The 115,343-nt window shown below is 40.6% G+C and carries 99 protein-coding genes (2 of these 99 cut by a window edge); 68 read left to right on the forward strand and 31 right to left on the reverse strand.

Features of this window, described 5'->3' with window-relative positions:
• From ACSFVZ_RS00210 to ACSFVZ_RS00220, 3 genes are all read left to right on the forward strand, one after another.
• Positions 1-221, forward strand: partial view of an RNA polymerase sigma factor gene (locus ACSFVZ_RS00210; protein ID WP_135922773.1) — the 3' end only. 283 nt of this gene lie to the left of the window's left edge; only the last 221 of its 504 coding nucleotides appear in the window; its start codon lies off the left edge, out of view; the stop codon is at positions 219-221.
• A 4-nt stretch (positions 222-225) separates the two neighbouring features.
• Positions 226-798 (forward strand): hypothetical protein, encoded by a 573-nt coding sequence (locus ACSFVZ_RS00215; protein WP_435557890.1) that lies wholly within the window; start codon positions 226-228, stop codon positions 796-798.
• 482 nt (positions 799-1,280) lie between these two features.
• Complete coding sequence (locus tag ACSFVZ_RS00220) at positions 1,281-3,353, forward strand: M13 family metallopeptidase (RefSeq protein WP_281547202.1); 2,073 nt, start codon at positions 1,281-1,283, stop codon at positions 3,351-3,353.
• Between the two features lie 533 nt (positions 3,354-3,886).
• On the opposite strand, the gene yjgA is transcribed toward ACSFVZ_RS00220, so the two are convergent.
• A complete protein-coding gene (gene yjgA, locus ACSFVZ_RS00225) occupies positions 3,887-4,408 on the reverse strand; it encodes a ribosome biogenesis factor YjgA (RefSeq protein ID WP_135922769.1) in 522 nt (173 codons plus the stop codon).
• Positions 4,409-4,545: 137 nt separating this feature from the next.
• On the opposite strand from yjgA, the gene pmbA reads away from it, so the two are divergent.
• Entirely contained in the window at positions 4,546-5,883 is a 1,338-nt protein-coding gene (gene pmbA / locus ACSFVZ_RS00230; protein ID WP_281547203.1) for a metalloprotease PmbA, read from the forward strand.
• Positions 5,884-6,012: 129 nt separating this feature from the next.
• Complete coding sequence (locus ACSFVZ_RS00235) at positions 6,013-6,429, forward strand: VOC family protein (protein ID WP_135922767.1); 417 nt, start codon at positions 6,013-6,015, stop codon at positions 6,427-6,429.
• A gap of 536 nt (positions 6,430-6,965) precedes the next feature.
• Here the strand turns inward: ACSFVZ_RS00235 and ACSFVZ_RS00240 are convergent.
• The gene (locus ACSFVZ_RS00240; protein ID WP_135922766.1) at positions 6,966-7,622 is read right to left on the reverse strand and encodes a LiaF domain-containing protein; all 657 of its coding nucleotides are present in this window, start codon (positions 7,620-7,622) and stop codon (positions 6,966-6,968) included.
• Between the two features lie 329 nt (positions 7,623-7,951).
• Here ACSFVZ_RS00240 and ACSFVZ_RS00245 point away from each other — a divergent pair, with 329 nt between their 5' ends.
• From ACSFVZ_RS00245 to ACSFVZ_RS00255, 3 genes are all read left to right on the forward strand, one after another.
• Complete coding sequence (locus ACSFVZ_RS00245) at positions 7,952-8,521, forward strand: BON domain-containing protein (protein WP_281547204.1); 570 nt, start codon at positions 7,952-7,954, stop codon at positions 8,519-8,521.
• Positions 8,522-8,578: 57 nt separating this feature from the next.
• Positions 8,579-8,737, forward strand: coding sequence for a YqaE/Pmp3 family membrane protein (locus ACSFVZ_RS00250; RefSeq protein ID WP_064971745.1), 159 nt, complete (start codon positions 8,579-8,581; stop codon positions 8,735-8,737).
• A gap of 254 nt (positions 8,738-8,991) precedes the next feature.
• Positions 8,992-9,201, forward strand: a complete 210-nt coding sequence (locus tag ACSFVZ_RS00255) for a hypothetical protein (protein ID WP_135922764.1) — start codon at positions 8,992-8,994, stop codon at positions 9,199-9,201.
• On the opposite strand, the gene ACSFVZ_RS00260 is transcribed toward ACSFVZ_RS00255, so the two are convergent.
• Positions 9,186-11,213: a methyl-accepting chemotaxis protein gene (locus ACSFVZ_RS00260; protein ID WP_135922763.1), complete on the reverse strand. Its 2,028-nt coding sequence runs from the start codon at positions 11,211-11,213 to the stop codon at positions 9,186-9,188. The genes ACSFVZ_RS00255 and ACSFVZ_RS00260 overlap by 16 nt on opposite strands.
• A 123-nt stretch (positions 11,214-11,336) precedes the next feature.
• On the opposite strand from ACSFVZ_RS00260, the gene ACSFVZ_RS00265 reads away from it, so the two are divergent.
• Positions 11,337-12,107, forward strand: coding sequence for a Rossmann-fold NAD(P)-binding domain-containing protein (locus ACSFVZ_RS00265; protein ID WP_435557891.1), 771 nt, complete (start codon positions 11,337-11,339; stop codon positions 12,105-12,107).
• On the opposite strand, the gene hutC is transcribed toward ACSFVZ_RS00265, so the two are convergent.
• The gene (gene hutC / locus ACSFVZ_RS00270) at positions 12,108-12,815 is read right to left on the reverse strand and encodes a histidine utilization transcriptional repressor HutC (protein WP_281547205.1); all 708 of its coding nucleotides are present in this window, start codon (positions 12,813-12,815) and stop codon (positions 12,108-12,110) included.
• A 138-nt stretch (positions 12,816-12,953) separates the two neighbouring features.
• Here hutC and hutI point away from each other — a divergent pair, with 138 nt between their 5' ends.
• Complete coding sequence (hutI, locus tag ACSFVZ_RS00275) at positions 12,954-14,195, forward strand: imidazolonepropionase (protein WP_435557892.1); 1,242 nt, start codon at positions 12,954-12,956, stop codon at positions 14,193-14,195.
• 121 nt (positions 14,196-14,316) lie between these two features.
• The gene (locus ACSFVZ_RS00280; RefSeq protein WP_435557985.1) at positions 14,317-15,990 is read left to right on the forward strand and encodes an EAL domain-containing protein; all 1,674 of its coding nucleotides are present in this window, start codon (positions 14,317-14,319) and stop codon (positions 15,988-15,990) included.
• A 198-nt stretch (positions 15,991-16,188) separates the two neighbouring features.
• On the opposite strand, the gene ACSFVZ_RS00285 is transcribed toward ACSFVZ_RS00280, so the two are convergent.
• Together ACSFVZ_RS00285 and rraA are read right to left on the reverse strand one after the other, a co-directional pair.
• Positions 16,189-17,238, reverse strand: a complete 1,050-nt coding sequence (locus ACSFVZ_RS00285; protein WP_435557893.1) for a formimidoylglutamase — start codon at positions 17,236-17,238, stop codon at positions 16,189-16,191.
• A gap of 5 nt (positions 17,239-17,243) precedes the next feature.
• Positions 17,244-17,741, reverse strand: coding sequence for a ribonuclease E activity regulator RraA (rraA, locus tag ACSFVZ_RS00290; protein ID WP_135922757.1), 498 nt, complete (start codon positions 17,739-17,741; stop codon positions 17,244-17,246).
• A 212-nt stretch (positions 17,742-17,953) separates the two neighbouring features.
• On the opposite strand from rraA, the gene ACSFVZ_RS00295 reads away from it, so the two are divergent.
• From ACSFVZ_RS00295 to ACSFVZ_RS00305, 3 genes are all read left to right on the forward strand, one after another.
• Positions 17,954-18,490: a phosphatase PAP2 family protein gene (locus ACSFVZ_RS00295; protein ID WP_235403923.1), complete on the forward strand. Its 537-nt coding sequence runs from the start codon at positions 17,954-17,956 to the stop codon at positions 18,488-18,490.
• Complete coding sequence (locus ACSFVZ_RS00300; protein ID WP_138558029.1) at positions 18,487-19,521, forward strand: MJ1255/VC2487 family glycosyltransferase; 1,035 nt, start codon at positions 18,487-18,489, stop codon at positions 19,519-19,521. Before ACSFVZ_RS00295 ends, ACSFVZ_RS00300 begins: the two co-directional genes overlap by 4 nt.
• 122 nt (positions 19,522-19,643) lie before the next feature.
• Entirely contained in the window at positions 19,644-21,524 is a 1,881-nt protein-coding gene (locus ACSFVZ_RS00305; RefSeq protein ID WP_281547208.1) for a methyl-accepting chemotaxis protein, read from the forward strand.
• 252 nt (positions 21,525-21,776) lie between these two features.
• Here ACSFVZ_RS00305 and ACSFVZ_RS00310 read toward each other — a convergent pair whose 3' ends face one another.
• The 5 genes from ACSFVZ_RS00310 to priA all read right to left on the reverse strand — a co-directional run bounded on the left by ACSFVZ_RS00310 (position 21,777) and on the right by priA (position 26,889).
• Positions 21,777-22,151 carry a gamma-butyrobetaine hydroxylase family protein gene (locus ACSFVZ_RS00310; RefSeq protein ID WP_281547232.1) on the reverse strand — a complete coding sequence of 125 codons (375 nt, stop codon included), beginning with the start codon at positions 22,149-22,151 and terminating at the stop codon, positions 21,777-21,779.
• Positions 22,152-22,227: 76 nt separating this feature from the next.
• Positions 22,228-23,556: an ATP-dependent protease ATPase subunit HslU gene (gene hslU / locus ACSFVZ_RS00315; protein WP_135922753.1), complete on the reverse strand. Its 1,329-nt coding sequence runs from the start codon at positions 23,554-23,556 to the stop codon at positions 22,228-22,230.
• An 11-nt stretch (positions 23,557-23,567) separates the two neighbouring features.
• Entirely contained in the window at positions 23,568-24,086 is a 519-nt protein-coding gene (hslV, locus tag ACSFVZ_RS00320) for an ATP-dependent protease subunit HslV (protein WP_008115012.1), read from the reverse strand.
• 80 nt (positions 24,087-24,166) lie between these two features.
• On the reverse strand, positions 24,167-24,691 hold the full coding sequence (locus ACSFVZ_RS00325) for an SPOR domain-containing protein (protein ID WP_135922752.1): 525 nt from the start codon (positions 24,689-24,691) through the stop codon (positions 24,167-24,169).
• A gap of 17 nt (positions 24,692-24,708) precedes the next feature.
• Complete coding sequence (gene priA, locus ACSFVZ_RS00330; RefSeq protein ID WP_281547231.1) at positions 24,709-26,889, reverse strand: primosomal protein N'; 2,181 nt, start codon at positions 26,887-26,889, stop codon at positions 24,709-24,711.
• 233 nt (positions 26,890-27,122) lie between these two features.
• Here priA and rpmE point away from each other — a divergent pair, with 233 nt between their 5' ends.
• Positions 27,123-27,338: a 50S ribosomal protein L31 gene (gene rpmE, locus ACSFVZ_RS00335; protein ID WP_036973208.1), complete on the forward strand. Its 216-nt coding sequence runs from the start codon at positions 27,123-27,125 to the stop codon at positions 27,336-27,338.
• 699 nt (positions 27,339-28,037) lie between these two features.
• Positions 28,038-29,279, forward strand: a complete 1,242-nt coding sequence (locus ACSFVZ_RS00340; protein ID WP_135922750.1) for a malic enzyme-like NAD(P)-binding protein — start codon at positions 28,038-28,040, stop codon at positions 29,277-29,279.
• 87 nt (positions 29,280-29,366) lie between these two features.
• Here ACSFVZ_RS00340 and metJ read toward each other — a convergent pair whose 3' ends face one another.
• Positions 29,367-29,687, reverse strand: a complete 321-nt coding sequence (gene metJ / locus ACSFVZ_RS00345) for a met regulon transcriptional regulator MetJ (protein ID WP_054563330.1) — start codon at positions 29,685-29,687, stop codon at positions 29,367-29,369.
• 266 nt (positions 29,688-29,953) lie between these two features.
• Between metJ and metB the strand changes: the two genes are divergently transcribed.
• Both metB and metL read left to right on the forward strand, forming a co-directional pair.
• Positions 29,954-31,213 (forward strand): cystathionine gamma-synthase, encoded by a 1,260-nt coding sequence (gene metB, locus ACSFVZ_RS00350; RefSeq protein WP_281547230.1) that lies wholly within the window; start codon positions 29,954-29,956, stop codon positions 31,211-31,213.
• A gap of 4 nt (positions 31,214-31,217) precedes the next feature.
• Positions 31,218-33,563, forward strand: coding sequence for a bifunctional aspartate kinase/homoserine dehydrogenase II (gene metL / locus ACSFVZ_RS00355; RefSeq protein ID WP_281547229.1), 2,346 nt, complete (start codon positions 31,218-31,220; stop codon positions 33,561-33,563).
• A gap of 79 nt (positions 33,564-33,642) precedes the next feature.
• Here the strand turns inward: metL and ACSFVZ_RS00360 are convergent, their stop codons facing one another.
• Positions 33,643-36,153: a penicillin-binding protein 1A gene (locus tag ACSFVZ_RS00360; RefSeq protein ID WP_138557077.1), complete on the reverse strand. Its 2,511-nt coding sequence runs from the start codon at positions 36,151-36,153 to the stop codon at positions 33,643-33,645.
• Between the two features lie 132 nt (positions 36,154-36,285).
• On the opposite strand from ACSFVZ_RS00360, the gene ACSFVZ_RS00365 reads away from it, so the two are divergent.
• The 9 genes from ACSFVZ_RS00365 to ACSFVZ_RS00405 all read left to right on the forward strand — a co-directional run bounded on the left by ACSFVZ_RS00365 (position 36,286) and on the right by ACSFVZ_RS00405 (position 45,214).
• Entirely contained in the window at positions 36,286-37,365 is a 1,080-nt protein-coding gene (locus tag ACSFVZ_RS00365) for a pilus assembly protein PilM (protein ID WP_135922746.1), read from the forward strand.
• Complete coding sequence (locus ACSFVZ_RS00370) at positions 37,353-37,925, forward strand: PilN domain-containing protein (RefSeq protein WP_135922745.1); 573 nt, start codon at positions 37,353-37,355, stop codon at positions 37,923-37,925. Before ACSFVZ_RS00365 ends, ACSFVZ_RS00370 begins: the two co-directional genes overlap by 13 nt.
• Positions 37,915-38,520 (forward strand): type IV pilus inner membrane component PilO, encoded by a 606-nt coding sequence (locus tag ACSFVZ_RS00375; RefSeq protein WP_135922744.1) that lies wholly within the window; start codon positions 37,915-37,917, stop codon positions 38,518-38,520. Before ACSFVZ_RS00370 ends, ACSFVZ_RS00375 begins: the two co-directional genes overlap by 11 nt.
• Complete coding sequence (locus ACSFVZ_RS00380) at positions 38,520-39,056, forward strand: pilus assembly protein PilP (protein WP_199527377.1); 537 nt, start codon at positions 38,520-38,522, stop codon at positions 39,054-39,056. Before ACSFVZ_RS00375 ends, ACSFVZ_RS00380 begins: the two co-directional genes overlap by 1 nt.
• 52 nt (positions 39,057-39,108) lie before the next feature.
• Entirely contained in the window at positions 39,109-41,136 is a 2,028-nt protein-coding gene (locus tag ACSFVZ_RS00385) for a type IV pilus secretin PilQ (protein WP_435557986.1), read from the forward strand.
• Between the two features lie 179 nt (positions 41,137-41,315).
• Positions 41,316-41,834: a shikimate kinase AroK gene (gene aroK, locus ACSFVZ_RS00390; RefSeq protein ID WP_036973192.1), complete on the forward strand. Its 519-nt coding sequence runs from the start codon at positions 41,316-41,318 to the stop codon at positions 41,832-41,834.
• 28 nt (positions 41,835-41,862) lie between these two features.
• The gene (gene aroB, locus ACSFVZ_RS00395) at positions 41,863-42,933 is read left to right on the forward strand and encodes a 3-dehydroquinate synthase (protein ID WP_135922742.1); all 1,071 of its coding nucleotides are present in this window, start codon (positions 41,863-41,865) and stop codon (positions 42,931-42,933) included.
• The gene (locus ACSFVZ_RS00400) at positions 42,933-44,309 is read left to right on the forward strand and encodes an AAA family ATPase (protein ID WP_435557894.1); all 1,377 of its coding nucleotides are present in this window, start codon (positions 42,933-42,935) and stop codon (positions 44,307-44,309) included. Before aroB ends, ACSFVZ_RS00400 begins: the two co-directional genes overlap by 1 nt.
• Before the next feature lie 53 nt (positions 44,310-44,362).
• A complete protein-coding gene (locus tag ACSFVZ_RS00405; protein WP_138557075.1) occupies positions 44,363-45,214 on the forward strand; it encodes a Dam family site-specific DNA-(adenine-N6)-methyltransferase in 852 nt (283 codons plus the stop codon).
• Here the strand turns inward: ACSFVZ_RS00405 and ACSFVZ_RS00410 are convergent.
• Both ACSFVZ_RS00410 and ACSFVZ_RS00415 read right to left on the reverse strand, forming a co-directional pair.
• Positions 45,177-45,362 carry a DUF2970 domain-containing protein gene (locus ACSFVZ_RS00410; RefSeq protein ID WP_135922739.1) on the reverse strand — a complete coding sequence of 62 codons (186 nt, stop codon included), beginning with the start codon at positions 45,360-45,362 and terminating at the stop codon, positions 45,177-45,179. The genes ACSFVZ_RS00405 and ACSFVZ_RS00410 overlap by 38 nt on opposite strands.
• Before the next feature lie 4 nt (positions 45,363-45,366).
• Entirely contained in the window at positions 45,367-45,663 is a 297-nt protein-coding gene (locus ACSFVZ_RS00415; protein ID WP_135922738.1) for a hypothetical protein, read from the reverse strand.
• 333 nt (positions 45,664-45,996) lie between these two features.
• On the opposite strand from ACSFVZ_RS00415, the gene rpe reads away from it, so the two are divergent.
• Genes rpe through trpS form a run of 3 tightly spaced genes read left to right on the forward strand, consistent with a single transcriptional unit; the run spans position 45,997 to position 48,400 of the window.
• Positions 45,997-46,680 carry a ribulose-phosphate 3-epimerase gene (gene rpe, locus ACSFVZ_RS00420; RefSeq protein WP_435557895.1) on the forward strand — a complete coding sequence of 228 codons (684 nt, stop codon included), beginning with the start codon at positions 45,997-45,999 and terminating at the stop codon, positions 46,678-46,680.
• Positions 46,680-47,345, forward strand: a complete 666-nt coding sequence (locus ACSFVZ_RS00425) for a phosphoglycolate phosphatase (protein WP_435557896.1) — start codon at positions 46,680-46,682, stop codon at positions 47,343-47,345. Before rpe ends, ACSFVZ_RS00425 begins: the two co-directional genes overlap by 1 nt.
• Positions 47,346-47,395: 50 nt before the next feature.
• Positions 47,396-48,400 carry a tryptophan--tRNA ligase gene (gene trpS / locus ACSFVZ_RS00430; RefSeq protein ID WP_063699907.1) on the forward strand — a complete coding sequence of 335 codons (1,005 nt, stop codon included), beginning with the start codon at positions 47,396-47,398 and terminating at the stop codon, positions 48,398-48,400.
• 133 nt (positions 48,401-48,533) lie between these two features.
• Here trpS and ACSFVZ_RS00435 read toward each other — a convergent pair whose 3' ends face one another.
• The 4 genes from ACSFVZ_RS00435 to uvrA form a co-directional block, all read right to left on the reverse strand.
• Positions 48,534-49,427: a TraB/GumN family protein gene (locus ACSFVZ_RS00435; protein ID WP_435557897.1), complete on the reverse strand. Its 894-nt coding sequence runs from the start codon at positions 49,425-49,427 to the stop codon at positions 48,534-48,536.
• Between the two features lie 54 nt (positions 49,428-49,481).
• Positions 49,482-49,673: a hypothetical protein gene (locus tag ACSFVZ_RS00440; RefSeq protein ID WP_135922734.1), complete on the reverse strand. Its 192-nt coding sequence runs from the start codon at positions 49,671-49,673 to the stop codon at positions 49,482-49,484.
• Positions 49,674-49,976: 303 nt separating this feature from the next.
• Positions 49,977-51,032, reverse strand: a complete 1,056-nt coding sequence (locus ACSFVZ_RS00445) for a hypothetical protein (protein ID WP_435557898.1) — start codon at positions 51,030-51,032, stop codon at positions 49,977-49,979.
• 12 nt (positions 51,033-51,044) lie between these two features.
• Positions 51,045-53,864, reverse strand: coding sequence for an excinuclease ABC subunit UvrA (gene uvrA, locus ACSFVZ_RS00450; protein WP_138557070.1), 2,820 nt, complete (start codon positions 53,862-53,864; stop codon positions 51,045-51,047).
• A gap of 162 nt (positions 53,865-54,026) precedes the next feature.
• Between uvrA and ACSFVZ_RS00455 the strand changes: the two genes are divergently transcribed.
• The 12 genes from ACSFVZ_RS00455 to ACSFVZ_RS00510 all read left to right on the forward strand — a co-directional run bounded on the left by ACSFVZ_RS00455 (position 54,027) and on the right by ACSFVZ_RS00510 (position 71,423).
• Complete coding sequence (locus tag ACSFVZ_RS00455) at positions 54,027-55,394, forward strand: MFS transporter (RefSeq protein WP_135922731.1); 1,368 nt, start codon at positions 54,027-54,029, stop codon at positions 55,392-55,394.
• 20 nt (positions 55,395-55,414) lie between these two features.
• Complete coding sequence (gene ssb / locus ACSFVZ_RS00460) at positions 55,415-56,107, forward strand: single-stranded DNA-binding protein (RefSeq protein ID WP_135922730.1); 693 nt, start codon at positions 55,415-55,417, stop codon at positions 56,105-56,107.
• A 141-nt stretch (positions 56,108-56,248) separates the two neighbouring features.
• Positions 56,249-57,544: a tyrosine-type recombinase/integrase gene (locus ACSFVZ_RS00465; protein WP_435557899.1), complete on the forward strand. Its 1,296-nt coding sequence runs from the start codon at positions 56,249-56,251 to the stop codon at positions 57,542-57,544.
• 1 nt (position 57,545) lies between these two features.
• Positions 57,546-59,084, forward strand: coding sequence for a site-specific integrase (locus tag ACSFVZ_RS00470; protein WP_435557900.1), 1,539 nt, complete (start codon positions 57,546-57,548; stop codon positions 59,082-59,084).
• The gene (locus tag ACSFVZ_RS00475; RefSeq protein ID WP_435557901.1) at positions 59,077-61,167 is read left to right on the forward strand and encodes a hypothetical protein; all 2,091 of its coding nucleotides are present in this window, start codon (positions 59,077-59,079) and stop codon (positions 61,165-61,167) included. The genes ACSFVZ_RS00470 and ACSFVZ_RS00475 overlap by 8 nt, the downstream gene beginning before the upstream one ends.
• Positions 61,160-61,576, forward strand: a complete 417-nt coding sequence (locus tag ACSFVZ_RS00480) for a hypothetical protein (RefSeq protein WP_435557902.1) — start codon at positions 61,160-61,162, stop codon at positions 61,574-61,576. The genes ACSFVZ_RS00475 and ACSFVZ_RS00480 overlap by 8 nt, the downstream gene beginning before the upstream one ends.
• Positions 61,573-62,001: a VPA1267 family protein gene (locus tag ACSFVZ_RS00485; RefSeq protein ID WP_435557903.1), complete on the forward strand. Its 429-nt coding sequence runs from the start codon at positions 61,573-61,575 to the stop codon at positions 61,999-62,001. The genes ACSFVZ_RS00480 and ACSFVZ_RS00485 overlap by 4 nt, the downstream gene beginning before the upstream one ends.
• Positions 61,998-64,235, forward strand: a complete 2,238-nt coding sequence (locus ACSFVZ_RS00490) for an AAA family ATPase (RefSeq protein ID WP_435557904.1) — start codon at positions 61,998-62,000, stop codon at positions 64,233-64,235. Before ACSFVZ_RS00485 ends, ACSFVZ_RS00490 begins: the two co-directional genes overlap by 4 nt.
• A gap of 152 nt (positions 64,236-64,387) precedes the next feature.
• Complete coding sequence (locus tag ACSFVZ_RS00495; RefSeq protein WP_435557905.1) at positions 64,388-65,941, forward strand: S1C family serine protease; 1,554 nt, start codon at positions 64,388-64,390, stop codon at positions 65,939-65,941.
• A gap of 13 nt (positions 65,942-65,954) precedes the next feature.
• The gene (locus ACSFVZ_RS00500) at positions 65,955-66,869 is read left to right on the forward strand and encodes a hypothetical protein (protein ID WP_435557906.1); all 915 of its coding nucleotides are present in this window, start codon (positions 65,955-65,957) and stop codon (positions 66,867-66,869) included.
• Positions 66,870-67,357: 488 nt separating this feature from the next.
• Complete coding sequence (locus ACSFVZ_RS00505; protein ID WP_435557907.1) at positions 67,358-69,346, forward strand: methyl-accepting chemotaxis protein; 1,989 nt, start codon at positions 67,358-67,360, stop codon at positions 69,344-69,346.
• 364 nt (positions 69,347-69,710) lie between these two features.
• Entirely contained in the window at positions 69,711-71,423 is a 1,713-nt protein-coding gene (locus ACSFVZ_RS00510; RefSeq protein WP_171040392.1) for an EAL domain-containing protein, read from the forward strand.
• Positions 71,424-71,432: 9 nt separating this feature from the next.
• Here ACSFVZ_RS00510 and ACSFVZ_RS00515 read toward each other — a convergent pair whose 3' ends face one another.
• Positions 71,433-72,341 (reverse strand): 1-aminocyclopropane-1-carboxylate deaminase/D-cysteine desulfhydrase, encoded by a 909-nt coding sequence (locus tag ACSFVZ_RS00515; RefSeq protein ID WP_435557987.1) that lies wholly within the window; start codon positions 72,339-72,341, stop codon positions 71,433-71,435.
• Between the two features lie 220 nt (positions 72,342-72,561).
• Here ACSFVZ_RS00515 and ACSFVZ_RS00520 point away from each other — a divergent pair, with 220 nt between their 5' ends.
• The 10 genes from ACSFVZ_RS00520 (at position 72,562) to ACSFVZ_RS00565 (ending at position 85,664) form a co-directional block, all read left to right on the forward strand.
• On the forward strand, positions 72,562-74,589 hold the full coding sequence (locus ACSFVZ_RS00520; protein WP_235382203.1) for an SUMF1/EgtB/PvdO family nonheme iron enzyme: 2,028 nt from the start codon (positions 72,562-72,564) through the stop codon (positions 74,587-74,589).
• Between the two features lie 132 nt (positions 74,590-74,721).
• Positions 74,722-75,765: a rod shape-determining protein gene (locus ACSFVZ_RS00525; RefSeq protein ID WP_054552787.1), complete on the forward strand. Its 1,044-nt coding sequence runs from the start codon at positions 74,722-74,724 to the stop codon at positions 75,763-75,765.
• On the forward strand, positions 75,765-76,607 hold the full coding sequence (gene mreC / locus ACSFVZ_RS00530) for a rod shape-determining protein MreC (RefSeq protein ID WP_054552786.1): 843 nt from the start codon (positions 75,765-75,767) through the stop codon (positions 76,605-76,607). The genes ACSFVZ_RS00525 and mreC overlap by 1 nt, the downstream gene beginning before the upstream one ends.
• Positions 76,600-77,079 (forward strand): rod shape-determining protein MreD, encoded by a 480-nt coding sequence (gene mreD / locus ACSFVZ_RS00535; protein WP_135922714.1) that lies wholly within the window; start codon positions 76,600-76,602, stop codon positions 77,077-77,079. Before mreC ends, mreD begins: the two co-directional genes overlap by 8 nt.
• Complete coding sequence (locus ACSFVZ_RS00540) at positions 77,079-77,648, forward strand: Maf family protein (RefSeq protein ID WP_135922713.1); 570 nt, start codon at positions 77,079-77,081, stop codon at positions 77,646-77,648. Before mreD ends, ACSFVZ_RS00540 begins: the two co-directional genes overlap by 1 nt.
• A 1-nt stretch (position 77,649) precedes the next feature.
• Positions 77,650-79,122, forward strand: a complete 1,473-nt coding sequence (rng, locus tag ACSFVZ_RS00545; protein WP_135922712.1) for a ribonuclease G — start codon at positions 77,650-77,652, stop codon at positions 79,120-79,122.
• Entirely contained in the window at positions 79,122-82,982 is a 3,861-nt protein-coding gene (locus tag ACSFVZ_RS00550; RefSeq protein ID WP_435557908.1) for a YhdP family protein, read from the forward strand. Before rng ends, ACSFVZ_RS00550 begins: the two co-directional genes overlap by 1 nt.
• A complete protein-coding gene (locus ACSFVZ_RS00555; protein ID WP_235382205.1) occupies positions 82,972-83,802 on the forward strand; it encodes a carbon-nitrogen hydrolase family protein in 831 nt (276 codons plus the stop codon). The genes ACSFVZ_RS00550 and ACSFVZ_RS00555 overlap by 11 nt, the downstream gene beginning before the upstream one ends.
• Entirely contained in the window at positions 83,799-85,238 is a 1,440-nt protein-coding gene (gene tldD, locus ACSFVZ_RS00560) for a metalloprotease TldD (RefSeq protein WP_135922709.1), read from the forward strand. Before ACSFVZ_RS00555 ends, tldD begins: the two co-directional genes overlap by 4 nt.
• Positions 85,239-85,415: 177 nt before the next feature.
• A complete protein-coding gene (locus tag ACSFVZ_RS00565; protein WP_171040391.1) occupies positions 85,416-85,664 on the forward strand; it encodes a hypothetical protein in 249 nt (82 codons plus the stop codon).
• 58 nt (positions 85,665-85,722) lie between these two features.
• Here ACSFVZ_RS00565 and ACSFVZ_RS00570 read toward each other — a convergent pair whose 3' ends face one another.
• Positions 85,723-86,457 (reverse strand): MauE/DoxX family redox-associated membrane protein, encoded by a 735-nt coding sequence (locus ACSFVZ_RS00570; RefSeq protein WP_435557909.1) that lies wholly within the window; start codon positions 86,455-86,457, stop codon positions 85,723-85,725.
• A gap of 236 nt (positions 86,458-86,693) precedes the next feature.
• Between ACSFVZ_RS00570 and ACSFVZ_RS00575 the strand changes: the two genes are divergently transcribed.
• The gene (locus tag ACSFVZ_RS00575) at positions 86,694-86,852 is read left to right on the forward strand and encodes a hypothetical protein (protein WP_168246699.1); all 159 of its coding nucleotides are present in this window, start codon (positions 86,694-86,696) and stop codon (positions 86,850-86,852) included.
• On the forward strand, positions 86,842-87,435 hold the full coding sequence (locus tag ACSFVZ_RS00580) for a Fic/DOC family protein (RefSeq protein ID WP_135922707.1): 594 nt from the start codon (positions 86,842-86,844) through the stop codon (positions 87,433-87,435). Before ACSFVZ_RS00575 ends, ACSFVZ_RS00580 begins: the two co-directional genes overlap by 11 nt.
• A gap of 340 nt (positions 87,436-87,775) precedes the next feature.
• Here the strand turns inward: ACSFVZ_RS00580 and ACSFVZ_RS00585 are convergent, their stop codons facing one another.
• On the reverse strand, positions 87,776-91,462 hold the full coding sequence (locus ACSFVZ_RS00585) for a YobI family P-loop NTPase (protein ID WP_435557910.1): 3,687 nt from the start codon (positions 91,460-91,462) through the stop codon (positions 87,776-87,778).
• Between the two features lie 198 nt (positions 91,463-91,660).
• On the reverse strand, positions 91,661-91,984 hold the full coding sequence (locus tag ACSFVZ_RS00590) for a helix-turn-helix domain-containing protein (protein WP_281547215.1): 324 nt from the start codon (positions 91,982-91,984) through the stop codon (positions 91,661-91,663).
• A 96-nt stretch (positions 91,985-92,080) separates the two neighbouring features.
• Between ACSFVZ_RS00590 and ACSFVZ_RS00595 the strand changes: the two genes are divergently transcribed.
• The 8 genes from ACSFVZ_RS00595 (at position 92,081) to ACSFVZ_RS00630 (ending at position 95,999) form a co-directional block, all read left to right on the forward strand.
• A complete protein-coding gene (locus ACSFVZ_RS00595) occupies positions 92,081-92,341 on the forward strand; it encodes a transposase (RefSeq protein WP_281547214.1) in 261 nt (86 codons plus the stop codon).
• Positions 92,342-92,715: 374 nt separating this feature from the next.
• Positions 92,716-93,078: a hypothetical protein gene (locus ACSFVZ_RS00600; RefSeq protein WP_435557911.1), complete on the forward strand. Its 363-nt coding sequence runs from the start codon at positions 92,716-92,718 to the stop codon at positions 93,076-93,078.
• 55 nt (positions 93,079-93,133) lie between these two features.
• Positions 93,134-93,340 carry a hypothetical protein gene (locus ACSFVZ_RS00605; RefSeq protein ID WP_281547212.1) on the forward strand — a complete coding sequence of 69 codons (207 nt, stop codon included), beginning with the start codon at positions 93,134-93,136 and terminating at the stop codon, positions 93,338-93,340.
• A 31-nt stretch (positions 93,341-93,371) separates the two neighbouring features.
• Positions 93,372-93,866: a hypothetical protein gene (locus ACSFVZ_RS00610; protein ID WP_281547211.1), complete on the forward strand. Its 495-nt coding sequence runs from the start codon at positions 93,372-93,374 to the stop codon at positions 93,864-93,866.
• A 460-nt stretch (positions 93,867-94,326) separates the two neighbouring features.
• Positions 94,327-94,692 carry a glyoxalase superfamily protein gene (locus ACSFVZ_RS00615; RefSeq protein WP_024592045.1) on the forward strand — a complete coding sequence of 122 codons (366 nt, stop codon included), beginning with the start codon at positions 94,327-94,329 and terminating at the stop codon, positions 94,690-94,692.
• 100 nt (positions 94,693-94,792) lie between these two features.
• Positions 94,793-95,173: a hypothetical protein gene (locus ACSFVZ_RS00620; RefSeq protein ID WP_024592043.1), complete on the forward strand. Its 381-nt coding sequence runs from the start codon at positions 94,793-94,795 to the stop codon at positions 95,171-95,173.
• Positions 95,174-95,330: 157 nt separating this feature from the next.
• Positions 95,331-95,627: a hypothetical protein gene (locus ACSFVZ_RS00625; protein WP_138558954.1), complete on the forward strand. Its 297-nt coding sequence runs from the start codon at positions 95,331-95,333 to the stop codon at positions 95,625-95,627.
• A gap of 75 nt (positions 95,628-95,702) precedes the next feature.
• Complete coding sequence (locus ACSFVZ_RS00630; RefSeq protein WP_024592041.1) at positions 95,703-95,999, forward strand: hypothetical protein; 297 nt, start codon at positions 95,703-95,705, stop codon at positions 95,997-95,999.
• 283 nt (positions 96,000-96,282) lie between these two features.
• Here the strand turns inward: ACSFVZ_RS00630 and ACSFVZ_RS00635 are convergent, their stop codons facing one another.
• The 5 genes from ACSFVZ_RS00635 to gorA form a co-directional block, all read right to left on the reverse strand.
• Positions 96,283-96,783, reverse strand: a complete 501-nt coding sequence (locus tag ACSFVZ_RS00635) for a hypothetical protein (protein ID WP_281547078.1) — start codon at positions 96,781-96,783, stop codon at positions 96,283-96,285.
• The gene (locus ACSFVZ_RS00640; RefSeq protein ID WP_435557912.1) at positions 96,780-98,840 is read right to left on the reverse strand and encodes a hypothetical protein; all 2,061 of its coding nucleotides are present in this window, start codon (positions 98,838-98,840) and stop codon (positions 96,780-96,782) included. Before ACSFVZ_RS00640 ends, ACSFVZ_RS00635 begins: the two co-directional genes overlap by 4 nt.
• Positions 98,824-100,557: a hypothetical protein gene (locus tag ACSFVZ_RS00645; protein ID WP_281547076.1), complete on the reverse strand. Its 1,734-nt coding sequence runs from the start codon at positions 100,555-100,557 to the stop codon at positions 98,824-98,826. Before ACSFVZ_RS00645 ends, ACSFVZ_RS00640 begins: the two co-directional genes overlap by 17 nt.
• A gap of 2 nt (positions 100,558-100,559) precedes the next feature.
• Entirely contained in the window at positions 100,560-101,780 is a 1,221-nt protein-coding gene (locus tag ACSFVZ_RS00650) for a tyrosine-type recombinase/integrase (RefSeq protein ID WP_281547075.1), read from the reverse strand.
• Between the two features lie 94 nt (positions 101,781-101,874).
• Positions 101,875-103,239, reverse strand: coding sequence for a glutathione-disulfide reductase (gorA, locus tag ACSFVZ_RS00655; RefSeq protein WP_435557913.1), 1,365 nt, complete (start codon positions 103,237-103,239; stop codon positions 101,875-101,877).
• A gap of 151 nt (positions 103,240-103,390) precedes the next feature.
• Here gorA and prlC point away from each other — a divergent pair, with 151 nt between their 5' ends.
• The 5 genes from prlC (at position 103,391) to ACSFVZ_RS00680 (ending at position 110,151) form a co-directional block, all read left to right on the forward strand.
• On the forward strand, positions 103,391-105,442 hold the full coding sequence (gene prlC / locus ACSFVZ_RS00660; RefSeq protein WP_435557914.1) for an oligopeptidase A: 2,052 nt from the start codon (positions 103,391-103,393) through the stop codon (positions 105,440-105,442).
• A gap of 108 nt (positions 105,443-105,550) precedes the next feature.
• Entirely contained in the window at positions 105,551-106,729 is a 1,179-nt protein-coding gene (locus ACSFVZ_RS00665) for a response regulator (RefSeq protein WP_199527311.1), read from the forward strand.
• Between the two features lie 43 nt (positions 106,730-106,772).
• Complete coding sequence (locus ACSFVZ_RS00670; RefSeq protein WP_138557059.1) at positions 106,773-107,528, forward strand: class I SAM-dependent methyltransferase; 756 nt, start codon at positions 106,773-106,775, stop codon at positions 107,526-107,528.
• 117 nt (positions 107,529-107,645) lie between these two features.
• Complete coding sequence (locus ACSFVZ_RS00675) at positions 107,646-109,571, forward strand: methyl-accepting chemotaxis protein (protein WP_435557915.1); 1,926 nt, start codon at positions 107,646-107,648, stop codon at positions 109,569-109,571.
• 106 nt (positions 109,572-109,677) lie between these two features.
• Complete coding sequence (locus ACSFVZ_RS00680; protein WP_435557916.1) at positions 109,678-110,151, forward strand: peroxiredoxin; 474 nt, start codon at positions 109,678-109,680, stop codon at positions 110,149-110,151.
• An 85-nt stretch (positions 110,152-110,236) separates the two neighbouring features.
• On the opposite strand, the gene ACSFVZ_RS00685 is transcribed toward ACSFVZ_RS00680, so the two are convergent.
• The gene (locus tag ACSFVZ_RS00685; RefSeq protein WP_435557917.1) at positions 110,237-112,366 is read right to left on the reverse strand and encodes a S8 family peptidase; all 2,130 of its coding nucleotides are present in this window, start codon (positions 112,364-112,366) and stop codon (positions 110,237-110,239) included.
• 323 nt (positions 112,367-112,689) lie between these two features.
• On the opposite strand from ACSFVZ_RS00685, the gene ACSFVZ_RS00690 reads away from it, so the two are divergent.
• Positions 112,690-113,874 (forward strand): BaiN/RdsA family NAD(P)/FAD-dependent oxidoreductase, encoded by a 1,185-nt coding sequence (locus tag ACSFVZ_RS00690; protein WP_435557918.1) that lies wholly within the window; start codon positions 112,690-112,692, stop codon positions 113,872-113,874.
• Between the two features lie 162 nt (positions 113,875-114,036).
• On the opposite strand, the gene ACSFVZ_RS00695 is transcribed toward ACSFVZ_RS00690, so the two are convergent.
• Both ACSFVZ_RS00695 and ACSFVZ_RS00700 read right to left on the reverse strand, forming a co-directional pair.
• Positions 114,037-115,086 (reverse strand): PD-(D/E)XK nuclease family protein, encoded by a 1,050-nt coding sequence (locus ACSFVZ_RS00695; RefSeq protein ID WP_135922697.1) that lies wholly within the window; start codon positions 115,084-115,086, stop codon positions 114,037-114,039.
• Between the two features lie 14 nt (positions 115,087-115,100).
• Positions 115,101-115,343: the 3' portion of a hypothetical protein gene (locus tag ACSFVZ_RS00700; RefSeq protein ID WP_135922696.1), read on the reverse strand. It continues 123 nt past the right edge of the window; the window shows 243 of its 366 coding nt (coding positions 124-366); its start codon lies off the right edge, out of view — the gene reads right to left on this strand; the stop codon is at positions 115,101-115,103.

The following is a 115,343-nucleotide window of genomic DNA, read 5'->3' on the forward strand; positions in this document are numbered from 1 at the left end:
TTAATTACACCCACGCCTTAAGTGCACATAAATCACCAGACGACAGTTTAGATTTAATGGCTGCCCTTCGTAAATTAGCGCTGAAATACCGGCAGGTGCTTGCTTTACAGCTTGAAGGGTTTAATCAAAATGAGATAGCTCAAACGCTGGGATTGTCTGAAGATGCAGTTGCTAAACGTGCAAGTAGAGCAAGACAGCAACTTGCGAGCCTAATGGAGTAATAAAGTGGATAAATTCGAAGCAGATGATCAATTAGCCAAGTGGCAGCAGGCATTCGTGCAGGCAACCCCGAAAGTGGATAGCGCGGCGTTAATTGCACAAACACAAAAGTCGCGAACTAAGTTAAAGCTAAAAGGTTTAATCGACTCTTTATTAGGTGTTGTGGTAACCGTATTTTGTATTTACGCCATGTTGTTTGAGGCAAAAAATACCTATGAAACCATTATGTTTGCGCTATTAGTGCCTATTCCTCTAGGTTTTGGAATTTGGTCATACCGTTTAAGACGAAAGCTTTGGCGAGCAGAAACACTAGACGTCAATGCAATGCTTAATTTTAAAGAAAACCAGCTGAAGCACCAAGTTCATTACTGGCATGTGAGTTTTATTGGCTGCGTTGTGCTTTGGTGCGCTTTGCTAATCGTTGCCTTGTTTAATATGGTTATGTTTAAAACATACAGCCTATGGCTTATCCAGCTTGGCATTAATGGCATTATCGTACTGGCTGTTTATATACGTTATAAAAAACTAAGAGCACAGCTTGCTAAAGCGCTAGAGAGTATTCAAGCAATGCGTGGATAATGCTTCTTGACGAGCCGTTCCTAAAACTTATATAACGTGTTATTCAAATAATAATAAAGGATATATAGATGGAAGTTTTATACAGTATTTTGTTTTGGGGATCGCCTGTCGGCTTGGGTTTGTTCTTTTTCTTATCATGCACGGGGGCTGGGGTGCTTTTTTGGGGGATTGCACAGCTTAAGAAAGCTTCATCTAATTAAAAAGCTGATGTGTGAAAACATCGGCTCATAACGACTTCGACTTGCGAAATATACGCTAATTAAATGAGTTGTTAGGAATACCATTACGGTCTTCACCTTATCGCTTTTCTCCCTCTCACCGCTCAGATATGCCGCTTATCTTTTTTTGATAAGAATTGTTACATATTCGGTTTTATTGTTTTGGTTGAGAGGTTTATTATGGAGAAAGCGAAAAACTAATGATTAATTAGGTTTGCTAGTTTTTCGATAAATACATCAAAAAATAATTAGTACGGGACTCCCATGAAAAAAGTAACACTTACCGCGGCAAGTATTGCACTAGCCCTCGGTCTTGTTGGTTGTGGTGAAAAAGAACAAGAAACTAAAGCACCAGCAACTGCGGCCGTCACTGAAGCAAAAGCACCTTTAAATTCAGGTATTGAACTGGCGAACATGGACAAGTCTGTTCGCGCACAAGATGACTTTTACTATCACGTAAACGGCGAATGGTTAGAAAAAACAGAAATTCCGGGTGATAAATCAAACTATGGTTCATTCACTCAGCTTTATGATGATTCGCAAAAAGCGATGAAAGAAGTGCTAGAAAAGGCAGCGACAAACACTAATGTTAAACCGGGGTCAGATGAAGCTAAGTTAGCGGCGTTCTATAACAGCTATATGGATGAAGCAGGCCGTGAAGCGGCTGGTATCAAACCATTAACGCCAGTACTTGCAAGCGTTGATGCAGTAAAGAGCAAGCCTGAGCTTGTTGCTTTAATGGCTGAACTTCGCATTAAAGGTGGTAGCTTACCATTTGGTTATTATGTCAATAATGATGCAAAAAACTCGAGCGAATACGCGATGTATGTTTATCAGTCTGGTTTAGGTTTACCAGATCGTGATTATTATCTAAAAGACGATGAAAAATTCACAAAAATTCGTGAAGCTTACCAAGCATACGTTACAGCTATCTTAAGTAAAGCGGGTGTAGCAGATGCAGAATCTGCGGCTAAAGCTATTATTGATCTTGAAACAAGCATTGCTGATGCGCAGTGGAGCCGTGTTGAAAGTCGTGATGCTACTAAATCTTACAACAAGATGAGCGTTGCAGATGCTAACAAACTTACTGGCGACTTTGACTTTGCAGCTTACCTTGATGCGTCAGGTATTAAAACTGAAGAGGTAATCATTCGCCAACCTAGTTACCTAGAAAAATTTGCAGGTATCTACAAGGATACAGACTTAGCAACTTGGCAGAATTACCTTAAGTTCCACTTTGTGAGCAACTACGCTGCACTATTAGATAAAGAGCTTGTAGATCTTAACTTTGATTTTTACAGCACAACGCTTCGTGGTGTGACTGAGCAATCTCCGCTTTGGAAAAAAGCAGTTGATGCATCAAACGGTGTATTAGGTGAAATGCTTGGTAAAGTATACGTTAAAGATAACTTCCCACCTGAAGCGAAAGCGCGTATGGAAGAGTTAGTTGATAACGTAATTAGAGGTTACGCAGTTGCGATTGAAAACCTTGAGTGGATGAGCCCAGAAACAAAAATCGCTGCAAAAGAAAAGCTTGATAAGTTCACGCCAAAAATCGGTTACCCAGATAAATGGAAAGACTACTCAGCACTTGAAGTTAAAAGCGATGATTTAGTCGGTAATTACATTCGCCACAGCGAATGGGAGTATGCCGATATGATTGCTAAACTAGGTAAGCCAGTTGATCGTTCTGAGTGGCACATGACACCACAAACAGTAAACGCTTACTACAACCCAGTGAACAACGAAATCGTATTCCCTGCGGCTATCTTACAACCGCCATTCTTTAACCTTGAAGCCGATGACGCTGTTAACTACGGTGCAATCGGTGCGGTAATCGGCCACGAACTTGGTCACGGTTTTGATGACCAAGGTGCGAAATACGATGGTGACGGAAACTTACGTAACTGGTGGAGCGAATCAGACCTTAAACAGTTTGAAGAGCGCACAGGTCAGCTAGTTGCTCAGTATAATGAATATAAGCCGTTTGAAGATGCTAGCGTAAATGGTGAGCTAACATTAGGTGAAAATATTGGTGACTTAGGCGGCTTAACAGTTGCCTATACTGCTTACCAATTATCACTTGGTGATGAAAAAGCGCCTGTGATTGATGGTTACACGGGTGATCAACGTTTCTTCATGGGATGGTCACAAATTTGGCGTCGTAAATACCGTGACGAAGAGTTACGCAACCGCCTAATGACAGACCCGCATTCACCAAGCCACTACCGTGTAATCGGTATTCTTTCAAACATGCCAGAATTCTATCAGGCGTTTGATGTGAAAGAAGGCGACAAGATGTATATCAAACCAGAAGATCGCGTAAAAATCTGGTAATTGATTATCGATTTAAAAAGGCTCTGAGTGAACGCTCAGAGCCTTTTTTGTTTTAGGAGCAGAAAGCTTTTAGCCGTCAGTTTGAAGCTGAACTAATGGGGTATGTTAGTACTGCGTTCATTTGCTGTTATGGTGGTGAGCGCTAGAAAGTCGCGCAAAAATATATTCACAAAGAGAAGTGAATGAGAAGAGAAAGAGTAAACCAAAAAGATATCTTAATTTATTTCTCTTTAGCGCTGCGTCTCTTGGCCTCTTTGTGAAAATTACCTAAGTCTGTTTGCACAAAGAGAAGTGAATGAGAAAAGAATGAGGGAACCACAAGATCATTTTTTACTTTCTCTAAAGCGCAGCGTCTCATGATCTCTTTGTGATAATTTGGTTTTCTCTGTGGTTCAAATATGTTTTTCACAAAGAGAAGTGAATGAGGAAAACAAAAAATATTTTGTTTACCTCATCAGCCAAGCGCCTCAAAATCTCTTTGTGCGATTAAATGTCTTTGCTGTAGGCGTGATATTTATTTCGCGCGAAGGAAATTAAACCATAATCGCATCTTTAAGATACTGGAATAACTCTTTGTACGCTTTGGCTGGCTTTTCAGCTTTTACTTCTTTTGCGGCGCTGCGTACTAACTGGCGCATTTTTTGGCGCTCAAGAGAAGGGTATTGATCAATTGTTGAATTGATTAGATCGTCACCTTGTTTGATTAAATCATCACGTAGCGTTTCGATTTTGTTCATCAAAACATCCGCTTGGTTGTTTTTGTTGAGCATAATATCGATCATCGCTTGGATTTCATCAACGTTTTCAGTAGTACGTAATACTTTTGCGATATAGTTTAAGTTACGACGGTAAGCATCGCTCTTATCACTTACTTTATCAGAAACAACAAGGGCTTCTTTTAAATCGTGATTGAGTGGTAAGCGATCGCGTTGCTTTTTCGGCATTTTCGCGATTTCAGCACCCAAACCATGATATTGCATGGCTTCACGTTTTAACTCGCTTTTTGATACGTAAATAATTTCTTCTTCGATAAGTGGCTTTTTCTTCTTCGCCATAAGGATGCTCATTCAGTAAACTTAACTATTCGCTATTATACGTCATTTAGTTAATGATTAATATTAGCTGATGCACGTCTCGCAGTGTGTTAGCATTCGCTACACTATAAAAAATATCAGAACCTAGGACACACAAGATGAAAGATCCTATTTATCAACACATTTCTGAAGTGAAAGACGCGGTAAGCGAAGTACTTGAGCATGCAAGAAAGTTGGGTGCTACTGCTGCAGAAGCGGCGATGTCGAGCACGTCAGGTTTGTCTGTTAGTACGCGCATGGGCGAAGTTGAAACAATAGAGTTTAACCAAGACGGTGGCTTAGGTATTAGTGTTTATGTGGGGAATAACAAAGGCTCTGCTTCAACGGCTGATTTAAACCCTAAAACATTACGTACAGTGGTCGAAAAAGCCATTGATATTGCTAAATTCACTTCAGATGATCCATACAATGGTATCGCTGATAAAGAACTGCTTGAATTCGCACCACTTGATTTAGATCTGTATCACCCGTGGGAAGTAAGCCCAGAGCAAGGTATTGAGCTTTGCCATCAAGCAGAGCAGGCGGCACTAAACGCCGATGAGCGTATTGTAAATTCAGACGGTGCGAGTTTTTCTTCTCACCAAGGTTTGCGTGTTTATGGCAACAGCCATGGCATGATTGCAGGTTACCCGCGCACGCGTCATAGCATTAGCACCATGGTGATTGGTAAAGATGGCGAGCAAATGCAGCGCGATTCTGCTTATACCGTAGCGCGACATAAAGATGATTTAAACGATGCTGCAAAAGTAGGCCTCGAAGCGGCAACAGAAACATTGGCTAAGCTTAATAGTCAAAAGCTAGGTACTATGAAAGTGCCAGTTATCTTCAGAGCAGATATTGCCAACTCACTATTCGGTCATTTAGTGTCTGCGATTGGTGGTGGCGCGCTTTACCGTAAATCGAGCTTCTTGCTTGATAGCTTAGGCACAAAAGTATTTAGTGATTGTGTAAATATTTCTGAGCGTCCACATTTATTAAAAGGCTTAGCGTCTTCACCATTCGACTCGGAAGGGTTAAAAACTATCGACCGTGAAATTATTCAAGGTGGTGAGCTTCAAACATATCTATTAGCAAGCTACGCTGCACGTAAACTGTCTATGACACCAACGGGTCATGCTGGTGGTATTCATAACTGGTTAGTTGAGCAAACTCATGCTGACTTAAAAGCACTCTTAAAAACTATGGGCACAGGTTTACTAGTAACCGAGCTTATGGGTCAAGGTGTGAACACTGTAACGGGTGATTACTCACGTGGCGCGGCGGGTTTCTGGGTTGAGAATGGCGAAATCCAATACCCAGTCAGTGAAATCACAATTGCTGGTAACTTAAAAGATATGTTTAAAGCGGTAGTCGGTTTAGGTGGTGATATCGAGCGCCGTGGCGGTATTCAAACCGGCTCTGTATTGATTGAACAAATGCAGGTTGCTGGTAGCTGATTCATCAATAACTACTCAATTTTTAAAGCCTCACGTTTGTGGGGCTTTTTTATTTGAAAAAGTGCTTTACCTGAACTTAACTTGAGGTTTTATCTTGATGGCAGTTTAAAAATAAAAAGGAAAACTACCATGTATTTAGAGCACGTAAACCTTGTTGTTAGTAATGTTGATGCCATGCTGCACTTTTATAAAGCCGCATTCCCACATTGGCGGGTGCGTAGCCAAGGTGATAGCACATGGTCAGGCAAGCCGCGTAAATGGCTGCACTTTGGTGATGATTACCAATATCTTGCACTGAGTGATAACGGTGAAGACGAAAACCGTGATTTAGCAGGGCACCAAGTGGGCCTTGCTCATTTTGCTTATGTGACAAACGATATTAATGCCGTAATTGAACGTTTGGTTGACGCTGGTTATGAAATAGATAAACAGGGTCCAGAAAACCCCTATCGTAAAAATGTATATTTTATCGATCCCGCAGGTTTTGAAGTTGAGTTTGTAGAGTATTTCAGTGATATACCGAGTGAGAGAAATAATGACTTGTAGCTAGAGCTGTCAGCTTTTAGCTGTCAGTTTTGAGCCGAGCGGTGTTGTTTTAGGCCTTTACCAAAGGCCTGCCTCTTAAGAGGTACTTTAGTGCTGAAAGTATTTGCACAAAGAGAAGTGAATGAGAAGAGAATGAGGGAACCTCAAGATCATTTTTTACTTCCTCTAAAGCGCAGCGCCTCTTAACCTCTTTGTGCGATTAAATGTCTTTGATGTGGGGGTGAAGTTTAGTGAGCTTTCAGCTGTCAGTTTGAAGCCGAGCGGTGTTGTTTGTAGGTCAGGTATTGATTGATGGAATAGCGTTGTATGTAAGATGCGTCAAGCAAGCGTGACGCCTACGGTGTAGGGGCCTTTTAACGCCGAACAGCTTTACTTTATTCACGGCTAAAGCTGTTCCCACGTTTGACGTAGGCGTGAAATTTATTTCGCGCGCATTCTAGTAGGTCGTGCTTTAGCGCGTCATTGGTGAAACGTATGCAATATCTTGTCGCCATAAATGACGACCACATTAACATAATCGCAACTCGCAACTTTTACTACATCTTATTCATCTCTTTCCAACTGGCTTTTAGACTGTTGGCAAAGCTGATGAACTTTTCTTTCATGGTACGTTTAACTGAAATCTCGACTGAGCCTAGCCATACATTACCTTCAATGGTAATGGTTGGGCCTTGGCCTTTATTTAAGGCGACTGATCTGTTCTCTACACTGCCAATAACGCTGAACAGCTTTGATACCACATTGACATGTTCTGGCACATAGATTTCGTCGTTACCTAAAATACAGTTCACGTAAATAGTGACATGTTGGTGCTGGAAAATCGCTTCGCTAAAATCGAGCTCAATTGAACCTAAGCAGTTTGTAAGGTGAATTTCTTTTGGCACTACCCACTGGCCGCTGCGCTCATTTGAACCCAAAATACTACGAAGCTGCAGACTTTCGTTATCGCTGCTGTGGCCATAATGAGGTTTAAATTGCGCATGCTTTTGCGATTTGTAGTCAATATCAGCTTTAAGCTCTAAGTCCGCAACAAGTTCAACGAGTACTTCGTTGCTGGTGGCTTCCATTGCTTGGTCTAAGCGGCGTTCAAATGCTTCAGCTGAAATAACAGCATGACTGTAGTTATAAATGAGTTGATCAATTACTTCTTCTCTTACTTGATCGATTGGGCGATCTTCAAGTTTAACGGCCATGGTAGTTCCCTGTTGTGATTATCAAAGTGATTTTTATGTTATTCGTAATAAAGCAAAGCTTAGGCCAAATTTTATTTTATTATAAATCAATATGTTGTGTTTTATAGTGTCAACGTTACTTAGTTAAATTAACCACAGATTAATAAAATCAGCAACTAAATGGTTATTTTTGCAATATAGTGAACTTCTTACCGAGCAGCCTGTAAATCTTTACCGAATTGAATATAAATAGTCGCTGAATGAGGGTTTAAGGTATTGAAATTAAACAAATAAATAGTTGGCATCATAGTCGCATTGGTAAAAGTGTCTTAAATCAAAAGGAGAAGATTATGAACACTTTTAACAAATCTATGATTGCCGCTTTAGTAATTGGTGCAACAACAAGTATGTCAGCTCAGGCAAGCAGTTGGGAAAATGAAAGTAAAGATGCTTGGATTGATGGTAAGGCAGAAACTGTGCTTCTTATGAACACAAACCTTAACAACTTTGACATCAACACTGATGTAACGAATGGCAAGGTTGTACTTACAGGTAAAGTTGATAGTGAATTAGATAAAGAGCTTGCTGAAGAGCTTGTTCTTAGCCTGGATGGCGTTAGCTCTGTTGATAACAAACTAACGGTTGTTAAAAACATGAAGGCTAAGAAAATGAAAGCAGATAAAGCTGATTCAACTGAAAGCGATTTAACAGATGCGAAAATCAGTACTGTAATCACAACACGTTATTTATTTAACTCAGAAGTAGGTGGTACAGACATCGATGTTGATACCGATAACGGTGTAGTAACACTTAAAGGTACTGTTGAGTCTGATGCTGAAAAGCAATTAGCAATCAGTATCGCTGAAAACGCTGAAGACGTTCGCAAAGTAATCGATGAATTAACGATTGTTGCTGAATAACAGCAAGCCTAAATTAGCCCAGCTTTGGCTGGGCTAATAGATTTCAAGGAGTGAGTCATGGATTTAATACGTATTATTTTATCGGTTTTAATTCCACCTCTTGGCGTATTTTTACAGGTAGGTTTAGGTGCGCAGTTCTGGATTAATATTCTTTTAACCTTATTAGGGTACATTCCAGGTTTGATTCATGCTGTGTATATCATCGCTAAGCGATAATTACCTCATTAATCAGCAAGGATGAGTCAGGGAACACAGCAAGGAGCAGCTGTAGGAGTAAAGGACGATAAACCGCAAGGAGTTTACAGTATGGACAATGTAGCACAGCAAAAAGGACAGCAAGGAAGTAACAAAGCGTTATGGAGTAGCGCACAATGGCAACGCTTTATGGATAAAGTGAACGGAGATGACAGCAAGGGATAAGCTCAGGCTTGGAGCCAAACAGGATGAAGCTAGCGTAAGGAGGTGACTATATGGAACAAGTACAAACGCAACCAACACAAGGATTGACCGACAAAGGAGTTGCTTTATGGAATAAGCAACAGTGGCATGAATTTATGGAACACGCGAAAGCGGTTGCGCCACGATTAACAGGGAAGGCTGACGATAAAAACCCGATGTCATCTTCAGGTGACATCGGGTTTTTAATAACTTCGGCAATTTATCTTTATAACTTAAACTGATTTACTGTCTTATTTAAAGACGCTGCCAATTCATTTAAATCACGTGCTTCATCTGCCAATTCATGAGCATGATCCGCAGTGCTATTAACAAGGTGGTTAATAGCCGCCAGGCTATTATTAATATCTTCTGCAACCACAGTTTGCTGTTCTGTTGAAGTCGCAATTTGATGACTCTGATCTTGTACATTTGTCACTGATTGCGCGATATCTTGCAGTGCTTGCAATACAATTTGCGTTTGCTCAACGGAGCCTTCAGCACGCTCTTGACCCTGTTGCATCATAGTTGATGCTTGTTGAGCAATTTGCTGTAAGCGACTGATCATATTTCGAATATCATCCGTTGATTCTTGCGTTCTGCTTGCTAGTGAACGAACTTCGTCAGCCACAACAGCAAAGCCTCGCCCTTGCTCACCGGCTCGTGCCGCTTCAATTGCTGCATTAAGTGCTAGTAAGTTAGTTTGCTCTGCAATTGAGTTGATTACGTCGATCACAGCGCCAATGTTGCCACTTTCTTGTTCAAGACCTGCAACTACTTTAGATGCTTCGCCGATGTGGCTTGCAAGCGCAGTCATTACTGACTGAGCTTGTGTAGAGCGCTTAGTGCCATCGACTGTAATGGCTTGCACTTCTTCGGCTGCATTATTGGTATGCTGCGCATTACGTGAAATTTCGAGTACTGTAGATGCCATTTCAGTAACAGCGGCACTTACACTATCAACTTGTTGTTTTTCTTGCTGAATTTCATCATTGGTTTTTTGCGATACAATTTTCAGCTGACTAGCTGCTTGGCTCAGCTGCTCTGCTTGCGCGGCTGTGTTGAGCATCATTGCACGTAATTTATCGATGAAGGTGTTCATATGATGAGCAAGCTGGCCAACTTCGTCCTGACTATGAATTTCAATTTTTTGTGTTAAATCGCCATCGCCTGATGCGATATCACGCATGATGTAAGTCAGTTTTGTAAGAGGTTTGGTGATCATTTGCGTGGCCCAAAAGATCATCGCAATGATAATCGCAAGGATGATGATTAATGATGTAGTGGTTGTCATCACCGCATCGTTAACTGGCTCATCAATCATGCTAGTTGGGATCAAAATCCCGACATACCAATCAAGATATGGACTTTCTAGTTCAAGGCGATTGTATACAACGTAATATTGCTCACCTTTAAATGTGACATAGCTGCTACCATCTTTTTGGCTTTTCATCGCGCGGTTTAATTCGCTAAAGCCTGATGTGTCGCTAAATTGTTTTTCGAGGGCATCTAAGCCTTCTTTACCATTAGGGCCTTCGTCAGTCACAGATAATTTATGGCCAGTACGCTCAGAGAAGTGAACAACCTTTTGATTGCCATCTAGCAAGAAGCCAAAACCTTGGCCATTAAAGCGAATGGCCTCAACCATGTCGTTGATATTGTTGAGCTGTAAATCAACCCCACCAAAACCAACAAGTTTGTTTTGTTTATTATAAACTGGCTGTTGCACAACCGCTGAGGCATTACCTGTGGTTAAATCTACAGAAATAGGGCCAACATAAAGTTTGTTGATCTTTAAAGCATCTTGCCACCAACCACGTTTATAAGCGTAATAAGGCTGGCCATTGTAGTGGGTGGTTCGCTCGTTTTCTTTAAAGTATTCGCCTGTTGTTGCTGATGCAAAGAAGGCCGATAGAATGTTGTCATCGTTACCACTGATACGAACAAAATCTTGATTAACGTTGTCGTATCCTGGTTGGTTATCAAGGCTTTGATCACGTTTAGTCCAGTTGTCAAACCAGTTTACTAAGTGCGGATTTGTTACGAAGGTTTCAACAACTTTACCGTATTTAGCAAAGTAACCTTGCATTGACAGTCGTTCGCTTTGTAAGTAGCTATCAGCTTCGCGTTGAATCGCTTTGCGAGATAGGTCAGCAATATGATTAACAAAGAAACTAGACGCGATGATCAGTAGTACACTAATCGTCCCGCCAATCAGCAGTAATATTTTTTTACGTAAAGAGAGATTGTTTAACATAGGTGCACGTATTTTTATTATCGGTTAGAGTTATCTATCTAATCATATTTGCGCTTAAATCGCTACTTTGCAAAACGGTAGTTATTAATAAAATATTACAAAATACATAGGGTAAGTTACTAAATGGTTGTGAATGATAATAAAATGGTAGTGCTAGGTGCAGGTTGGTTGGGGCAAGCTCTTTGTCTTAAGGCAAAGGGGTTGGCGTGGCAGGTGCAGGGGACACACCGTAGTCGCGATCACGAACATGACTTTCAGCGTCAGTTTGCACTTGAAGATGGTGTACTTAAACATGACGTATCACTTGAAGGAGCATGGTGGGTGTGTGCAATTCCACCGCGTAGCCGCAGCTCAGAAAGTAATTATTTAGATACATTGCAAGCTGGGCTTGAACTTGCCAAACACCTAAATTGTAAAGGCTTTATTTTATGTTCTTCGACAGGTGTTTACCCAACTGACAATGGTTGTTACGACGAAAGCACAGAAATTAACTGCCAATCAGCACGCCAACAAACATTATACGATGCGGAGCAATTAGTGCTAAATGCGGGTGGCAAGGCATTGCGCTTAGCGGGACTTGTAGGCCCCGAACGTGACCCAGGTAAGTTTGTTGCAGGTAAAGAGCTTACTAGCTCAAGTCAGCAAGTGGTGAACATGGTACAACAGCAAGATGTAATAGCGGCGATTTTTTCAGTGCTTGAAAACTGGTCTAACGCCAATAGCATTTATAACGTTGTTAACCCAGCGCATCCAACAAAAGCGGACTACTACCAGCAAAAATGCTCTGAACTGGGTAATCAACCACCCACCTTTACAAGTCATGAAGCTGGCGAACGTATCATTGATGGTTCGACTATTGAGGCGCTGAACTTTCACTATCAATTGCCAATTTAATTACTTTTTAAAGGTTAAGTGACCGCCGAGTCTGTATTTACTACCTGGTGAGACTAAGCGTGCAAAGCTTACAATGCCATTTGCTGACCACGTTCGGCGGATCACTTGCAAACAAGGCTCTTCATTGTAGAGATTAAGCCATTCGCACATTTCTTGGTTAGGCATAATCGCCTCAACCGTATGTCTGGCCTCAGTTAATGGCGCACTGGTTGATAAATACTCATGGGGGGTTAGGCTGTGGAAATCTTGTTGTAAGTAATCTTTTGCCAGAGCCGGGTTCACAAAGCGCTCTTCTACTTGCAGAGGTTGCTCGTTCTCGTTGTGAACGATGACGCTACGATAAACATGACTGTCTACATCAACGCCCAATGCAATTGCAATAGGGGCAATTGCACGTATTGATTCCATCACTAAAATTGTACAGCTGTAATCACTGTTACGAGCTTTAACTTCATCAGCGATGTTTTTAATTTCGAGCAATGATGATTGTGACTTAAAGCTTGCTACAAAAGTCCCTTGGCCTTGGCTACGAGTTAGTATACCAGCGTCTGTAAGTTCAGATAACGCGCGTCTGGCCGTCATGCGGCTAACCTGAAACTGGCTGGTTAATTCGTTTTCTGAGGGCACGCGGCTATTTTCTTGCCATTGACCCGATCGAATGTTTTCCAAAATATATTCTTTTATTAGCGCAAACTTAGGGACGCTCATTGTGAAAGTGCACAGGTAAGTTAACAGTGTGTAACAAGGTGGCATAATTTTCTTGTATATACAAGATGAGTTGTTAAACTTTAAGCTAATTTGATTAGGCGCTTTAAAGCTCGCAGCAGATATAAGTATAGGTGAAAAATGCATACAACGAACGATAGCCAAATGCACTGGGATTTAGTGATCACAGATGCCAATATTGCCACCATGGATCCTCAAGTTGATGCGCCTTACGGTGCTATAGAAAATGCAGCGATCGCAGTAAAAGAAGGTAAAATTGCTTGGTTAGGTTCGCAAGCTGACTTACCAAACTTTGATGCATTAGCAACACCGACTATCTCAGCTAAAGGGCAATGGTTAACACCGGGATTAATTGATTGCCACACTCACTTAGTGTTTGCCGGTAGCCGCGCTGAAGAGTTCGAGCAACGCTTGCAAGGTGTCAGTTATGAGCAAATTGCTGCTAATGGCGGCGGTATTGCAAGTACAGTAAGAGCAACGCGCGCAGCAGACCACGAAACCTTATTTGTCAGTGCGAAAGAGCGCTTAAATGCTTTATACGCAGAAGGCGTGACTACGGTAGAGATCAAATCTGGCTATGGTCTTGACTGCGAAAACGAAATTAAGCTACTCGAAGTGGCTCGCTTATTAGGTGAAAATCATCCGGTTGATGTTAAAACCACATTTTTAGGTGCTCACGCATTGCCACCTGAATATAAAGGCCGTAGTGATGAGTACATTGATTTGGTTTGCGGTGAGATGCTTGACCGTGTTGTTGAAGCTGATTTAGCTGATGCGGTTGATGCATTTTGTGAAAATGTCGGTTTTAGTAACGAGCAAACTCGCCGTGTATTTGAAGCGGCTAAAAAGCACAACTTACCCGTTAAGTTGCATGCTGAGCAGTTATCTAATCAACATGGTGCAGAACTTGTTGCTGAATTTAATGGCTTATCAGCCGACCATATTGAACATTTAGATGAAGCAGGCATTCAAGCAATGGCCAAAGCAGGCACTGCGGCAGTGCTGTTACCGGGGGCATTTTATTTCTTACGCGAAACAAAATACCCACCAATTGAATTACTTCAGCAGTATCAGGTGCCTATTGCTATATCAACCGACTTCAACCCAGGAACTTCACCATTGTGTTCATTGCATTTAATGATGAATATGGCCTGTACTCTTTTTCGTATGACACCAGAGCAAGCGCTTGCAGGTGTAACACGTAATGCCGCCAAAGCCTTGGGTCTTGATGATCGAGGTGTATTAAAAGTGGGGGCACGCGCTGATATTGCTCACTGGCAAATATCCCACCCTGCGCAATTAAGTTACCAATTCGGCGTAAATAAACTGTTAAATCTGTGGATTTTGGGTAGACTTAGTTAGAAGTTATTTTTACGTATTTTTGGATTAGATGTCATTGATTGCCAGTTTAGCGAGTAACGGTGTAGGGCTCGTAAATTTAAGTAGTGATGCAGTGCCAGTGTTTTTAGCAGGCTGTGTTTTTATGGCAATGATTTGTGCGTTGTGTGTCACTCGTCATCCAATACTTAGACTCAGTTTAGTTGTTAATGGTGTGCTGGGGTTGGCAATCCTCAGTTCCGCTATTCCTTGGTTAATCATTTTATTAGCAATGAGTCTTTGCTTTCATTTATGGCAAGCTTTTCGAACAAATAACTGGTTAGCGATTATTTTTACTGTCGCTGCGGCGATTACGTTTACAGTAATGTATTCTGCCCACTTATTGCTCGAAACTTCCGCGTATTGGCTAGTGATTTCAGTTATTGTTTTATCTGTGTCTGGCTTTTTTAACTTTGAAGAACCAGAAGAAAGTGAAGAAGTCATAGTTGATACTCCTTACCATGATGAAATAGACAGTACTCCACTAACTGGCTTGCCAGATCGCAGCGATTTACGACGTAGCTTTGCTAGCTGGGTTGAAGAACACTCGCATAACTGCGCCCTTGTTATGCTGCGTTTAGAGGGATTTGAAAGTGTTAACCAGCATATAGGTCGGGACTTTGGTGATTTATTACTTGCTCAGTCTGCTACTCGTATTAAACAGCAATTAGACAATGATGCAGTGCTTAATATTAGTAGTGGCGTTGGCAATATAGAAAAGCTTGCTCACTTAGGTGGATTAAATTTTGCCTTCATTTGCTCTCTTGAGGAGCAAAAGCATTTGCATGAGCAACTTATAAGTCAAATAAAACAAGTGACCTTAAAACCCTTCAATGTGGCAAATTGCACTATTGAGGTGAAAGTGCGAGCTAGCTACGTTACCTGTAATGAGCCTGAATACAGTTTTGAAAACCTTATTTCTTTCGCTAACCTTGCACTTGATTCAAACCCAGATCGGGCTATCGTGCCATATCATCCGCAAATGATGATTGAGCAGCTAGAGCAGCAAGCAAGGCTACGTGAGCTGGCGCACTTAGATTTTGCTAGTGAGCTTGAGTTGTATTTTCAACCAGTGGTTCGTAATAGTGACAACAAAATAGAGTTTTTAGAATTGCTGTTACGCTGGCAGCATCCAAAACAAGGGATCTTAGCAGCTAACAAGTTTATTGATGATATTCGTGTTGCGGGCCTTAGCTATCCGGTTGCTGCTTATGTGATTGAGCGAGCAGCAGAGCTTGCTATGGCATTACGTATGGAAGGCATGCAGCTGCCACTCAGTATTAATGTGTTTGGTCCTGAGATGCTACATGAAGAGTTTATTGAATTTGTAGACCGTATTGCCACCGAGCATCATTTAGAACCCGGCGCTTTAATTATTGAATGCCCGCTTGATCTATTTATGAGCTTGGATGATCAAGGTAAAGCCATGGTTGCAAGGCTAAGTAGCATTGGTATTAAACTGTGTGTAGATGGATTAGGTGATACCCCTGTTTGGCTATCTAAACTACCAAATTTGAATGTTGAGTATGTTAAAGTTGCAGCATCGCTTACCGCAGATTTTGCTCACCAAACTCAAATACGTAGCCTCGTTTCAGGGGTGGTGGCTATGCATAACCAAAATAATGCTAAAGTGATTTGTGAAGGGGTGGAAACCTTAGAGCAACTTAATTTTATTAAGTCATTAAACACCTATGCAGCGCAAGGTTATTATTTTAATTACCCGCTTAGTAGTGTAGGTATGGTGTCATGGTTAAAGCAATGGCATTTAGAGCATCAGTAATGAAGCTAGCGAGTTTCTAGGGGAAAGTTAGCGAGCTGTTTGACTCGTTACATTGCGTTTTATCTTGAACCTTGCTTCCAATTTAACTTGCTTCCAATTTAAGGGGGGCGGCATAAAGCCGCTGCTACAGGTAGGTGTGAAACTTGTTTCGAGCAGACTTCCCCAAAAATCAGTCGTTATCTCGTTTCTCGCCTCTTTCTAACTTGCCTCTCTTGCCTGCAAATACGCATTCACTAGGGCAGTGATGATTTGGCCAGCATCGTTCATGCCTGCTTCTAAACTAACAGGATGTTGTGATGGTGCACCTTCACATAAATGAAGGTAGCGAGCAGTTGTCTGGCTGGCTGCTAAATGCACAAAGTGTTCTGCATCACTCACACTAAAGCCGCAATTGGTATAAGCGCTAACTGGCATTAGCGAAATACTGTCTAAGTCAACTTCGACGCCTAATGGGGCATTATCGAATTTATTAAGTGCTTGTTTACATGCGGTTGATAAGTCTATATTGCGACGAACTTGAATGTCTTGATAACTATCAAACGAGAAGTTTGCTTGAGTTAACGCATTCATAATTGCTTGATTATTCTTAAATTCGTGCAAACCCATCACATGATAATCAGCGAGATGATTTTCGCTGTAGGCATACCTAAAGCCATTACCACTATGGCGACCTTCACAGTCTCTAAAATCAGCGTGAGGGTCTAAGTTAATGGCGTTTACTGGTTTGCCATGCTGCTTACTTAGGGCACGTAATATACCTAAGCAGTTGTTGTGTCCGCCACCTATCACAATTGGCTCAAGGCCAGCTGCAAAAATCATTGCCAGTACTTGCTCAACACGGGGGTCGATATCGCCACATAGTTCACGTAGTTTGGCTAAGTCGGCGTCGTTTTTATTATCAAGGTTAGCTGCTTGTTGATTTAAATCATCAAGCGCAACTTCACCAAGTAGCAATACACGCTCATGGTTTAAAAATTGGTTATGAGTTTGATTCAAAAAGCGCTTTAAGAAAGCTAGCCATGCTTGCTGTGCACCGCCATTACCTAGGTTAGCACGAGGCCCAATATCCTCACACACGCCAACTAAAACGTAACGAATACCAAATTGTTTGGCATCAATAAGAGCCTGAGAGGCGTTTACATGTGTATCAAGAAGAGCAAGAGCTTGCCATGCTTTTTGTTCATTGGCGCGGCGGACACATAAATGTTTTACCGCCGCTTCATCATAAATTTTAAGGGGATTTATCACTGAGATTAGTCTTCTATTATTTCTAACTCTAATTCTTCAGCAGATAATATAATGCCGGTACTATCGGCGTAAACAAAGTCACCATCAAAGAAAGACACACCGGCAAAATTAACGCCTATACCATCTTCGCCTGCGCCTTCACTGTCTGCAGCAACTGGAATAGAAGCAATTGCTTGAATGCCTAGATCTAGCTCTTCAAGTTCGTCAACATGGCGAATAGCACCGTAAACGATGATCCCTTGCCAGTTATTCTCAAGGGCGATTTCTGCTAGTTCAATATCTATTAGTGCGCGTCGGGTTGAACCACCACCATCGATCAAAAGCACACTATCGGTTCCGTCCGTAGTTAAGATATCGCGGATCAGCTCGTTATTTTCAAAACATTTAACAGTTTTCACTCGGCCACTAAAGCTTGGGCGTCCACCAAAATTGATAAACATTGGCTCGAGCACATCGACCACGTCGGCAAAGTGATCGCATAAATCAGAAGTGCTGTAATCCATTTTTTCATCCTCTAAAGAGACTGTCTGTTTAGTACCCAGTATACCTTGATACAACTCAATAACAACGACTTAATACTGGTTTATTCGTTTAAATCAAAGGAATTTCGTTATCGCAACATTAGTGTCTCAAAAGCGTCACCTAATTGTTATTTTTACCGCCTAAGCTGAGATGAGTATAAAAATTAGACGCAAAGTATGACAAGGAGCTTACCATGGCAAACAACATGCTTACTAAATTGGCCAAAGTGGATGAACAGCTGTTTTTAAGTGTGTTTAACGACGCTTCGCCAAATTGGCTCAGAAAGTCAGCGCTTGGTTTATCAAAAAGCGGTGATGGCGGACTTTATGTGGTGTTGTTCCTTGGGTTTTGGTGGTTTACCGAACAACTTCATTTTCAGCAGCTTGCGATGAGTATATTGGTTGGCTTTGCAATTGAGCGACCCATTTACTTTTTAGCTAAAAAGCGAATTGCGCGGGTAAGACCTTGCGACTGTTTAGTGCAAGGTGCGTATTTAGTGCCAAGTGATCAGTTTAGCCTACCGTCGGGGCATAGTGCTGGGGCATTTGTTATAGCGACTATTTTAACCATGTATTTCCCTGAGCTTACTGTGCTTTGGCTTCTTTGGGCATCGGGTGTAGCAGCATCTCGGGTGGTAATCGGTGTGCATTACCCTGCTGATGTAATTATTGGCGCAGGTATGGGGTCGAGTTGTGCAGTTTTAGCAGTCATGGTGGTGGAATCTATATGAGAATTTTGTACGGTATACAAGGAACAGGTAACGGACACATAACCCGTGCTCGCGTGATGGCAACCACCTTTAAAGCATTAGGGGTCGATGTTGACTACGTATTTTCCGGGCGCAAAGAGCAAGATTACTTTGATATGGCTGATTTTGCCGACTTTAGAACATTTAGAGGTTTATCATTTACCAGTAAATCAGGACAAGTTGATAGTTTAAGAACATTAAAAAATGCACGCCCTTTGCAGCTAATTAAAGACATTAAAAGCTTAGATTTACGTCATTATGATTTGGTTTTTAATGACTTTGAACCTATCACAGCGTGGGCAGCAAAACAGCAAGGTATTCCGGTTATTGGTATGAGTCATCAGGCTGCATTTTTGTCTGATAAAGTGCCAATGTTTGGTCGAGCTTTCTTTCGTCGTGCGTTGATCCGTAATTATGCCCCCGCGAATGTCTATCTCGGTGTTCATTGGCAACCTTATGCTGAGAATATTATTCCTCCTTTCATCGCGAGTCATCACCATGACAATCCTGTGATGGTTGAAAATAAAGTCTTAGTTTATTTACCGTTTGAGAACCTAGACAGTGTTGTCGACTACTTAAAGGACTTTCCTGAGCGTGAGTTTTACTGCTATCACCCCGATGCGCAAGATTGCTCAATCGGTAATATTCATCTGCGAGCGCCGTCACGAGTTGGGTTTCTTAACGATTTAGCCAACGCTGGTGGTGTGATTGGTAATGCAGGGTTTGAGCTTGCAAGCGAGGCATTACAGTTAGGTAAAAAGCTGTTACTCAAGCCGCTTGGCAAGCAGTTTGAGCAGGGGATTAATGCACAAACGCTGCTAGGCATGGGAGCTGCCCATGTTATGAGTTACCTTAACCCCTATGCGATGGATGATTGGTTGCAATCACCACAAAATAAAAGATTGAACTTTCCGAGTGATCCCGCGCCATTAGTTGAATGGGTAAGGAAAAAGCAGTGGCAGAAATTAGATAAGTTACACCAACATTTATGGCAAAAAGTTAACTTACAGTAAATACAGTTTGTTTGTTGGTTCCTTATATTGGAAAATGCATCGCCTTTTCAGGCTACTTTTTATTAGCTGCTTCAAATAGTTTAGCTATACTTTGAAATGCATGTTGCTATAGGGCACTTTGAATGAATGTATTACAAAATTTAACTATAAAACGTCGTTTACAGTTAAACGCGCTTGTTGTTGGCCTTGCAATGGTTGTAATGCTGTGTGTAATTATTTTTGAGTCACGCATGATGCTTAAGCTCAATGAAACAATTCAAAATGCAGAGGAACTCGATATTCATGAGCTTGCCATGCGCAAGCATGAAAAAAACTTTTTGTTTTATAAAAAAGTTGAGAGCCTTGAGCTTTTTGAAAATGAGTATACCCAGTTAAAAACCAAAATTGCTCGCCTAGATGAGTTAGTCGATGATCTTGATATGGATAGCACTAAACTGGATGAGTTTAAAGGATTAGCAAAAACTTACTATGACGACTTCAATGAGGTTGTGGTACTACAAAAGAAAATAGGTCTACACCCAAAAGATGCTTTATACGGAGAGCTAAGAAGTGCTGTGCATCAAGTCGAAACATTGCTTGATGACCGCGATAACTACAGATTACTGACATCTATGCTACAGCTGCGCCGTGCCGAAAAAGATTTTATGCTGCGCTTTGATTTGAAATATATGACTAAGTTCGATGAGCTGGTTGCCAATTTCAAAACAGAAATAAAGAGTGCCGGGCTTGATGCAAGCTATGAAAATAAGCTCATCAGTTTGCTTTCGACATATCAAGCTAAGTTTAAAGCCTTAGTTGATGCTCAGGTTGCGCTCGGGCTAGACTTAGAGTCAGGTGCTTTAGGTGAAATGAAGCGCAGTGTTGAGATGAGTGATGCGATTGTTAATCAATTTACTGAACAAACTAAACAGTTCGTTGAATCGAGTGCTTCACAAGCTCAATTAATTGCCTTCGTTGTATTTATTCTCGCTAGTATTATTGTGATGATACTCGTGTACTTAACCAGTCGCTCTATCATAAAACCTATCGAGCGTGTTTATCACACAATTAACGAAATTCGTCGCAATAACGATTTAAGCATGTCGATTTCTCAATCAGGTAAAGATGAAATTACCACCATGACGATCGACTTTAATAGCTTGATCAGTGATTTCAAAAAGCTGATTTATGAAGTTAATACCGCGCTAAGTACCCTTAACGTGGCAACTGAGCATTTATCAGAAACGACAGCAGCAACAAGCTCAGGTATGCAAGAGCAGCTTCATGAAGCAGATATGGTTGCTACAGCTGCCACTGAAATGCAGGCGACGATTCAAGATATTTCTCACAACACAGAAGCGGCTGCGAAAAAAGCTGAGTCAACTAACTTAAGTGCGCAGCAAGGTCGTTCGGAGGTTGAATCGACGGTGGTGCAAATTAATCACTTATCAGATTCACTCGGGAATGCATCAAGTGTGGTGTCGCAGTTAGAAAAAGACGCCGAAACGATTGGCTCTGTGTTGGATGTTATTCGTGGTATCGCTGAGCAAACTAACTTACTGGCACTCAATGCGGCCATTGAAGCTGCGCGTGCTGGTGAGCAAGGTCGTGGCTTTGCGGTCGTTGCTGATGAAGTACGTTCACTTGCCCAGCGTACCCAAGACTCAACACAAGAGATTGAGAGCATTATTTCGACCCTACAAGGTCGCACACGAGAAGTGGTGAGTATTATGCAGCAATGTCGTACACAAGGTGGCGAAAGCGCGGCGCAGGCAAGCAAAGCCGGTGAGTTACTGCGTTCAATTACCGAAGATGTACAAACCATTATGGATATGAGTACTCACATAGCCACAGCAATTGATGAACAAAGCCAAGTGGCTTCTGAGGTTAATAAAAACGTGGTACGCATTCGTGATATCGCTCAAGAGGCATCGGGTCACGCGGCAACTAATGCACAAACCAGCGAAGAAGTATCTGAGCAAGCGCGTGTGCTTTATCAGGCAATCGATAAGTTTAAAGTTTAATGAATTAGTCTGATGAAAAACAAAAGCGCGGTGATGGTTTCGTCATCGCGCTTTTTTGTTGCTTGGGTGTGTATACCGCGACAAGGTTTTAATACCAATCCGCTTAATTAAGTAGACTATTTTGAGGCAATAAAACCTCGTTGATAACAAGGCAAAAATTTCGTTATTTAGTTGTTCTAAATGAGAAATTTTTAACGCAGTTAGCGACAGGTTTAATCCCTCAAAATGATTAAGTATTATTGCGGGTTGGTATTAAGGCACAAACTTAATAGGCACGCTGTCTTTGTTGGCTTCGTGCTCTGTGACTCTGGCTTGATATTGTTGCCAAAGCGCATCATGATTTGCTTGTAGATCAGCTAAGTAATGCCAGCTAAACAAGCCACTATTATGATTATCGCTAAATATCAGTCGAATTGCATAATGGCCAACCGGCTCAATTTTACTAATTCCTACTTGCTGTTTGCCAAGCACCAGTTTCATCTGCTCATTACCGTGGCCTTGTACTTCAGCAGATGGTGAGTGAACACGCAGAAATTCAGCACTAAATTGGGCAATAGTCTGATCATCAAAATGAACATCTAATACTTTACTAACGCTGTGATAATGCACTTTAGTGACTTCTTTCATGTGAGCCTCGAATCTACGATTTATATACTAAAAAGCCTCCAACTGGAGGCTTTTTAGTATAACGCTAATTTGTTGATTAAAGAATGAAACGGCTTAAGTCTTCATCTTCAACAAGTGCACCTAAATGCTGTTCAACGTAATTGGCATCAATTGTTAGTGTTGAACCTGCTTTTTCTGAGGCATCAAATGAAATTTCTTCCATTAGTTTTTCCATCACTGTGTGTAAGCGACGCGCACCGATGTTTTCGGTTTTTTCATTTACCTGCCAAGCCGCTTTCGCGATACGCTCAATTGCATCATCGGTAAACTCAACCTCAACTTGCTCTGTTTTTAACAGCTCACGTTGTTGCTCAGTTAATGAAGCATGAGGCTCAGTTAAGATACGTTTAAAGTCATCAGCACTTAGTGCTTCAAGCTCAACGCGGATTGGTAAACGACCTTGTAGCTCTGGGATCATGTCTGATGGTTTAGCCATTTGGAATGCGCCAGATGCAATAAACAACATGTGGTCAGTTTTAACCATGCCGTGTTTAGTGCTTACTGTTGAGCCTTCGATTAATGGTAGTAAGTCGCGTTGTACACCTTCGCGGCTAACATCAGGGCCAGACGCTTCACCACGTTTACAGATTTTATCGATCTCATCGATAAACACGATACCGTTTTGCTCTACCGCGAAGATAGCTTGTTCTTTTAACTCTTCAGGGTTAACAAGTTTTGCAGCTTCTTCTTCAACTAATAGTTTGAAGGCTTCTTTAATTTTTAACTTACGCTTACTGCGCTTGTCGCCACCCATGTTTTGGAACATGCTCTGAAGCTGGTTGGTCATTTCTTCCATACCTGGAGGAGCCATGATCTCAACATTTGGCTGAGCTTGTGCAACATCGATATCGATTTCTTTATCGTCTAATTGGCCTTCACGTAATTTCTTACGGAAAGATTGACGAGTCGAAGAGTTTTCTTCAGTTTTTGATTCACCAAAGGTGTCGCGCGCTGGTGGTAGTAGGGCATCTAAAATGCGCTCTTCTGCCGCTTCTTCAGCACGGTGCTTAAATTTCTTAGTTTGCTGTTCGCGGGTCATTTTAATTGAAATATCCACTAAATCACGGATGATAGTTTCAACTTCTTTACCAACATAGCCCACTTCTGTGAATTTGGTTGCTTCAACCTTAATGAAAGGCGCATTAGCAAGTTTTGCAAGGCGGCGAGCAATTTCAGTTTTACCCACACCAGTAGGACCAATCATTAAAATGTTTTTTGGTGTTACTTCGGCGCGTAGCTCGTCGCTTAGTTGCATACGGCGCCAGCGATTACGAAGCGCGATTGAAACTGCTTTTTTAGCTTTAGCTTGGCCGATAATGTGTTGATCTAGCTCGTGAACGATTTCTCTTGGCGTCATCTCAGACATGGCAGTTCCTATTACAATTCTTCAATAGTTTGGAAATTATTCGTGAATACGCAGATGTTGCCGGCAATAGTTAGGCTTTTCTCTACAATTTCACGTGCACTTAGGTCGGTGTTTTCAAGAAGCGCTGTGGCTGCTGATTGTGCGAAGTTACCACCACTGCCAATCGCAATTAGGTCATTTTCTGGCTGCACAACATCACCGTTACCTGTGATGATCAATGACGCAGTTTCGTCTGCAACTGCTAAGAGTGCTTCGAGTTTTCGAAGTGCACGGTCACTACGCCAATCTTTGGCCATTTCAACGGCTGCCTTAGTCAGGTTACCTTGGTGCATTTCTAGTTTGCTTTCAAATCGTTCGAAAAGGGTGAAGGCATCAGCAGTACCGCCAGCGAAACCAGCGATTACTTTGCCATTATAAAGACGTCGAACTTTGCGGGCGTTGCCCTTCATTACGGTATTACCAAGTGAAACTTGGCCGTCGCCACCAATTACGACCTTGTCGTCGCGGCGTACACTTACAATAGTGGTCATGATTATTCCTCATCATCGAGCGGCAAAGCCGCTCGTAAAAAGCGATTGATGAGGTGTTTATATGGGTGAATGAACTAAAATCAAGTCCAAAGCCAAATTCCGCAGCCCATTATTTTGATACGTTTAAGTTTATTTTTATCGCTTTCGGCCAAACGTTTGGTTTCGTAAGGGCCTAAACGCACTTTATACCAAACACCATTGCTGCCTTGGGTTTTCTTTACCTCGGCAACCAAGCCGGCAAAAGCGATTTTAGCTTTTAATGTTTGTGCTTGCTCTAAGGTTCTAAAAGAACCGCATTGCATTACATACGGGCCCTTTTGTTCAATCTCTTTTACTTCAACCTGAACTTCGTGCTCTTTAATCTCTTTGATAAATTCAGGTGTTTTAGGTGGCGGAATAACAGTTTCTTCTTGTTTAGTCGGATTGGCTTGTTGTTCCACAAGTTCAGGGTCAGCATTATGTTTGATATACCATAAGCCATAGCTAAACCCGCCTACTAAAATAAGCGCGATTAAAATTAGAATAATAGGAAATGGCTTTTTCGCCGGAGCCTGCTTTTTATTTCTATTTGCTGGTTTTTTATTAATGTAATCGTGTTGTGCCATGACTCTTTTATTGGCCTTTAAATCATATCTATCGGATCAACGTCTAGGCTCCAACGCACTTTTTGCGCTAATTTGCTGGTGCTTATGTAGTCGACCATTTGCGCTAAATATTGGTGCAAGTGGGAGCGTTCCTGCGCCTGAATATGTAATTGAAAGCGATACTTACCAGCCACACGTTCCAGTGGCGCAGGTATCGGACCGAGCAATTGTATACCAGATACGTTCTGGACAGGAACCAAATCAGTTAAAAAATCGACCACTTGATTAATGTTATGTCCTTCGGCGCGCACCATAGCCATATTGGTAATGGGTGGAAGCTGAGCCTCTTCGCGCTCTGTCAGGGCATAGCGGGCAAAATCCTGATAGCCATTGTTGACTAAATCTTGTAGTAATGGATGCTCAGGAAAATGGGTTTGCAATAATACTTGCCCAGGTTCACCACTTCGACCAGCACGGCCTGCCACTTGCGTGACAAGTTGCGCTAAATGCTCGGTAGCGCGAAAGTCGCACGAATATAAACCGCTGTCGACGTCTAAGATTAAAACCAGGCTAACATCAGCAAAGTGGTGGCCTTTTGCTAACATTTGCGTACCAACGAGGATACGCGCACCGCCTTGGTTAATATCATCAAGGGCCTTTTCTAAGCTGCCTTTACGACGAGTTGAATCTCGGTCGATACGACTAATCGGAATATCAGGAAAGGTTTGTGTTAAAAACTCTTCGATTTGTTCAGTACCTTTACCATTTGGAAAAATCTGCGTGCTGCCGCAATCGGGGCATTGATGAGGCACCTGATGTTGCTCACCACAGTGGTGACAAATCATCTGGCCAATGGCTTTATGAAAGGTTGCACTGGTGCTACAACGTGAGCACTCACTTAGCCAGCCACACTCATGGCATATAAGGGTAGGCGAAAAACCGCGACGGTTTAAAAACACCATTACTTGTTTGCCACGCTCTAAATGTTGGCGCATATAGGCAAGGCTTGCATGGGCAATTCCGGCTTGCTCTGGCTGACCTTTCATGTCCATTAGTTGAAACTGGTTATCGGTGCTGGTTTGGGCGCGCTCAGTGAGGCTCAACAGCTGATATTTGTTATTAATTGCTTTATGTAAGGTCTCAAGTGCCGGTGTGGCACTACCTAGAACGAGCACAATATTATGCTGGTATGCTCTATAAGCGGCTAGGTCTCTAGCATGATAGCGCAATGTATCTTGTTGCTTAAACGAGCTGTCGTGCTCTTCATCAACGATGATCATGCCAAGTGATAAAAAAGGTAAGAAAATACTCGAACGTGTGCCGATCACTATGGCGCAGCTGCCTTTTTCACAGAAACGCCAGGTCTGTAAGCGTTCGTTATCTGTCAGTGCGGAGTGCCAGAGCATAATCGGTGTATCAGGAAAGCGACGACGAAAACGATTAACCGTTTGTGGTGTTAAGCCAATTTCAGGCACTAATACTAGGGCTTGTTGGCCCTTTTTAAGTACTTCTTCTAGGCATTGCAAATACACTTCGGTTTTACCACTTCCGGTAACCCCTTCAAGTAAAAAGCTGGTAAAGCCGTTAGCTTGATTAATGCTGGTACACGCCACAGCTTGTTCTTTATTAAGTACAGGTTTGCTACCTACTGTCGGCGGGCGTTGCTGCCACTGGTTATCATGTTCGATAAACTGAGTGATCAGTTGTTTGTCGAGCAGGCTATCGATGGTTTTTTTTGTAAATCCGAGTGCTTTTAATTCTGTAACCGATGATTTGCCCGATTCGGCTAGCTGCTTTAATAAACTTAACTGGGTTTTTGCTTTTAGCGACGGCAGCTTTGCACCTTTTTCGGTCAGCTCAACCATGTTAATGCTGGTTTTATCAGGGCATTCGCCTTGTCTTAATGCAGCCGGAAGTGCCGTATGAATGGTTTCACCCAATGGATAACAGTAGTAGCGTGCAGTGAATTTCAGAAGCGCTAAATGTTGCTCAGATAAAACTGGCGTGTCGTCTATTACGTCTATAATCGGCTTTATTTTGTCAGCGGGAACATCGGTTGATGTTTTTAGAGCCAACACCACTGCAACCTTTTTTTGACTACCAAATGGCACGCGAACGCGCATGCCTGGCTTTAACTCAGGGCTGTGCAGCAGCTGTTCAACTTTATAATCGAAGGTACGCTGTAAAGGGACTTTTATGGCAACTTCTACAAAGTGCATAACAACTCTACTGAAACAAAGACGGAAAGATAATGTACTAAAATTACGGTTAAAAACCTACCAACAAATACTGAACAACAAGCCACTTGATTATTTTTTTAGCGAAATATGTATTTAAAGCTTGTCGCAAGGTCACTTGAGCTATAAAATACGCGGCCTATTAATTGTATTAACTGCGTATGGTGCCAGACTTCGGGTTTGGAGAGCGATACGGCCTTAACTAGAGGTTCCCTATGAAAGAAGGTATTCACCCTAAGTACGAAGCTATCACTGCAACTTGTTCATGTGGTAACAAATTCGAAACTAGCTCAACTCTTTGTAAAGACATCCACTTAGACGTATGTTCTGAGTGTCACCCGTTTTACACTGGTAAGCAAAAGATTTTAGACACTGGCGGCCGTGTTGATCGTTTCAACAAGCGCTTCGGTGCACTTAGCAGCAAGAAGTAATTTCTGCTGTTTAGTTAAAAGAAGCACCTTAGGGTGCTTTTTTTATGGCTAAAATTCACAAAATTCGTTATTAACGCTGACACTTACTTATCATCTTCACTCATTTCCTTTGCATAACTATTTCTGGCTGTTATGCCCATTATGTCGTTAATTGTAGAGACAAAGTGCCACCCCTTGGCTATATTCTTTTTTGTATAAATGAGTATACCAATCCGCAATAATACTTAATCATTTTGAGGGATTAAACCTGTCGCTACCTGCGTTAAAAATTTCTGATTTAGAACACAACTAAATAACGAAATTTTTGCCTTGCTATCAACAAGGTTTCATTGCCTCAAAATAGACTACTTAATTAAGCGTATTGGTATCTAAAAGCTATTAAAAATAATAAATTTAAATAATTTCGTGAGTAAATGCTGTGAACTTCGTTGAAATGGCTGTTTTGGGCTAATTTCGGCTATTTGCAGTGTTCGTGCATATAAAATACAAAAACACGCGCTTAAAAGGCCATAAATAGGTTAATTTTTATGTTTGATTAATCGCAACTATGCACAGAAATTGTTGGGAAATCCTTTAAAATTAAGCGATATAGCTTATAACAGGATAGACCTGATAATACTTGGAATTTTTATACATTACAGGTATCGTACTGATGCAAGCTCTCTCACTTTTTAACTTTTTGCAGGATACTATCGCGTTATGTCAGATTTTCGTGAAAAAGCATTACATTACCACGCTCACCCCGTTCCAGGTAAAATTAGTGTTGAACTAACTAAGCCAGCCGAAACGGTTAACGATCTCGCTTTAGCTTATAGCCCAGGTGTGGCTGAACCAGTCCGCGAAATTGCTGCTGATCCAGCAAATGCCTATAAGTACACAGGTAAAGGTAACATGGTTGCGGTTATTTCAAACGGTACCGCAATTCTAGGATTAGGTAACTTAGGCCCGCTTGCATCAAAACCTGTAATGGAAGGTAAAGCGTTACTATTCAAACGTTTTGCTGGCCTTGATTCAATTGATATTGAAGTAAAACACCGCACAACAGAAGACTTCATTAATACGGTTGCTAACATCGCTGATACGTTTGGTGGTATCAATCTAGAAGATATTAAAGCGCCAGAGTGTTTTGAAATCGAAAAAGCGCTTATCGAGCGTTGCGATATTCCAGTTTTCCACGATGACCAACATGGCACTGCTATTGTTACCGCTGCTGGTATGCTTAATGCCCTTGAAGTACAAGGTAAAGACATCGAAGATGCAATTATCGTATGTTTAGGTGCCGGTGCAGCTGCAGTTGCTTGTATGGAGCTATTAATAAAATGTGGCGCACTGCGTGAGCACATCTATATGCTTGACCGTAAAGGTGTGATCCACACTCGTCGTGATGACTTAAATGAGTATAAGCAATTATTTGCTAACAATACTGATAAGCGTACATTACAAGACGTTATTGCTGATGCTGATGTGTTTGTAGGTGTATCTGGTCCTAATCTATTAACTGCCGATGATCTTAAACTGATGGCAGATAAGCCTGTGGTGTTTGCGTGTTCAAACCCAGATCCTGAGATTGCCCCAGAAGTTGCACACAGTGCACGTAACGATTTAATTATGGCAACGGGGCGTTCAGACTTCCCTAACCAAGTGAATAACGTGCTTTGTTTCCCGTTTATTTTCCGTGGTGCGCTAGATGTGCGAGCAACGGCAATTAATGATGAAATGAAAATTGCAGCTGTGCATGCTATTCGAAGCATTGCAAAAGAGCCTGTACCAAGCGAAGTATTAAAAGCGGCTGGCGTTGAGTCACTAGAGTTTGGTGCCGAGTACATCATTCCTAAGCCAATGGACCCGCGTTTATTACCTCGTATTGCTCGTGCTGTTGCTGAGGCGGCAGTAGAGTCAGGGGTTGCGCAAATTGAGATGCCAGAAGATTACATGCGTTAAACTTAATTAACGCTAATAAAAAAACTCAGCCTAAGCTGAGTTTTTTTATGCCTGTGGCTATCGGCGGTGATCCGATGGCCGAAATACTTACTCTGAATCAAGAACAGGGATATCTAACCCCATTTCTTGCATAATCTTTTTAACTTCTTCTGGCACCTTTTCAGGGTTGTCTTTACGAAGGTCATCGTCATTTGGTAATGGTTGACCTGTAAAAGCATGTAGGAAAGCTTCACACAATAACTCACTATTCGTCGCATGACGTAAGTTATTGATCTGACGACGTGTACGTTCATCAGTTAATACTTTTAATACATTAAGTGGGATCGATACGGTAATCTTTTTTACTTGTTCTGATTTTTTACCGTGTTCTGCATATGGGTGAATGTATTCACCGTTCCATTTAGCCATAAGTTATTTCGTTGCCTCGGTTGTCAGTTATTTACGCGAGATACCAATTCAAAATAGAACACTTCGTAAAGGTAATTAGTATTTCTCATCGCGCAAGATGCGGAAATTCTATCTCTTTAAAAAAGATAGTCAAATACTAGTTATTTAGCCATCTAGTAGTGTAAATGTATAAACTTCTATTGTGAGCTATAAATACTTTGACTTCTCATAGTCGATCATCTAACCTTTTAGACGTCTAAACATCCAATTTATGAATAGGTGATGAAATGAGTGAAAAAAATAAAGCGACGATAGCGGTTCGTCACGGCATCGAAGCCGATAAGCATCATGGTGCGGTTGTGCCACCTCTATACTTATCAACCACCTATTCATTTGCTGACTTTGATACTAAACGCCAGTATGACTATGGCCGCAGTGGTAATCCGAATCGCGATATCTTAGCTGAAACTTTAGCTGAGCTTGAAGGGGGTGCAAGAGGCATTATTACTGCAACAGGTATGTCTGCAGTGCATTTAGCAACTCAGCTGTTAAACAGTGATGACACACTGGTTATTCCACATGACTGTTATGGCGGTAGTTACCGTTTATTCACCTCGCTTGAAAAACGTGGCCTGTTAAAACTAAAAGTTTTGGATTTAACTAAAACTGAAAATCTCCAAGAAATTTTAGCGATTAAACCTAAGTTGATTTGGATTGAAACGCCAAGTAACCCAATCTTGCGTTTAACAGATATTAAAGTAATTACTAGTATTGCTAAGCAGTGTGGTGCTTTGGTTGCGGCTGACAACACCTTCTTATCACCTGCATTACAAAACCCCATTGAGTTTGGTGTTGATATTGTTGTGCACTCAACCACTAAATATATTAATGGTCACTCTGATGTAGTGGGCGGTGCAGTGATTGCTGCAACGCAAGAGCTAGGCGATGAGCTTGCTTGGTGGGCGAATAACATTGGTATTACTGGTGCACCATTTGATAGCTACTTAACCCTTCGTGGTTTACGTACTTTAAATGTACGTTTGAAGCAGCACCAAGAAAATGCCTTTGCAATTGCTGAGTATTTAGAAAACTCACCTTATGTAAGCCAAGTTTATTATCCAGGCCTTTCTTCACACCCACAGCATGAGCTTGCTAAAGCACAGCAACGCGGTTTTGGTGGCATGGTGAGCTTTGATATTAAAGGCGACATTAACGATGCCGCAGCGTTTTTAACAAGCCTTAAAGACTTTAGCCTTGCTGAGTCGCTTGGTGGGGTAGAGAGCTTGATTTGTCACCCTGCAACGATGACACACGCAGGTATGGAGCCTAAAGCCCGTCTTGAAGCTGGTGTCGGTGATACCCTTATTCGTATTTCTGTAGGCATTGAAGACGTAAAAGACCTTATTGCCGATTTAGACCGTGTTTTTAATTTAGTAAAACCAGGTCAAGGCCAGCAAGTTACAAAAGCTGAAGTTAAGCAAACACAGCAAGATACACAACAAAACGCGTCATTTAAGTTAACGCCAGCACATACGGCATTGTGGTAGAAAAATGGTAAATATTGTTCATAAATTTGGTGGCTCAAGCTTAAGCTCGGCAGAACGCTATCATGCGGTGGCTAACATTGTTTTAGCGAATACGGAGCAGGGCGATTGCGTAGTTGTATCGGCATCGGGTAAAACAACCGATACTTTAGTAAAGCTTTGGCAAAGTTACCAGCAGCAAGATAGCCAAGCTGTTAGCGATATTCTACTGCTTATTGATAATAATCAACGTGCGCTTATTGAGCAGTTACTTACAGGCCAAAATAAACAACAGGCGTTGGCACAGTTAAAAGATGAACTTGCTGTATTAAACGAATTAATTAGTCAGCAACAGTTACTTGAAGCACCTTTACTTGCACATGGTGAAGTGTGGTCGGCGCGCTTATTGGCGGCTTACTTAAATCAGTTGGGTATTGCTGCACAAGATGTTGATGCAAGGCAGCTATTTACTTTAAATGATGGTCAGCTTTTACATCAAAAAAACCAGCAGCAATGCAGCGATACTATTAGCAAATCACATATCAACGTAGTAACGGGCTTTATTGCCGCAGATTGCCAAGGTAATACGGTTACTTTAGGCCGTAATGGCAGTGATTACAGCGCCACATTACTGGCCAGTTATACTTTTGCTAAACAAGTGTCTATTTGGACAGACACACAAGGGGTATTTAGCACTGACCCTCGTAAGGTTAAAAATGCGGTTAAATACGCCAAGGTATGTCGTGAGCAAGCAAACTTATTAGCGCGCTTAGGCAACCCAGTACTGCATGCAAAGACGTTATCGCCGTTAAAAGACTCAGAAATCAAACTCGTAGTTAGAAGTAGTTTTGATTGCGATGCCACGCCAACCGAAGTGGTAAAAGAAGGCTATAGCAAAGCAAAACGTTTTATTACTACCTTAGATAACATCGATTTATTACGCGTTGATAAACTAAGTAGTGGTGAAGTAGGTGAGCTAAGCCAATTAATTCAACACAGCTTGCATCACTTTGTTAAAGAAGGTGATACCTACTTGTTAGTGCCTGGTCAAAGTACTCATCAGATTGTCAGCCATTTAGCGGGTCGCGCCAATATTGTAGAGTCTAATTTAAGCGGTTGTGCGGTAGTTGCACCGACTGCTGATATCGGTGCTCTTGCAGAGCAAGCAACAGCGCTTTTAAAAGAGCAGAGCATTCATCCTCGTTTTGTACAGCAAGACGATAACTATGTGTTGATCTTAAATGATCAAGCAATTGATAGTGATGTTTTAACTCTTCTACATGACAAGTTGGTAAACAAAGGCCAAGAGCTGGCCATTATAGTTGCTGGCCTTGGTAATGTGGGTGAAGTGTTCTTATCGCAACTTCAAGCTCAGTTTGCTCGTTTATCTGCCCATTATAAAGTAAAGGTGGTTGCTCTTCTTCGCTCTAAGCAAATGCTATTTAGTGCCAGTGGTTTAAATACTGAAACATGGCAAGAGCAGTGGCACAATGAAGCGCAAAGCTACGACAAAGCTGAATTATTAGCGCGTATCAATGAGCTTGATTATGAGCATAAAGTGATAATTGATATCACAGCGAGTGAGGCTTTTAGTCAGTTGTATCCTGATTTTGTAGAGCTTAACTGTCATCTGATCAGTGCAAATAAATATGCGGGTACCGCTGCAAACGATTGGTATCAAGCACTGCGTAGTCAATTAGCTGAGCGAAATCTGTTATGGCGTTATAACACCAGTGTTGGCGCAGGTTTACCGATTAACTTTGCTTTGGCTGATTTACAAAATAGTGGTGACAGCATTAACCGTATTGAAGGGGTATTCTCGGGTACTTTATCGTGGTTATGTAGCAGTTATGATGGCAAGGTGCCGTTTTCTGATTTAGTGCTACAAGCACAGCAAATGGGTTACACAGAGCCTGATCCTCGAGAAGATTTATCTGGCCGCGATATGCAGCGTAAACTGCTTATTTTAGCGCGAGATTTAGGGCTAGATTTAGAGCTTGATGACATTGCTCTAACACCACTTATGCCAGCAGCACTGGCAGCAGGTAGCTGGCAAGATTTTCTTGCAAACAAACAGCTGCTCGATGAATTCATGACAGAAAAAGCAGCTCAAGCTGCGGCAGAAGATAAAGTAGTGCGCTACACAGGTGCTATCACACTTGTTGATGGCAAGGTTCAGGCACAGGTAGGTTTAGTCTATGTTAGCAAAGATGATGTGCTAGCAAGTCTTAAACCGGGCGATAACATCTTTGTGATTAATTCACAGTGGTATACAGACAATGCATTAGTGATCCAAGGCCCTGGAGCGGGTAAAGAAGTTACTGCGGCAGGGGTTCATTCAGATCTGTATTGGCTGGTGAATAACTTAAAATAATTTTGCTGATCTTAGTTTTAATGGCTAAGCAAAAAGCGCCCCATGGGCGCTTTTTTATTGTCTAAAACTAATATAGTAATTAGAACAGTTCTTCTTCTGTACTCAGTTTTTCTTCAAATACATCTGTTGGCTCTTCTGTAACATACTTTGTAGGTGCAGTGCCTTTAATAAAGTATTCGAAGCGGCTGGTATAATCATTTTTGTGGCTCAATAAGCCCGTTGCTAAATCAATACGAACCGAGACTAAGCCTTCAGGAAGTTCAATAGGAGCTTCTGGCATACCGTCAAGCGCTGCGCGCATAAAGTCGACCCACGCTGGTTGTGCGGTTTTTGCACCTGACTCAGCCCCAGAAATTTGTGAATTATCTAAGTTTTTATTTCTAGCACTACGGCCAAGTGTAATGCCAGGATTGTCAAAACCTACCCATACGGAGGTTAGTACATTGCGATTAAAACCACTGAACCAAGTATCAACAGAATCATTAGTGGTACCTGTTTTACCAGCTAGGTCGCGTCGGTCTAAAGCTTGAGCACGCCAACCGGTACCACTCCAGCCTGTTTTATGACTCCAACTACCGCCGCCCCAAATGGCGCTGTGCATAGCTTGCGAGATTAAGAATGCATTTTGCTTAGAAATAATACGCGGGGCACAACGCTGGACTGGTGTTTGCTCTGTTTCAGTGATGCTAAGTTGGCTCGAATCGCGCGCTGCAAGCTCAACAGTGGCAGCCGGTTTTGGGCTATCACAAGCCAATTGAGGATTTGCCTTAAATAATGTATTGCCTGCTGAATCTTGGATTTCAGTAATAAAATAAGGCTTAATTAGGTGGCCACCGTTTGCAAAAGCGCTCATACCGCGTGCAAGTTCAAGCGGGGTAATCGAGGCGCTACCAAGGGCTAACGACTCACTGCGATTAATATCACTATTTAAAAAGCCAAACTTAAGCAAGTGATCTGCAGTGCGCTCTAGGCCAACACCACGCAGTAAACGAACAGAAATTACGTTTTTTGATTGTGCCAGTGCTCTGCGAATACGAATAGGGCCATTATAAACAGCTGGGCTGTTTTTAGGTCGCCATGCAACGCCTTGGCTTTTATCCCACTGATTAATAGGTGCATCATTCAAAATAGAAGCGAGTGTATAACCATTCTCAAGAGCTGCTGAATAAATGAATGGTTTAATGTTTGAACCCACTTGGCGTTTTGCTTGCACTGCACGGTTGTATTGGCTTTGTTCAAAGCTGTAACCACCTACAATGGCTTTAATTCGACCATCTTGCGGATCAAGCGAAACTAATGCACTCGATGCTTCAGGTATTTGGCTTAATATATAGCTATTGTCTGGATTTTTACGTAACCAAATTTGAGCGCCTGCTGTGAGAATGTCGCCAGCTGTTTCTGGTGCAAAACTTTGGCGGTAGCGCGTAATATATTTACGAGCCCACTTTAAACCATCCCATTCAACATTAACTTGTTCGCCACTTTTTAATAAAACAGAGATTGATTGCTCAGCTACTTGAGTGACAACACCAGCTAATAAAGGGCCAAACTCTTTTACATCTTTAAGTTTGTTTAAAATCGCGTCTCGAGTTAATGGCGTGTCGGTTTCACTATCCCATAAATGAGCGGTTGCTCCTCTATAGCCATGGCGCATATCGTAGGCATGTAAGTTGTTTACAAGCGCATCTTGTGCCGCCTGTTGGATATTTGAATCTACACTGGTGTAAACCTTGAAGCCTGTATTATAAGCTCGTTCATGGCCATAACGCTCAACCATTTCGGCGCGAACCATCTCAGAAATATAAGGCGCATATACTTCAATTTCAGCACCGTGGAATTTTGCCGTAATAGGCGCGTTAACGGCGTCTTGATACTCTGACTGACTAATATATTTTTCAGTTAGCATACGACCAAGTACCACATTACGACGTGCCTTGGCTCTCACAGGGTTACGAATTGGGTTTAGTGCAGAAGGAGCTTTAGGTAAACCAGCAATCATTGCCATTTGGGCTAACGTAAGTTCATTTAATTCTTTGCCATAATAAACTTGGGCTGCTGCACCAATACCAAAAGCACGATTCCCCAATTCAATTTTATTTAAATATAATTCGAGTATTTCATCTTTAGTTAATATACTTTCAATATGCAATGCGATGAATATCTCTTTGACTTTACGGATATAAGCCTTTTCTCGGGTTAAGAAAAAGTTACGGGCAAGCTGCATAGTTATGGTACTTGCGCCTTGTTTCTTTTCACCTGTAGATATGAGTACAATGGCTGACCGAACGATACCAATTGGGTCTATACCAATGTGTTCGTAAAAACGATTGTCTTCGGTCGCTAAAATCGCATCGATTAACGGTTGGGGGATTTGATCTATTGTGACGGGAATGCGGCGTTTTTCACCAAATTGATTAATCAATAAACCATCGCGTGAAAAAACTTGCATAGGTGTCTGTAATTGAACGTCTTTTAAAACCTGTACGCTAGGAATGTCAGGTTTAACGTAATAGTATAGACCAACTAAAGTGATTAGCCCTAAGAATGAGCAAATGATAAAAAATTGTAAAGTTCGTTTTAATAAAATCACTTATATTTTCCCTAAATGGACTCCCAATTAGAATCGGAGACTGCTAGTATATATTGATTAAAAAATGAATAATATTTTTTCAGATAAAAATTATAACTTGTTTATTATTAAAACAAAGGCAAAGTTGCAATCATGCTAAGTCAGCTATTAAAAAAGCCTTCATCTATGATGGTAGGGATCGACATCGGATCTCACTGCATTAAAGCAGTGTTGTTGCAAGAGACAGACGCAGGTTTGCGGCTTGAGGCATTAGCTATTGAACCTATGCCAAAAGGGGCTATGTCTGAACGCTCAATTCAAGACATTGAAGCTATCGGCAACGTTGTTGCTAAATTAAAACGAAAATTGCCTAAAACAGTCCAAAGTGCCGCCGTTGCAGTGTCTGGGCAAACTGTGATCACAAAGGTTATTTTCATGGATGTATCATTAACTGATGCTGAATTAGAATCGCAAATAGCCATTGAAGCAGACAGCTTAATTCCATACCCACTCGACGAAGTGAACATAGACTTTGAAAAGCTCGCCATTAATGAAGCCGATCCGAGCAAAGTTAATGTACTTTTATCTGCAGCACGCACAGAAAGTGTTGAGGCTCGCATTGGTGTATTAGAAGCTGCAAATCTAACTGCTAAAGTAGTTGATGTTGAAAGCTACGCGTTGAGCCGTTCGTTAGATGTGTACTACCAACAATTGCCTAGCGATGCCTATGATAAGTGTGTGGCAATTGTAGATATTGGTGCAGTGCTAATGCTTGTGAGTGTGGTTCAAGCCGGTGAGACTATTTACACTCGGGATCAGGTTTTTGGTGGCGACCAATACACAAACAGTATTGTCGCTTATTACAACAAAAGCTTCGATGAAGCAGAAATAGGTAAAACCACAGGCGACTTACCTCCTAATTATACGTTTGAAGTACTTGCACCTTTTCAGACTTCGCTGCTACAACAAGTAAGACGTGCAGTACAAATGTTCTTAACGACGAGCGGTAAAGACCAAGTCGATTATATTGTTTTAACCGGTGGCACAGCCATGATTGAAGGCTTAGACCGATTGTTAATTGAAGAGTTAGGGATACATACAGTGGTTGCTGAACCCTTTGCAAATATAGAAATTGCTCCAAAGGTAGACCGTAATATTTTACAGCGTCATAGAACACAGTTCGCGATAGCCACAGGATTGGCGTTGAGGAGCTTTTCATCATGCCACATATAAATCTACTGCCTTGGCGCGAACAAAAACGAAAAGAATCGCAAAATAAATTTGTTACTTTGCTGTTCGCTGTTGTTGTAGTGAGTTTTTTAAGTATGTATATGTTGAGTTCTTTCTATTCGGGATTGCGTGAAGGACAAAATGTAAAAAATAACTTTTTAAGCAACGAAATTGCACTACTTGATCAACGCATACGTGAAATCAACGAATTGGATAAAAAGAAAGAAAACCTGCAACAGCGAATGCGCTTAATTGAGGAGCTACAAAGCAATCGAAATCTTGGTACACAAATTATGGATGAGGTTGCGAAGATTGTGCCTTCAGGTGTTTATTTAACTAAGCTAGAACGTCGTGATGACCGCATACATGTATCGGGACGTAGTGAATCTAATAATCGACTATCGACTATGTTGCGCCAAGTTCAGGGCTCTTATCTTCTAGAGCGACCTGTTATGCAAGGTATTGTGGCTGGTGAGCAAACGTCGAGGTTACTAAGTGACTTTAATATGGATTTTTATGTTAAACCATTTGATAAAATAGGTGAGGTACGCAATGAACCTTGATATCAAATCGTTAACTGAAATAGATTGGAACGAAATAGAGCTCGAAAATATGGGCGATTGGCCCATTGCTGTAAAAGTAATGTGTTGTACTTTTGTTGCTGCAATCGTGCTTTATTTTAGTTATAGCTTGCTAGTGTCTGATGAAATAGCTAATTATCACAGTTCAGTAGCCAAAGAGACAGAGCTGAGAAATACTTACAAAGCTAAATATGCTGTTGCGAGTAACCTAGACTTATATCGCCAGCAAATGATTGAGATGGAAGATAAGTTTTCGCAACTATTAAAGCGCTTACCCACCTCTAATGAAACACCAGGTTTACTTGACGATTTGTCTTATGTTGGCACGACAAGTGGTTTAACGTTTTTAAAAATTGGCTGGTTACCAGAGATAGAAAAAGAGTTTTACACTGAGCTGCCAATTAAGATAGAAGTTGTGGGCTCATATCATGAGTTTGGTGAGTTTGTTGGTAAAGTTGCACAATTACCGCGTATCGTAAGTTTGCATGACTTTACTATTCAAACCCTTGATGATGGTGAACTTACTTTTAGTGTTGTTGCTAAAACCTATCGTTATGAAGGAGGCACTCAGAAATGATGAGAAGGCTTCCGTTAGTTATTATTATGACTTTTGCACTGAGTGCATGTAACGATGATACATCAGAGCAAAAAGAATTTATCGATCAGGTAAAGGCAAGCACTACACCAAAAGTAGAGCCTATTCCTCAGATCGCAAAGTTTGAATATTTTGAATACAGTGCCAGTAAGTTGCGTAGCCCATTTGTTGCACCAAGACCTGAAATTATTCAAAACAACTTAGTACAAGTTAAAAACTGCTTACATCCAGATCCTAGCCGAGTTCGCCAGCCTCTAGAGAAGTACCCGCTTGAAAATTTATTAATGAAAGGGACTATCGGTCAAGCTGATAATAGCTGGGCATTGATTAAAGCGGCAGACGATACACTTTATCGTGTCACAGTAGGTAATTATCTTGGTTTGTATCATGGTGAGATTAAAGAAGTGCATGACAACTACATTGAATTATTAGAATTAATCCCTGATGGGGCTGGTTGCTGGAAAGAGCGCCTGACCAAGCTAGAAATGTTAGAGGCAGGTACAAATGGTGCAGATTAATCATATAAAAGGTAAAAATAAAATGCATAAAGGAATGGCTTGGTTAAAGCACATGCGAAAATACATGTTCGCTGCATTAACCTTACTGGTAGCGCAGTCGGTAGTCGCTGCACCTGTACTTTATGATGTGCGTTACAATCCAATCATGAAGGATGAAACGCAGCTGCAGCTAGTCTTTGATGAAGCCCTTACATTTGAGCCTAAAGTTCAGGTTTATAACGCACCAGCTCGGATAGAAATGTTATTTGACGATGTCGGTGTTGATAAAGAAGTTCAGACTGTAAATATAAACCAAGCAGGTATTCAGCAAGTCACTAGCACAATGACAACGGACGGTTTAAAAGTTGTTGTTATGTTGGATAAATTGAAAATTTATAAAACAACAGCTAAAGATAATGTTTACACGCTGCATGTTTCAGATAACCCAATTGCCAGTGATGAATCGACTGATCCATTATCAGCCTCAAGTAACTTTATAAATACTGTACAATCCATTGATTTTCGTCGTACTGAAAAAGATGAAGCTTGCTTATTGGTGTTTTTACAAGGTACTCAAGCTGCGATTGATGTACATGAAAGCGGTGGTAAAATTATTGCAGAATTCCATCATACGGATATTTTAGACGAGCTTCTGTATGAACTAGACGTTATTGACTTTGGTACCGTTGTAAGCAAAATCGAGACATTCAAAGAAGGAACAATGACTCGTATAGTGGTAGAGCCAAATGCTGCGTTTAAATTTACTCACCAACAAATAGAGAACATCTTTACCTTAACAGTTGAAAAAGACGATACTCAACGTGCATACCTAGACGGCGGTATTGAATATCAAGGTCGTCCTATGAGCCTTAACTTCCAAGATATTCCAATTCGCTCTGTGCTACAGATTATTGCGGGCTATAACGAGTTTAACTTAGTAACAAGCGACTCTGTAACAGGCAATATTACGCTTCGTCTAGAAGGTGTTCCTTGGGATCAGGCTTTGGATGTTGTGCTTAAAATTAAAGGTTTGGATAAACGCATGGATGGTTCTATTTTGATGGTTGCACCATCTGAAGAACTGGCAGCGCGTGAAGCCAAAGAGCTCAAAGCTAAACAGCAAGTCGAAGATTTAGAGCCTTTATACAGTGAATATATTCGCCTTAATTATGCCAAAGCTGAAGAGTTTGCTGATTTATTAAAAACCGATACCAACAGCATTATTTCTTCACGAGGCAGTGTTTCGGTTGATAAACGTACTAACACATTATTAATTAAAGATACTTCTAAAAGTATTGATAGTGTTCGCCGTATGGTTGAAACCCTTGATATTCCAGTAAAGCAAGTGGTGATTGAATCACGTATGGTTACTGTGAATGATAACGTGCAAGAAGACTTAGGCGTACGTTGGGGCATAAGCGATGTCGGCAGTGACGGTGCTATCTCTGGGACTCTTGAAGGCGCCGGAGGCATGTTTGGTGCTGGCTCTTACAATAACATCCCAAGTTTAGCTGACCGATTAAATGTAAACTTACCAATTTCAAGCCCAGCGGGAAGTATTGGTGTACAAGTTGCCAAATTAGCTAACGGCACCATTTTAGATTTAGAGCTCAGTGCTTTAGAAGAGGAAAACCGAGGTGAGATCATCGCAAGTCCGCGTATCACTACGGCTAACCAACAAAAAGCACGTATTGAGCAAGGTACCGAAATTCCTTATGTTGAAGCTGCATCAAGTGGTGCAACAACGGTTACCTTTAAAAAAGCGGTATTAAGTTTAGAAGTAACGCCACACATTACGCCTGACAATAAGGTGATTTTAGACCTAGTTATCACACAAGATACACGCGGTGATACGGTGCAAACACCAACGGGTTCAGCGGTGGCGATTAATACTCAAGAAATCCAAACACAAGTGTTAGTAGAGAATGGCCAAACAGTTGTTCTTGGTGGTATCTTCCAACAGCAAATCGTTAACTCAACGAAGAAAGTTCCTGTACTTGGAGACATTCCATATTTAGGAACCTTATTCAAAAGCACCAGTGAGTTTAATGAAAAGAAAGAGCTGTTAATCTTTGTAACACCAAAAATTCAATTGGATTAAGTGATTTTTTCTTAAGCAACGAGCAATTAGCATGTTTAATTGCTCGTTATATGGCTTTTTATGCTAATTGACTTGAAATACCCAAGCAATTACTGAGATAATCCCCTCCTTAATTTTGGGGCCAGGTCGTTAGGCGGGGTTTTATTTCAAATTTTAGAGTTCGTTTGTACTAAAAAGATATGGCTGAGAAACGTAATATATTTCTAGTGGGCCCTATGGGGGCTGGCAAAAGCACAATTGGTCGTCACATTGCTGACCAATTACACCTTGAATTTTTCGATTCAGATCAAGAGATCGAGCGACGCACAGGAGCAGATATTGCTTGGGTGTTCGACCTTGAGGGTGAAGAGGGCTTCCGACTTCGTGAAGAAACTGTTATTTCAGACCTAACTGAGATGCAAGGTATTGTACTTGCAACAGGTGGTGGCTCTGTGATCAGTAAAGAAGTACGTAATAAGCTTTCTGCTCGCGGTATTGTTGTATACCTAGAGACACCTATCGAAAAGCAAGTTGCACGCACGCAGCGCGACAAGCGTCGCCCATTATTGCAAACAGAAGAAGCACCGCGTGATGTATTAGAGCGCTTAGCTGAAGAACGCGAACCGTTATACAAAGAAGTGGCTGATTTTGTTGTCCGCACTGATGAGCAAAGCGCTAAAGTTGTTGCTAATCAAATCATTGAGAAATTAGATTTTTAAAACCAATAATTAAAAAAGGAAACTAGCGATGCTTGAATTAACTGTTAATTTGGACGAGCGAAGTTATCCTATTTATATTGGTCAATCTGCTCTTAAAGACACAGGTCGATTACGCGAACACATTGGCGATTGTCGACCTATCATTATCACCAACGACACCATTGCACCTCTATACCTTGATGATGTAATGGCGTCATTGGCTGATCTTAACCCGTTATCTTTTTCTATACCTGATGGTGAACAATATAAGTCACTAGAGTGGTTTGAGAAAATTTCGGCATTCTTACTCGAACATAATTGTGGTCGTGACACCTGCCTTATTGCATTAGGTGGTGGTGTTGTGGGCGACTTAACCGGTTTTGTTGCTGCCTGTTATCAGCGCGGTGTGCCTTTTATTCAAGTGCCTACTACCTTGCTATCACAAGTTGATTCATCAGTTGGTGGTAAAACCGCTGTTAATCATCCGCTTGGCAAAAACATGATTGGTGCGTTTTACCAACCGCAAGCCGTTTTTATCGATACCCAATCACTACATACTTTACCTGAGCGAGAGTTCGCAGCAGGCATGGCTGAAGTGATCAAGTACGGTTTAATCTATGACACAGAACTATTTGCTTATTTAGAGCAAAATATCGCTAATCTTAAATCACTCGATGAGCAAACATTACAGCATGTTATTTATCGTTGCTGTGAAATCAAAGCCTTGATTGTTGCGCAAGATGAAAAAGAAGCAGGTTTGCGTGCGTTATTAAACCTGGGTCATACTTTTGGTCACGCTATTGAAGCGCAAATGGGCTATGGTAATTGGTTACACGGCGAAGCTGTTGCTGCTGGCATGGTGTTAGCAGCACGTTTAGCGCAAACTCGCGGTGATTTAACTGCAGCTGAAGTTGAGCGCATAGTGCAATTGATTGCTCATTACGATTTACCTGTTGATATTCCAGCTGAAATGACTAGCGAGCAGTTTTTAACGCATATGCGTAAAGATAAGAAAAACAAGAAAGGCACGATCCGGTTTATTCTTCCTACCCAATTTGGTCAGTGCGCGCTGGTAAGCGATGTTACCGATCAGCAGGTTTGTGATTTAATAGCGCGCTAATGCAATCGCAAATATTGCCTAGCCGTGCTGCGCTAGTTGATCGAATCGCTCTGCAGTTTGAATATGGGCAGAATTTAATTTGCTTACTTGGCCCTTCAGGGCTAGGTAAAAGTTACTTACTAGAAACATTCATCACTGATAAGTACGCTGAGTTTAACAAAGCATTTGTACAATTGTCTGGCAAAATGACAGATCAACAGCTGCTTACAGAGCTACTCGAACAAAGCTTTAGTAACCCACTTATCGATCATACCCAAACGTTATCAGAAAACTTTTATAACCTGTATAAGCAGCAACCTTGTGGTGATTGCTTGTGGGTGATTGATGGCGGGCGTCATTTATCTGAGGAAATGGTTCATCAACTCGAGATACTGGCAAAAAAAAGCCCAAGTACCTTATATATTTTGATAGCATCTCAGTCTGTTGGGCAATTCACACAAGCTGTTGAAATTCACCTAGAGGCACTTAATCTTAGTGAAAGTAAGCAGTTGATGCGTTGGTTTTTCGATAGCCTTCCGGTAGAAGAAGATCCTGTTTTTCGAACCTTTTTGCAAGAAGCTCATGGTAATCCTGCATTATTACTTGCATGGCAACCAGATCAACAAACTGCAGATATTCGCCCCACAGAAAAGAGCTACAAACCGTTGTATTTAACCCTGTTGTTAATAACAACTATGTTATTAATTATTGGCTTTTTGTACAAAGCAGATATGACCCAATGGTGGAAAGCACATTATCAACAAGAGGAGAGTGCCACTATTGCTACGGCTCTCCCAGCAGAAAAGGTTACTGCGGCTCAACAGAACAGCGATGAAACGCTATCAGAGCCGAGCAGTGCGTCAGTAGAGCTTGATAATAATACTGTGACAGTTCAACAGTCAGAAGCTCCAGCAGTAAGCCATGAAAATAATATTGCTGCAATTGTTGATAGTCTTGCTAGTGCAAAACCTGAAGAGCAACAGGCCAAACCAAGTAGCGAAGAAATTGCCGCAGTATTGACTGACGACGCCTTAAATCCTCCTCCAGCTGATATTGAGGCAGTTAGTACAGAAACAGTTGAAAAAGCGCCGACAGTGAGTGCAAATGCATGGTATTTAGCAGAGCCAGACGAGCATTTTGTAATACAGCTGTTAGCTGTTACTAAAAAAGAAATCACTGATAAGTTTATTACAGAGAACTCATTAGAAGGGCAAGTTAATACGTATCAAACTTTGCGAGGTGGCAAAGTGTGGTGGATTGTAACTTATGGTAGCTATGCCACCTTAAACGACGCGAAAAATGCGTTATCGACACTACCGAATAAAGTGCGTAAAAATCAGCCTTTTTATAAAAAAATAAGTAAAATTAAGCAAGAAATTGCTTCACAGGATCAGTAAATTAAAACTGATTAGTGTAGAATCGCGCAATATCGAATTGAAGTTAAGAGCAGATGCAGCAAAAGACCAGAGCCTTCCTTAAATGGGCAGGTGGAAAATACAGCCTAGTTGAAGATATTCATGCCCGCTTAAAACAAGCGAGTTTGGATGCTGATACTTTAGTTGAACCTTTTGTTGGCGCTGGCTCTGTATTCCTCAATACTGACTTTAAGCATTATATTTTAAATGATATCAATGCTGATTTGATCAACCTGTACACAGAGCTTAAACGCACGCCGGATGAATTTATTAGCGATGCAAAAAAGTTATTTGTTGAGCTAAATAATCACCCAGAAGCTTACTACGAATACCGTGTTCAATTTAATCAAAGCAGTGATGTATATGAACGTGCAATTTTGTTCTTATACATGAACCGTCATGGGTACAACGGCCTATGTCGTTATAACCTAAAAGGGATTTTTAATGTTCCTTTTGGAAAATATAAGCGCCCATACTTTCCAGAGAAAGAAATGAATTTCTTTGCTGAAAAAGCGCAACAAGCAACTTTTACCTGCTTAGGTTATGACGAAGTGTTTAAGCTTATTCCTGAAAACGCAGTAGTGTATTGTGATCCACCCTATGTACCACTCAGTAAAACGGCGTCGTTTACTTCCTACGCTAAAGGCGGTTTTAATTTAGATGACCAAGCTAACTTGGCTAATTTAGCTGAGCAGGCTGCATTCGAAAATAATACGCCCGTACTTATTTCTAATCACGATACAGTGTGGACTCGTAAAATCTACAGCCAAGCATCACTTGATGAGATTAAGGTGAAGCGGACAATAAGCCCTAAGGGTGGTTCACGAAATAAAGTGAATGAATTGATGGCTATGTATTTAGCACCAAAGAAACCGCGAAATAAATAGCAGCAATAAAAATAATAAACAAAATGACTGCAATCACAATGATGGCCAGTGGTGAATGCTCTTTGAAGTCTGCTTGACGTTTTTGCTCTGACTGCACACCAAAAAATGCCGCAAAGACACTTTGTAATGCACTAATAAAGCTGCTCATCTAATTAGAATTTTGAGCTTAAGCTACTAACGTTCTTTGACTCTTCGCTACTTGTTAAAAGCTCAAGTAAATCGAGGTAGTGGAATTGTGCGCTACGGCTGTCACCAGTCAACCAAGAAAACCATCCAGTTTCTTGTTCTGCTTTCATACATTGAGCAGAAGATGATGATGCGTTTAGCGTATTGCATGAGCAACCAGACGCCGTTGCTAAAAACTCGTCTTCATCGGCAGATGAAAAAGATACAAACGTAGCAACAGTAAGTGCGGACGCGATTAAGATCCCTATTTTAAAAGCACGCATGAGAATAACCCTTGTTTGTGTTATTTAAACAAGCATACCTAATAATTGCTCAAATAACAAACTTAATTCATGCTGAATTGATTAAAAAATTAATAAAATTAGCGCGTTAAAGTTAATTTTATGTTTAATTTTTGTTTTGTTTTTTGGTGCTTTTGACATGTTTAATCGGTTTAGGTAGCAGGTCAGCTAGTTAATAGTTCTTATATTCGAATGATCTTAAAGGCTTTCTACTATTTAGCTAAGTATTTACCCTGTGTCGTACTGTTTTAATCAGTAAGCGATTAGGTTACATTAAGCGCTCCTTTAGCGTAGCAAATTATTATTGGATCACTCATGTTAGAAACCTTACAAAAGTATTTAATAGCCCCTTCAATTTTATCGGCTGACTTTGCTCGCTTAGGTGACGATGTCGATCGTGTTCTTGCAAGTGGTGCTGACGTTATACATTTTGATGTAATGGATAACCATTACGTGCCTAACCTCACATTTGGACCAATGATTTGTAAAGCGCTGCGAGATTACGGCATCACAGCACCAATTGATGTACATCTGATGGTAAAGCCAGTTGACCGCATTATTCCTGATTTTGCTGAAGCAGGGGCGTCGATTATCAGTTTTCACCCAGAAGCCAGTGAGCATATAGACCGCACTTTGCAATTAATTAAAGATAACGGCTGCCAAGCTGGATTAGTGTTTAATCCTGCAACAAGTTTAAGTTACCTTGAACATGTGCTTGATAAAGTTGATGTAGTGCTATTAATGTCGGTTAACCCTGGCTTTGGTGGCCAAAGTTTTATTCCACATACTCTCGAAAAGCTCCGCCAAGCACGTAAAATTATTGATGCTTCAGGTCGCAATATTCGTTTAGAAGTTGATGGTGGTGTCGGTGTTGATAACATTGCCGAAATAGCAGAAGCGGGCGCTGATATGTTTGTATCAGGCTCTGCAATTTTTAATCAACCAGATTACAAAGCGGTCATCGATGCGATGCGCAGCGAACTTGCGAAGGTTAAATAATGAAATACGATGCGGCATTTTTCGATTTAGATGGCACCTTGGTCGATAGCGTTTATGATTTATACATTGCGATGAACCTGACTTTAACCGACTTAGCGTTTCCGGTTGTTTCACAAAAGCTAGTAGAAAGCTGGGTCGGCAATGGTATTGAAACCTTAGTTAAGCGTGCTTTGAGCGGTGACATGCAAGTAAGCGAGCATTTGGATGAAGCCCTTGCAGAGCGTGCTATTAATTTGTTTTATCAGCACTATGACCAGGTTGTGGGTGACTATAGTGCGCTTTATCAACATGTTGAAACGGGGCTTGCTGCACTTGCTGGTGTTCCTAAGGTGGTGATCACCAATAAGGCACGCCGTTTTACCGAAAAGCTACTTGATAAACTCTCATTGACCAGTCATTTCCAGTTTATTGTCTGTGGCGATGATATGGCAAAAAAACCATCACCTGAGCCATTGCAATATGCTTGTCAGCAACTTGATGTCAGCCCTGAAAAAGCGGTTATGATCGGCGACTCAAAAAGTGATATTTTGGCAGCAAAAGCTGCAAATGTTGACGTTGTTGCACTGGGTTATGGCTATAACCAAGGTGAAAACCTCGCTGATTTCAATCCAGAGTACCTCTGCGAGAATTTCTTAGATATAATACCCGTTCTTACCCAAAGGTAAGTGCATTTTAAATTCGTCTTTTTAGTTTAGTAAAAATATAAAGGAACATCATGAGTAAACCAGTAGTGTTAAGTGGCATTCAGCCAACCGGTGGTATGACAATAGGCAACTATGTTGGCGCTATTAACCAGTGGCTTAAGCTACAGGAAGACCACGAAAGTTTCTTTATGTTAGTAGATTTGCACGCCATTACAGTTCGCCAAGATCCAGAGCAATTACGCTCGCGCGTGCTGGACGGGATTGCGCTATATGCTGCATGCGGTATCGACCCAGAGAAAGCTGCGTTATTCGTGCAATCTCAAGTGCCAGAACATGCACAGCTGAGCTGGGTATTAAACTGTTACGCGCAAATGGGTGAGCTTAATCGTATGACGCAGTTTAAAGATAAGTCATCTAAACATGCGAATAACGTGAATGTTGGCTTATTCTCTTACCCAGTGCTGCAAGCGGCAGATATCTTGTTATACCAAGCGGATCAAGTGCCAGTGGGTGAAGATCAAAAGCAACACCTTGAATTAACACGTGATATCGCAACACGTTTTAACAACCTATACGGTGACGTGTTCAAACTACCTGAGCCGTATATTCCTGAGTTCGGCGCACGTGTAATGAGCTTACAAGATCCGCTGAAGAAAATGTCTAAGTCAGATGAAAATCCAAACGGTTACATCATGTTATTGGATGAGCCGAAGAAGATTGAAAAGAAACTGAAAAAAGCAGTAACCGATTCAGACGAACAAGCACGTATTTACTTTGATCGTGACGAAAAACCAGGTGTATCTAACCTACTTACTTTATTATCAGTTGCAACTAAGCGCTCAATCGAAGACTTAGTTCCTGAATACGAAGACAAAATGTATGGTCACCTGAAAAAAGACACTGCAGCAGCGGTTGTTAATATGATTGAGCCAATTCAAGCGCGCTTTAAAGAGATCCGTGAAGATCAATCACTACTTGATAGCATTATGAAATCAGGTGCTGAAAAGGCGAGTATTCGCGCTGAAAAAACATTAAAAGCTGTGTACGATGCGGTAGGTTTTATTCCTCGCCCGTAAGCTTGCAACAAATAATTGAAATAAAAATACCGCTTAACAGCGGTATTTTTTTATCCATTAAAAACTCAGCACAATTAAAACAGTAAAAAAACACATCAGCGCGGCAGCAGTTTTGTCTGTTTTTTCCATTTTTTTATTCCTCATCTGTGTTCAACTGTTTAATTGCATAGCCTTTATTTTTTAATAGGCCTAACAAGCTATCTTCACCAGCCAAGTGGGCTGCACCAACGAGCACCAGCTCTTTTTGATGATTAGTAAAATAGTGCTCTATCTTACTAAGCCAGGTTAAATTACGTTGCTTAATTAACATTTCATAAGTAAGGGGATCACGTTGTTTTAGTGGTAGGGTAGTAAGCTTAGCCATTGCTTGCATATCGCCATTTCGCCATGCATCGAGCATTTCAACATACAGTTGCTGGAAGTCAGAAACTTGTGCCAATAGTGATTCTATAAAGGCATTCTCATCTTCATTGCCTAATTGTTTAAACAAATTTAACTGGAAAGCTAAGGTTTCAAGGTAAGCTATTTTTTTATTATCTTGTTTGGCCTGTTTCGCAAGATAGCTATCGACGCCTTCACCTAAGAGCTGCTGTTTTTGTAACTCTAACGACAAGATTAGCAAGCTCACCATAAAAGGTCGAAAGCTATCCAGTTCATAGAGATGCATGCCATAGCTATTAAGCTGTAAGTTTAATTGTTGTTTAACTTTTTCTGTCAGTTTGCTACTTAAGGTTTCACCTGCTTGATAGCTAAGAGCTTTAAGCAGGGTTAGTTGTGCCGAGCTATCGCTTGGTGCAGGTACATCGGCTTCAAGCACTAAGGTATCTATCAGTTTATAAGCCTGATTAAATTCAGTGGGAAGTGGCAGCTCTTTAGAAGGTAAAATATGAATTGAACCAGCAAGATAAATATATTCATCACCTTTACTTACCTGCCAAATGGCACTTTTAGCGATGCTAAAACTACTTGCTAATAAGCCTGATGTAGCAATGAATGAGATGAGCAAGTATCGAGTTAATGTTTTCATTATTTTAGCCTGTTAATTGATGAGGTTTGCCCAGCATGCTGGGCAAACTAGCTGTTAGTTATTGAGCTGTTGTTCAATTTGGTGATCAATTTTATTGTTCATTTGCTCAATAGAGGCGGCTATAGATGTCTCTAACTGTTGATCTAGTTTTTGAGCACCTTGATTATTTAGTAAAGTATTCGGTGCAGTAATAACGAGTGCAGCGACTGCTAGTAGTGGCATCATTTTTAAAATTGAATTGCTCATAATGTAATTCCCTTAATTGGTTGATTGGTTTTATCAACGAGGCAAAAGTGGTTGGTAGCCCGTTGATGGAAACTACAATAGCGAGGAATTCGGATAGAGTCGCTTATCTAGTTCTAAGCGATTTATTTATAAGGTTTTGAAAATTTAATTAAATTAATTTCAATGGTTTAAGTCCAATCCTTATGGGCCGAAATAAGGTTTTAAAGCATATTATTTTTGAGGGTTTGCTTTATCGAGGGCTATTATTCTTTCACTGGCTGGCAGAAGCGCAGCAAGCCTCATTAATAAAAGAGGATTACTGCGTTACTTTGCAACAGGGGTAACGCCTGGCGAGTCACACGCAATGACTTCAAATCGATAGCCATATTCAGCATTGTGATCAGGGGTTACTTGCACTATTTCGTAATCATTCAGCTCAACAGCTTTACTGTTTTCAGCCTTTAAACAGCGCGAATAACTATCGGCCTCAAAGCTGTAAGCAAACATGGCAATTAAGCGTTTGCTGCGCTCAAAATAACCTTTGGTATCTAGAAACTGACGTAAGTTTTCGGCGGTTTCGCTGTCACCTTCTATATTAACGTCTTGGCTTGGAGCAAAGCTTTCTTCATTACCAGGAAGTTGTTGCTCGAGCTTTTCACCGAGTTGTTCGACTGCTTTTTGCTGCTCTTCACCTGATTCTTTAGCAATGACTTTGCTATCTAAAAAGGTGCTAACCATGTTGTCGAGCACTTCTTCAGGTGGTTTGTCATCAAGAAACGAAATTAGGTTAATAAAGACCACTGATGCTAAGACAAAGCGCACGATGGCAGTTAACAGTGGTGAATAGCTTTGACTAATAAACTTAACTCGCTCAGAGCCAAAGGGTTTTATTAGCAATAAAACAAAGATATAGAAGGGTAAAAAAAGTTGAAATAACAATAAAGTACCTAGGGTTATTCCCATTGCCCAAGGTGGTAAATATAAAAGGGTGGCAAAGTTGTGGGTGTAATTAAAGTGACTAGCTGAGACATGAGTTACATCATTAACTATGCCGCTCGCACCGGCCAACACAAAATTAGCGATACTGGCATAGAAGATTAAAATCAGTGCTTTGCCGGCAAGCGAGTGCCAAAGTTGGTTAAACTTGGGCCAAAATTCAATAACAAGCGCAATAATGGTGATGGTGGCACTTAACCAGCCCGATTGCAGAACAATCAGGCTGCTTAATGCTAAAAGATAGAGCTTTTGTGCGGTACTTAAGTTAAACCAAATGGCTTGTAATCGTTCAACCAGCATCGTTTTATGAGGCTGCCAGCTACGTTGCTGTTGTTGAAACTGTTTATTAGCGCGCCATTTTGCAATTTTTAAATACCTACGCACGCAATATCCTTTTTATAGTAGTGGTTTTAAGTACCTTCCTGTGTGTGAACGCTCACAGTCAGCGACGTCTTCAGGTGTACCAGAAATTAAAATTTCACCACCGCCAGAGCCACCTTCAGGGCCTAAATCGACAATCCAGTCTGCAGTTTTGATCACATCAAGGTTATGCTCAATAACAACAATGGTATTACCGTGATCGCGTAAGCGGTGAAGTACTACTAATAATTGCTGAATATCAGCAAAGTGTAAACCCGTAGTTGGTTCATCGAGGATATATAAGGTTTTACCGGTATCGCGTTTTGAAAGTTCGCGAGCCAGTTTCACACGCTGTGCTTCACCACCCGAGAGGGTAGTAGCAGCTTGACCTAAGCGAATATACGACAAGCCAACATCCATTAAAGTTTGCAGTTTACGTGCAATGGCCGGAATTTTATCAAAATAGTCACGGGCATCTTCAACGGTCATTTCGAGTACTTGGTGAATGTTTTTACCTTTGTACTGTACTTCGAGGGTTTCGCGATTGTAGCGCTGACCTTTACACACATCACAAGGTACATACACATCAGGTAAAAAGTGCATTTCTACCTTGATCACCCCATCGCCTTGGCAAGCCTCACAACGGCCACCTTTAACGTTAAAGCTAAAGCGACCGACTTTATAGCCACGCGAACGGGCTTCTTGAGTGCCTGCAAATAGCTCACGAATACCAGTAAAAATACCGGTGTAAGTGGCAGGGTTTGAGCGCGGAGTACGGCCAATAGGGCTTTGGTCAATATCAATCACTTTATCAAAATGATCTAGACCCTTGATTGACTTATACGGGGCCGCTTCAGCAGTCGTTGCGCCATTTAACTCGGTGTGAGCCAGCTTAAATAAAGTGTCGTTGATAAGTGTCGATTTACCTGAGCCCGATACACCTGTGATACAGGTCATTAAGCCAAATGGAATACGTAAATCAACGTTCTTTAAGTTGTTACCTGTGGCACCAAATAGCTCAAGCCATTTGTCGTTGGTTTGATGGCGAGCCGCCGGTACTTCGATTTTCTTTTCACCAGAGAGATACTGACCGGTGATAGAATCTTTACTTGCTAGAATATCGTCATGGGTACCTTGTGCAATAACATGGCCGCCATGAACACCAGCACCCGGGCCGATATCGATAATATGATCGGCAGCGCGAATGGCATCTTCGTCATGCTCAACCACAATGACGGTATTGCCTAAATCACGTAAGTGAATAAGGGTTTTTAGTAGGCGGTCGTTATCGCGTTGGTGCAAACCAATTGATGGTTCATCCAGTACGTACATAACACCAACAAGGCCTGCACCAATTTGGCTTGCTAAACGAATACGCTGAGCTTCACCACCTGAGAGGGTGTCAGCGCTTCGCTCAAGTGATAAGTAATTAAGGCCTACATTAATTAAGAAAGATAAACGGTCGCGAATTTCTTTGAGGATTTTATCGGCAATTTGGGCACGCTGACCAGTTAGGCTTAAGCTATCAAAAAATGCCATGCTTTCACCAATACTCATTGTGGTGATGGCAGGTAGATTGGTTTGGCCAATAAATACATGGCGAGCTTCTTCGCGTAATCGAGAGCCATGACAGCTTGGACACGCTTGGCTCGTTTGGTATTTAGCCAGCTCTTCGCGCACCGAGTTTGATTCTGTTTCGCGGTAGCGGCGGTTCATATTATTTAAAACGCCTTCAAACTCGTGGTTACGCGTAATTAAATCGCCACGGTCGTTACGATAGTTAAAGGCAATTTTAGTTTTGCCTGAACCTTCAAGAATAACTTTTTGTGCTTCTTTACTCAGATTTTGAAACGGCGCTTCTAAATCAAACTTGTAATGCTCCGCAACTGCTTGCAGCATTTGGAAATAATAAAAGCTGCGTTTGTCCCATCCTTTAATTGCGCCGCCCGACAAGCTTAGCTCTGGGTTTTGCACTACACGGTTTGGATCAAAATACTGACGTACACCTAAACCATCACAGCTTTGGCATGCACCTGCTGGGTTATTAAACGAGAATAAACGCGGTTCAAGCTCGCCCATTGCATAGCCACAGGTTGGACAAGCAAAGTTAGCTGAAAACAGCATGTCTTCGCTAAGAGAGTCATCCATTGCCGCTACATGAGCTATACCGCTTGAAAGCTCAAGCGCCGTTTCGAATGATTCAGCTAAACGCTGTTGTTGGCCATCTTTTACTTTAAAGCGATCAACCACAACTTCGATAGTGTGCTTTTTATGAAGCTCAAGGGTTGGTGGATCTGATAAGTCACAAACCTCGCCATCAATACGGGCACGAATAAAGCCTTGGCTTGCAAGTTGCTCAAGCAGCTTAACATGTTCACCTTTTCGGTCTTTCACAACTGGTGCTAATAGCATTAGCTTGCTACCTTCTGGTAGGGCTAAAACCGTATCGACCATTTGGCTGATAGTTTGTGCTGCAAGCGGTAAGTCGTGAGTAGGACAGCGTGGCTCACCTACACGGGCAAATAATAAACGTAGGTAATCGTAAATTTCGGTGATGGTTCCGACTGTTGAGCGCGGGTTATGCGAGGTTGATTTTTGCTCAATAGAGATTGCAGGCGATAAACCTTCGATGTGATCCACATCGGGTTTTTCCATCAGCGATAAGAACTGCCTTGCATATGCAGAGAGTGATTCAACATAACGACGTTGCCCTTCTGCATAAAGCGTATCAAACGCTAAAGACGATTTTCCTGAACCAGATAGGCCAGTGATAACTATCAGCTTATCACGGGGAATGGTTAGGCTGATGTCTTTTAAATTGTGCGTACGGGCGCCTCGGACTTCAATGTTTTCCATGCTATCTCGTTTTGTTACCTAATTATTTTTTCAGTATCTCACAATACGCGATAAGATTAATCCTTGATCAAAGAAAAAATCATCACTCACAGGTGATTATTTAGTTTTTGCTTGTGGTAGAATCCACGCTCACATTTTAACAGACAGCAAGATCAGTAATTCATGACAGCATCTTCACTCAACTCTCGAGAAAAACGCGCTGCCGTTTCGTTGGCGAGCGTATTTGCATTTCGCATGCTTGGCCTATTTATGCTGATGCCAGTATTGGCAATTTATGGTCAGCAGCTAGAAGGGTTTTCGCCACTATGGATTGGCTTTGCTATCGGTGCTTATGGTTTAACGCAAGCTGTATTACAGATACCTATGGGCTGGTTATCGGACAAAATTGGTCGTAAAAAAGTCATTATTGGTGGTCTTTGTGTGTTTGCGCTTGGTTCTGTGATAGCGGCAACAGCTGAGTCAGTACAAATGGTGACGTTAGGGCGTGCATTACAAGGTATGGGCGCAATAGCCAGTGCATTGTTAGCACTTGCTTCTGATCTAAGTCGTGATGAACAGCGTCCAAAAGTAATGGCCGTCATTGGTATGTGTATTGGTATGAGCTTTGCCGTTGCTATGTTACTTGGGCCAATAGTAGCCGCATCATGGGGTGTTGCAGGAGTATTTTGGCTTACCGCAGGGCTGGCGCTTTTAGGTATTTTTATCGTGTTGTTTTTAGTGCCAAATGCAGTTAGTAAAGCCCCAAAAGGCGACACGCTTGCAACACTTGATGACATTAAGCAACTTATTAAACACCCACAATTAGCGCGCCTTGATTTTGGGGTGATGCTGCTTCATCTTACATTAACTACCGTATTTGTAGCATTACCAGGTCAGCTTATTAAAGATGGATTGATTGCAGATCATCATTGGTATTTATACATACCTGTATTATTTTTAGCATTTTTCTTGATGGCACCTATGATGATAGTGGCGATTCGCAAAGAAAAAGAAAAACAAGCATTCATTGGCTCAATCGCACTGCTGGTGTTAAGCATGTTAGCCATGTCGCTATGGGTTGATTCGGTGATTGGCATTGGTATTTGTATGTTGGTTTACTTTATTGCTTTTAATTTTTTAGAAGCCACCATGCCAGCTCTTGTTTCGCGTATTGCCCCTGCAAACCAGAAAGGTTCTGCAATGGGGGTGTTCTCATCAACGCAGTTTTTTGGTGCCTTTTTAGGCGGTTTATTGGGTGGCTATGTTGCCCAAGCATTAAGTGCGCAAGCAGTGTTTGCGGCAGCGGCACTTGTTGGGGTAATATGGCTTATCATTGCTTGGAATATGCAAGTCCCACCAAGAAGTAAAATAATTAGCTTAATGACCGAATTAAGTTCAGAGCAGCAAGCACAAGCACTTGCTTCTCGTCTTGTTGCTTTACCGGGCGTCATTGAAGCAACGGTTGTTTGTGATGAAAATCGCAGCTATTTAAAGATTAATGACAAAGAATTTGACCTAGACCAAGCACGTAAAGTTGCTGGTTTAATCTAACGTTTTATAGGAGAAGTTCCATGGCACGCGGTGTGAACAAAGTTATCTTGGTTGGTAATTTAGGCCAAGATCCAGAAGTACGTTATATGCCTAATGGCAATGGTGTAGCGAATATCAGCATTGCTACGACTGATAGCTGGAAAGATAAAAACACAGGGCAAATGCAAGAGCGTACTGAATGGCACCGTGTTGTGTTATTTGGCAAACTAGCTGAAGTTGCTGGTGAGTATCTTCGCAAGGGCTCACAAGTTTATATTGAAGGCCGTTTACAAACGCGTAAATGGACTGATCAATCAGGCCAAGAAAAATACACCACAGAAATCGTGGTAGATATGGGCGGTCAAATGCAAATGTTAGGTGGCCGTGGTGGCGATCAACAGGGTGGCGGCTATCAAGGTGGTCAATCACAAGGCGGTTACCAAGGTGGTCAACAGCAAGGTGGCGGTTACGGTGGTGGCTCACAACAAGCACAAAGCAATAACAGCTATGCACCACAGCAACAGTCTGCACCAGCACCACAGCAACAACGTCCACAGCAGTCAGCGCCGCAACAACAAAACAATAACCAATACGGTGGCGGTTATGGTGCTCCACAGCAAAGCAGTGCACCACAACAAGGCGGTTTTGCTCCTAAGCCACAAAATGCACCACAAGGCGGCGCATCAAACCCAATGGAACCACCAATCGACTTTGATGACGATATCCCGTTCTGAGGAATACATAAATAAAAAATGTAGATTAAAATAATTAAGGGCTTGTTTTTACAAGCCCTTTTTATTTTTTGTGAATTTTTGTGTTGACAATAATGGTTCTAGGTACTATACATAAGTAAAATGTTTATAAAGGGTTGTTTCATGTCACAAATTAGAGATCTGATTTTTAGTAACGGTGAGCGATATCCAATCTTAATGGAAGAAAATGGATTACCTAATTATTGGGTTACGTTGTATGTTACTGAAAAATTGAGAACATCCCACACACAGTCAGCAATATCCAACTCACTTGGTCATCTAATCCATTTAAAGCTTTGGGAAAATATTAATGATAGAGATCTTGTTTCTGAGTTTGAGCAAGGCCGCTTATTAACTGACGAGGATGTTTATTCCATACGAGATCATTGCACACTAGATACAAGGAGTTTAAAGAAGTGGCTAAAGACATCCGAGAAGAATGTCGTTAAGTTCGCAGCGGCATCAACAGCTAGCGTAACACCAATACAAAAAGTATCTAACGATCATGCTTCAAACCGAATGAGTCAGGTCGCTTCTTATCTTGAGTTTTTAGCTAGAACAATTCTCAAAACGAAATTAATTGAAGAAGATGTTTCAAATAATATTGAAGCCATGAAAAGCCTACTTTTGGCAAATAAACCTAAAGGCAGCAGTGGTAAGGGACTTACTGCTGATCCAAATACTAAAGCTCCGCCTCCTAAAGCGTTTGAACGAATTTTAAGTATCGTTAAGGAGACTTCACCTGATAACCCATTTAAGGGCGAAGAAGTTAAATTTCGAAACGCAGTGATATTTGAGGTTATGGAAGCAACAGGGATGCGTGCCGGAGAAATTCTAGGCTTGCAGATCCAAGACATTGATTTTCAGAAAGGGAAGGTAGCAGTTGTTCGTAGGCATGACGCTGTTGAAGATCCTCGTAAGAAACAACCTGTGGCGAAAACTAACGAACGCTCTATTCCTATTGATAAAAAAATCACTGATAGGTTGCGTGAGTACATCATGGATAGAAGAGCGAAAATACCTGCTGCTAGAAAGCACCCGTATGTTTTTGTTACACATAAACATGGTAAATATCACGGTAAACCAATCTCGAATAGCACTTTCGTTAACAGAGTGCTGAAGCCTGCGGTTGCGATTCATCCAGAATTACTTGAAGAAATTACCCGTCATGGTTTTCGTCACAACTTTAACTACAAGCTTTCTAAGAAGATAGATGCGATTAATAAAGCGGCTAAAGAAAACCCTAAAATTAAACCTATTAATGAAAAGAAAGAAATTCAGATCCGAAAAGAGCTGAATGGGTGGAGTTCAGATAAAACGGCTGAAACTTATAACCTGAGACATATTCGAGAAGAAGCTGATCGAGTAATGCGAGAGGACATGGATCACTGGACTAACCGAGCTAAGAAGGACAAGTAGTATGCAATTAAAGAAGAATAAGGCTCTAGTCAGCCAGCACACAACGAAAAGCGGTTATCCGTTTTATTTTTCGGATATTGAGTGGAGGCTAGATGGTTCAACCGTAATTAATTTCCAGCGTTTGACCACTCTTGAACCAGAAACAGAAGAAGGTTTTAGAAAAGCTTTGTGCCGCTACGCTGAAGAACTCTCGGCTATGCATACTTTTAATATGTTTAATCGCTTCAATGCTTATATGAAGGCTACAAAAGAAGGCAAGCTGTCATTGCAAGGGTTAACAAATTATCGAGCGTCATTTGATTCAGATAGCGAGTATAAGCTAGGAGCACTCAAGGGATTCTTGTTGGCGTGGCATGAGTGGGGATTCAACGGGGTCAGCAAGGAAATTGCAGATTATTTAGAAGAGTTAACTTTAAAAGGAAACCCAAAAGGTAATGCCGTAAAAGGTGCTTGCCCATATTCTGGCCCTCTAACGCATAATGAGCTTGGAGCGTTAATCGACTGGGCATCAAACGCCTTTACTCAAGGAACTCTTAATTTAAAAGAATATAGCTGTTTTATGGCGCTGGTTTTAACTGGCCGTAGATATGTTCAGATCCGCTCATTACGTTCAGTTGATTTAATTGTTAGGGAAGACTCAAATGGTAACGACTATGTTATCAATTGTCCTAGAGCTAAACAGCGTGGTGTCGGTTTTAGGGAGCAATTTACACCACTGCCAATTAATGAAGACTTGTATCTTTTACTTCACAATCAACGTAACCAATCAATTCAGTATGTTGAAACTAGCTTGGGAGAAAAGCTACCTGCTTCTATGCGTGAGCAGATCCCAATTTTGGTTGAGGAAACAAGAGTTAATCGGTTATCAAGTATAGAGGAGTTAGAAACAAGACTTTCACAAACGCCAGACTACTTACATATGGCTGCTGATTCAGCATATGAGTTATTGCGAGGAGTGGCGATTAAAAACACAGCTTGCTCTGAACGAACAGGTGATTACATTAACTTCACTGCTTCACGTTTTAGATATACCAAAGGAACAAATCTAGCTCGAAGAGGGATTAGTGGTGTTGCATTAGCTGCTGCACTGGATCATACCGATACCCAAAATATTGGTGTGTACACAGAAAATACTGAAGAAACAGCAAAGCAAATTGATGAAGTTATGGCTCCTATGCTTGCGCCATTAGCTCAAGCTTTTTCAGGGAAATTAATTGCATCAGAACGTGATGCTGTGAGAGCAAATGACCCGAACAGCCGAGTGAAAAATGGCAAGTCTGAAAATGTTGGTAGCTGTGGAACTTATGCTTTTTGTGCTTCTGGATATAGGGCTTGTTATACATGTTCAAGTTTTGAGCCTTGGATTGAAGCACCTCATGAAGAAGTTCTCAATGAGATCTTAGCTGAAAGAGAGAAGCAAAAAGAGTTAGGCATATCCAGCAATGTTATTCAGTCTACAGATCGGCTTTTATTAGCTGTTCAACAAGTCATTGTGATGTGTAAGCAAGAATTGTCAAAAGAGGAGTGCGCAAATGGCTGATATTATTCACTTTCAACCAAAGCATGAGATAAGCGCTAAGCAAAATCTAGATAGCTTCATCGAGCACTGCAAGAACACTTTGACACTATATGATGATCAAGGTGGTTGGCAAAGTAACAACTGGCAACACAAGCAAAAAAGTCGATCAATAGCGATGACTTTTTCTAAATACAGAGCAAAGTCAAACCCAGCAAGTTTTGATCCCTTAGATGAACCCTTTTTGTCTTTTGCAAAAGCTTACATTCGCTATAACCAAAGTATCAAAGCCGTATCAAGCGTAACAAACAAAATGGTCGCATTACGCATGTTACATGACGCTCTAGTAGCCGTGCATGGTATTGCAAATGTACTGCAAACAGATGGACTGGTAATTGGTGAATTAGAGACTATCACTAAGCAAAGAGTTACCAATAAAGATCGAAGAAATAAGATTGGCTATCAGATTGAGATCTTATTGGAGTTCATTCGAAGCAAGCGAATTGTGCCTGCACTTCAATCGTGGAACAACCCTTGGCCTAAGGTGGGCGCTAAAGCTGAGAGAACAGATGAAGACTCACGTAAATGGCAAGATACTCGTTGCCCAAGTATGCACCAGATGCTTGCTTTGGCTGATTGTTTTGCTAATGCAGAAACTTTAGAAGATAAATACTGGTCGAGCGTTATCACTTTATTGATGTTTGCACCGGGAAGAGCTGGGGAACTATCAGAGCTAACCGTTGACTGCTTGCACCGAGGAGAAAATGGAGCGCTTGGCGTGAGGTGGTATGCTGAAAAAGGTTTTGGACATACGATAAAATGGGTTCCAGAAGCTTTAGAGCAAACGGTTATTGAAGCACATAGCAGACTTAAGGAAATAGGTAAGCCTGCAAGGGAAGCTGCTAAGTACGCTTATGATCACCCTAATGTGTTTATGCGCCACGCAGGTTGCTGCACGCCAGACGACTTTGCAGAAAACAAACCGCTAAATGCCTATCAATTTGCACATGCGATGAGCTTTACAGAGCAATCTATAACAAGTATGAAAGCTAAAACAAGTCAGTTTAGCAGCGTAACAGCATGGAATATGGTTGGTGGTAAAAATACAAAGTGGGTTCAAAAATTAATTGCCTCAGGTGAGCCTACTTATGAAGATTTAGCAAGCTTTGTTGCTTCAGAATATCAAACTCACGACTGGCCTAATCTACCTTCTATTCAACGCCCAGTATGGGAATCTTTAGTATTAATAAGAGATCGTGAGTTTCACAATGACTTTGACGTTAGAGAGTTCTCGTGGCGTTTACCAAGTGTTAACGAATTAAATAGCCAGCTATCTGAGAGAGCTGGTTTGAAAAATCCGATTAAAACATTATTCCAACGTATGGGCTATAAGGATGAAGACGGCTCCGATATTCGCTTAACTTCACATCAGATCAGAGTTTGGTTATCTACTAACGCTGAACGTGGCGGTATGGATGCGTGGCAGCTTGCAAGGTGGGCTGGGCGTGCTCGGATTAACGATAACCGTCATTATGACTTGCGTACACAAGATGAACGTGAACAGCAAGCTAGAAGCGTCCTTGAATTTAATGAAAGGCCAACAGCGTTAGAGGCTATTAAGATGAATTTGCCTGTTAGCTATAAGGATTTAGGGGTAAATCGTATCGGTATAGCAGATGTAACCGAATATGGTATGTGTGTTCATGATTACGCTATGTCGCCATGCACCAAAGGTGGAGAGTGCATGACATGTAAAGAGCATGTTTGTATCAAAGGTATGCCAAAAACACTTGAACGCATTATACGTCTAGAAAAAAAGGTCGAATCTCAATTTAATAAAGCGACAGAAGATAACGCTGATGGTGTTTTTGGTGCTGACCGATGGGTATCCCATTTGGGTTGGAAACTGGCTCATATTCGCACACAACGTGAGCGGCTCGAATCGGAAGATACGCCAGAGGGGGCAATATTGTGGATACCGCCTGAACATGATCCTAGCCCTGTAAAAAGAGCACTTGAGCAAAACGATTTAGAAATCAACGCTAGTGATCAAGATCTTGTTGAAGAATCTGAAGTGGCAATGTTATTGGGGATCGAAAATGCCTAAAAAAATCATTACTGAAAAAACATTACCATTAGCATTACATGAACTCGATAAGTGGTCAGGAAAGCTCACTTGGAATAGTTTTGCTGAGCAGCTTGCAAAGGTGCTTGGGGAAAAGAATATTAGTAGGCATACCCTGCTTTCGTACCCTGCTTTAGTTGAAGCTTTTAACGACAGAAAACAAAGCCTTAAAGAAGCAACTAAAGACGAAGAAAAAGACATTACACTTGAGTTTGCTAAACAGCAAATAGCCACTCTTGAAGCTAAAGTGGAAAGGCTGGAAAAGCAAAACGAAAAATTGCTAGAGCAGTTTGTTCGTTGGCAACATAATGCATATATGATGCCCAATGTTGATATGAAACTATTAGATAGGCAACTTGATAAGCCTTTACCTGAGGTTGATAGACGATGACCAAAGGAAAAAACGGACAGCAGATTGCTCAAGAGAATATCAAATTGGTTCAGACTTGGATTGATGAGCGTAATGCGGCCAGAGACTGGCATGAGTATGAATACAGCGGAAAAATAAATCGTAGAGTATTAGCCGAAGAACTGGGTTTTGCAAAGTCTGTATGTACGCAGAACAAAGCTGTAAGAGCACTAATTGAGGAAGCTGATAGCTATTGGTTTCGCAAGATTGATGAAGATAAAAAGTCTCATGAAGCGGCACGAGAAAGAGCTGAAAAACAATCAGGTATGGCGGCAGTAAGCAATAATGCGCTGACACAAAGAATTGCTGAGTTAGAAGTCGAAAACAGACAGCTACAACGTGAATTGACCAAGTTTAAAAAACAGCAAACGTTGATTCAATCTGGCGCAGCAGGGTTCAAGTTATGAGTGAAGTTGTCCACCTTCGTCAAATCATTCAAGTGAAGAAGCGGAGAGCTAATTCATACGCAACAGTTGATCTTGTCAACGCAGATGGTTCAATTAAAAAACGAGACAGAACAACCGTTGTTAAATTTCCAGAGCACGCCCAAGATACAGCTACAGCAGGCAGTTTATGGGAAGTTTCAGGTAGTGAACGACTTAATCATTTTACCATTAATGACTTTCCATTAAGCGAGTACACCATTGATGCTGACAACATCAAGTTTCTAAGACCTTCAGGCAGGATTTTATCTCGATGGATCAGCAACAACATCAAAGGTATCGGCAGCGTTATAGCTAATCGGCTTGTTAGACATAAAAAGCTAGCCGAACTAATTGAAACACAGGATATAGAAGCTCTACTAAACATAGCAGGCATGACCGAAAATCGTGTAAAGGACTTAATAGAAAATTGGCCTACGGATGCACTTTTTAACACAATCAATTGGCTTGAAGAGCAGAATTTGCCATTGGGTTTTGGTGAAAAGTTAGTGACGATATTTGGTGAAGAAGCGATTGGTAGAATCAAAGAGCATCCTTTTATCCTAGTGGCAATGGGGGCTTCTTTTGAACAGGTATCACAACTGGCATTAAGGCTTGGTTTTACTTTAGAAGACGAAGTAGTTGTTGCTGGCATCGCTCAATATGCGGCAGTTAATCATGCCAATAAGACTGGTTCAACAGTGATAACCATTGATGAACTAAACGCAGAATACGCTAAGCTTATGAACTCTAAAGCTCCTAATAATGTTGGTGAAATAGCCTGTCAGCAAGGTTTGTTGGTGCAAGTTACAGGAGGTTATCAAGTTTATGGTAAAGCCTTGATGGAAGCTGCTGTTGCTCAGTTTATTGTTGATGCGCACCAAAGACCAGCAGGTGAAGGTTGTTTATTGGCTGGCTGGGAATGTAATTTATCAAAAGAATTGGTTGAGACTGCTTTAACGGACTATGAAAGCACACTGGATTTTAATTTAACTGCCGATCAGCGAGATGCTGTTGTCGGTGCTGTACTTGCTCCTGTATGTGGTATCTCAGGTGGTGCAGGAACAGGCAAAACAACGATGCTAAAAGCTGTATTAGGTGTATATGACCGAGTAGCACAAGGAATACAGTGCTATCAAGTGGCTCTAGCAGGCCGTGCAGCACAGCGTATGGCGGAAAGCACCCAAAGGCCAGCCCAAACCATTGCAAAGTTTATTGGTGAGCATCTAGGCGATAATAAGCCTGATTTACCTGAGCAAATACTGTTAGTCATTGATGAATCGTCAATGGTGGATCTTCTGTCTATGTATCGACTAATAGGCATATTGCCAGATGCCGCTAGAGTAATTTTTGTTGGTGACACAGCTCAATTGCCACCTGTAGCTAACGGTTTGGTATTCCACGCCTTGACTGAAACTCAGATTCCATTTTTTAACTTAAGGCAGGTTAAGAGGCAAAACGAACAAAGTGGAATACACAAGTTTTCGACATCTGTTAGAAATGGGCTATTTGACCTTCCTGAGCTTACTAAAAACACACTTAGGGAGAGTAGCGACTGCTCGATTGAAACAAAGCCCACAATAGAAAGGCTCATAGCGCTTTGGCAAGAGTCTGGCGGTATTGAACAGAGCATTGTTTTATCACCCATTAAAAAAGGTGAATTTGGCGTAAATAACCTGAATGTTAAACTTCAAGCTTCTGTGGGTAATGACCGAAAAGCCGTTTACTTTCAAGACTCACAAAGAGGATGGATTCCTTGGATTACATCAACTGGCTCACGATTATTGAAAGGAGATCCTGTATTAGTCACCGCAAACAACTACGATGAAGATGCCGATCTTAGAAATGGTGACTTAGGGCTTGTTGTTGAAGTCTTTGAACAACCTGATGAAGATGGTGTTGTTGCTGTTATTGAAGTAAATAACGACTTAATTAATGTCACGGCTGAGCTATTGGAAAAACTGCACCTTGGGTATGCAATTACTATCCACAAATCACAAGGTTCTCAATGGCCTAATTGCTTTGTCATGTTACCCAATGAAGCGGAAAAAATGATAGACCAGACATTGCTATATACCGCATCAACTCGACCAAGTGAAAGGCTTGTGATGATGGGCGATGAAAGTGTAATTGAAAAGGCGATTAAGATGGGTTCAAGGGCATTAAATCGAGCAACTTTTCTGAGAGAAAAGATAAATTTAGCATTTGAGCTGATTTAGTCTGGAAGGGGAATTCATTGGAAGTGTAAACTTTGTAATAGGTTTGTTTAATTTAACTACTTAGTAAATGAGACCAGTGACATAATATTTTTAATTGGTTATATTTATTTCAATAAAAATATAAGGCAAAAAAGATTATAAAGGGAATTGGTATGAAAAAGATTTTACCATTAGCCATAGGGAGCTGCATTCTATTAATTGGCTGTAATTCCACACCAAATTATCGAAAAGTTTCTGAATCCGAAATTACAAACCACCAGAGCCAGATTACAGACTTTCAAGCCGGAAATTATTACCCGCAATGGATTCAGCCTTCAAATAAATCTGAAAAATGCGAAATGCTTATGGAAAGCTATACTGAGCAACCCCATCAAGGCACAGTAGAATGGGATGGAAACTGTAAAGACGGCAAAGCCGAGGGACTTGGTAAAATTAGTGTTACAAATGGTAGTGTTAGAGGTTTTGAGATTACTTACCATAACAAAGGAATTACTGATCAACACTATTATAAATGGGTCGAAGGAACAAATAATGTAGAGTTTGGCACCTATATTCGTGAAAATGCTCAAATGACTAAGCAGTTAGCAAATAATGCGACTTTAAAGCCAAATGGAGATATTGATCTCATCTATTATCAAGGGGAGCAAAGTCTTACCACAGGTATATTCACTGGTATTGGAAGAAAGAGCTACGCTGATGGATTTGCTAAACTATCAGGACAATTCGGCAACTTGCGTTTTTTCGGAGCCAGAGAGTTCTTTGATCAAAATAACCAGCCAGCTTATACAACTTGGGGCTTCTACGATATGAACGCTGACAAGCCTGACAAGTATATTGTAGTGAAAAATAAACATGGGGTATTTCATCAGAAATGGCAGTTTGGTACTCAAAAAGAAAATGTTACCTTACCAGAGAGTTATACGGATGAAACTTTAAAAGTATCAATTCAAGCCTCGACATTGGCAAATAGAGCAAACAGTGCAGGAAAGCTTGCACTAGCTATGAAGCAAAGATATGACTCTCAGAATGTTAATTCGTCAACCGTGACAACAAAACCTGACAACAAAAAGCCAGAGTTGTCTAAAGGTATTTCTACAGGCACGGGCTTCTTTATTTCTAGTGATGGTTATGTGCTTACCAATAGTCACGTAATAGAAGGTTCATCTAACATTTCAATCATTCTAAATGGTAAATCTGTATCGGCTACTCTAGTTGATTATGACCCTAGCAATGATATCGCCTTACTGAAAGTAGATAAGGCAGTTGAAGGTTTACCGATTGAGCTTAAAAACAAAACAAAGCAAGGAACCGCAATCGCCATTTTAGGTTATCCAAATATAGGCTTACAAGGCAACGAACAAAAAGCGACATTTGGGTATGTTAATGCCAATTCTGGCATCCAAGGTGATACTCGGTATTTTCAAATTGATTCCCCTATACAGCCCGGAAACTCAGGTAGTCCGATGGTAAATAATCAAGGTGTTGTCATTGGAATTGCTTCAGCATCGTTAAATCAATCAGCAGCTATTAAAGCTACGGGAACATTGGCTCAAAATGTAAATTATGCCGTTAAAATAGCTTATGCATTGCCAATGCTGATAAATCACGGTGTAGACTATATTGAACCAGTCAAGCCAAAAGCCTTAGAAAAAACAGAGCTGATAGAGAATATTTCTAATAGTGTAGTGCTTGTTGTGGCAGAGTGATGTAGGTCATGTAATGGTTTTAGCCCCCAAATTAATTAAGCGGATTGACTATAAAGCATCAGTAGAGTGTGGGTATACTAATTTACTTCACTCTTCCGTTTATATTAGTCAATTAAATGACCATATAAACGGTACGTGTGAACTAGCAATGCATGAAATCAAATCCAAATTAGATTTCTTAGCTGGTTGCATGACTATTACACTCGACCACCCAATAAATGAACTTGAATTTCTAAGAGTACGCCTTTGTGAAGGTCAAAACTTTACTAATGTTGATGATTTATCTTACATAAAGAAAACCTCTTGCACGTTTCCAAAGGCGGGTAGGTTAAATCTTACAGGTCAAGCGCTGTTTTATGCTTCGGTTGCCATTAAACAAGATGATACAGCATTAAGAGTTGTATTATCTGAGGCTCAAGCGAAACAGCTTGATCACCTAAATGTACTGCGATCTCATCAAGTGATTGGAACTGACATATATCTAAGAATCATAGGCATATGGGATCAAGTAAGACGAAATGAAAAACCATATTACTTAAGTCATGATACCTTTGAATATTACACCAAGGCGAGAAAGTATATGGCTAAGAAGTTTAGTCAAGAATTGCTTTTAGCCTATGAACTAACAGATCGCTTCTTTGCAGATATATTATCTCGTGAAGGAAATGAGCGGTTGTATCAAGTAACATCAGCCCTAAGTAATGTGTTTTTGACTGAGAAATGCGATGGTGTTCTCTATTCTTCGGTAAAAGCAAAAGGTGAGCCTGTCGTTGCTTTAAAACCCCAAGTGGTGGATGATAAATTAGTGCATCAGTTTGCCACCGAGGTCTTAATTGATAAATCATTTGGCTATGAGTATTATCAGTTTAGGACGTTGACTAAAACGTCTAGTATTGGTAGAGAATCAGGTAAATTAGAGTGGTCATAAGCTTAACCACTACTTCCTGTAGTTAAGCTTAAAATGTAGATTAAAAGTCATTGTAAGCCCTAAAAACGCTTTTAATCTACAAGCTTTGATTGAAGTGTATAGATTAATGTCTTGAAAATGTCTTTAGGTCCTGTTTTAAAAGAGATTTTAAGTCACTCACTCACCCCTCTTTGCGTTTATGTGTTCATTCCCGTTCTAGACAAAGACAAAATTGAAAATGTATAAGAGAGCCGCTAAATAGCGGCTCTTTTTTTAACTAAAAATAATGTTGAAAAATAACTTAGGATGCATGCTGGCCGCACAAATTTACCCACTTATTTTGTCCTTTACTTTGCATTGAATCGTTTATCTTTTAATTGAGTCTGTGAAGCTAGGATTAGAGCTTACGTTCTTTTTTATGGCTGCAAGTATGCCTGGAGCAGAGTTACAAATACTGGCGATATCAATCGTATGGTCTAAGTTTAATAAAAAACTTTATTCCTACACCCATGAAAATACTTAGTAAGATAAGCTTTCAACAAGCGCTAGCAGCAGTGATTGCATTTGCTTTGGTTGTGATGCTTACAACATCTTATATTGTTATTGATGCGTCCCTGCAAAAAAAGCAGCTTGTAAGTCAAGATGCTGAATTTATCAGCGAAGTATTGATGATAGATAAAATAGCGCATGAAACGGCAGTCGAAAGGGGATTAACTGCTGGCTTTATTGGTTCAGGGTATCGCAAAAACGGTGACAAAGTTGCTAAGCAACGCTTGATTGTTGATAAAGTTTTTAACGAATTTTCTAATTATACTCAAACGAAAAAACACCCAATAGCCCTATTTACTGCAGTGTTAGAAAAGCACAAAAATATAAAAGCGTTAAGAGAAAATATCGATAGGCAGCAAGGAAAGTCAGCGTTTGCCGTTTATTCTAATGCCAACCAGTTTATGTTGGATGTTGCTAACAGCCGGGTTTCACACATTAGACAATCCGAAGCAATCTCTTCAGGTTTAGCTATTATCAGAATGTCTTTGTTAAAGGAGAGGTTAGGCCAGATTAGAGGAAAGGTGAATGGTATTTTATCATTACAATCAATATCTAAAGATAGTCAGGTTCAAGTTGCTGGCTATTTTAATAATATTGAAGAAAGTTTGGCTATGCTCGCTTTAACACTCACCGCAAAAGAAGATAAAGCATGGCTATCAGAATTGACTAATTCACAAGCCTTTAAAGATATTAAGGCAATTATCGAAAACCTAAATCAAGAAAGTGGCAAGCTGGCTTTGTCTTACCCAGAACCTTCGGACTGGTTTAGTTTGTCAACGGACTTAATTGGCAAAATTCACAAGCGTATTACTGAAAAACAAAGCGCGTTAGAGTCGCTTATCGAGGAAAAGCGCGTTGATGCTAAAATGGAGGCTGTGGTAACGGTAGGTCTTGCGATATTTTTTATTACTTTTTTTATCGCCTTCGGTTTATTTGTAATCAAGGCACTTGCTAAAAAAGTTAGAAAAGTACGAGATTTAATTGGAAAAATTGCTTCAAGCCATGATTTAACAGTGAGGATTGATGACCAATCGAGTGATGAAATAGGTGCAATTTCTAGAAGTGTTGATGAGTTGGTAGATACCCTCACTAAGTTGATACGGCAAGTGCAACAAGCAAACAGCAGTAGCGAATCCAGTGTTAAATCATTAATCACTTTTGCAACAGAACTCTCAGAGTTAGTTGAGAGTGTTAATTCAACCACATCGGTGCTTCAAGATAGCTTCGCGAGGCTATCTAACCAGATCGAGCAAATTGCACTGTCAGCAGATGAAAGCTCTAAAAATACAGCAAAGGCAAATGACTTATCGAATAATACAAAGCAAATAATTGGCACAAACAAAGTGAGCATTAACTCACTATCTACGCTGATTCAGCAGGCTCATCAGCAATCAGATTCGTTAAGTGCAAAAACGAACAGTATTCAATCAGTGCTTGATACAATTTCGAGTATTGCTGAACAAACTAATTTACTAGCCCTTAATGCTGCTATCGAAGCTGCTCGAGCGGGTGAACAAGGCCGTGGTTTTGCTGTTGTTGCAGACGAAGTGCGGGGTTTAGCAACGCGTAGCCAAGATTCAACATCAGAAATATCTTCAGTGCTTGATGACATAAAGCAGCAAGTGCAACAACTTCAGGCGTATATGGAAAATACCTCTGAATCAACGCAGAAGGTGAGTGAAAATAGTGAAAATGCGCTCAAGAATATAGATATTTTGACAACTAATATCACTGAGGTGAGCGGCCAGACAAACATGGTGTCATCAGCGATTGAATCACAAAATCAGTTAGCTGAAGAAGCGAGTAAGGCAAGCCAAAATATCACTGAAAATATGCAGGAAGTACAAACCGAATTGGCGCTATTATCTAAATTGATAAAAGATTTAGAACAAGCTCAATATAAGACATCAAATGCTATAAATGTATTTAGAGTAAATACATCTTCATGAGCCTGGTGTGCATCAGCTACGCTGTCATGATGGCGCTTATTTTTGCGGGTAATGCGCATCTACGAAGGCTAAATAATAATGCCTTTGACCATTACAAACAGTTATCTTGGGGTTGATTAAAGGTTACTGTAAAAGTTTGCGTATCTTTATTTAACTCTGTTGCAGAGATTCAGTTGCGACCTTTTGAATTGTTGATTACAAAATAATTCTCATTAACAGTAAATGCTAGGTTGTTAAATTTACGGAATTTTTGACAGCGTTGGTATTAGGATTCTTCTGAAATTACTTTTAATCAGCCTGTAGCCTTGTATTTATGGGGTTCTTGAACAACACTTTGTATATCTTTGGGCAACAAAATTGTGAAATGAAAAAAGACTTTGCTTCACAGATCAAGCGACCAGTGGTCATTTATGTGACGATTGTGCTTTTGCTTGTGGTTGTTTTTAACATTTTTCTTAATGATGTACTTCATGACAAGGTTCATCATACTGGCACTGAGCTGGCTAAAGAAGTATATGAATTAAACTTAGATCCTATCACCTCGCAAGACATCATCGCGTCTATTGTAAAAAGTCAGGGGTTTGTCTTGGATGTAGCTGATTTGCCGCAAAACTTTGCAAATTTTATTGATGTAGAGCAAGAAGTATTTAGTTATAAAACAGTCAGTTTACGATTGTTTCATTGGCCAGCTTGGTTACTAGAAAGCCACTTATTTATATTATTAAACCTTATTTTACTAGCAACAGGCTATTGGGCTGGGCGTTGGTGGCGAAGTATGGCTAAGTCTACGGCTATTAAAGAGCAACCTGTTATCAAACCGCAAGCACCAGCTGATGCACAAATTGAACCCCAATTTAAATCACAAAAGCTAGCATCGCCAAGGCCTTTACCGCGACAAGACCTCAATATTCTTTATGGGGTGCCAACAAGTTATAACCATTTATTTGCTTTGTTCTTTTGGAAAACACCTTTTCCATCGAACCTGGATGTTGATAACTACTTTAAATTAGTGATTGCGAAAGGTTTTGGTGAGTTGGTTAATCGCTCCGTTAAGTTGCTTCCTTCAGGTGGCATCGCGGTTACTTTAAATAACATCCCTGCAACTGAGCTTGATAAATACACCAAACGGCTTCATCAAGTTATTTACCAAGCGTGCTTAAACTATCGCAGTGATTTATCACGTGCTGATGTCAAGATCGGTGTTTGTAATTACCGAACAGGAGCAGACCAAGCTGTTGTATATCAGCTAACTAAATCAGCATTGGCTATGGCTAAACAAAGTGCATGGCAACATATTCATCGCTTGCCGTTCGGGCATACCCAATCAAGCATGTTAGCAGACAGTAAAGAGCACTTGTTTGAGTACATTAAAAACAAACATTTTATGTTGTTTTTTCAACCATTGTTCGATTTACAAACAGGTGAAATTTTACAGCATGAAGCGTTAATTCGCATTCGTCATAAAAATTTGGGGCTATTGGCAGCTCGGCATTTTATTCCCCACATGAGCAGTAAAAATGACGTGTTGTTTTTAGATAAAATCGTTATTACTCAAGTGAAGAGAATACTCTCTAACGAAGCTGGTGCAATCACAGTCAGTATAAACTTACATGCTATGAACTGGTTCAATGACAAGTTTTGGGTTTGGTTTAAAGAACATATGAGTGACTATGAGGGAATTAGTAAACTTCAATTTGAACTCAGTGAAGATGATTATCTACGCCAACATAAAAAATTAATCTCACAGTTTAAGTGCTTAGAGAAACTGTCGGCTGGTGTGGTAATTGATAACGTGAGAAGTGCAGAGCACCTAGCTACTTATGCGCAGCTTAATAATATACGCAGTATTAAACTGGCCTATGAGCTAATACATAATATAGATACAAATGCTCAACAGCAGAAGATCGTAAAACAGATTATCAATAAGGGCAGCGAATTAAGCTTTCCTGTTTATGCGGTGGGGGTCGAGACGCAAAATGAACTTGCGACCCTCAAAAACTTAGGGGTGGTTGCAGCTCAAGGCTTTTACTTTGCTGAGCCCTTACAAAAGTTAGCAGATATAACACCGCATAGCTAATACAGCTAATTAGTCGATTAAATTGCGGTATCGCAAGCCATCTAAACCTTGTAGCCCACCTGTATGAATCGCAATAATGTGTGTGTGTGGAGCAAAAAAGCCCTGCTCAATGAGTTGCCATAGTGCATACATCATTTTGCCACTGTAAATAGGTTCAAGAGGAATGTCGTGCTGGTGGTTAAATGCTTGACAAAACTGCCACAAATTAGCACTAAACTTGCCATAACCGCCATCATGAAAGTCACATAACAGCTGCCAGTTTTGTTGTTGTTTGGCGCGGTTGCTCAATTGTTTAATGTCAGTTATTAAATACTCAGCTTGCTTAATTACAGCCACCCCTAATACTGTTGTACTTTGTGATGCGCCCTCAATTAAACCTGCTAATGTTCCGCCACTTCCCGTAGGGCATATAATATAGTCTGCTGGGGGAAGGCTTTCGGCCAACTCTTTGCAGCCTAGAAGGGCTGCTGAATTAGTGCCGCCTTCAGGTAAAATATAAGCATTAGGAAATTGCTGTTGTAATTCAGCTAAGTAATTTTGATCATGCCTCAACCGGTAAGTAACACGGTCAACTGGATGTAAATTCATGCCACATTGCTTTGCATAGCGCAGTGTTGGATTTTCGCTATCAAGTTCGGGACCCCGAATTATACCATGAGTAGTAAAACCAAATAGTTTCCCCGCAGCAGCGCTGGCATGGATATGATTTGAAAAAGCACCTCCAAAAGTGAGTAATTCAGATTTTCCAAGTTGTTGCATTGCGGCTAAATTAAACTTTAGTTTACGCCACTTATTGCCACTAATTTGCGGGTGAATAAGATCATCTCGCTTTATGGTGAGCTGAATTTTACGAGCAGCCAATAAGGGATGGTTTATGGTTTGTAAAGGTGACTCAAAAGAACTATACACAGCAGCAATTTTAATAAAAAACACGCTCTATTGTAGCAAACTGATCATCAACTAAGAAATTAAACTAAAATGATTTTGTTATTTACTGGCATCAACTAAGGTAATAGTTGTAAACTCAGATAATAATTGAACAAAGCTTGTGTTTTGCTTTCCAAGTACATAGCATAAGAGTTTAATTATAAAAAAATAATAATGACCAAATAATTGCCGCTTTTTGGGAATGGAATATATGCGAATCGCTCCTTTATCTCTATTTATTTCAGTTAGTTTGCTAGCAACTAGTGCATTTGCACAAGATACTGCTACGGTAACTGGTATAGAGTCAGAGATCAGTAAAAAACAAGCCGAGTACGATAACTCGACTGTTATCCTTGAAAAACACCTAAAAGAAGAAAGTCAGTTACAGAAGCAACTCGAATTATTGCGCGCACGCTCGACAGAGTTAGACAAAGAAAAAAACCAAGCGCTAGATGCAATGAACGAGATGTATCGCCGACTTATTGATGATCCAACAATAGACATTAGCAATGCACAAGCACGCTATCAAAAAGCAGTTGTTGACCACAAACAGAATAAAGATGATATTTCGATGCAATTGGCGGCAATTGCATCGCATAGAAAAGACATTGAGCAAATTCGCGTAGCTAAACATACCCAACTCAATACATTAGAAAGTTTAAAAGAACAACTCGCAACGGCGCGTGTTGAGCGTTTACGTAATGAGTTTACACGTGAAGGTACATTAGAAGTTAATCACACCATCAATTGTAAACGCACCGAAACGCTTGCTGCCTGTGAGCAGCGCGGTCAGCAAATGGGCTTGCAAAAAGCAACTAAACGTTTTGTTGATCAAATTTTTGCTAACTTAACTGAAGAGCGATTGGTTGAACCAAAACGCAATCTTGCGGGTGCGCAAGTTAAGGTGTTAAGTAGCCATGTTGTCAACAGCGCATTTAGCGGTCAAGGTAACTATAACGTCAACTTAAGCGTGACCATGCGCGGTGATGTAAATAGCAGCCGCTTATGTAGTTTACTTAATTTAGATAACCGATTCTGCGCTGATTATGGCTCGCCACTTGCAGGCAACTATCAGTCTAATTACTCGGCATCTTACCCTGATAGTCAGTTAACATTCAGTGACCCTTTGGATAATAGTCAGGTGGTATCGGTATCACGTATGACTAATGAGCCTGTTAGCGATTATTCATCAAAAAAGCCAGTAAAGGTTGAACCGTTACCTGATTTGAAAAAATCTAAAATGGTTGAGCTAACACTTCGTTCTAATGTGTATGACGATGAAGTGTTTATCGATGGCGTGAGTTTTGGTGCGACAAAATTAACCACTTCGTTGCCTGTAGGTTTTCATGAAGTTGAAATTCGCAAGCGTGGTTATAAAAGCTATAAAGCGCGTATTGATCTTCGCAAAGCGCAAACAATTCATGCAAATTTGGTAAAAGAACCAGAGCCAGTTGTTGCAGCGGTTACAGCAGCTGAAAAACCAGCAACGTCTTCACCAGTTGCAAGTATCGTCAATAAAAACAATTCAGCAGGTATCGTTGTTATTCCTGCAGGCAAATTTAAGATGGGCGATATTAACGGCAATGGTTTAGCCAACGAGCGTCCAGTGGTAGAAAAGACCATTGCTAATTCGTTTGCAATGCAAAGCAAGGAAGTGACTGTTGCAGAGTATGAGCGTTTTGTTGCAAATACAGGTTACAAAACAGAAGCTGAAAAAAATCGTGGTTGTGCTTATTACTTAAATGGTGAACCAGTATGGGAAGCTACGTTAAATTGGCGTAACCCAGGTTTCGAGCAAGAAAGTGATTTTCCGGCGGTATGTTTAACCTATAACGATGCAAAAGCATACGCAGATTGGTTATCGGGGCAAACGGGTCAGTTATTTCGCTTACCAAACGAGGTTGAGTGGGAGTATGCTGCGCGAGCTGGTACTGAAACCGAGTACCCTTGGGGTAACGAAATCGGTAAAAACTTAGCGAACTGTGGCTGGTGTGGGAGCGAATGGTCAAATAAAAGCGCTGCACCGACAGGGTCGTTTTCTCCTAATGCATTTGGCCTATTTGATACAGTGGGTAATGTATGGGAATGGACATATAAAAAGCCAGGACAGTCTGATGTAACGGTTCGTGGTGGTGCTTGGAACTTTGCGCCTAGCTTAGCCCGCGTATCAACACGCCTAATTTTAGCGCCAGACTTTCGTGCAAACTATATCGGCTTTCGTTTAGTACGCGAGCGATAAATATTTAAAAAGGAAGCGCTATAAGCTTCCTTTTTTAGCAATTAATTTAAGGCAGTTGCGCTTTTTCATGATTAGCATGATAGAGTGAGAGCAGCTAGTATAAGAACGTATTTTCAAAGGTCATCCAGCCTCATGTTTAAAAAACTCCGTGGTATTTTTTCAAACGATCTATCGATCGACTTGGGTACAGCCAATACCCTAATTTATGTAAAAGAAGAAGGTATTGTATTAAATGAACCTTCTGTAGTTGCTATTCGCCAAGAGCGAGCTGGTGGCCCGAAAAGTGTGGCATCAGTGGGTACAGAAGCAAAGCAAATGTTAGGCCGTACACCGGGTAACATTAAAGCGATTCGTCCTATGAAAGACGGCGTTATTGCTGATTTCTACGTGACCGAAAAAATGCTGCAACACTTTATCAAGCAAGTACATAACAACAACTTTATGCGTCCAAGCCCGCGTGTTCTTATTTGTGTGCCTTGTGGTGCTACACAAGTAGAAAAACGTGCTATTCGTGAATCTGCGATGGGTGCTGGTGCACGTGAAGTGTACCTAATCGAAGAGCCAATGGCGGCTGCAATCGGTGCAGGTTTACCTGTATCAGAAGCAACGGGTTCTATGGTTGTTGATATCGGTGGTGGTACAACTGAAGTTGCCATTATTTCATTAAATGGCGTGGTTTACTCTTCATCTGTACGCATCGGTGGTGACAAATTTGATGAAGCTATCATCAACTATGTACGCCGTAACTTTGGTAGCTTAATTGGTGAAGCAACGGCTGAAAACATCAAGCATCAAATTGGTTCGGCGTTTAAAACAGATGAGCCTATTGAAATTGAAGTACGTGGTCGTAACCTTGCTGAAGGTGTTCCGCGTTCATTCACACTGAACTCACACGAAATTCTTGAAGCGTTGCAAGAGCCATTAATGGGTATTGTGAGCGCGGTTATGGTTGCGCTTGAACAGTCTCCACCAGAGCTTGCTTCGGATATTTCTGCACACGGTATGGTATTAACCGGTGGTGGTGCATTATTAAAAGACCTAGACCGTTTATTAATGGAAGAAACAGGTATTCCGGTCGTGGTTGCTGACGATCCATTAACTTGTGTTGCTCGTGGCGGCGGTAAGGCGCTAGAAATGATTGATATGCACGGTGGTGACGTATTTAGCTACGACTAATGAAGTTACTTTTTGGTCGTACCATCTCTTTGCAACTGCGACTTTTTGTCGCAGTGCTTTTGAGTGTCGTGCTGATCGTGGGCGATCGCTACACACAAGGTGGTACAACAATTCGCACCAGTTTAAATACCCTCGTTAGCCCACTTATTTATCTCGCCAATTTGCCGTATGAGCTATTTAGTATTGGCGCGAAGAATCTGCACACCCGCGAACAGCTTTTAACTGAAAACGAAGCACTTAAGAAGAAGCAGTTATTGCAAAGCGAGCAACTCCAACAACTGCAATTTTTATCTCGTGAAAACGATAAGTTACGTGCTTTGTTAGGTTCATCTGCTAAACAATCAAATCGTAAAATTATTGCCCAGGTCTTGTCTGTTCACTCAAACCCATATAGTCATCAAGTGGTTATTAACCGCGGTACTACCGATGGCCTAAGTGAAGGCCAAGCAGTTATTGACGAAATGGGTGTGGTAGGGCAAATCACCCAAGTTGGTTCGACTACTTCGCGCGTGCTGTTAATGACCGACACCACCCATGCCACACCTGTGCGTATTTTACGTAACGATGTACGTACCGTGGTTGAAGGCATAGGTAAAATTAATGTAGTTAAGCTTTCGCACGTTCCGCACAGCCTTGACGTACGTATTGGTGATATTTTGGTTACCTCTGGTCTAGGTGGAACTTTCCCTGAAGGTTATCCGGTTGCTGTAGTAACTGAAATTAACCGTGACGAAGGGCGTCCTTTTGCGCAAGTATATGCTGAGCCAATTGCACAACTTGACCGGATTCGCTTGTTGGTTGTGCTGTGGCGTAATCAGCAGGAGAGCATAAGCAATGAATAGTCGTCACTCTTTGCTGATTGCTATCAGTATTTTCTTTGCATTGGTTATGGCGTTAATGCCGTTACCGATTTCGTTTGAGCCTTATCGCCCAGATTGGGTGTTAATGGTATTAATGTATTGGTCGTTGGCGGTACCACACCGTTTGAACATTGGTACAGCTTGGGTGGTCGGTTTATTAATGGACTTAGCTTCAGGCTCGCCACTGGGGGTAAACTCACTGACTTACTCAGTGTGTATATTTATCACTGCTAGTAACTTCCAAAAGATTAGAAACTTTTCTTTATGGCAGCAAAGCATTTTAGTTGCTTTGTTTTTAACGCTTTACCACCTTATGCAATTTTGGCTAAATCACTTTTTAATGGGCATTTATTTTAGTCCGCATTATTTGTGGCCTGTGCTAACAGGTATGCTTTGCTGGTGGTGGATTTTCTTAATTTTGCGTAAATATCGCCGTCATTTCAGGATTAGATAATGCAGACCGCAATTTATTTGGCGTCTGCATCACCGCGCCGAAAAGAGTTGCTCAGCCAGCTTGGCGTTGAGTTTTCTCAATTTAGCGTTGATGCAGATGAAAGCCAATTTCCGAATGAATCTCCTCGTGATTATGTTGAACGCTTAGCTAGACTCAAAGCACAATCAGGTGTAGCTATGGGCTACACTGATCGCCCTGTGTTAGGAAGTGATACTGTAGTCGTCATTGATGATACAGCCCTAGTTAAACCTGTTGACCAAGCAGACTTTACAGCCACTATGCAGCGCTTATCTGGGCGCACCCATCAAGTGATGACAGCCGTTGCAATTGCAAATAGTGAGCAAGTAAAAAGTTGTGTTGTTGTCACTGATGTGACATTTAAAAAGTTAAGTGATGAAGAAATTGATGCTTACTGGCATTCGGGTGAGCCCCAAGATAAGGCTGGCGGTTATGGCATACAAGGCTTAGGCGGACGCTTTGTTAGCCATATTTCGGGTAGCTATTTTGCGGTGGTCGGCTTACCTTTATATGAGACTGAACAGTTATTAAATGAATTTTTAAGAGGGTAACATGAGCACTGAATTACTGATCAACGTTACACCGAGCGAAAGTCGCGTTGCGCTAATTGAAAACGGCGTACTGCAAGAGATCCAGCTAGAGCGTATTGGCAACCTTGGCATCGTCGGCAATATTTACCTAGGTAAAATTAGTCGCGTACTTCCGGGCATGCAAGCTGCATTTGTCGATATCGGCTTAGATAAGGCGGCTTTTTTACACGCATCAGACATCGTTAATAGTGCCTCAATTGTTGAAGGTGTTGACGAGCAACCAATTAAAAAAGTGCAAGATATTCGTGAACTAGTGCGCCAAGGTCAATACATCATGGTGCAGGTTGTTAAAGATCCCCTTGGCACTAAAGGCGCGCGTTTAACCACCGACATCACTATTCCTTCTCGTTATTTAGTTTTTATGCCAGATGCGACGCATGTTGGTGTGAGTCAGCGTATTGAATCAGAAGATGAGCGTTTACGTCTGAAAAAAATTGTCGCTGAATACGGCGACGAAGACGGCAGCTTTATAGTGCGAACTGCAGCTGAAGGTGCCTCAGAAGCAGAACTGCGTCACGATGCTGAATTCTTAAAAAAATTGTGGCAAAAAATCGTCAACAAACGAAAAAAAATCAGTAAAGAAAGCATCTTGCACGAAGACTTAACACTGGCATTTCGTACCTTGCGTGATTACGTTGGTGAAGACATGGAGCGTATTCGTGTTGACTCTAAACTGACCTATCAAGAGCTTAAAGAGTTTACTGAAGAGTTTGTGCCTATTCTGTCTGAAGCACTTGAGTATTATCCTGGTGAACGCCCGATCTTTGATTTATTTGATGTTGAAACCGAAATTCAAAAAGCGTTGCACCGTAAGGTTGAACTAAAGTCAGGTGGTTATTTAATTATTGATCAAACTGAAGCGATGACCACGGTTGATGTAAATACCGGTGCGTTTGTAGGGCATCGTAATTTAGAAGAAACCATTTTTAATACTAATATCGAAGCAACCTCTGCGATTGCTCGTCAGCTACGTTTACGTAACCTAGGCGGTATTATTATTATCGATTTTATTGATATGGTCAGTGATGAGCATAAGCGTCGTGTCTTGCATTCGCTTGAATCAGCGCTGGCAAAAGATCGTGCTAAAGCCAACATAAATGGTCTATCTGCACTAGGCTTAGTAGAGATGACCCGCAAACGTACCCGCGAAAGCTTAGAGCATATTCTTTGTGATGTGTGTCCCGCTTGTTCAGGGCGAGGGTCGCAAAAAACGGTTGAAACTGTCTGCTATGAGATTTTACGAGAAATTGTCAGAGTAAATCGCGCTTATGCTGCCGATAAATTTATGGTTTATGCCTCACCATCAGTGAGCGAAGCGTTGCTAAATGATGAATATCATAATCTAGCTGAGCTGGAACTATTTATCGGTAAGCAAGTCAGTATTCAAACAGAGAGTTTATATAATCAAGAACAATTTGATGTGGTAATGATGTAATGAAGGCAAAAACGGTCTGCTTTTATTGTTTACGTAAGTTATGGCAAATATTTGCTATCACTCTCGTATTGCTGGCCGTTATTGTCTCAGTCGTTAAGTATTCATTACCCTATGCTAATGATTATAAAGATGACATTGAAGTGTTCTTGTATGAGCGCTTTGATGTCAATTTATCAATTGGGTCTATCTCGGCCAGTTGGCAGGGGAAAGGGCCTGCTTTAGTTATCGAAGACATTTCGTTTGAAGATAACCAAACTTCACCTATCGCACTAACCATTGATAAAGCCAGTCTTGAAGTAAACTTATGGGAATCACTAAAAACCCGTCAGCTTAAATCGAGCTACTTTGTGATCAATGGTTTTCATGCTGATGTTGATTTACCTACCATGCTTGATTTGGGGAACACTCAACAAGCAGGCAGCTTTGAGCAAAAAGAGCTGATCGAAGGCTTGTTCCTTGGTGAAACTGGCCACTTTGCGGTGCAAGACAGTAGTTTAAACTTTACCTTGAGTGATGGTAAAAAACGTAAACTCATACTTGAAAACATTGTTTGGCAAAATACCCCAGAACAACATCAGGGATCAGGTAGCTTGGCCTTACCGGGGATCTCGGTGGGTAGTTTTGATGCTCGCATGGCCCTTAATGGCTCAACTCTTGAGACTATGGCCGGTGATATATATGTACAAGCTGCCAATGTCGATGTTTCTAAATGGCTTGCTCAATTTATTAATACCGATAAACAGCAGCTCAGCTCCGATATTAATTTACAAACTTGGTTTAGCCTAGAAAAAGGCTTGATCAGCGATGTAAAAGTGCAATGGCTACCGAGCTTTATTAATTGGCAACAAAACCAAGAAGCACATCAAATAAGTTTAAATGAAGGGGGCTTTCATTTATTTCCTTGGCAAGATAATTGGCGTTTAAAAAGCACGGGTCTTACGTTTGAGCGAGACTTAAAACAGTGGCCAACTCTTCAGTTTGAAGCACAGTTAGGTGATAAAAATCAAATATGGCTTAAGCAGTTTGATTTTGGGCTGTTGGCTAAATTAGCCCAGCTTAGTAACTTTGAAGTGCTGGCACCTTTTTTAGCGCGCCAACCCAAAGGCCAACTCAGCGACGCATATGTTGAATTTGATAACCAAGATCATTGGCAATTGTGGTTTCAAGGTGAGCAGATCAATTGGTTATCATTACAGGGGATTCCTGGTGGCCAAGCAATTCGCGTTGAAGGGTTACTCAACCAATCAGCAGGGCGCATTCAATTATACGGTGAAAACAATCAGCTGTTGACCAATGGCAGTTTCAGCCAAGATATTCCCTATAACCAGTTAAATGTAGAGCTTGATTTACATCACTTTGATGATGGCTGGCGCATTAGCAGCGATAATATTTGGCTTGATAACGATGAAGTCACGCTTGCTGCAGAGATGAAACTAAGCCTGACTGACGAACCGCGTCTTGACTTATATGCCGAAGTCTATGCAGCTGATGCTAAGGTCGCAGGGCACTACTTTCCGCTACCTGTAATGAGTGAAAAGCTCGTTAATTATTTGAATGGGGCAATTAAGGGCGGCGAAGTAAATAAAGCGCAGGTATTGTTTTCTGGGCCATTTAAAGGGTTTCCATTTAAAGAGCAACAAGGTCAATTTGAAGTCTTAGCAAATGTCGAGAATGCCAAGTACAAGTTTTCACCAAGCTGGCCTGAGGTTGAAGAAGCCAACGTTATTTTGCACTTTGAAAATGAACGCATGGATATTTATAGTAAATCCGGCAAATTAGTTAACTTAGCGCTTGATGATAGTGTTCATGTGAGCATTGCTGATCTGATGCATGCTGATATGTTAAAAGTTGCTATAAATAAGCGTGCTCACGGTAGTAAGCTTAAGCCTTTCTTTGCTGCTACACCGCTGGCAAAGCCGCTTGCAAATGTATTTGATGTTGTACAAGCGCAGGGAGAAGCAACAGCAGCTATCGATTTATTGGTTAACTTACGTTCAGGCCATGTTGATGCTGTAGGCGAGGTTGAATTAGCTAACTTACCCGTTTACCTAGCCCAGCCGGGAATAACGCTGAGCCATATGACAGGCATAGTTAAATTTAATAACGACAAAATTGTGCTAAACAATGCCCAGGCAAACTGGTTAGGAATGCCACTTACCGCAAGCTTTAATAGTGAAAATGTTGGTGATAACTACCGAGCTGAAATTGCCATAGAGCTTGCCCTTGAGGCAGACCCATTGATTGAGCAAGCACATGGCTTATTGTCTGGCTATTTAGCAGGGCAAAGCAACGTTGATGTTGGTATATCGCTTAACTTTTTACCTAATGACTTTAATTATCGTGCAGACATAACGGGTAATTTAGTGGGGGTTGCTAGCCAACTACCTGCACCTTATAACAAAAATGCAGAACAAACTTGGCCACTAAATGCGGTTGTGCAAGGTGATCATATTTCTAATTTAATCACGGCTAATATCGATAATAAGCTGTTTTTTAATGCGATTTTAGATAATGGCAAAAAGAAGTTTAATAATGCTCACCTTATTTTAGGGTCACAAGATTTAGGGTTAAATCGTGAAGGTTTTGCGGTATCAATCGATTTACCAGAAACCGAAATAGTGCCTTGGTTTGGCTTAATTGATCAAATTATTGCGCTTACCAAAGTTAAGTCTGATGCGCCTAGTGTGATGCCAGCTTTTAACAATGTAACTGGCAAATTTAACAAACTTGCACTGAATAATATTGATTTTAATGACTTTGAATTTAGATTAGCGCCAAAACAATCAGACTTAGAGTTAAAGTTAAATGCCAAAGAATTACGTGCTGACGCACTTATTCCAACCGGTGAAACGCGCAGGCCGATTCAAATTTTTACCGACTACTTACGGATGAATTTTTCGCCAAATGAAAGCGAGCCTTCATCTGATAAGAATGAGCCAGAGGATTTAAGTTGGCTTACGAATATACCTGCAATCGAGTTTTATTGTGAAGACTGTAAAGTAGGCCAATATCAATTAGACAAAGTAAAAAGCAGTTTAGTCGGTGAGCAAAATAAGTTGATATTCTCTGAGCTTGTAATTGATAAAGGTGATCATGTATTACGCGCAAAAGGGCAATTTGCCGATGGCTTAACTCAGTTTAGTGGTAATTTAGAAAGTGATGATATTGGTGAATTATTTGATGAGTTTGAATTAACCACCACAGTAAAAGATTCAGACGCCAATATTAAGTTTGATTTAGCATGGCAAGGCGCACCCTATAGCTTTGATGTACCAAGTTTAGCGGGAGAGCTAGATTGGCGTTTAGGAGAGGGTCACCTTGCAGAAATAAGTGATGGTGGCGCGCGAGTATTTTCATTACTGAGTTTAGATTCGTTAGTGCGTAAGCTGAAACTCGATTTTAGAGATGTATTCTCTAAAGGTTTTTTCTATAACAGTATGCAAGGCACCATGCAGCTAGAAAAGGGCATAGCTTACACTCAAGATACCAAGCTTGATGGTGTGCCTGCCGATTTAACGATTAAAGGGCATACAGACCTAAATACCTTTGAAATTGATTACGACCTTGCAGTTGCCCCGCAGGTGACATCGAGTATTCCCGTTATTGTGGCATGGATGGTCAACCCGGTAAGCGGGCTTGCAGCGCTTGCCATCGATAAAGTGATTCATTCAGCGCGAGTGATCTCAGAGATCAACTTTAAAGTAACAGGAAGTATGAACGACCCTGTAGTGAAAGAAATAGATCGTAAGAGCCGTGAAGTGACATTACCGCAAGCAGCGCAAAGCCAACCGCAGTCTTCTAGCCAATTAAAGTTAAAAGATGCCGCATCTTCAGCGAGTTTAGATACCAATGAAGGCTAATAATCAGCCACAGGTTGTGGCAGTACAAATGTGCTCAAGCATGAATGCTGAGCAAAACCTCGCTTTTCTGGCGGATACATTATTAAAGCTACCTGCAACTCGCCCATTGCTTGTGTGTTTACCTGAGAGCTTTTTGATCTTTAGTAAGCAAAGCCAAGCAAGCTATCAATTAGGTCACCAAAGCGAGACTTATAAAGCGAAACTTGCCGATTTATGTAAGCAACATGATATTTGGTTAGCGGCTGGTACACTGCCTGTGTCGCAGCAAAATGGTAAGTATCTAGCGGCCTCGTTTTTATTTAACAACCAAGGTGATGTGGTTGCGCAATACAACAAAATTCACTTATTTGATGTGGATGTTGCCGATACTACGCGCAGTTACCGAGAGTCTGATGCGACAGAAGCCGGCAAGGATATTGTGGTGGTTGATTCGCCATTTGGTAAAATTGGCTTAGCAGTATGTTATGATCTACGTTTTAGTGGCTTATTCACTGCCATGCAGCGTCAAGGAGCTGAGCTTATTTTAGTGCCTAGTGCCTTTACCACAGTCACCGGTGCTGCTCATTGGCATATTTTATTAGCTGCGCGCGCAATCGAAACACAATGCTATGTGGTTGCTGCAGCGCAGTGGGGCGAGCACGAAAATGGCCGCCACACTTATGGCCACAGCATAATTATTTCACCATGGGGAGAAACGCTCAGTGAGCTTGCCTCTGGTACCGGGTTTATCAGCCATGGGCTTGATTTAAACCGCTTGAATACAATTCGCCAAGACATGCCTGTGCAGTCTCAGCAACGATTTAGAGAGCATTTATTATGAACACGGTTGAACAGCATTTATTACATGACAGCCAACTAACGAGAGAAGAATTAGAAAAAACGCTCGCTTTTATTCATCAACATCAAGTTGATTATGCCGACCTGTATTTTCAATCGAGTCACCACGAATCTTGGGTACTTGAAGATGGCTTAGTGAAAGAAGGATCATACAACGTTGAGCGTGGTGTGGGTGTGCGTGCTGTTAGTGGTGAAAAAACTGGTTTTTCATACTCAGATGCGATTAACCTTGAAGCGTTAAATAAAGCCGCAACTGCAGCACGCAGCATTGCCAATGCTGGCGAAAACAAAACGATTCAGGTGTTCAGTGATGTAGCTGCTAAACAGCAGTATGCGCCGCATCAACCAATTCAAAGCATGAGCAACGATGACAAAGTAAGCCTGCTTCGTGAACTAGAAAACTATATTCGTGAATTAGCGCCGGATGCTGAGCAAGTGATCAGCTCAATGTCGGCGGTTTATGAAGAAGTGTTAATTGCTGCAAGTGATGGCACCTTTGCAACCGACATTCGCCCGCTTATTCGCTTAAACTGTTCTGTGTTACTTGAAAAGAACGGTCGCCGTGAGCGCGGTGGTGCAGGGGGCGGTGCGCGTTTAGATTATGGCTATTTTAAAGAATTAGTCGATGGCAAACCGCGTTGGATGGAATACGCCGAAGAAGCTGTTCGCCAAGCAAAAGTAAACCTTGAAGCAATTGATGCACCTGCTGGCAGCATGGAAGTTGTGCTAGGCGCAGGTTGGCCGGGTGTGTTACTACATGAAGCAGTAGGCCATGGCCTAGAAGGTGACTTTAACCGTAAAGGCGCATCGGCGTTTAGCGGTAAAGTAGGTCAAAAGGTGGCATCTGAGCTGTGTACAGTCGTGGATGATGGCACTATTGCTGATCGCCGTGGTTCATTAAACGTGGATGACGAAGGGACACCAGCTGCGTATAACGTGCTTATTGAAAACGGTATTCTAAAAGGATACATGCAAGATAAGCTAAATGCCCGTTTGATGGGTGTTAACCCTACTGGTAATGCACGCCGCGAATCGTATGCTCACTTACCTATGCCGCGTATGACCAATACGTATATGTTAGGTGGCGAGCACAGCCAAGCCGATATCATCAGCTCGGTGAAAAAAGGTATCTTCGCGCCTAACTTCGGTGGTGGCCAAGTGGATATTACGTCAGGTAAGTTTGTATTTAGCGCCTCTGAAGCTTACTTAATTGAAAACGGTAAAATCACCCAACCTATTAAAGGCGCTACACTGATTGGCAATGGCCCAGAAGTGATGCAGCAAATTTCGATGGTAGGTAATGACTTAGCCCTTGATAAAGGCGTTGGCGTATGTGGTAAAGATGGCCAAAGCGTACCTGTTGGTGTGGGTCAGCCAAGCCTTAAAATTGATAACCTTACTGTGGGTGGTACGGCTTAAAAGACTCCATCACATGGCAGGTTAAACTCTTAACCTGCCTCATTTATCTTCGCTTTCTGTTTACACAAAAACTTACACAAATTTTGTATCAATAAAGGTACTTTTGTCGTTAACTTAATTGTGTGAGCTAACCTATTGCTTACAGCAAAAATAAAAATAGCATTATAGGATCAAGATATGAAAGCAATTCCAATTGTACTTGCACTTGCTATGCTGGCAGGCTGTGCATCACAGGCCGTAGTTGATGGGGCTGAAAATGAAATCTACGCTGAGCATGAGTGTCTAGGTGGTGAACTCGAAACCGATTACAGCTATACGATTTTTAGCACCGATGATGACGACAGCAAAAAGGCTGAGGTTAAATCGACCTGTCATCCAGTAAAAACCGAAAGTGAATTCGAGCGCGATTTACGTAATGGTGGTTAACCATTCGTTTAAAGTGGCTTAATTACTTAATTAAGCCACTTTAAATACTAACAAAACGCTAAAAAGTAATAAGCATCCATATACCTGCAGCTATCATAAATAAGTTCTCACTCAGTGAGATAAAGCCGAGCGGCACATTACTGTCGCCACCAACACAGGCGCATTTCAGCTCTCGTTTATCGATATACACAGCTTTAATAACCGATACAGCACCTATGCCACCAATAAATAGTGAAAAGGGTGCTACAGCTAAGGCGGGTAATTCAGCCACCATACCAATCGCTACATACGCCTCGATAAAGGGATAGACATAGGCATAGGGCACAATGCGCATCGCCAATAAGTCATAGGTAATAAATGAGTTAGAAAAGCTGTATAAATCTTGGAGCTTTTGTATCGCTAGTACCGCCATTGATAATGCAATGAACAGCATCAGGTTCTGCACAGAGAATAAAGCCTCACCGCTGGCATATGTAAAACCGCAGCTCAGTAGCATAGCCACAGCAAAAATGGCTAAAACTGGGGTATAACTGGTACCTTGTTGGCCAGCCTCGGGCAGATTAAAAAAGTCGCGCAACTCATCGTAACCACCAATACGTTTATCATTGATAAAGGTTTGCGGTGTGGTTTTTACATCATGCTGCTGTTTGAATTCGTCGGTTTGCTCACGATTGGTTAAGTGACGATCATCAACATTGTAACCATTACGCTCTAATAAATCTTTTGATTTTAAACCGAATGGGCAAATATGCTCATCGGTTACCATGCGATATAAAATTGCAGACTTAGACACAGTGCCTCCTTGTAAAAATGCCTTGTTTACTGCGTAATAATTGCTTAATTACACAGTAAATAAGGGCAAATTGTTGCTATAACTGGTTACTTTATTAACAGTTACAAGGTTTGTGCCAGCACTGTTTATTGCTTCTAATAGCCTATACTCTCCCTTATAGCTGTACTTTCAAGTAAGTTAGTTAATGGCAATTTTTACCTGAATAAGTTAGAATTATTAGTATCACAGGAGGGGTTATGGCTACCAAAACAGCTAAGACAAGCAATCAGCAAAAGACTAAGTTTACGCCAGATATGGATAACTTTAAGGTCAGTTTAAGCTATGAAGGTCTAACGCTGAAAACTAATAGTGAAGGCAAAAGTATTGCTGAATTGAAGCGTAAATATGCGCGATAAATACGGGGTAGCTCAAGATAAATATTGCTACCCTGCCTCTGATGTATTAATTAATCTATTAGGTATTCGAGAATCGGATATATTAGATCAAGCCGAAGCTGAGTTTACCGCTGAACGCTATAGAACCTATGACTCCCCCCAACAACCTCTCTCTAAGTTCTCACTTGAGCATTTAAAACACCTTCATCATCACTTATTCCAAGATTTATATGTGTGGGCAGGTCAAATTAGGGATGTTGACATCTCAAAGGGTAATACCCGCTTTTGTACTTGGACGCGTATTGAGCCTGAAGCTAACAAATTATTTCGAACCCTTCCGGCAATATCGAATTGTCAGAATAATGATGAACTAATTGAAAAAGTGGCAGATTTGTTTTGTGAGCTTAATTTACTTCATCCATTCCGTGAAGGTAACGGCAGAGTACTACGTTTCTTTTTTGAAGAAATGTTATATAGCATCGGCTATAAGATTTCGTGGCCTCCAATCTCTCAGCAAGAGTGGATTGATGCGAATATTGCAGGTGTTAATTTAAACCTAGATTTGCTTAAACATATTTTTAGTCAAGCTATTTCTGAGCTTTGATAGTGTACTGAAATCATTGCCAAATTTACCCAATAAAAAACCTTGTGGCAGCACCACAAGGTTTTAAAATTGACTCGCAACTCGCAACTCGCAACTCGCAACTCGCAACTCGCAACTCGCAACTCGCAACTCGCAACTCGCAACGCAAGCTTATCTCATAGTTACCGAGTACTGTTACACGTAGAATCTGGAAGGTTTCTGTAAAGCCTTTAGTTATAAGGACTATGCGTGTTTTCCAGAAAAATAGCAGATCCCCACAATTTTTCCCGAAAAAACAAATCGCCTATCGTATTTTCCAGATTTTATAGGGGGCGGCTTCACGTCCTAGTAAGCTGGATACTTAATCATTTTTCTTGAAGTGATAGACTTTAATCTCATCACCTTGGACTCTCATTGATGATATCAAATTATGTTGTAAACAGATCAGCAGTAGTGCATACACTTCTGGTGTATACTCGCAAGCTTTTTTGCTAAGTGACCACTCTGTGCCTATGGTCTCTTCAATCAAGACTTTGATTCGACTCTTATGATGACTAGCTTGGCCTATCAGGAGGCTCAGCTTTTCATTAAGCTCTAAAGGCACATTTTTCAACAGTGATAATATTTGGCTTTCCTCCAGTTCATAGGTTCTGCGAACTCCTATCTCATCAAGGTGTTTTTGAATGTTATGTCCATTGTCTTTTTTGATAAGCCCAGAAAGTGGTTTATCAATTAAAATGCTTTGGCTTAAAAGGTGAAACCAATACTCTTTAGGAGTGGAACTACCTAAATAAGATTTCCAGCCTAGCAAAACCTTATCTCTAAACTGTTCATCAAGTAACGGCAAAATATTTGAAAAGTCATCAGAATCAATTTTAAAGTCGTTTTCATCGATTAGTTCGGGGAATTGCTTAACTAATTGATATGCAGCATCAGTGTGCCCATTGAGCTTAAAATTATTAAACAACTCAAGAGATGGTTTTATATGTCTAACATCAATCATGGAGATTACATGTTCTTGACTAAGCTCAAGTAATTCATCGTTTGAGAAATGGATGTTCAAATGATGAATGTAGTTTGCAAAGACTTTTGTACTAGCTATATGCTCTAGCAGTATACTTTTAAGCAAAGTTTTACATTCTTGACTGCAATTAGCATCTTCAGCTAACAGAAGTTGTTGGCAATTTTTATCTTCTAAAACGGACAACACAATTTGTGTTTCTGGCTTTTCTTTAATTTTGAGTAGCTCCTCAATTACAGTCCAACTAATTAGTATCTTGTTGGCAGAAATTAAAGCAGCCCAATACTCCGTAGGTACGGCCTCCAATGTTTTGAGTTGGAACTTGACGGGAGTTAGTGCATCAATAATTAGGTTCTGACCTAAGTCAGAACCTAATATTTCTAGAATAAACGAGTTGGGGACGTTCTCGATGTAGCCCTGTTTTACTAGTTCGACGAACTTGCTGAAATTCTTGTTTGCAAATGACTCGATGCTTTTAAACTGAGTTATCAATTCAAATGAGACAGGTAACTCAATTTTCCTTTCTAAATATACGCTTAATGCCGATGTGAGAGTGTCGGAAGTGAACTCAACGATGCCTGCTTCAACAGCACTTTTAACTAATTCTCTGAGATGAGGAGCTTCATCAAGGCTGCTTATTAGTATACCTGCCTCTTTAAAAGAGCTGATAATTCTCTGGTGGTGGTTTTGACGAGAAAGAGCTTCGAGTAAACATGCTTCTGACCCTAAGTGATTTTGCAGGTAAGAAATCTCGTCATCATCTTCAGCGTAACAGGTTAAATCAGATAGTAATTCGCACCCTTCTAGGGATGAGAGCTCAGATATACTACTAGTAATATCTGAGATTACTGAATCCCAAAGAACTTCTTCCCAGTTAGGGATTGTTTGCCGAAGCTTATAGAGGCGTGTTGCACATGAAGGGTGGTCGATAAATTGGAATTGTTTTAATTTTTCCAGAAAAGTCCCATGACTATCAGATTTTAATAGGAATTGGAGTAGACCGTAGTTAAATGCCGCTGGTGAAGACGCGTCACCGTTGCTTAGAAATGACATGATCTCTGAATAGTTACTTGACTCATACATTGGATCAAACTCTTGTCGATCTCTTAGTGCTTGTAAAAATTCAAAGTCCCTACCTGTCAGTTTTCCTTCTAAAACGTGATTTAAATAAAGGCCATAGTGCTCATCTATAAGGCCATCCCGCAGCAACATTTTTAATACAGGCATACCTTCTGGTACCCAATCTTCCTGAGGGTTACACTCCATTGCTTCCGACAAAGACCAGGTGATTGAGCGAGTTACTGATAGCTTACTTTTTAACTCATACATCTCTCTTATACGTTGCTTTGTTCTATCCTTGTCTTTTGTGCGAATGCTATGAAGCCTTTTCCTTAGCTCATCAGCCGAGAGATGAGGGTCTTTAAAGTCTTTACTAGATGCAAATTGGCTGTTTGTTTTCGACCCTCTTATAAACCTTATTGGTGCCTGGTTGTGAGTTAACTTTTTCGACAGCAAACTTACTAAGTCATCAATCCCAATTTCTTCGACTGAACTACCATAGATAGTCAATATTTTATCTACGTTGAGTTCTTTGCTCAGTCGTCCAAGCACTATCAAAAAATAATCTTGTTCATTATTTAGTAGTTCGTTAGCTGCATCTTGATCTTCTTGTAGCAAAGTGTCATAGCGATCGGATAACTCTTTATCTCTTTGCTGTCGGATTCGTTCTTTGACCTGAACAGCATGGTCGATAGCACTAATATCGTTGGTGTATAGTTTGGCAAAGTCGTTGCTATATAGGTTTTTATAAACGATGAAGGACAGTAGTCGTTCATAATTATTTCCACCGTTTTGTGCGTTAAGAATGGTTTTATATGCATAAAACTCGTTGACAATATTCCTCAGCACTCTCATGTCTGGTACCGCCACCGAAACTTTTCTAATAACTCCCTCTAATTGCTCGGCCAAAATAGAGTCTGGGAAAAGCCCTTTAAATCTTTCGTAAGCGTTAAACGGGGACATTACGGGTATAAGTGGAATGATTGCATCGAAGAACTTGGTCCTATCACACCCTTGGAAAATATCATCACGGACTGCGTAAATAAAGCGAACAGGGTTATCTATTCTTGCACTTTGATTGACTATTTTATTTAGTTCTTTCAAGCTTTCAAAAACTTGCGGAATATTAAACCTATCTAGATCCTCTATAACAACGATATCGGATTTAGTTGCGATAAAGAACCTTAATAGTTCTTCAAGGTGTAAACTAAAGGAAATACTCTCTTGGGCAATCGGCTTAAAATCAAAACTACCACCTTTTGGATTGACGCTAGTCAGCCTATTTTTAGATAAATATCGAAATACATCAGTAAGAACGCACACTGGCACCGCTAACAAGTAGCTAAATATGCCTATCTTCCATATCGGTACATTATTACTAAGCAATCCATCTTTGATCCACTGGAGAAGGTCTCCCTTGCCTGATAGAAGGCAATATCCAGCTAGCACTCCCCAAAAAATAAGTACAATAGCTTGAATGTATGATAATAGCTCATCCCTTTTTCGGTAAACTGGAAAGCTAAATTTTGATCCAAGACTCTCCAGACCTGAATGTTGGTATAGAAGCTGTCTCGCTATGGCCTGTTCTAACTCTTTTACTTCTTTGTTACCTTCACTACTTTTGCTTTCCTCGGAGTTTGTTGGGGGAAGATAAGTTCCTAAGGAGATAAATTTGGTTTTTAGATGGGGCCTACTTTTAAAGTATGTGCCCAGCAATGTCGATTTACCACTACCGTATGGGCCTGTTATTGCTATTTCTTTTACGTTTTCAGAGCAATCAGTTATAAAGTAGTCTAGCTGCTTGAAGTAATGTTTATAGTCTTTAGGGAGAGTGGTAATTACAGGCGCTAGATGTAGCATTTCATTGTGATTATCATCAAATGAGTTTAGTGAAGTACTCAGTCGCCCTAAAACATTTTGTAAAAATGAGATGACCATTTTTACAATAAACATCTTCACTCGATCCATGTATATACGCTCTTTTTATAATTCATTCCTCAACATAGCATGTAGGTGAATATTGTGCAGCCTTATAGCGTTCAACGTAACTGTTACTGTTTGTCAATTGGGAAGCAGTTTAGAACCTGGCATATGAATTAGTGGTTATGTTATTGAGAAATTACCTAGGCGAACCTAGTGGTTAATGGGCTCATGAGACTGAACTTACTAATTTGGTGAGGTCTTTTGTTTGTTTTCCAATTCACTTAGTAACTTAGTTTTTTCTTGTTCAGTTAACAGTTCAAATAAAATAACAAACTTGGCCATTTCATCGCTTTCGCAAAAGAAGTAGTTTAGCGGAACACCCAGCTCTTCAGCTATTCGTTTTAATGTTTGCAGATCAGGTGTATGCCTGCCTTTTTCGTAATGATTCATACGCCCACTCGCAGAGCCTGGCTCCAGGCCAATTCTAATTCCCAAATCTCGTTGAGAAATATTTGCTCTTGTCCTAGCTTCTTTAAGCCGAATTGGGAGGGGGTTAATAAAATCCAAAGGTAAATCATAATAAAAAGCTGGTACTTAGATTCTCTAAGCTTTACTCTATCATGTATACTTAGGAATCCTAAGCTTTGATCGGGGAATATGAAAGTGAGTAAAACTTACTCAAGTGAATTTAAGTTATTGGCGACAAAAAGAGTACTGTCCGAGGGAGAGCGAGTAGCTGATGTAGCGAAAGACTTGGAGATAGGCCAAAGCACGTTATATGCTTGGATCAAAGCGGCTAAACAAGATGATAGCTTAAACGGTAGCTTGGTCGTTAAATCATTAAAACAGCGCCTCGAAGAAGTGTCAAAAGAGCGTGATATCCTTATCAAGGCTGCGTCAATATTTGCCAAAGAGCTGTACTGAACTGAGATTATTGTTTAAGTTTCTGACTACTAGATAATTATAAACTTATTTCTTGGGTTGCCTTAACTCATTTGAATATACCTCCTCTAACCTTGCAACCAGCTCCACATGCCGTGTAGGCGAATCTCCTGCTATTTAGAGTAACTATCTGCTTTTTATTTCGTGTGCCGCACAAAGCGGCTGCACTCGCTAAGTGGGTATATCCTTGATACTAAAAATTAACACTTGTAGAACAAGGCAGGATTGTTTAACAATGAGTAGATAACATTAATTCGAGCTCAATTTGACAGTACTAAAAGCTAAGTCACTAAATAAATGTGAATTAGCCTGTCTCGCTCATGAGTGCATAACGGCACTAATTTAAGGATATTTGCATGATAGAAATGTTGATGGATCACAAAGAGTGGATTTTTAGTGGTATTGGTGTAGTTCTCTTGGCGTGGCTCGCAAAACTGAATGTAAAGGCAATACTAAAAGTTCTCATAAAGGTCATAGTTAAAACTTATAGCAATGTGATTAGTCTTTTTTATCTGGAAAGTCACACTGCAAATAATATGAACATTGATCTGCGTCCAAGACATAAACCTTACGAGTTATGGCTGGATGGGTTGCCCAAGTTTAAACTTTGGTTGCGAGGTGCAAACTTCAATCCGTTTGATATCACGATAAAGCAAATAACTATTGAGTTTAACTATGGCGGTGTGGATGTTAAGTGTGACAACTTCATACATAGGTGAATAGTCCCTAGTCCCTAGATTATCTTTTAACGATGTTATTCTTGTTGAAGGTAATTTGACCGCTGAACAAGCGGACCATATAGCAGGTTTGGAAAATGGGCAAAGTTGCCATGTAAGCATTAAAGCCGTTTTAAAAACTCCCACCAAAGAAATCACTTATGAGCATAACTATATAGACGGTATAGAGCCGGCTCTTGTAAATGCTAATGGCCGTAAAGATAAAGTGCGGAAAAATCTACGCTTGCAGAAGTTGAAAGTGTGATAGTGCAGCTAATCATCGGAGAAATTGCGCCATGGAAGAGTTAATACAGAAACTAGCGACAATAGATGAGTTGGAAACTTGGAAGCTACATTGCCAAGGATATAGTGCTCAAGATAAGAAAGTGGCATTCCAAACAGCTCAACCTCTGTGGGTAAAACGAAAAGCCTCTGAGGGGACGCTATATTTACACCCTGAGGTGATTGGCCAGCTTCGCGATCAAAACTGGATTCCGAATGATCTGCAACTGCGTATGATATGGGCAAGTGTCTTAGCGTCAGCAGAAGGTTTTGACAGTAAAGTTCGTTTTAGATCAATTAAAGCTAGTCTGCGAAAAAGATATGGGCATGATTGGTGGGAAGATGTTTATTATCGGCAAAGGTCTGCATTTGCTGCCAAAGAGCGTATTCGTAGACAATCAGCTGAAAATGGTTTTGCAATTAATACGCTGATTGCCAATACTCATTTATTTAATGGAGCAATGAAAGATCAGGTCAAAGCAGCGTTGAGCATGATACCAAAGAGTTAAAATTACATGGCAAGCAAAAAGCTCTAATTCAACACTCTGGAAAGTACTTTTAACTGAACAAGTTTTAACTTAATTTGTCAGATTCGCTAAATAGGAATTTATCAAATCAGAGCCTGTTCAGCACCAGGAGTGGATCAGCAGCGTAACTCGTTTCTGCCCCAAGACGTGTTAACGTAATTACTCTATAGGTCGGCTTTGAGCGATAATCGGTCATTGATACTGGCTAAATATCGTCGTTAATAGATTGGTTAAACTGCTCTTTGCGCATATATTCATGAAAATGAGCGCCGAGCGCATATTGTTCTATTTAACTTTTCTTTAAAGTTTTAGAAAACTTAGTGATAGTAATACCTTAGGTTATTTGTTAAAACTATATAATGTAGAAAAATGAGCGTAGCGTCGGCAGAAATATGCGCGATGAGCGCACTATTAAATTGTTATGTGTAATGGAGTAGATGGCATGGAGTTTCAGACGATCCCAATAATGCGGATTTTCGATGAAGATAAAGCAAAAGAGTTTTACCTTGGCTTTCTCGGTATGGAACTAGATTGGGAGCATCGTTTTGAGGATGGTTACCCAATTTACATGCAAGTTTCGCTTGGCGATTTTGTTTTACATCTGAGTGAACACTCTGGTGACTGCACACCGGGCAGCAAGGTCTTCGTTAATGTAAGCAATCTTGATCAACTTTTCGCACAAGTTACTGCAAAGCCTTACAAATACAACAAACCAAGCATTGAAGATGCCCCTTGGGGTGCAAGGTGTTTTACCGTAACAGATCCGTTTTCAAACAGGATATTGTTTAATGAATCAGCAGACACATAACAATCAAATTTTATCGCCAGCAAAAAGCGCTGGCTGCGACGTCAACCCGCTGCGCGGCTTTCCGCGCTAAATTTGGGCGTTATGTGCTCTAAGGTATCTCATGCTCTCAATCACCAGTGAAGATAAAGAGAATCAACTTAAAAGTTATTGTCAGCATTGGCTGAGCTTATTAGCCACAAATCAATTTGAAGACGCAGAAAAGCTCATTGATATAAACAATAACTATGGTGTTGTATGGGCAGAATCTGAACTCAAAGACGCTGTGCATGATTACTTTGGTAGCGATGCCCCTGTGAGTTTTCAAAACGAAAATATAGCGAATTGTTACCCTGAGTTTTTAGAAACCGATTCAGGCTCATTGATCTTCGGCTTTTATTTACCCGCCAATGGCGAGATAACCGACCTAACTGTTGAATTTGAGTTTGTACCAATTGGGAACAACAATTATGCTGCAACAATCAACGATGTTCATGTTCTGTAGCATGTACGCACATAACAAGCGCCAGCACATCGCGCCTGCGGCGCTGGACTCGCAACAAGTTGCTCGCCCGTGTGGCGGGCGTTAGCTTTGCGGAGGCTTTATTGACATTTTAATATTAGTTATCGCCTCAGTATTATTCTTTGTTTTGGTTATAAAGTTGGAATCAATGATTCCCATCAACTTTTTGGACAAAGCAGAAAGAACGTTTAACGACCTAGGTGCAAACGTGCAGGTAAGAACAAATTCTTACTCTCGTTTTTATAACACCAAAGGACGATTGGTAAAAAAGTCGGATATAGCAAAAATCCAAAAAGCGGGTTGTCTTACACTTTTTACATTATCGGATAACGCAATCGATATTACGGTGCATCCAGCTAATAAAGATACTGTGTTTGAAAAAGCTAAAAGTATATTTAAAGAGGCTCAAGTTGTTGAAATTGATATACAAAGCTAACAAACCAATTATTCCGACCTCAACTCGCTGCGCTCTTTTCGTCGGCATATTGGGGCGTTATGTTGGAGCAGCATATTGATCGCTCGTATTAAGACAATCAGTTTTGGGGTATTAGTAGCTGCATTAATCATTACGATCACGTTGATGGTAGCCGATGTTGAATTTTATGGGCTCCTCAGTGTTTACGTATTTATGGTTTTATGGAGTTTACACAAGATATTTTTGTGGCTCATCGGTGATGAGTTTGGCATCGCCGTTCAGGTGAAAATTAAGAAAGACGCACCAAAAGCAATTCGTTTCCTTGGGCTGTTATTTGTCTGCTTTGTTTTTTATTTCGTAGCTAAGGGGCTTATCAAGCATGTTTCAACATAACAAGTTGCTTAATTTCGTTCCGGCCACAAACAGCATGGCCTCCACTGGACTGCCTACGCTGCGCTGCGGCAGCCAATTAGCAAAGCGTTAGCACTGTCCACTTATGGCACAGAGCCGACCTTCGGCTCTAACTCGTTTTTGTCCAAAAACGAGTTTATACACCATCTGCTTCTCACTGTTCGTAACTGCCTGTCAGATGAAGTCCAAACTTATTCATCGAAACTTGAAGATTAGATTAACTACTACAAATTAAAAGCAATGAAATTCTTCTTCAAAAGTTAAATTAAGTTTTATTCGATTTATTTAGCTGAATAATATTTTCTCTATTCAAATAAATTAATTTTTCTTTGACAGTTTTCAACTCAACTTCTAGCTTTTCATTATCTGACCTCGACTGCTTCAATTGCTCAGCTTGTTGTCTTATTAAATCATTGAACTGATGGTGTTCAGCGGCTAATTGTTGAATTGTGTGTTTTAGTTTCGTATTTTCATCTCGGTATTTTTCTTTTAATCTCTTTTCATTCGCTGCTTTAAATTTTAGGCCATCATTGATGTATTTAGTTTCTTTCTCCTCTATGTTTGAGCTTTTATGATTACTTATCAGTTTCCTTAGATCTGAAGTAAATTTTTCATAGTAATAGCAAGTACCGTTTCCTAAGTTTGCTTCTTCTTCAACAGCCCTTATACTTAGTTTTTTATGTTTGGAAATACGTTTGGGCTCTTTTGCTAAGATTCGCTGAAGTGCAGCCTCTAATCGAATGAGTGTATTCTCACTTTTACTCATAGTTGTACTACTTCTATAGGGTGTGTGTATGGCTCAAATGCAATGTTGAAATCTGTCATGATGGACTCTGCTGCACGGATTTGGATAATAGAGTGAGCATAAACTGAAGGTGATACATCTCCTTTATCCTTAAGATATGACGTGAATTTGTTGTGTATATCCTGCCAGTTTCTAGCTTGATTCTCGTCTATAATACTGCCCCCAGTTTTACAATTAATACAGAATGCAGGATTTATCACTCCATCCATGTCGCAATTATATCCATTTTTGCAATACGCAGTCATAGTCCCATGCAATGACAGTGTCCCTTTTTTTACAGCAGCGTATATTACATCCCAGGAACTATATATATAGGGGATATCTTCTCGCATATCCATAATTGCTTTACCATGGCTTCCAGATAAAGGTGAGTTACCATGAACCATAGAGAAAAATTTATTTGTGGTTTCTTCTAATTTTGTATTTTCCAGCAATTGCTGAAAGTCATTATCTATTTCTAAATCACTTAGCCTGCTAGCTATGCCTCCAACTGAATACCACTCTGTCATTTGAAGATAGGTATGCTTGAATTGTTGTTGTAAGGAACTGCAACTGCCCAAACGGTGTTTTATCGTATATAGTGCTAAAGAGCGTCTAAATTGATGTGGTTTTAAAGGCCAGCTTTTACTTAATATGCATAACTTATTTATATTGTCTAATGCATTTGGATTTGATTTCACCAACTCTACAAGATCTTCTTTTTTTATAACAGTCCCATAGGTTTCTGAAAAAAGTTGTAATCGATCAGGCCACTTGGATATAACTACAGGTAACTTAGATCGAGCTGTTCTATTTAACCACAGGTATTCACTTTCTTTCTGCAAGCCCTTTTCTAATAGCTCTTTTCGCCAATATTTTGTGAAACAACTCATAAGCTCAATTGCTTTTTGAGTAATTGGTGCGGTTACCCATGTTGTATCCTTTTCACCAAGCTTAAAAGTTTTTGAGCGTATAAAATGAAACTTTTGTCCATTAATATCATCACAGTAATAGCTGTCAGGTTTAAGTGCGCTTAGCTCTGAATCGCGCATACCTGAAAAAGCTCCACAACATATGTAACAGGCTGTTGTTATGCGACCATATAATTTTTTCCATTTTGGGACACTTTTTAAGTCTTTAAAAAGTGTCATGGAGGAATATCTAGATAAAATATCTGAGGTCTTGAAAGGTGTTACCTTACTTATTTCTTGAGCTTGCATATGATTCAATTTTGAGCTCTTTTCCTGTTTATCTAAAAACTTCCAAATACCAAGTTCTTTTTTTTGATTTACGATTTCTTTTCCAGCCAAATAATTTTCTTGCAGTTCTTTCTCAATAGTTGCTAGTAAATCCCTATGTGGATAAAAGTCTTCAACTAATTCAATTGCTTTTGCGTAAAGTTCATCTGCTATTCTTTCGGGGATAGATAATGTTTGCTGAGGGGATTTATTACTGAGTTTTAGAGCATGTTCGTAAGGTTTAGATAGCGATATAGGTAGGTCTAGATTTAACCATGATTGAAGCCGTATAATACTATTTATACCTGAAAAAACATGTTCTAAGGTGCGTTGAGCTAAGTCTTTATTTATTAGGTAGGTATCTAATTTTTGTGAGACTACTTTATTATTCAATTCAGAAATAGAGTTGTAGTTATTTTCATTTAAGAATATATATACTTTTTTTAGTGCGCTGAGTCGATTTACCAGTGTTTGGATTTTTACATGATTACTTCTAGTACTATTTTTATAAAAAATCCAGCCATATACAATTAACTTCAATTCTAATGTTAATTTTTCTGAGGAATTAATAAAACTAAAATCAAAGTTGGTTTTTTGTGACACTTGGAAGTCAGAAGCGTAAACGCCCATATACCATATATCGTCTTTAAAGAAGCTAATAGCTCTACCTTCTTCATCTCTACTTATTAAACACTTATCCAGTGCTACCCAGTCTTCTTTGTTTTTTAGCTCAATTACATTTGTGAACTCAACAGGGGAACCTTTGAAAGTATTATTAGAATTTTTAATTAAAGGGTGCATTAGAACCTCCAATTTGGAGTACATCTAATGTACTCCAGAGGGGGTGCCTACCAATGTTGTTTAATTTATTTTCGGCACCTATTAATATTTTTTTTGAAATTTTAGGAAGGATAGCTTCTTCTATATAATTTAAAGTTGAGGAGAAATTTTGGTTAAAATGTTTTGCATTTAGATGCAGATATATACTTTCCTCAATACACTCTTTGAAAGATAGAAGGCACCAAATATCTTCAACTGATTGAACAATTACATGATGCTCGCATCCAAAGCATCCTAACAAATCAGCACATGCTAACTTATTCTCATTAAAACCTTGGGAGTGAACTTGTCTATTATATTTTTTTGATTGTTCTCCAAATGGGTCTGAGCAATACGTTCCATGTGCTGATAATTTAATTTTTGGAGACATTTTTTCAATGTAATTTTCATAAGTAAGAACAGTCAAACCAAGGTTAGCTTTCGCCATTTCAGTTGTTGTTTTACTTTTAGCTTGCTCGGCTCTTATGTATGACGCTTCCTGCATCATTTTACTATTATCAAACTTATTCCCTTTGGAGTAATGACGTTTAATTGTGTCAGGGCTGTTGTTTAGCAATAAGGCAGTTTCAATTTCGTTACCATTAATTAGAGATATTTGACTGCCCGTTGCTCTAAATCTGGAATTGCTCAATCTAAGCTCTACTCCTTTAGCGTCAAACATGGGAAAGTGTTTTCGTAAAAATAAGTTATTAAAATCACGTAAAAATGCTCCACTCATTGGAGCGGTTTTACTTGCCCAGCAAGCCTGAATTAATGGTGCATTATCCGATTTATCAATTAGTTTAGAAACTGACAACAATGTATTAAAGAACTCCATGCAATATTTGGGAATATCAATATGATGTTCACCAATTTCTATATGAATAGTTTTGAATGCACGACGTTTAAAAGCAGGCATGGTATACCACTTGTCCTTTTCGTAGCTTATGTCTTTTGGTCTCTTGATATTATAAAGTTGGGTTGCATTGGTGTAGGTGTAATACGACATAAGAAATGTAGCAACAGCCATCATTTTGTTAATGGCTAAGTAAACAAGAACTGTTTTACCTTTCCATTTAAAATCCATTGGTGAAGTTCCTTTATTAGCCGCAATATATATTTTTGGAGCTAATAAAAACTGCGCTGAAATTTGCTTAAAAAAAGCTCTTAGAAAAGGAAGTAATTTCTTTAGATCTGAGTCAGAGTAGGCTTCATATGACTCGTGATCATTATTGGAGATAATCATTATAGAATCAAACCAGTTTATAGATGCGTCACCATATTCTAGCGAAGATAAAACTACCTTTAGACTTGAGGTGATAGTGATATAAGATCCGCTCTTAATTAATCCTTTTCGATAACGTTCGTAAGTATAGTTACAGTACTCAACTGTAGTCTGCTTTCGAATTGGATATTTTCTGTTAAAGTCGCACCATTTCAAATATGCTAAAAATCGTCCAAATAAATTTGATATGGTCGCATCTGATTTTTCTAAAGAGAGATACTCAAAGGTTCTTCGTAGCTCGTATACAAAATTATCGCGATTTGCATATTTAATACCTTTACCTGACTTTATTTTATGAGGCATAGGAATACCTAGAAACCGAATTCTATTGTAGTCCAAATAGTGAGGACTATTTGAACCACTTAAAACCGTGTTACATAGCTCCGGCCGCCAGTCATAATTATTATTAATCATTATTATAAGGTACCTTCTACTGCTTCATGCATTATCTTATCTAGTAGAACAAACTTATTTCTAATAGCGTTTTTCTGCTTTAAGTATCTGACATATTTCATTGTAGTGGCTTCGTCATTGTGTCCCATCCAAGACATTAAACAGTCGAGAGATTCACTGACATTGAGGCCAGCATTAAGGAGATCATTGAGTCTATATGTAGCGTATGTACTCCTTAAATCATGGAAGGTGTAATTAAAATCTCGATATGTTTTTTTTACTTCCTTTCTGAGGTTAGACCACCTTGCACTTATTGTCGCTTTTTTTGTAGGATTTCCATATTGACTAATAAATAATGGTTCAAATCTACTTTTATCTTTGAGCTTACTTGCTTTTCTTAAGCGTCTCTCACTGATAGAATAGTTTTTTAATTTTGACAGTAGTAATGCAGATACTTCGATTTTTCGTTGTTTTTTGAACTTAGTTTCAACACCTGTAGAGGCTCCCAATATGACCTCAAATCGACTATGGCTAGTCGTGGTGGGAATTGCACTATTTAGTGCTTCCATAGTAAAACCACTTGCTTCACTTATTCGTAAACCACTTGAAACGGCTAATAAGCATATTAATTGAAACTCAATTGACTCTTTTTTTAATTGGCTAGAAAAGCTTATAAGAGCCTCTTCAGTTAGAGGTTTTAGGCTATTTTCAGGCTTTTTTGGGACACGTATTTTAAGGTCTGCTGATTGGACTATAAATTTAGGTCTGAGATACGCTAATTTATCTGTTCTTATAACACTAACAAATTCAATTACAAACGGAGCTGTTTTCTCATCAGGTATATCTATTACTAATTCTTCTATTGCCCATATGTAAAATTGAATCACATGCTTAAGATAGTGATTGGCTGTGGAGTAGGAGAGCAGTCCTTTATCGACTTTATTTAATAAAAAGTGTTTAAATAAGTAGGTAGGTTTCAGCCTTTTTAAAGGAGGGAACTGATCCCAATGCAAAGAGTTATCTTCCAAGAAAGACCAGTATAATAATAGGGCTCTTGAATATGAACTTAGATCTTTAAGTTTTTCGATAGTAACTAGATCAAAAAACCAACTATTTACAACAGAAACAAATTTCCCATCTGAGTTATATAGAGTTGGTAATTGCCCTAAGCTATTTGATTTCAAATCCTCTACTTCTTGATCCCATTCTATGAAAACATCAGCTGAGTTAATAAGCTGAGCCATATTATGTATCCAAAAAAGCCAACTGTATTAGAAAGTATAGTTGGCTTGTAAAATTTTACAGAATTTAAAAAGGTGTTTATGTATCTTTTCTACATTAACCTGTCATGGTAACAAACTCTTCAGAACCCGTTGGGTGAATAGCCACAACAGCATCGAAGTCTGCTTTGGTTGCGCCCATCTTCATTGCAACTGCAAAGCCTTGGATCATTTCATCAACAGTAAAGCCAATGCCGTGTAAGCCAACAACTTTTTCGTTATCACCTGCACACACGAGCATCATATTACACGCTTGGCGGTGCTGAGTAACAGCTGTGTACATCGCTGCAAAGCTTGATTTATAAACCTTTACGTTTTCAGCACCATATTGCGAAATCGCTTCTTGCTCTGTTAAACCAATGGTACCGATTGGTGGGTGGCTGAATACCACCGTTGGTACTAGCTCGTAGTCCATTTTTAAATCATCAGGCAATTCTTTATTGAATAAGCGCTCTGATAAAATACGACCTGCTTTAACGGCTACTGGCGTAAGTTCGATACCGTTTTCGATGATATCGCCAACTGCATATACATTTTTAGCTGTGGTGTTTTGAAACTCGTCTACTTTTACATAGCCGCTTTCGTTCACTTCAACACCAGCTGCTGCAAGGTTGATCTTGTCTGTTGTTGGTGTACGGCCAATTGCCCAAATAACTTCATCAACGTTTTGGCTGTGACCATTTTCAAAGTGAATTGTTAGGCTACCGTCGTTTTCTTTAACCACTTCTTTAGGTGTGCACTCAGTGTGAAGAGTTGGGCCTTCTTTTGCCATAATATCGACAAGGGTATCAACAATGTATGGGTCAAAAGTACGTAGTGGTTTGTTTTTACGAACAAATAAATGTGTTTCTGTACCTAGGCTATGAAGAACACCCGCAATTTCAACAGCAATATAACCTGCGCCAACAACTGCAACACGTTTAGGTTGTTCATTTAGCTCAAAGAAACCGTTCGAATCAATACCAAGCTCAGCACCTGGGATATTAGGAATAGTAGGGCGACCACCAACAGCTACAAGGATATGATCAGCAGTGTATAGCTCACCGTTCACTTCAACTGTTTTACTATCAACAAATTTAGCAAAGCCATTAATAACCGTTACGCCGTTACTTGCTAAGTATTTATTGTAACCTTGGTGAATTCGGCCAATATACGCTTCGCGGCTTTCTACTAATTTAGCCCAGCTAAAGCTTTTAAGCTCAACATCAAAGCCATAGTCTGGTGCGTATGCATTAATTGCTTCAGCAACTTGTGCGCCGTGCCACATTACTTTCTTTGGAACACAACCCACGTTTACACAAGTACCACCCATGTGTTTTGCTTCAATAAGAGCGACTTTTGCGCCACGCATTGCAGCACGGTTTGCAGAGGCAATACCGCCACTACCACCACCAATAGCAATGTAATCAAAATGCTGAGCCATAGTTTGTCCTCAAAAATAGATAAATTTTTATTAATTAATCGATTTATTAATAAGTTGATAATAGCATAATAAAGACCAAGGTTAAGCCCCTTGTATTTCATCAATTCGCCCCAACTTCAAAATCATCTTCGCATAAAATTTGAGAACGAAAATGACAATTGCAGAAAATAACCCACTCATTGGTTTAGAAGGGCTTCCGCCGTTTTCTAAAATTAAACCAGCGCATGTCGTGCCAGCGTTAAAAGCAGCCATTGCTGAGTGCCGCACTAAAATAGACGAGGTACTGGCGACTAAATCGTACACATGGAATGACTTGGTACTGCCGCTAGAAGAAGCTGATGACAAGTTATCACGTTTATTTTCACCGGTATCACATATGAACTCTGTCGTTAACAACGATGAGTTACGTGAAGCTTATGAGCAATGTTTGCCATTGTTATCTGAGTACTCAACCTTTGTAGGTCAGCATCAAGGCTTATATGATGCTTACAATGCACTTCATAATAGTGATGAATTTAAAACACTTACTACTGCCCAGCAAAAAACCATTACCAATGCACTGCGTGATTTTGAATTGTCGGGTATTGCTTTAAAACCTGAGCAGCAAAAGCGTTATGGCGAAATCAGTGCACGTTTATCTGAACTGGCTTCTAAGTTTGGTAACAATGTAATGGATGCCACACTCGCTTGGCAAAAGCATATTACTGATGAAAGTGAACTTGAGGGGTTACCTGAGTCTGCGTTAGCACTTGGCGCTGATACTGCAAAAAGTAAAGGGCTAGATGGCTGGGTATTCACGTTAGATTTTCCATCTTACTTACCCATTATGACCTACGCAGATAACCGCGAGTTACGTGAAGAGTTTTACACTGCGTTTGTAACACGTGCCTCTGATCAAGGCCCCAATGCGGGTGAGTTTGATAACTCAGCTATTATGACTGAAGAGCTTGCACTGCGTCATGAACTTGCTGAGTTACTTGGCTTTAACAGCTACGCTGACATGTCACTGGCGACTAAAATGGCCGAAACGCCAGAGCAAGTTTTCTCATTCTTAGAAGATTTAGCCGATAAGTCTAAACCCCAAGCTGAGCAAGAACTTGCTGAGTTAACGGCTTATGCCAAAGATAAGCACGGTGTGACTGAACTTGCTGCCTGGGACTACGCTTACTACGGCGAAAAACTTAAGCAAGAGAAATATGCTATTTCTGATGAAGTACTGCGCCCTTATTTTCCTGCCGATAAGGTATTAAGTGGCTTATTCACTACAGTAAATCGTTTATTTGGTATTAGTGTTAAAGAAGTCACTGACTTTGATACCTACCACCCAGATGTACGTTTTTTCGAAATTTACGATAGTAGTAATACTTTACGTGGTCGTTTTTATTTAGATTTATACGCTCGCGATCGCAAGCGTGGCGGCGCGTGGATGGACGACTGTATGGGTCGTAAAGTACGTGCAAACGGCGAATTACAAACCCCAGTTGCGTATTTAGTGTGTAACTTTAATAAAGCAGTTGGCGATAAGCCTGCGCTGTTCACTCATAATGAAGTGACAACCTTATTCCATGAGTTTGGTCATGGTATTCACCATATGTTGACCCAAGTTGATGCTGCGCCGGTTGCGGGTATTAATGGTGTTGCATGGGATGCAGTTGAGTTACCAAGTCAGTTCCTTGAAAACTGGTGCTACGAAGAAGAAGCGCTGAACTTTATTTCGGGTCATTACGAAACTGATGAGCCTTTACCAAAAGAGTTATTAGATAAACTCCTTGCGGCGAAGAACTTCCAATCAGGTATGCAAATGTTACGTCAGCTAGAGTTTTCGTTGTTTGATTTTACAATCCACCACGATTATAAAGCGGGTGAACCATGTAATATTCAAGCAACTTTAGATGCTGTTCGTAGCAAAACCGCGGTTGTTAAAGCGCCAGCGTTTAATCGTTTCCAACATGGCTTTAGCCATATTTTTGCGGGTGGTTATAGCGCAGGTTACTACTCTTACAAGTGGGCTGAAGTACTTTCGGCCGATGCATTCTCTAAATTTGAAGAAGAAGGCATCTTTAACCCTGCCACGGGCGAAGCTTTCCTAAAGAACATTTTAGAGAAAGGGGGCAGTGAAGAGCCAATGGAGCTGTTTAAAAAGTTCCGAGGGCGCGAGCCTAAAGTTGATGCATTGCTTAGACACAGTGGCATTGCAGCATAAAGAATATAAAAATATAAAAGCGCCGTAAGGCGCTTTTTTTATTAATATTTCTTCGCAAAATCACACGCTCGTACTATCCTTCTAAAAAAGAGTATATAGGAATTAAGCATGTCTAAACTGGTATTAGCCATTGATGATGATAAATACGTGCATCATGTGATCGAAGAATCGCTCGCGGGCTTTTGCACACTGCTCCATGCTAAAAATGGTGATGAAGGGTTAAGACAAGCAATAAAACATAATCCAGACATAATATTGCTCGATATAGAGATGCCCGGAAAAACTGGGTTTGAGGTTTGTAATGAGTTAAAAGCAAACCCTGAAACCAAAGATATTCCAGTGATGTTTTTGTCAGGTAAATCAGACTTACCAGACCGTGTTAAAGGGTATAACGCAGGTGCTGCTGACTACATTGTAAAACCATTTAATGCCGAAGAGCTTATGGCACGTATTCGCGTGTTATATCAGTATCGCCAACACTCGAAAAAGCTTAAAAGTGATGTTGAGCGAGCGCAGATCACTGCCGAAATTGCGATGACAGATTCAGGTGATATGGGGCGCATCATGCGTTACGTCGGGCAAAGCTATCATGCACATGATATTAAAGCCTTATCTGAGTATATGTTCGAATTTTTTAACCCCATGGAGCTCGATGTTGTTTTGGCGTTTTGGTATCAAGATGTTGGCGTGTTTTGTAGTGCTAAAGGTGGCGTATGCCCACTTGAGCAAGAGTTATTAGAACAACACCGTGAGTCAAATCGCTTTGTTGACTTTAGTCATCGCACCATCATTAACTACCCAAAAGTATCGATGCTAGTTAAAAACATGCCCTTGGATGATGCACAGCTTTATGGCCGCTACAAAGATTTGTTTCCGCATATTTTGGAAGTGACTAATGCGAAAGTGCAAGATATGGAAATAAACGAACGAGCATTGACGCAGGCAAACCAAATAGGCAATGCTTTTAACGAGCTCTCTGAACAAATGCATCAAAACAGTGACTCTCGAGAGCATGCCGTTAAACAGCTAACAGTTCAGCTTGCTGAATTGAACCAATTAGTCGAACATAATGAGCAGTTAAATAGCAGCGATGTGGCTTTGTATTTACAGCAATTGCAGCAAACTCAGCAGTTATTTTCCTCTTTAAACGACGATTTAACTCACATTAAACATCAGCTTAATCATATTATCGAATCGCGTAGTGAGTTATTGGTAAACTTACAAAAAATGGCTGAGCCTAGTCATACTGAAGATATCACTTCACAAACGGATATCGAGCTATTTTAAGCCATGCTATACTGGCGCCGAATAAAATAGCTCGGAGTTATACGTGGTAATTCATTGTCCTTTTAAAGAAATGCGTCCTTATTTAGATGCCATAGAGCAACGTTTTGGTTTAGCCAAGTGGGCTGAGCTTAATGCGGGCTTTTCGCTTCATTATGACGATCAGGGCTTGAGTTTGAAAAAAAAGGATGAGCCAAAACTTGGCGCTATCCATGTAGACTTTGTCACGGGGGCTGCCGCACATCGACGTAAGTTCGGTGGTGGTAAAGGCCAAGCTATCGCCAAAGCGGTGGGTTTAAATAAAGGAGCTACGCCCGTGGTGCTTGATGCCACCGCAGGCCTTGGCCGCGACGGCTTTGTTTTGGCATCACTTGGCTGTAAAGTCATACTGCATGAGCGTCACCCTGTGGTTGCCGCGCTATTATTTGATGGCTTAGAACGCGCCTATAACGATGCAGAAATTGGCTCATGGATGAAAGAAAACATGAGCCTAGTATTTGGTTCTAGCCATACTTTATTGGCTCAGTGTAACGAAGTACCTGATGTTGTGTACTTAGATCCTATGTTTCCCCACCGAGAAAAGTCAGCCCTAGTTAAAAAAGAAATGCGGGTATTCCAAGAACTTGTTGGGGCTGATAGTGATGCCGACGATTTACTAGAGTTTGCTTATCCACTTGCAAGCAAACGAGTCGTGGTTAAGCGACCCGATTATGCGCCATTTTTGAATGACAAAACCCCTAGTATGCAAATCAAAACCAAGAAGAATCGCTTTGATGTATATGTAAAAGCAGCAATGGTTTGAGTCTAGTATTTTTGGATGTGTTTGATTTTTACGTATGGTTATTTATGGTGGTTTTTCATTAAACTGTCATAAAAGGTTAATATTCTATGCGCGTAACGTTACTTGGGAATATCGTTTATGCGCGTGTCATCATTTACTCGGCTACTAGCCGTTTTACTTACTCTTGCCAGTATTTTATTAGCTGCCACTCTGTTTTGGTCAAGCCAAACATTAATAGGAATAGAGCAGCAAGATAACGCTTATAACAAGCTTAAAAACACCATCATAATTGATTTAAAAAGTTACCTAGATGACTATTTAGAACAAGGTGACAGCCAGTACTTAACTAAAGCCTCAGCACTGATTAGTGAGATTAAAGCACAGCAATTAGCTGGACTTCCCAATGAGTTAGCAGCAACACTGAATACGCAACTCACTGAATTAGACAAAGACATTAATGGTAAGTACCGCGCTTTGGGCAAGTTGTCTGGTAACGAAATGGCTTTACTTGATAACTCGATAAGACAAATGGCCGGTTCTGCCTCATCGTTAATTGGTTATGCTAAGAAAGCAGAGCCGCAAACAGCGCTTGCACTTGAGTATTACCAACTTGCCGCTGACTATTACAGCGAAGTCACATCACTTGCTTTGTATACTTATAAGTTGGTTCTTAACTATGATCAAGATACTAAAAGCAGCCTTACGCAAACAGTTACAACACTGAACACACTCGCAGATAAAATCGACAGCCTTGATAACCTAGGTGTTATGAGTGAAGTTGAAGAAGATGCGTTGTTTTTTGGTGAAGAAGCTGAAGACTTAGCTGGCGACATTAAAGCTGAACTAAGTAGCTGGCCTAAACGTTTTCCCCGTGATTTGGCATCTACTCTTGAACAAGCTGAGCAACGTCAAACGGGTATGCAAGCATTACGCGAACAAATCGGTGCGTTATCTGTAACCGTGCTCGGTGCTGAGCAAAAGCTAAAAGACGAACAAAGCAATCTTAAACAGCAAGTATTTATGGTGTTTTGTGTCGCTATTGGCATGCTTGTAGTGTTGGCGGGTGGTGTGTATTTTGTGCAGCGTAACCAAGTGCTTAATCCACTGCGTCAATTGCGTGATGGTTTTGCCTTCTTGATTGAAAGTAATGAACTTAAAAATATTGAGAGTAAAAACCCGAAAACCGAGGTAGGTGAAATTGCCAGTTACTTTAATCAATTAATAGAGCGTCAACGTGGTGAGGCAGAAGAGCGAGCACAAATGCTTAAGGTTATTAATGACTTTATGCTAGAAATGAGCGAGCACTTACATACCATAGCCCAGCAAACCGATGCCAGCCATTCTCAGGTAGAGCAAAACCAAGATTTACTGAGCGATATTCAACATATAGGTGAGCAAGTAAATAACATTAATAGCCAAGTCGCTGATAATGCTAAACAGACTTTTAATGCGATGGAGCAGAGCCTTGGTTTTGCCGACAGTATGTTAACGGCGAGCTCTCACACAGAGCAGCGAGTTGAACAAGGCCTTGAGAGTTTAAAAGAATTACTAAAAGGGGTCGATGATGTTGGTCAAGTCATTGAAGTAATTAAAAACATTGCTGAACAAACCAACTTATTGGCGTTAAATGCGGCGATTGAATCGGCGCGTGCTGGTGAGCATGGTCGGGGTTTTGCGGTAGTCGCCGACGAAGTACGAAAGCTGGCTAGACAAACACAAGGCTCGCTTGATGATATTAACAACCAACTTAACCGCTTGAGTGAAAACTCAACTATGGTATCAGAGCAAATTAGTGCACTGGCTAATGATGCTGAGCTGCAAACACAAAATGCTCAAGAACTTAAACGTAACTCAGAAGGTGTAGCCGGCAACGCGCAAGATGCCAATAAAGTAGCATTTGATGCTATGGAGCTGGCTAAACAGCAAAATGCCTTACTCGAAAACTTTAGCCAATCAATGCAAAGCATGAAAGGGCAGGTAGGTGAGTCAAACTCATTAGTTAGTGATATTCAGCATCGCCTACAAGAGCAAATGCATACCATTAAAACCAGCTTAGGTTTATAACTCTTCAAAGGGCGAGCAATGTAGTGCATTGTTTGCCTTTAAATCATGCGGTATTCAATTTTTTGGGTATATACTCTGTATTCTTATTTTCTTTCAAGGAATCACGATGATCGAACAAGGCCAAACTTTACCTGCGGCAACCCTTAGCGAATTAACCAGTGAAGGCATGCAAACTTTATCAACTGAGGCACTATTTGCCGATAAAAAAGTGGTGCTATTTGCTGTGCCAGGTGCATTTACACCAACCTGCTCAAACGCTCACTTACCAGAGTTTATTACTTTAGCTGATAAAATCACCGCAAAAGGCGTTGATGCAATTTACTGTGTATCTGTAAACGATGCATTTGTAATGAAAGCATGGGGTGAAGCTCATAATGCTGAGCACATTCATATGCTTGCTGATGGTGATGCAAGTTTTACCAAAGCACTTGGTTTAGATAAAGACACAGCTGGCTTTGGTGGTGTACGTTCAAAGCGTTATGCGATGATTGTTGAAAACCAAACGGTAACAGGTCTGTTTGTTGAACAAGACAAAGAGTTTGTAGTAAGCCGCGCTGAAGCTGTGCTCGAAAAGCTTTAATAGCAATTCGTTTTATTGATATAAGTACAAAAAAGCCGGACGTGAGTCCGGCTAAAAGTCCCTGGGGGTAAGGGGAGATCAACTATTAAGGTTGATACTGTGCATCCAATGTCAGACCTGAGAAGGTTTTATATGCATTTAAGCTTAAATGCCAAGTACCTGCTTGTGGGTTACTGAATGTACATGTTTCTGCGTTACCGTTTTTGTACGGACGACAGTCATAGCTTGAAGTAGTTGGTTGGCTACCAAACTTAACAAATAAATCAGCATCGCCAGAACCACCAGACGTTGTTACTGTGAAGCTTGCCATACCTGCTGGCACGTCAATCGTGTAGTGTTTCCATTGACCTGCACTTGCAGAAATATCAGTCACTGTACCACCACCAGCTTGCGGTGCACCTGTGCCAGTACCTGAAGTTGTTAAATCGCCCACTAAGCTAACACCTGAATAAGCAGAGTAGCCGTTAAGCATGACATGATAAGTACCCGCAGTTGGGTTATCGATAGAACATACTTCGTTATTACCGCCTTCATACGGACGACAATCATAGGCTGATGTTGTTGGTGCGCTACCGGCACGAACGTAAAGGTCAGCATCACCTGTTCCACCACTCATAGTGAAAGTTACATTCGTTGCGCCTGCTGGTACTTCCATTGTATAGAATGTTTGGCTGCTAGCTGAACCACTTAAACCAGTGACTGCTTGGCCATCTTCTAACACGTTACCTGTTGGTGGTGGCGGTGTTGTGCCTGATGCTGCTGCAACAGCGGCTGCCGCATCAACAATACCTGTACCACAGCTAGTACATGTTGCTGGGAATGAACGCGTTGTTGATTTTAAGATGTTTTCGATTTCATCTGGTGTTGCTGATGGTTTCGCTTGTTTAATTAGCGCCGCTACACCCGCAACATGAGGTGCCGCCATCGACGTACCTTGCGAGTAGTGGTATGAATCGCTGCTTGGGCCAGTAGAACCTGAGTTGTGTGTTGATAAAACACCTTCAGAGTCATTAGCAAAGCTTTGTGCGCCACCTGGTGCTGCAACATCGATGTTGCTACCATAGTTTGAGTAGTAAGCACGACCACCGTCACGACCTACAGATGCAACGTTTACAACGCCATTACAGTTACCAGGGTTGTAGTTCGCAGAGTTATCGTTATCGTTACCTGCAGCAATTACGATCACAGAACCGTTGTTACGAGCTTGGTTAATGGCACTTTGCGTTGTTGAGCTACATGAGCCGCTACCACCTAAGCTCATGTTGATAACATCAGCAGGATTAGCATTCGCTGGTACGCCTGATACAGAACCACCTGAAGCCCAGATAATACCGTCAGCGATATCAGACGTTAAACCACCACATTTACCAAGTACACGAACAGGAACTACTTTCGCATCGTATGCAACACCAGCAACACCCTCTCCATTGTTAGTCACTGCTGCAACCGTACCTGCAACGTGAGTACCGTGCCAGCTAGAGCTTTGTGCACTGTGTGTGTAACCACATTCGTTAGCGCTGATTGCATCACCCGGATCGCGTGCATCGCTATCACGACCACCGCCGTCATTTGCTACAGACAGATTAGAGATCATGTCGTAACCCGGTAAAATATTGGCATTAAGGTCAACATGCGGACGGTAACCTGTATCGAGTACCGCTACAACTACACCACTACCTGTTGCTGTGTCCCAAGCGGTAGGTAGGTTTAAACCACCCGCTTGCTCGTAGTAGTGCCATTGGTCGTTATAACGAGGGTCGTTAGGTGTTGCGAATGGCTTTAACATTTGGTCGATTTCGATGTATTCAACATTACCTGTTGCAACCATCTCTTGCATGAACTCTTGCGCTTCTTCAGCAGAAAGTTTTTTATCAGCACGCATTACGTGGTGATTACTCATCGCCATAGCACGAACATATTGGGCTTTTACTTTGCCTTTTTTACTGGTGAAGTTTTTAACAAAGCCTTGAGCTTTTTTGTTCATCATAGTTGGCGATTGTTCTGCTGCCGACATCGTCATCATTTCATCACTGTTGTTTTTATACTTAATGATGAACTGCGTACCAAAGCCGTCTTGACCTTGTAGTTTTGCTGCCGTTTCCTGCATCGATGGTGTCATAAGTTGGTTTGGAGTCGCCATTGCTGCCGTCGTCCCAAACAACGCAGTCAAGCTCAGTGCAATTGCGCACTTTTTCAAGTTGTTGTTAGTTGTCATAATGATCCCTAGATTGTTATGTTAATCTCCACGATATTTTTCGCGAAGGGGGACAAAGGTAAAATAAATGTAAATTAAGTTAAAATATCGTTTTATTATGTTTGTCTCTATTTTGGTTATAACTAAATGTATAGATGGCTAAATGGTGCTTTTTTCGTGTGTTTTTCGTTCTTTTCTAATTAAAAAGTTTTAATTTTTAGATTTTGAGTTTTTACTTTATTTCGTTTTTTGGTTTTATCTTTTTTGTAAAAACACCTCACAGTTAACACCTCACGTAAAATAACTTGTTATAATCAGCTAAATTTTTTTAGTGAGTATGAGTAATGACCCAAGTAGATGTAATTGTGATAGGCGCTGGCGCTGCAGGTTTGATGTGTGCTGCACAAGCAGGCTACCGTGGTCGCAATGTTACTGTGCTTGATATGGGCAAAAAGCCGGGCCGTAAAATATTAATTAGCGGCGGCGGACGTTGTAACTTCACCAATGAAAATGCAAGCCCAGACAACTACTTGTGTGGTAATCCTCACTTTGTAAAATCGTGTTTAAGCCGATACACCCAGCATGACTTTATAGAGCTGGTGGACCGTCACGGCTTGGCCTATCACCATAAAACGCTGGGCCAGTTATTTTGTGATAACAGCGCACAAGATATCGTCGACATTCTTTTAACTGAGTGTGAGTGGGCGGGTGTTAACATAGCGCTGCGTAACGAAGTACTCAGCGTGACAAAAACCGATGCGGGCTATGAAGTTATTACTGAGCAAGACAGCTATCAATGTGAGTCGTTAGTTGTCGCATCGGGCGGATTAACCATGCCTAAGCTCGGTGCATCACCAATTGGTTATAAAATTGCAGAGCAATTTGGTTTAACAGTGCTACCAACCATGGCGGCATTAGTGCCATTTACGTTACACCAGCATGATAAAGATCGCTTTGATGGGTTATCGGGGATCAGCATTCCTTGTCTGGTTACCAGTGAAGATGGCACCCAGTTTAAAGAAAACATCTTGTTTACTCATCGCGGCCTTTCGGGCCCAGCGATTTTGCAAATCAGCTCATTCTGGCGTGCAGGGCAAACGGTGTATATTAACTTGTTACCAGAGCTTGATTTAAAACAGCAGTTCGAAGATTGGCGTCAAAGCCAAGGTCAAAAGTCATTAAAAAATACCCTTGCGACAATTTTACCAAAACGCTTTGTTGAAATGCTGCACGACAGCAAAGCAATTCCTGATTGCAATGTAAATCAACTAACCCATGCACAAATCGACTCGCTACATGATTACATTCACAATTGGCAAATTAAACCCAACGGCACAGAGGGTTATAGAACAGCCGAAGTAACGCTTGGCGGTGTAGACACCGACGAGTTAAGCTCAAAAACCTTTGAAGCTAAAAAATCACCGGGCCTTTATTTCATCGGCGAAGTCACCGACGTAACCGGCTGGTTAGGCGGCTACAACTTCCAATACGCCTGGAGCTGCGGCTTTGCAGCAGGGCAGTATTGTTGATTGAAGGTTGCTAGTTGTTAGGAGCTAGGAATTAGCTTAGCAGGTGGTTGTAGGTCGTGCTTTAGCGCGTTTTTTTATGACGCCATGAATGACTACCTACATTACTGAAATCTAAGTTTTGGCTAATAAATAATCAAAGCATAATCACAATATAGTCTCTATTTATGTTTTCATCTCAGCTCTTTCTTGCGACTCTAATAACATGCTGAACCTTTTTAATAAGCTGGCAGCTATCGTAGATAAATCTTGATGAAGGCAAAACTCTTCAAGTATGTATCTAGAATCTTTATAGCCCTGCTGAGTTCCTTTTAATGGTATGGTATTAAAAAGGAACGTTAAATATTTCTTTGATTCAGCATCTCTACCGAATAGTTGTAATTGCCAGCCGCTAGGAGCTATAAACAAATCAAAGGCTATTTTGTAGGAGAAAAACTCAAAGTCATGAACAAGACAGGATTTAGAGTATATCCATTGCCTTTTGCATTGAGGCGGTTTTTCAATTTTTTGTTGTAGCTCAACGACTTTATTATTGAGTTTGGCTAAGAATTTATTTCTTTCTCCAAGTAGTGCTTCTATTTTTTCAAAGTTATCTAGAAAAAACTGATCATTTTCGTCAATTTTCATTTTGCTTCCAGCTAGTCCTTCAATGCTATTCATAAAATCTAGTAAGTAAAAGTACCACTTGTTTTTTGTGATTTGATAATGAGACATGCGTCTTCTTATCTCAGTAAATAGTTCTTCATAAGTGACGTTTACAAAACCATCACTTGGTTGCTCTTTTTTTATACTTAATACTATTTTCACTATCTCTAGATTATTCGGTTGAGCCCATTTTTTGAGCGCATAACTGTAGTCATTTAAATCATTATTAAGATGATGGAAAATTTTATTTTCTATACCTATTAGTAAGTTGTCAGTTTCAATTAATAAGTCTAACCGCTTTTGATTGAATGTAGATTCTTCGCGACTAACTAGAACATTTTTTAGATTCCTATCCTCAATGGCAACTTTGTTAAGAATGGAACTTAGAAGTAAATCTTGTAAACCATGTTCATTGTGAGGATTAAGATAAAATGCGAGTACATTACTTGCCACATTTTCATAGTGAGGGTAGCCAGATATATCGAAAATACTCATTTCTAGCTGACTTTTTGGCAGTTCCTCAAACTCGCTGAGTAATCTTTTGAAGTCAGCAGGTGTGTAAGTAGACATAAAACTAATTCCCTTTAAATATTCTTAAAGCATTTATAGTGAGGGTCGGTTAAAAATATTGTTTTAACCTCAAACAAAGAAAATGCATGCTTAATTTTTTTTACTATGTGCTTTTTAAATAGCTTTCTATCTAAGTATATATACGTAACTAATTCGTTGAAATTATATATGACCCTGCCTCTTGGGAAGTTGTAGTAATCGCTCTCGCTCAGATAGATATCAAATTGTTCAAAGATTAAGTTTTCTTCCCATTCTTC

The sequence above is a fragment of the Pseudoalteromonas nanhaiensis genome, from assembly GCF_051235485.1.
GTDB lineage: Bacteria > Pseudomonadota > Gammaproteobacteria > Enterobacterales > Alteromonadaceae > Pseudoalteromonas > Pseudoalteromonas lipolytica_C.

What these genes read in the sequence shown, in the direction of transcription:
- ACSFVZ_RS00220 (WP_281547202.1), top strand. Translation starts at nt 1,281, where the DNA reads ATGAAAAAAGTAACACTTACCGCGGCAAGTATTGCACTAGCCCTCGGT.
- yjgA (WP_135922769.1), bottom strand. Translation starts at nt 4,408, where the DNA reads ATGGCGAAGAAGAAAAAGCCACTTATCGAAGAAGAAATTATTTACGTA.
- pmbA (WP_281547203.1), top strand. Translation starts at nt 4,546, where the DNA reads ATGAAAGATCCTATTTATCAACACATTTCTGAAGTGAAAGACGCGGTA.
- ACSFVZ_RS00235 (WP_135922767.1), top strand. Translation starts at nt 6,013, where the DNA reads ATGTATTTAGAGCACGTAAACCTTGTTGTTAGTAATGTTGATGCCATG.
- ACSFVZ_RS00240 (WP_135922766.1), bottom strand. Translation starts at nt 7,622, where the DNA reads ATGGCCGTTAAACTTGAAGATCGCCCAATCGATCAAGTAAGAGAAGAA.
- ACSFVZ_RS00245 (WP_281547204.1), top strand. Translation starts at nt 7,952, where the DNA reads ATGAACACTTTTAACAAATCTATGATTGCCGCTTTAGTAATTGGTGCA.
- ACSFVZ_RS00250 (WP_064971745.1), top strand. Translation starts at nt 8,579, where the DNA reads ATGGATTTAATACGTATTATTTTATCGGTTTTAATTCCACCTCTTGGC.
- ACSFVZ_RS00255 (WP_135922764.1), top strand. Translation starts at nt 8,992, where the DNA reads ATGGAACAAGTACAAACGCAACCAACACAAGGATTGACCGACAAAGGA.
- ACSFVZ_RS00260 (WP_135922763.1), bottom strand. Translation starts at nt 11,213, where the DNA reads ATGTTAAACAATCTCTCTTTACGTAAAAAAATATTACTGCTGATTGGC.
- ACSFVZ_RS00265 (WP_435557891.1), top strand. Translation starts at nt 11,337, where the DNA reads ATGGTTGTGAATGATAATAAAATGGTAGTGCTAGGTGCAGGTTGGTTG.
- hutC (WP_281547205.1), bottom strand. Translation starts at nt 12,815, where the DNA reads ATGAGCGTCCCTAAGTTTGCGCTAATAAAAGAATATATTTTGGAAAAC.
- hutI (WP_435557892.1), top strand. Translation starts at nt 12,954, where the DNA reads ATGCATACAACGAACGATAGCCAAATGCACTGGGATTTAGTGATCACA.
- ACSFVZ_RS00280 (WP_435557985.1), top strand. Translation starts at nt 14,317, where the DNA reads ATGGCAATGATTTGTGCGTTGTGTGTCACTCGTCATCCAATACTTAGA.
- rraA (WP_135922757.1), bottom strand. Translation starts at nt 17,741, where the DNA reads ATGGATTACAGCACTTCTGATTTATGCGATCACTTTGCCGACGTGGTC.
- ACSFVZ_RS00295 (WP_235403923.1), top strand. Translation starts at nt 17,954, where the DNA reads ATGGCAAACAACATGCTTACTAAATTGGCCAAAGTGGATGAACAGCTG.
- ACSFVZ_RS00300 (WP_138558029.1), top strand. Translation starts at nt 18,487, where the DNA reads ATGAGAATTTTGTACGGTATACAAGGAACAGGTAACGGACACATAACC.
- ACSFVZ_RS00305 (WP_281547208.1), top strand. Translation starts at nt 19,644, where the DNA reads ATGAATGTATTACAAAATTTAACTATAAAACGTCGTTTACAGTTAAAC.
- ACSFVZ_RS00310 (WP_281547232.1), bottom strand. Translation starts at nt 22,151, where the DNA reads ATGAAAGAAGTCACTAAAGTGCATTATCACAGCGTTAGTAAAGTATTA.
- hslU (WP_135922753.1), bottom strand. Translation starts at nt 23,556, where the DNA reads ATGTCTGAGATGACGCCAAGAGAAATCGTTCACGAGCTAGATCAACAC.
- hslV (WP_008115012.1), bottom strand. Translation starts at nt 24,086, where the DNA reads ATGACCACTATTGTAAGTGTACGCCGCGACGACAAGGTCGTAATTGGT.
- ACSFVZ_RS00325 (WP_135922752.1), bottom strand. Translation starts at nt 24,691, where the DNA reads ATGGCACAACACGATTACATTAATAAAAAACCAGCAAATAGAAATAAA.
- priA (WP_281547231.1), bottom strand. Translation starts at nt 26,889, where the DNA reads ATGCACTTTGTAGAAGTTGCCATAAAAGTCCCTTTACAGCGTACCTTC.
- rpmE (WP_036973208.1), top strand. Translation starts at nt 27,123, where the DNA reads ATGAAAGAAGGTATTCACCCTAAGTACGAAGCTATCACTGCAACTTGT.
- ACSFVZ_RS00340 (WP_135922750.1), top strand. Translation starts at nt 28,038, where the DNA reads ATGTCAGATTTTCGTGAAAAAGCATTACATTACCACGCTCACCCCGTT.
- metJ (WP_054563330.1), bottom strand. Translation starts at nt 29,687, where the DNA reads ATGGCTAAATGGAACGGTGAATACATTCACCCATATGCAGAACACGGT.
- metB (WP_281547230.1), top strand. Translation starts at nt 29,954, where the DNA reads ATGAGTGAAAAAAATAAAGCGACGATAGCGGTTCGTCACGGCATCGAA.
- metL (WP_281547229.1), top strand. Translation starts at nt 31,218, where the DNA reads ATGGTAAATATTGTTCATAAATTTGGTGGCTCAAGCTTAAGCTCGGCA.
- ACSFVZ_RS00365 (WP_135922746.1), top strand. Translation starts at nt 36,286, where the DNA reads ATGCTAAGTCAGCTATTAAAAAAGCCTTCATCTATGATGGTAGGGATC.
- ACSFVZ_RS00370 (WP_135922745.1), top strand. Translation starts at nt 37,353, where the DNA reads ATGCCACATATAAATCTACTGCCTTGGCGCGAACAAAAACGAAAAGAA.
- ACSFVZ_RS00375 (WP_135922744.1), top strand. Translation starts at nt 37,915, where the DNA reads ATGAACCTTGATATCAAATCGTTAACTGAAATAGATTGGAACGAAATA.
- ACSFVZ_RS00380 (WP_199527377.1), top strand. Translation starts at nt 38,520, where the DNA reads ATGAGAAGGCTTCCGTTAGTTATTATTATGACTTTTGCACTGAGTGCA.
- ACSFVZ_RS00385 (WP_435557986.1), top strand. Translation starts at nt 39,109, where the DNA reads ATGCGAAAATACATGTTCGCTGCATTAACCTTACTGGTAGCGCAGTCG.
- aroK (WP_036973192.1), top strand. Translation starts at nt 41,316, where the DNA reads ATGGCTGAGAAACGTAATATATTTCTAGTGGGCCCTATGGGGGCTGGC.
- aroB (WP_135922742.1), top strand. Translation starts at nt 41,863, where the DNA reads ATGCTTGAATTAACTGTTAATTTGGACGAGCGAAGTTATCCTATTTAT.
- ACSFVZ_RS00400 (WP_435557894.1), top strand. Translation starts at nt 42,933, where the DNA reads ATGCAATCGCAAATATTGCCTAGCCGTGCTGCGCTAGTTGATCGAATC.
- ACSFVZ_RS00405 (WP_138557075.1), top strand. Translation starts at nt 44,363, where the DNA reads ATGCAGCAAAAGACCAGAGCCTTCCTTAAATGGGCAGGTGGAAAATAC.
- ACSFVZ_RS00410 (WP_135922739.1), bottom strand. Translation starts at nt 45,362, where the DNA reads ATGAGCAGCTTTATTAGTGCATTACAAAGTGTCTTTGCGGCATTTTTT.
- ACSFVZ_RS00415 (WP_135922738.1), bottom strand. Translation starts at nt 45,663, where the DNA reads ATGCGTGCTTTTAAAATAGGGATCTTAATCGCGTCCGCACTTACTGTT.
- rpe (WP_435557895.1), top strand. Translation starts at nt 45,997, where the DNA reads ATGTTAGAAACCTTACAAAAGTATTTAATAGCCCCTTCAATTTTATCG.
- ACSFVZ_RS00425 (WP_435557896.1), top strand. Translation starts at nt 46,680, where the DNA reads ATGAAATACGATGCGGCATTTTTCGATTTAGATGGCACCTTGGTCGAT.
- trpS (WP_063699907.1), top strand. Translation starts at nt 47,396, where the DNA reads ATGAGTAAACCAGTAGTGTTAAGTGGCATTCAGCCAACCGGTGGTATG.
- ACSFVZ_RS00435 (WP_435557897.1), bottom strand. Translation starts at nt 49,427, where the DNA reads ATGAAAACATTAACTCGATACTTGCTCATCTCATTCATTGCTACATCA.
- ACSFVZ_RS00440 (WP_135922734.1), bottom strand. Translation starts at nt 49,673, where the DNA reads ATGAGCAATTCAATTTTAAAAATGATGCCACTACTAGCAGTCGCTGCA.
- uvrA (WP_138557070.1), bottom strand. Translation starts at nt 53,864, where the DNA reads ATGGAAAACATTGAAGTCCGAGGCGCCCGTACGCACAATTTAAAAGAC.
- ACSFVZ_RS00455 (WP_135922731.1), top strand. Translation starts at nt 54,027, where the DNA reads ATGACAGCATCTTCACTCAACTCTCGAGAAAAACGCGCTGCCGTTTCG.
- ssb (WP_135922730.1), top strand. Translation starts at nt 55,415, where the DNA reads ATGGCACGCGGTGTGAACAAAGTTATCTTGGTTGGTAATTTAGGCCAA.
- ACSFVZ_RS00465 (WP_435557899.1), top strand. Translation starts at nt 56,249, where the DNA reads ATGTCACAAATTAGAGATCTGATTTTTAGTAACGGTGAGCGATATCCA.
- ACSFVZ_RS00470 (WP_435557900.1), top strand. Translation starts at nt 57,546, where the DNA reads ATGCAATTAAAGAAGAATAAGGCTCTAGTCAGCCAGCACACAACGAAA.
- ACSFVZ_RS00475 (WP_435557901.1), top strand. Translation starts at nt 59,077, where the DNA reads ATGGCTGATATTATTCACTTTCAACCAAAGCATGAGATAAGCGCTAAG.
- ACSFVZ_RS00480 (WP_435557902.1), top strand. Translation starts at nt 61,160, where the DNA reads ATGCCTAAAAAAATCATTACTGAAAAAACATTACCATTAGCATTACAT.
- ACSFVZ_RS00485 (WP_435557903.1), top strand. Translation starts at nt 61,573, where the DNA reads ATGACCAAAGGAAAAAACGGACAGCAGATTGCTCAAGAGAATATCAAA.
- ACSFVZ_RS00490 (WP_435557904.1), top strand. Translation starts at nt 61,998, where the DNA reads ATGAGTGAAGTTGTCCACCTTCGTCAAATCATTCAAGTGAAGAAGCGG.
- ACSFVZ_RS00495 (WP_435557905.1), top strand. Translation starts at nt 64,388, where the DNA reads ATGAAAAAGATTTTACCATTAGCCATAGGGAGCTGCATTCTATTAATT.
- ACSFVZ_RS00500 (WP_435557906.1), top strand. Translation starts at nt 65,955, where the DNA reads ATGGTTTTAGCCCCCAAATTAATTAAGCGGATTGACTATAAAGCATCA.
- ACSFVZ_RS00505 (WP_435557907.1), top strand. Translation starts at nt 67,358, where the DNA reads ATGAAAATACTTAGTAAGATAAGCTTTCAACAAGCGCTAGCAGCAGTG.
- ACSFVZ_RS00510 (WP_171040392.1), top strand. Translation starts at nt 69,711, where the DNA reads ATGAAAAAAGACTTTGCTTCACAGATCAAGCGACCAGTGGTCATTTAT.
- ACSFVZ_RS00520 (WP_235382203.1), top strand. Translation starts at nt 72,562, where the DNA reads ATGCGAATCGCTCCTTTATCTCTATTTATTTCAGTTAGTTTGCTAGCA.
- ACSFVZ_RS00525 (WP_054552787.1), top strand. Translation starts at nt 74,722, where the DNA reads ATGTTTAAAAAACTCCGTGGTATTTTTTCAAACGATCTATCGATCGAC.
- mreC (WP_054552786.1), top strand. Translation starts at nt 75,765, where the DNA reads ATGAAGTTACTTTTTGGTCGTACCATCTCTTTGCAACTGCGACTTTTT.
- mreD (WP_135922714.1), top strand. Translation starts at nt 76,600, where the DNA reads ATGAATAGTCGTCACTCTTTGCTGATTGCTATCAGTATTTTCTTTGCA.
- ACSFVZ_RS00540 (WP_135922713.1), top strand. Translation starts at nt 77,079, where the DNA reads ATGCAGACCGCAATTTATTTGGCGTCTGCATCACCGCGCCGAAAAGAG.
- rng (WP_135922712.1), top strand. Translation starts at nt 77,650, where the DNA reads ATGAGCACTGAATTACTGATCAACGTTACACCGAGCGAAAGTCGCGTT.
- ACSFVZ_RS00550 (WP_435557908.1), top strand. Translation starts at nt 79,122, where the DNA reads ATGAAGGCAAAAACGGTCTGCTTTTATTGTTTACGTAAGTTATGGCAA.
- ACSFVZ_RS00555 (WP_235382205.1), top strand. Translation starts at nt 82,972, where the DNA reads ATGAAGGCTAATAATCAGCCACAGGTTGTGGCAGTACAAATGTGCTCA.
- tldD (WP_135922709.1), top strand. Translation starts at nt 83,799, where the DNA reads ATGAACACGGTTGAACAGCATTTATTACATGACAGCCAACTAACGAGA.
- ACSFVZ_RS00565 (WP_171040391.1), top strand. Translation starts at nt 85,416, where the DNA reads ATGAAAGCAATTCCAATTGTACTTGCACTTGCTATGCTGGCAGGCTGT.
- ACSFVZ_RS00575 (WP_168246699.1), top strand. Translation starts at nt 86,694, where the DNA reads ATGGCTACCAAAACAGCTAAGACAAGCAATCAGCAAAAGACTAAGTTT.
- ACSFVZ_RS00580 (WP_135922707.1), top strand. Translation starts at nt 86,842, where the DNA reads ATGCGCGATAAATACGGGGTAGCTCAAGATAAATATTGCTACCCTGCC.
- ACSFVZ_RS00585 (WP_435557910.1), bottom strand. Translation starts at nt 91,462, where the DNA reads ATGGATCGAGTGAAGATGTTTATTGTAAAAATGGTCATCTCATTTTTA.
- ACSFVZ_RS00600 (WP_435557911.1), top strand. Translation starts at nt 92,716, where the DNA reads ATGATAGAAATGTTGATGGATCACAAAGAGTGGATTTTTAGTGGTATT.
- ACSFVZ_RS00610 (WP_281547211.1), top strand. Translation starts at nt 93,372, where the DNA reads ATGGAAGAGTTAATACAGAAACTAGCGACAATAGATGAGTTGGAAACT.
- ACSFVZ_RS00615 (WP_024592045.1), top strand. Translation starts at nt 94,327, where the DNA reads ATGGAGTTTCAGACGATCCCAATAATGCGGATTTTCGATGAAGATAAA.
- ACSFVZ_RS00620 (WP_024592043.1), top strand. Translation starts at nt 94,793, where the DNA reads ATGCTCTCAATCACCAGTGAAGATAAAGAGAATCAACTTAAAAGTTAT.
- ACSFVZ_RS00635 (WP_281547078.1), bottom strand. Translation starts at nt 96,783, where the DNA reads ATGAGTAAAAGTGAGAATACACTCATTCGATTAGAGGCTGCACTTCAG.
- ACSFVZ_RS00640 (WP_435557912.1), bottom strand. Translation starts at nt 98,840, where the DNA reads ATGCACCCTTTAATTAAAAATTCTAATAATACTTTCAAAGGTTCCCCT.
- ACSFVZ_RS00645 (WP_281547076.1), bottom strand. Translation starts at nt 100,557, where the DNA reads ATGATTAATAATAATTATGACTGGCGGCCGGAGCTATGTAACACGGTT.
- ACSFVZ_RS00650 (WP_281547075.1), bottom strand. Translation starts at nt 101,780, where the DNA reads ATGGCTCAGCTTATTAACTCAGCTGATGTTTTCATAGAATGGGATCAA.
- gorA (WP_435557913.1), bottom strand. Translation starts at nt 103,239, where the DNA reads ATGGCTCAGCATTTTGATTACATTGCTATTGGTGGTGGTAGTGGCGGT.
- prlC (WP_435557914.1), top strand. Translation starts at nt 103,391, where the DNA reads ATGACAATTGCAGAAAATAACCCACTCATTGGTTTAGAAGGGCTTCCG.
- ACSFVZ_RS00665 (WP_199527311.1), top strand. Translation starts at nt 105,551, where the DNA reads ATGTCTAAACTGGTATTAGCCATTGATGATGATAAATACGTGCATCAT.
- ACSFVZ_RS00675 (WP_435557915.1), top strand. Translation starts at nt 107,646, where the DNA reads ATGCGCGTGTCATCATTTACTCGGCTACTAGCCGTTTTACTTACTCTT.
- ACSFVZ_RS00680 (WP_435557916.1), top strand. Translation starts at nt 109,678, where the DNA reads ATGATCGAACAAGGCCAAACTTTACCTGCGGCAACCCTTAGCGAATTA.
- ACSFVZ_RS00685 (WP_435557917.1), bottom strand. Translation starts at nt 112,366, where the DNA reads ATGACAACTAACAACAACTTGAAAAAGTGCGCAATTGCACTGAGCTTG.
- ACSFVZ_RS00690 (WP_435557918.1), top strand. Translation starts at nt 112,690, where the DNA reads ATGACCCAAGTAGATGTAATTGTGATAGGCGCTGGCGCTGCAGGTTTG.
- ACSFVZ_RS00695 (WP_135922697.1), bottom strand. Translation starts at nt 115,086, where the DNA reads ATGTCTACTTACACACCTGCTGACTTCAAAAGATTACTCAGCGAGTTT.